Source organism: Paenibacillus sp. NEAU-GSW1 (assembly GCF_009737085.1).
Classification (GTDB): Bacteria; Bacillota; Bacilli; order Paenibacillales; family Paenibacillaceae; genus Pristimantibacillus.
Genome location: NZ_WOVL01000001.1, coordinates 57,672 through 173,014, shown reverse-complemented (window position 1 = coordinate 173,014; position 115,343 = coordinate 57,672). Strand labels below are relative to the sequence as shown.

103 protein-coding genes (2 of these 103 cut by a window edge) are annotated in these 115,343 nt (G+C 51.4%); 30 read left to right on the top strand and 73 right to left on the bottom strand.

Annotated features, from left to right (window positions below):
• Positions 1-1,821, bottom strand: partial view of a DNA polymerase III subunit alpha gene (locus GOM71_RS00750; RefSeq protein WP_156277377.1) — the start only. The gene continues 1,851 nt to the left of window position 1, outside the view; only the first 1,821 of its 3,672 coding nucleotides appear in the window; the start codon lies at positions 1,819-1,821; its stop codon lies off the left edge, out of view.
• A gap of 125 nt (positions 1,822-1,946) precedes the next feature.
• Between GOM71_RS00750 and GOM71_RS00745 the strand changes: the two genes are divergently transcribed.
• The 3 genes from GOM71_RS00745 (at position 1,947) to GOM71_RS00735 (ending at position 3,211) form a co-directional block, all read left to right on the top strand.
• Positions 1,947-2,273, top strand: coding sequence for a YtrH family sporulation protein (locus GOM71_RS00745; RefSeq protein WP_156277375.1), 327 nt, complete (start codon positions 1,947-1,949; stop codon positions 2,271-2,273).
• Between the two features lie 3 nt (positions 2,274-2,276).
• Positions 2,277-2,789, top strand: coding sequence for a sporulation membrane protein YtrI (locus GOM71_RS00740; protein WP_156277373.1), 513 nt, complete (start codon positions 2,277-2,279; stop codon positions 2,787-2,789).
• A 125-nt stretch (positions 2,790-2,914) separates the two neighbouring features.
• Positions 2,915-3,211 carry a YtpI family protein gene (locus GOM71_RS00735; protein WP_156277371.1) on the top strand — a complete coding sequence of 99 codons (297 nt, stop codon included), beginning with the start codon at positions 2,915-2,917 and terminating at the stop codon, positions 3,209-3,211.
• Positions 3,212-3,292: 81 nt separating this feature from the next.
• Here GOM71_RS00735 and GOM71_RS00730 read toward each other — a convergent pair whose 3' ends face one another.
• Together GOM71_RS00730 and GOM71_RS00725 are read right to left on the bottom strand one after the other, a co-directional pair.
• Positions 3,293-4,636, bottom strand: a complete 1,344-nt coding sequence (locus GOM71_RS00730; protein ID WP_156277369.1) for a DRTGG domain-containing protein — start codon at positions 4,634-4,636, stop codon at positions 3,293-3,295.
• Between the two features lie 25 nt (positions 4,637-4,661).
• Entirely contained in the window at positions 4,662-5,144 is a 483-nt protein-coding gene (locus tag GOM71_RS00725) for a hypothetical protein (RefSeq protein WP_156277360.1), read from the bottom strand.
• Positions 5,145-5,327: 183 nt separating this feature from the next.
• On the opposite strand from GOM71_RS00725, the gene GOM71_RS00720 reads away from it, so the two are divergent.
• Positions 5,328-5,672, top strand: a complete 345-nt coding sequence (locus GOM71_RS00720; RefSeq protein ID WP_156277358.1) for a helix-turn-helix domain-containing protein — start codon at positions 5,328-5,330, stop codon at positions 5,670-5,672.
• A 65-nt stretch (positions 5,673-5,737) separates the two neighbouring features.
• On the opposite strand, the gene GOM71_RS00715 is transcribed toward GOM71_RS00720, so the two are convergent.
• Entirely contained in the window at positions 5,738-5,980 is a 243-nt protein-coding gene (locus GOM71_RS00715) for a hypothetical protein (protein WP_253944614.1), read from the bottom strand.
• A 302-nt stretch (positions 5,981-6,282) separates the two neighbouring features.
• Positions 6,283-6,459, bottom strand: coding sequence for a YjfB family protein (locus tag GOM71_RS24185; RefSeq protein ID WP_367649407.1), 177 nt, complete (start codon positions 6,457-6,459; stop codon positions 6,283-6,285).
• Between the two features lie 311 nt (positions 6,460-6,770).
• Here GOM71_RS24185 and GOM71_RS00705 point away from each other — a divergent pair, with 311 nt between their 5' ends.
• Genes GOM71_RS00705 through GOM71_RS00680 form a run of 6 tightly spaced genes read left to right on the top strand, consistent with a single transcriptional unit; the run spans position 6,771 to position 13,578 of the window.
• Positions 6,771-8,135 carry a YheC/YheD family endospore coat-associated protein gene (locus GOM71_RS00705; protein WP_156277352.1) on the top strand — a complete coding sequence of 455 codons (1,365 nt, stop codon included), beginning with the start codon at positions 6,771-6,773 and terminating at the stop codon, positions 8,133-8,135.
• Between the two features lie 11 nt (positions 8,136-8,146).
• Entirely contained in the window at positions 8,147-9,376 is a 1,230-nt protein-coding gene (locus GOM71_RS00700; RefSeq protein WP_156277350.1) for a YheC/YheD family endospore coat-associated protein, read from the top strand.
• Positions 9,373-10,749, top strand: a complete 1,377-nt coding sequence (locus GOM71_RS00695; RefSeq protein ID WP_156277348.1) for a YheC/YheD family endospore coat-associated protein — start codon at positions 9,373-9,375, stop codon at positions 10,747-10,749. Before GOM71_RS00700 ends, GOM71_RS00695 begins: the two co-directional genes overlap by 4 nt.
• Complete coding sequence (locus GOM71_RS00690; RefSeq protein ID WP_253944613.1) at positions 10,749-11,891, top strand: YheC/YheD family endospore coat-associated protein; 1,143 nt, start codon at positions 10,749-10,751, stop codon at positions 11,889-11,891. The genes GOM71_RS00695 and GOM71_RS00690 overlap by 1 nt, the downstream gene beginning before the upstream one ends.
• Positions 11,892-11,936: 45 nt before the next feature.
• Positions 11,937-12,437 carry a GNAT family N-acetyltransferase gene (locus GOM71_RS00685; RefSeq protein WP_156277346.1) on the top strand — a complete coding sequence of 167 codons (501 nt, stop codon included), beginning with the start codon at positions 11,937-11,939 and terminating at the stop codon, positions 12,435-12,437.
• Positions 12,394-13,578, top strand: coding sequence for a YheC/YheD family endospore coat-associated protein (locus GOM71_RS00680; protein WP_156277344.1), 1,185 nt, complete (start codon positions 12,394-12,396; stop codon positions 13,576-13,578). Before GOM71_RS00685 ends, GOM71_RS00680 begins: the two co-directional genes overlap by 44 nt.
• A 91-nt stretch (positions 13,579-13,669) precedes the next feature.
• Here the strand turns inward: GOM71_RS00680 and GOM71_RS00675 are convergent, their stop codons facing one another.
• From GOM71_RS00675 to moaA, 6 genes are all read right to left on the bottom strand, one after another.
• The gene (locus GOM71_RS00675) at positions 13,670-14,338 is read right to left on the bottom strand and encodes an HAD family hydrolase (protein WP_156277554.1); all 669 of its coding nucleotides are present in this window, start codon (positions 14,336-14,338) and stop codon (positions 13,670-13,672) included.
• A 29-nt stretch (positions 14,339-14,367) separates the two neighbouring features.
• Positions 14,368-15,399: a sporulation integral membrane protein YtvI gene (ytvI, locus tag GOM71_RS00670; RefSeq protein ID WP_156277342.1), complete on the bottom strand. Its 1,032-nt coding sequence runs from the start codon at positions 15,397-15,399 to the stop codon at positions 14,368-14,370.
• Positions 15,400-15,497: 98 nt separating this feature from the next.
• The gene (gene yfkAB, locus GOM71_RS00665; protein WP_156277340.1) at positions 15,498-16,634 is read right to left on the bottom strand and encodes a radical SAM/CxCxxxxC motif protein YfkAB; all 1,137 of its coding nucleotides are present in this window, start codon (positions 16,632-16,634) and stop codon (positions 15,498-15,500) included.
• A 129-nt stretch (positions 16,635-16,763) separates the two neighbouring features.
• Positions 16,764-17,882, bottom strand: a complete 1,119-nt coding sequence (locus GOM71_RS00660; RefSeq protein ID WP_156277338.1) for an HD-GYP domain-containing protein — start codon at positions 17,880-17,882, stop codon at positions 16,764-16,766.
• A gap of 105 nt (positions 17,883-17,987) precedes the next feature.
• Positions 17,988-19,418, bottom strand: coding sequence for a bifunctional metallophosphatase/5'-nucleotidase (locus GOM71_RS00655; protein WP_156277336.1), 1,431 nt, complete (start codon positions 19,416-19,418; stop codon positions 17,988-17,990).
• Positions 19,419-19,425: 7 nt separating this feature from the next.
• A complete protein-coding gene (gene moaA, locus GOM71_RS00650) occupies positions 19,426-20,427 on the bottom strand; it encodes a GTP 3',8-cyclase MoaA (RefSeq protein ID WP_156277334.1) in 1,002 nt (333 codons plus the stop codon).
• Positions 20,428-20,560: 133 nt separating this feature from the next.
• Here moaA and GOM71_RS00645 point away from each other — a divergent pair, with 133 nt between their 5' ends.
• On the top strand, positions 20,561-21,295 hold the full coding sequence (locus GOM71_RS00645; RefSeq protein ID WP_156277332.1) for a molybdenum cofactor biosynthesis protein: 735 nt from the start codon (positions 20,561-20,563) through the stop codon (positions 21,293-21,295).
• Positions 21,296-21,453: 158 nt separating this feature from the next.
• Positions 21,454-22,512: an HD-GYP domain-containing protein gene (locus GOM71_RS00640; protein ID WP_156277330.1), complete on the top strand. Its 1,059-nt coding sequence runs from the start codon at positions 21,454-21,456 to the stop codon at positions 22,510-22,512.
• Positions 22,513-22,525: 13 nt separating this feature from the next.
• On the opposite strand, the gene GOM71_RS24030 is transcribed toward GOM71_RS00640, so the two are convergent.
• The 8 genes from GOM71_RS24030 to GOM71_RS00610 form a co-directional block, all read right to left on the bottom strand.
• Complete coding sequence (locus tag GOM71_RS24030) at positions 22,526-22,705, bottom strand: hypothetical protein (RefSeq protein WP_216651684.1); 180 nt, start codon at positions 22,703-22,705, stop codon at positions 22,526-22,528.
• Positions 22,706-23,224: 519 nt separating this feature from the next.
• A complete protein-coding gene (locus GOM71_RS23660; protein ID WP_173275021.1) occupies positions 23,225-23,377 on the bottom strand; it encodes a hypothetical protein in 153 nt (50 codons plus the stop codon).
• 222 nt (positions 23,378-23,599) lie between these two features.
• Entirely contained in the window at positions 23,600-24,997 is a 1,398-nt protein-coding gene (sufB, locus tag GOM71_RS00635; RefSeq protein WP_156277328.1) for a Fe-S cluster assembly protein SufB, read from the bottom strand.
• A 39-nt stretch (positions 24,998-25,036) separates the two neighbouring features.
• Positions 25,037-25,459 (bottom strand): Fe-S cluster assembly sulfur transfer protein SufU, encoded by a 423-nt coding sequence (gene sufU / locus GOM71_RS00630; RefSeq protein ID WP_156277326.1) that lies wholly within the window; start codon positions 25,457-25,459, stop codon positions 25,037-25,039.
• Positions 25,446-26,672: a cysteine desulfurase gene (locus tag GOM71_RS00625; RefSeq protein ID WP_156277324.1), complete on the bottom strand. Its 1,227-nt coding sequence runs from the start codon at positions 26,670-26,672 to the stop codon at positions 25,446-25,448. The genes sufU and GOM71_RS00625 overlap by 14 nt, the downstream gene beginning before the upstream one ends.
• Positions 26,669-27,976, bottom strand: coding sequence for a Fe-S cluster assembly protein SufD (gene sufD, locus GOM71_RS00620; protein ID WP_156277322.1), 1,308 nt, complete (start codon positions 27,974-27,976; stop codon positions 26,669-26,671). Before sufD ends, GOM71_RS00625 begins: the two co-directional genes overlap by 4 nt.
• A gap of 21 nt (positions 27,977-27,997) precedes the next feature.
• A complete protein-coding gene (sufC, locus tag GOM71_RS00615; RefSeq protein ID WP_156277320.1) occupies positions 27,998-28,777 on the bottom strand; it encodes a Fe-S cluster assembly ATPase SufC in 780 nt (259 codons plus the stop codon).
• Between the two features lie 281 nt (positions 28,778-29,058).
• A complete protein-coding gene (locus GOM71_RS00610) occupies positions 29,059-29,658 on the bottom strand; it encodes a DUF1802 family protein (protein WP_156277318.1) in 600 nt (199 codons plus the stop codon).
• Between the two features lie 144 nt (positions 29,659-29,802).
• On the opposite strand from GOM71_RS00610, the gene mtnK reads away from it, so the two are divergent.
• Positions 29,803-31,017: an S-methyl-5-thioribose kinase gene (gene mtnK, locus GOM71_RS00605; RefSeq protein ID WP_156277316.1), complete on the top strand. Its 1,215-nt coding sequence runs from the start codon at positions 29,803-29,805 to the stop codon at positions 31,015-31,017.
• A 55-nt stretch (positions 31,018-31,072) separates the two neighbouring features.
• Positions 31,073-32,128, top strand: a complete 1,056-nt coding sequence (gene mtnA / locus GOM71_RS00600; RefSeq protein ID WP_156277314.1) for an S-methyl-5-thioribose-1-phosphate isomerase — start codon at positions 31,073-31,075, stop codon at positions 32,126-32,128.
• 75 nt (positions 32,129-32,203) lie between these two features.
• Here the strand turns inward: mtnA and GOM71_RS00595 are convergent, their stop codons facing one another.
• Positions 32,204-32,509: a YunC family protein gene (locus GOM71_RS00595; RefSeq protein WP_156277312.1), complete on the bottom strand. Its 306-nt coding sequence runs from the start codon at positions 32,507-32,509 to the stop codon at positions 32,204-32,206.
• A 254-nt stretch (positions 32,510-32,763) separates the two neighbouring features.
• On the opposite strand from GOM71_RS00595, the gene GOM71_RS00590 reads away from it, so the two are divergent.
• Positions 32,764-33,237, top strand: a complete 474-nt coding sequence (locus GOM71_RS00590; RefSeq protein WP_156277310.1) for a hypothetical protein — start codon at positions 32,764-32,766, stop codon at positions 33,235-33,237.
• A 96-nt stretch (positions 33,238-33,333) separates the two neighbouring features.
• On the opposite strand, the gene GOM71_RS00585 is transcribed toward GOM71_RS00590, so the two are convergent.
• Positions 33,334-35,241, bottom strand: a complete 1,908-nt coding sequence (locus GOM71_RS00585; protein ID WP_367649406.1) for a putative bifunctional diguanylate cyclase/phosphodiesterase — start codon at positions 35,239-35,241, stop codon at positions 33,334-33,336.
• Between the two features lie 137 nt (positions 35,242-35,378).
• The gene (locus GOM71_RS00580) at positions 35,379-35,759 is read right to left on the bottom strand and encodes a DUF423 domain-containing protein (protein ID WP_156277308.1); all 381 of its coding nucleotides are present in this window, start codon (positions 35,757-35,759) and stop codon (positions 35,379-35,381) included.
• Positions 35,760-35,864: 105 nt separating this feature from the next.
• Here GOM71_RS00580 and GOM71_RS00575 point away from each other — a divergent pair, with 105 nt between their 5' ends.
• Positions 35,865-36,386 (top strand): hypothetical protein, encoded by a 522-nt coding sequence (locus GOM71_RS00575; protein WP_156277306.1) that lies wholly within the window; start codon positions 35,865-35,867, stop codon positions 36,384-36,386.
• A 128-nt stretch (positions 36,387-36,514) separates the two neighbouring features.
• On the opposite strand, the gene GOM71_RS00570 is transcribed toward GOM71_RS00575, so the two are convergent.
• Together GOM71_RS00570 and GOM71_RS00565 are read right to left on the bottom strand one after the other, a co-directional pair.
• On the bottom strand, positions 36,515-39,607 hold the full coding sequence (locus GOM71_RS00570) for an SbcC/MukB-like Walker B domain-containing protein (RefSeq protein ID WP_156277302.1): 3,093 nt from the start codon (positions 39,605-39,607) through the stop codon (positions 36,515-36,517).
• A complete protein-coding gene (locus GOM71_RS00565) occupies positions 39,604-40,779 on the bottom strand; it encodes an exonuclease SbcCD subunit D (RefSeq protein WP_156277300.1) in 1,176 nt (391 codons plus the stop codon). The genes GOM71_RS00570 and GOM71_RS00565 overlap by 4 nt, the downstream gene beginning before the upstream one ends.
• Positions 40,780-40,957: 178 nt before the next feature.
• Between GOM71_RS00565 and GOM71_RS00560 the strand changes: the two genes are divergently transcribed.
• The 3 genes from GOM71_RS00560 to GOM71_RS00550 all read left to right on the top strand — a co-directional run bounded on the left by GOM71_RS00560 (position 40,958) and on the right by GOM71_RS00550 (position 43,845).
• Complete coding sequence (locus GOM71_RS00560) at positions 40,958-42,214, top strand: MFS transporter (RefSeq protein ID WP_253944612.1); 1,257 nt, start codon at positions 40,958-40,960, stop codon at positions 42,212-42,214.
• A 142-nt stretch (positions 42,215-42,356) separates the two neighbouring features.
• Entirely contained in the window at positions 42,357-43,004 is a 648-nt protein-coding gene (locus tag GOM71_RS00555; RefSeq protein WP_173275019.1) for an RNA polymerase sigma factor, read from the top strand.
• Positions 42,955-43,845 carry a hypothetical protein gene (locus GOM71_RS00550; protein WP_156277294.1) on the top strand — a complete coding sequence of 297 codons (891 nt, stop codon included), beginning with the start codon at positions 42,955-42,957 and terminating at the stop codon, positions 43,843-43,845. The genes GOM71_RS00555 and GOM71_RS00550 overlap by 50 nt, the downstream gene beginning before the upstream one ends.
• Positions 43,846-44,236: 391 nt before the next feature.
• Here the strand turns inward: GOM71_RS00550 and ald are convergent, their stop codons facing one another.
• Both ald and GOM71_RS00540 read right to left on the bottom strand, forming a co-directional pair.
• Positions 44,237-45,361: an alanine dehydrogenase gene (gene ald, locus GOM71_RS00545; protein ID WP_156277292.1), complete on the bottom strand. Its 1,125-nt coding sequence runs from the start codon at positions 45,359-45,361 to the stop codon at positions 44,237-44,239.
• A 98-nt stretch (positions 45,362-45,459) separates the two neighbouring features.
• Positions 45,460-46,932: a CoA-acylating methylmalonate-semialdehyde dehydrogenase gene (locus GOM71_RS00540; protein ID WP_156277290.1), complete on the bottom strand. Its 1,473-nt coding sequence runs from the start codon at positions 46,930-46,932 to the stop codon at positions 45,460-45,462.
• Positions 46,933-47,052: 120 nt separating this feature from the next.
• On the opposite strand from GOM71_RS00540, the gene GOM71_RS00535 reads away from it, so the two are divergent.
• The gene (locus tag GOM71_RS00535) at positions 47,053-48,681 is read left to right on the top strand and encodes a PucR family transcriptional regulator (protein ID WP_156277549.1); all 1,629 of its coding nucleotides are present in this window, start codon (positions 47,053-47,055) and stop codon (positions 48,679-48,681) included.
• Here the strand turns inward: GOM71_RS00535 and GOM71_RS00530 are convergent.
• The 11 genes from GOM71_RS00530 to GOM71_RS00480 form a co-directional block, all read right to left on the bottom strand.
• The gene (locus GOM71_RS00530) at positions 48,650-48,892 is read right to left on the bottom strand and encodes a hypothetical protein (protein WP_156277286.1); all 243 of its coding nucleotides are present in this window, start codon (positions 48,890-48,892) and stop codon (positions 48,650-48,652) included. The two genes, GOM71_RS00535 and GOM71_RS00530, sit on opposite strands and share 32 nt — an antisense overlap.
• Positions 48,893-48,905: 13 nt before the next feature.
• The gene (gene hydA / locus GOM71_RS00525; protein ID WP_156277284.1) at positions 48,906-50,336 is read right to left on the bottom strand and encodes a dihydropyrimidinase; all 1,431 of its coding nucleotides are present in this window, start codon (positions 50,334-50,336) and stop codon (positions 48,906-48,908) included.
• Position 50,337: 1 nt separating this feature from the next.
• Positions 50,338-51,645 carry an NAD-dependent dihydropyrimidine dehydrogenase subunit PreA gene (gene preA / locus GOM71_RS00520; RefSeq protein WP_156277282.1) on the bottom strand — a complete coding sequence of 436 codons (1,308 nt, stop codon included), beginning with the start codon at positions 51,643-51,645 and terminating at the stop codon, positions 50,338-50,340.
• 263 nt (positions 51,646-51,908) lie between these two features.
• A complete protein-coding gene (locus GOM71_RS00515; protein WP_156277280.1) occupies positions 51,909-53,270 on the bottom strand; it encodes an NAD(P)-dependent oxidoreductase in 1,362 nt (453 codons plus the stop codon).
• 11 nt (positions 53,271-53,281) lie between these two features.
• Positions 53,282-54,163 (bottom strand): nitrilase-related carbon-nitrogen hydrolase, encoded by an 882-nt coding sequence (locus GOM71_RS00510; RefSeq protein ID WP_156277278.1) that lies wholly within the window; start codon positions 54,161-54,163, stop codon positions 53,282-53,284.
• Entirely contained in the window at positions 54,164-55,459 is a 1,296-nt protein-coding gene (locus tag GOM71_RS00505) for a M20 family metallo-hydrolase (RefSeq protein ID WP_156277276.1), read from the bottom strand. It abuts the gene before it with no gap.
• Positions 55,437-56,843, bottom strand: coding sequence for an aminotransferase (locus GOM71_RS00500; RefSeq protein ID WP_156277274.1), 1,407 nt, complete (start codon positions 56,841-56,843; stop codon positions 55,437-55,439). Before GOM71_RS00500 ends, GOM71_RS00505 begins: the two co-directional genes overlap by 23 nt.
• Positions 56,844-56,907: 64 nt before the next feature.
• The gene (locus GOM71_RS00495) at positions 56,908-57,999 is read right to left on the bottom strand and encodes an ABC transporter substrate-binding protein (RefSeq protein ID WP_156277547.1); all 1,092 of its coding nucleotides are present in this window, start codon (positions 57,997-57,999) and stop codon (positions 56,908-56,910) included.
• A 218-nt stretch (positions 58,000-58,217) separates the two neighbouring features.
• The gene (locus GOM71_RS00490) at positions 58,218-59,123 is read right to left on the bottom strand and encodes an ABC transporter permease (protein ID WP_253944611.1); all 906 of its coding nucleotides are present in this window, start codon (positions 59,121-59,123) and stop codon (positions 58,218-58,220) included.
• Positions 59,120-59,941, bottom strand: coding sequence for an ABC transporter permease (locus tag GOM71_RS00485; protein ID WP_367649405.1), 822 nt, complete (start codon positions 59,939-59,941; stop codon positions 59,120-59,122). Before GOM71_RS00485 ends, GOM71_RS00490 begins: the two co-directional genes overlap by 4 nt.
• Positions 59,922-60,734, bottom strand: a complete 813-nt coding sequence (locus GOM71_RS00480) for an ABC transporter ATP-binding protein (RefSeq protein ID WP_173275016.1) — start codon at positions 60,732-60,734, stop codon at positions 59,922-59,924. The genes GOM71_RS00485 and GOM71_RS00480 overlap by 20 nt, the downstream gene beginning before the upstream one ends.
• A 459-nt stretch (positions 60,735-61,193) precedes the next feature.
• Here GOM71_RS00480 and GOM71_RS00475 point away from each other — a divergent pair, with 459 nt between their 5' ends.
• Together GOM71_RS00475 and yhbH are read left to right on the top strand one after the other, a co-directional pair.
• Positions 61,194-62,120, top strand: a complete 927-nt coding sequence (locus GOM71_RS00475) for a hypothetical protein (RefSeq protein WP_156277272.1) — start codon at positions 61,194-61,196, stop codon at positions 62,118-62,120.
• A gap of 297 nt (positions 62,121-62,417) precedes the next feature.
• Complete coding sequence (gene yhbH / locus GOM71_RS00470) at positions 62,418-63,581, top strand: sporulation protein YhbH (protein ID WP_156277270.1); 1,164 nt, start codon at positions 62,418-62,420, stop codon at positions 63,579-63,581.
• Between the two features lie 69 nt (positions 63,582-63,650).
• Here the strand turns inward: yhbH and cntE are convergent, their stop codons facing one another.
• The 8 genes from cntE to GOM71_RS00430 all read right to left on the bottom strand — a co-directional run bounded on the left by cntE (position 63,651) and on the right by GOM71_RS00430 (position 72,154).
• Positions 63,651-64,865: a staphylopine family metallophore export MFS transporter CntE gene (gene cntE, locus GOM71_RS00465; protein ID WP_367649404.1), complete on the bottom strand. Its 1,215-nt coding sequence runs from the start codon at positions 64,863-64,865 to the stop codon at positions 63,651-63,653.
• Between the two features lie 46 nt (positions 64,866-64,911).
• Entirely contained in the window at positions 64,912-65,649 is a 738-nt protein-coding gene (locus GOM71_RS00460) for an ABC transporter ATP-binding protein (protein WP_156277268.1), read from the bottom strand.
• On the bottom strand, positions 65,636-66,457 hold the full coding sequence (gene cntD, locus GOM71_RS00455; protein ID WP_156277535.1) for a staphylopine uptake ABC transporter ATP-binding protein CntD: 822 nt from the start codon (positions 66,455-66,457) through the stop codon (positions 65,636-65,638). The genes GOM71_RS00460 and cntD overlap by 14 nt, the downstream gene beginning before the upstream one ends.
• A 5-nt stretch (positions 66,458-66,462) precedes the next feature.
• Positions 66,463-67,356, bottom strand: a complete 894-nt coding sequence (gene cntC, locus GOM71_RS00450) for a staphylopine uptake ABC transporter permease subunit CntC (RefSeq protein ID WP_156277264.1) — start codon at positions 67,354-67,356, stop codon at positions 66,463-66,465.
• Complete coding sequence (gene opp1B, locus GOM71_RS00445; RefSeq protein WP_156277262.1) at positions 67,357-68,289, bottom strand: nickel/cobalt ABC transporter permease; 933 nt, start codon at positions 68,287-68,289, stop codon at positions 67,357-67,359.
• Positions 68,290-68,334: 45 nt separating this feature from the next.
• Positions 68,335-69,942, bottom strand: a complete 1,608-nt coding sequence (cntA, locus tag GOM71_RS00440; protein WP_156277260.1) for a staphylopine-dependent metal ABC transporter substrate-binding lipoprotein — start codon at positions 69,940-69,942, stop codon at positions 68,335-68,337.
• Positions 69,943-70,470: 528 nt separating this feature from the next.
• Positions 70,471-71,367 carry a sugar phosphate isomerase/epimerase family protein gene (locus GOM71_RS00435; RefSeq protein ID WP_253944622.1) on the bottom strand — a complete coding sequence of 299 codons (897 nt, stop codon included), beginning with the start codon at positions 71,365-71,367 and terminating at the stop codon, positions 70,471-70,473.
• Positions 71,345-72,154, bottom strand: a complete 810-nt coding sequence (locus GOM71_RS00430) for a phytanoyl-CoA dioxygenase family protein (RefSeq protein WP_156277258.1) — start codon at positions 72,152-72,154, stop codon at positions 71,345-71,347. Before GOM71_RS00430 ends, GOM71_RS00435 begins: the two co-directional genes overlap by 23 nt.
• 181 nt (positions 72,155-72,335) lie before the next feature.
• On the opposite strand from GOM71_RS00430, the gene GOM71_RS00425 reads away from it, so the two are divergent.
• The 4 genes from GOM71_RS00425 (at position 72,336) to GOM71_RS00410 (ending at position 76,103) form a co-directional block, all read left to right on the top strand.
• Positions 72,336-73,115, top strand: a complete 780-nt coding sequence (locus GOM71_RS00425) for a helix-turn-helix domain-containing protein (RefSeq protein WP_156277256.1) — start codon at positions 72,336-72,338, stop codon at positions 73,113-73,115.
• A 168-nt stretch (positions 73,116-73,283) separates the two neighbouring features.
• Positions 73,284-74,639 (top strand): dipeptidase, encoded by a 1,356-nt coding sequence (locus tag GOM71_RS00420; RefSeq protein ID WP_156277254.1) that lies wholly within the window; start codon positions 73,284-73,286, stop codon positions 74,637-74,639.
• Between the two features lie 11 nt (positions 74,640-74,650).
• A complete protein-coding gene (gene glsA, locus GOM71_RS00415; RefSeq protein ID WP_156277252.1) occupies positions 74,651-75,598 on the top strand; it encodes a glutaminase A in 948 nt (315 codons plus the stop codon).
• An 85-nt stretch (positions 75,599-75,683) separates the two neighbouring features.
• On the top strand, positions 75,684-76,103 hold the full coding sequence (locus GOM71_RS00410; protein ID WP_253944609.1) for a DUF4190 domain-containing protein: 420 nt from the start codon (positions 75,684-75,686) through the stop codon (positions 76,101-76,103).
• Between the two features lie 74 nt (positions 76,104-76,177).
• Here the strand turns inward: GOM71_RS00410 and GOM71_RS00405 are convergent, their stop codons facing one another.
• Both GOM71_RS00405 and GOM71_RS00400 read right to left on the bottom strand, forming a co-directional pair.
• Complete coding sequence (locus GOM71_RS00405; protein ID WP_156277249.1) at positions 76,178-76,864, bottom strand: HNH endonuclease; 687 nt, start codon at positions 76,862-76,864, stop codon at positions 76,178-76,180.
• A gap of 86 nt (positions 76,865-76,950) precedes the next feature.
• Positions 76,951-77,907 carry a 3'-5' exoribonuclease YhaM family protein gene (locus tag GOM71_RS00400; RefSeq protein WP_156277247.1) on the bottom strand — a complete coding sequence of 319 codons (957 nt, stop codon included), beginning with the start codon at positions 77,905-77,907 and terminating at the stop codon, positions 76,951-76,953.
• A 286-nt stretch (positions 77,908-78,193) separates the two neighbouring features.
• On the opposite strand from GOM71_RS00400, the gene GOM71_RS00395 reads away from it, so the two are divergent.
• Together GOM71_RS00395 and odhB are read left to right on the top strand one after the other, a co-directional pair.
• The gene (locus GOM71_RS00395) at positions 78,194-81,073 is read left to right on the top strand and encodes a 2-oxoglutarate dehydrogenase E1 component (RefSeq protein ID WP_156277245.1); all 2,880 of its coding nucleotides are present in this window, start codon (positions 78,194-78,196) and stop codon (positions 81,071-81,073) included.
• A 5-nt stretch (positions 81,074-81,078) separates the two neighbouring features.
• A complete protein-coding gene (odhB, locus tag GOM71_RS00390) occupies positions 81,079-82,302 on the top strand; it encodes a 2-oxoglutarate dehydrogenase complex dihydrolipoyllysine-residue succinyltransferase (RefSeq protein WP_156277243.1) in 1,224 nt (407 codons plus the stop codon).
• A 68-nt stretch (positions 82,303-82,370) separates the two neighbouring features.
• Here odhB and GOM71_RS00385 read toward each other — a convergent pair whose 3' ends face one another.
• The 13 genes from GOM71_RS00385 to GOM71_RS00325 form a co-directional block, all read right to left on the bottom strand.
• Positions 82,371-83,276 (bottom strand): ArsR/SmtB family transcription factor, encoded by a 906-nt coding sequence (locus GOM71_RS00385; protein WP_156277241.1) that lies wholly within the window; start codon positions 83,274-83,276, stop codon positions 82,371-82,373.
• A gap of 152 nt (positions 83,277-83,428) precedes the next feature.
• Entirely contained in the window at positions 83,429-84,937 is a 1,509-nt protein-coding gene (gene arfA / locus GOM71_RS00380) for an arabinosylfuranosidase ArfA (RefSeq protein WP_156277239.1), read from the bottom strand.
• A gap of 543 nt (positions 84,938-85,480) precedes the next feature.
• Positions 85,481-86,932, bottom strand: coding sequence for a SpoVR family protein (locus GOM71_RS00375; RefSeq protein WP_156277237.1), 1,452 nt, complete (start codon positions 86,930-86,932; stop codon positions 85,481-85,483).
• Positions 86,933-87,087: 155 nt separating this feature from the next.
• Positions 87,088-87,372, bottom strand: a complete 285-nt coding sequence (locus tag GOM71_RS00370; RefSeq protein WP_156277235.1) for a GGDEF domain-containing protein — start codon at positions 87,370-87,372, stop codon at positions 87,088-87,090.
• Positions 87,369-87,677 carry a GGDEF domain-containing protein gene (locus GOM71_RS00365; RefSeq protein ID WP_216651683.1) on the bottom strand — a complete coding sequence of 103 codons (309 nt, stop codon included), beginning with the start codon at positions 87,675-87,677 and terminating at the stop codon, positions 87,369-87,371. The genes GOM71_RS00370 and GOM71_RS00365 overlap by 4 nt, the downstream gene beginning before the upstream one ends.
• Positions 87,678-87,756: 79 nt before the next feature.
• Positions 87,757-88,914, bottom strand: a complete 1,158-nt coding sequence (locus GOM71_RS00360; RefSeq protein WP_156277227.1) for a Ger(x)C family spore germination protein — start codon at positions 88,912-88,914, stop codon at positions 87,757-87,759.
• Entirely contained in the window at positions 88,911-90,434 is a 1,524-nt protein-coding gene (locus GOM71_RS00355; RefSeq protein WP_156277225.1) for a spore germination protein, read from the bottom strand. The genes GOM71_RS00360 and GOM71_RS00355 overlap by 4 nt, the downstream gene beginning before the upstream one ends.
• Positions 90,431-91,525, bottom strand: coding sequence for an endospore germination permease (locus GOM71_RS00350; protein ID WP_156277223.1), 1,095 nt, complete (start codon positions 91,523-91,525; stop codon positions 90,431-90,433). The genes GOM71_RS00355 and GOM71_RS00350 overlap by 4 nt, the downstream gene beginning before the upstream one ends.
• A 162-nt stretch (positions 91,526-91,687) precedes the next feature.
• Positions 91,688-92,575, bottom strand: coding sequence for a transglutaminase family protein (locus GOM71_RS00345; protein WP_156277221.1), 888 nt, complete (start codon positions 92,573-92,575; stop codon positions 91,688-91,690).
• Positions 92,572-93,570 carry an alpha-E domain-containing protein gene (locus tag GOM71_RS00340; RefSeq protein ID WP_156277219.1) on the bottom strand — a complete coding sequence of 333 codons (999 nt, stop codon included), beginning with the start codon at positions 93,568-93,570 and terminating at the stop codon, positions 92,572-92,574. The genes GOM71_RS00345 and GOM71_RS00340 overlap by 4 nt, the downstream gene beginning before the upstream one ends.
• A 55-nt stretch (positions 93,571-93,625) precedes the next feature.
• Positions 93,626-95,083, bottom strand: a complete 1,458-nt coding sequence (locus GOM71_RS00335) for a circularly permuted type 2 ATP-grasp protein (protein ID WP_156277217.1) — start codon at positions 95,081-95,083, stop codon at positions 93,626-93,628.
• A gap of 240 nt (positions 95,084-95,323) precedes the next feature.
• The gene (locus GOM71_RS00330) at positions 95,324-96,325 is read right to left on the bottom strand and encodes a globin-coupled sensor protein (protein ID WP_156277215.1); all 1,002 of its coding nucleotides are present in this window, start codon (positions 96,323-96,325) and stop codon (positions 95,324-95,326) included.
• A 134-nt stretch (positions 96,326-96,459) separates the two neighbouring features.
• Positions 96,460-98,355 carry a PrkA family serine protein kinase gene (locus GOM71_RS00325; protein WP_156277213.1) on the bottom strand — a complete coding sequence of 632 codons (1,896 nt, stop codon included), beginning with the start codon at positions 98,353-98,355 and terminating at the stop codon, positions 96,460-96,462.
• Positions 98,356-98,543: 188 nt separating this feature from the next.
• Between GOM71_RS00325 and GOM71_RS00320 the strand changes: the two genes are divergently transcribed.
• The gene (locus tag GOM71_RS00320) at positions 98,544-99,287 is read left to right on the top strand and encodes a DUF2161 domain-containing phosphodiesterase (RefSeq protein WP_367649403.1); all 744 of its coding nucleotides are present in this window, start codon (positions 98,544-98,546) and stop codon (positions 99,285-99,287) included.
• Between the two features lie 303 nt (positions 99,288-99,590).
• On the opposite strand, the gene GOM71_RS00315 is transcribed toward GOM71_RS00320, so the two are convergent.
• The 3 genes from GOM71_RS00315 to trmL form a co-directional block, all read right to left on the bottom strand.
• Positions 99,591-100,787 (bottom strand): aminotransferase-like domain-containing protein, encoded by a 1,197-nt coding sequence (locus GOM71_RS00315; RefSeq protein ID WP_156277209.1) that lies wholly within the window; start codon positions 100,785-100,787, stop codon positions 99,591-99,593.
• A gap of 434 nt (positions 100,788-101,221) precedes the next feature.
• Positions 101,222-101,470 (bottom strand): AbrB/MazE/SpoVT family DNA-binding domain-containing protein, encoded by a 249-nt coding sequence (locus GOM71_RS00310; RefSeq protein WP_156277207.1) that lies wholly within the window; start codon positions 101,468-101,470, stop codon positions 101,222-101,224.
• Positions 101,471-101,588: 118 nt separating this feature from the next.
• Positions 101,589-102,053, bottom strand: coding sequence for a tRNA (uridine(34)/cytosine(34)/5-carboxymethylaminomethyluridine(34)-2'-O)-methyltransferase TrmL (gene trmL, locus GOM71_RS00305; protein WP_156277205.1), 465 nt, complete (start codon positions 102,051-102,053; stop codon positions 101,589-101,591).
• A gap of 155 nt (positions 102,054-102,208) precedes the next feature.
• On the opposite strand from trmL, the gene GOM71_RS00300 reads away from it, so the two are divergent.
• Positions 102,209-102,925, top strand: a complete 717-nt coding sequence (locus tag GOM71_RS00300) for a response regulator transcription factor (RefSeq protein WP_156277202.1) — start codon at positions 102,209-102,211, stop codon at positions 102,923-102,925.
• A 291-nt stretch (positions 102,926-103,216) separates the two neighbouring features.
• Here GOM71_RS00300 and serC read toward each other — a convergent pair whose 3' ends face one another.
• The 10 genes from serC to GOM71_RS00250 form a co-directional block, all read right to left on the bottom strand.
• Positions 103,217-104,305, bottom strand: coding sequence for a 3-phosphoserine/phosphohydroxythreonine transaminase (gene serC, locus GOM71_RS00295; RefSeq protein WP_156277201.1), 1,089 nt, complete (start codon positions 104,303-104,305; stop codon positions 103,217-103,219).
• A gap of 197 nt (positions 104,306-104,502) precedes the next feature.
• Positions 104,503-105,927, bottom strand: coding sequence for a type I glutamate--ammonia ligase (gene glnA / locus GOM71_RS00290; protein ID WP_156277199.1), 1,425 nt, complete (start codon positions 105,925-105,927; stop codon positions 104,503-104,505).
• A gap of 253 nt (positions 105,928-106,180) precedes the next feature.
• Positions 106,181-107,242, bottom strand: a complete 1,062-nt coding sequence (aroF, locus tag GOM71_RS00285) for a 3-deoxy-7-phosphoheptulonate synthase (protein WP_156277197.1) — start codon at positions 107,240-107,242, stop codon at positions 106,181-106,183.
• Between the two features lie 1,441 nt (positions 107,243-108,683).
• Entirely contained in the window at positions 108,684-109,637 is a 954-nt protein-coding gene (locus GOM71_RS00280) for a 4-hydroxy-3-methylbut-2-enyl diphosphate reductase (protein ID WP_156277195.1), read from the bottom strand.
• A 34-nt stretch (positions 109,638-109,671) separates the two neighbouring features.
• Positions 109,672-111,180, bottom strand: a complete 1,509-nt coding sequence (locus GOM71_RS00275) for a sensor histidine kinase (protein WP_367649402.1) — start codon at positions 111,178-111,180, stop codon at positions 109,672-109,674.
• Between the two features lie 5 nt (positions 111,181-111,185).
• Entirely contained in the window at positions 111,186-111,875 is a 690-nt protein-coding gene (locus GOM71_RS00270; protein ID WP_156277193.1) for a response regulator transcription factor, read from the bottom strand.
• A 94-nt stretch (positions 111,876-111,969) separates the two neighbouring features.
• Positions 111,970-113,640, bottom strand: a complete 1,671-nt coding sequence (locus tag GOM71_RS00265) for a S1C family serine protease (RefSeq protein ID WP_156277191.1) — start codon at positions 113,638-113,640, stop codon at positions 111,970-111,972.
• A 249-nt stretch (positions 113,641-113,889) separates the two neighbouring features.
• Positions 113,890-114,300 (bottom strand): YugN family protein, encoded by a 411-nt coding sequence (locus GOM71_RS00260; RefSeq protein WP_156277189.1) that lies wholly within the window; start codon positions 114,298-114,300, stop codon positions 113,890-113,892.
• Between the two features lie 117 nt (positions 114,301-114,417).
• The gene (locus GOM71_RS00255; RefSeq protein WP_156277187.1) at positions 114,418-115,086 is read right to left on the bottom strand and encodes a response regulator; all 669 of its coding nucleotides are present in this window, start codon (positions 115,084-115,086) and stop codon (positions 114,418-114,420) included.
• Positions 115,087-115,102: 16 nt separating this feature from the next.
• Positions 115,103-115,343, bottom strand: the 3' portion of a protein-coding gene (locus GOM71_RS00250) for a sensor histidine kinase (protein ID WP_156277185.1). The gene runs 770 nt beyond the window's last position; only the last 241 of its 1,011 coding nucleotides appear in the window; the start codon falls outside the window, past its right edge — the gene reads right to left on this strand; its stop codon occupies positions 115,103-115,105.

Below are 115,343 nucleotides of genomic sequence, written 5' to 3'. Positions count from 1 at the left end.
CATTTCATACGTTAACCGATCATTATCGGAAATCGTCCGAAAATCGATATGGACTCCGTACTGCTGCTTCACCCAGCCAAGCGTCCGCTCCAAAATCGAGAGCGTGCGCAGCCCGAGAAAATCCATTTTGAGAAGGCCGATCGCCTCCAAATGCTCCATCGAATATTGCGTCAGCACGGACCGCTCGCCGCCCGATTGCAGCGGAACGTAGTCGGTTAACGGCCCTCCGGAAATAATGACGCCGGCCGCGTGCGTCGACGCATGGCGCGGCATCCCTTCCACCTTAAGCGCCATCTTCAGCAGCGCATCGGTTTTGGGCTGGCGCTCGCATGCTTCACGCAGAGCTTCGCTTTGCCGCAGCGCCTCCTCGAGCGTAATGCCGAGCTGATTCGGAATGAGCTTGGCTGCCCGATCCACCTCGGCGAACGGCACGTTCATCGCCCGTCCGACGTCGCGCACAGCGGCCTTTGCCGCCATTGTGCCGAACGTAATAATTTGCGCGACATGGTCTTCGCCGTATTTCTCCGCCACGTACGCAATGACTTCATCACGGCGCTCGTCGTTAAAGTCGATATCAATATCCGGCATCGTTATCCGTTCGGGATTAAGAAAGCGCTCAAAGAGCAGCTTGTATTTCAACGGATCGACATCCGTTATGCGCAGCGTATACGCCACGAGGCTGCCGGCCGACGAACCCCGTCCGGGACCTGTGCGGATGCCCTGTTCATGCGCGAATCGGATGAAATCCCAAACGATAAGAAAATAATCGCTAAAGCCCATATTCTCGATAACCGACAGCTCATAAGCAAGCCGCTCCTCTGCGAGTCGCCGGAAATCCGTTCCGTCCGACCACTGCTCCAGCAACGAGTACCGGGAGACAAGCCCTTCACGGCAGAGCTGCGCCAGGTAGTCCGCCGAGGACAGCCGCTCAGGAACCGGATGAAAAGCCGGCAGCGCAGCCCGTCCGAACGTCAGCTCGAAGCTGATTTTGTCCGCGATTTCAGCCGTATGGGCAATCGCCTCCGGCACATGACGGAACAACCGCTCCATCTCCTCGCCGCTTTTCATATACAGCTGATCGGTGTTCATCCGCATGCGGTCGGGGTCATCAACCGACTTGCCCGTTCCGATGCAAAGGAGCACATCCTGCACTTCAGCATCCTCGGGAGCCAGATAATGCACATCGTTAGTGGCGGCCAGCTTAATGCCGGTCTCTGCCGCCAATGCAATCATTGAAACGGCGACCTTTTTCTGCTCCAGCATTCCGTGATCCTGCAGCTCCAAATAAAAATCGTCGCCAAAAACAGCTTTATAACGCAATGCAGCGGCACGCGCTTCCTCACTCCGGTCATGGAGCAAATGCTGAGATATTTCGCCGTGCAGGCAAGAACTAAGACAGATAAGCCCTTCCGCATGAGCCGCAAGCGACTCCATGTCAATGCGAGGCTTGTAATGAAAGCCTTCCAAATGCGCAATCGAACTGAGCTTCATCAAGTTGCGATAGCCCGTCTCGTTCTTCGCTAGCAAAATTAAATGGTAGATCGGATTTTCCTTGCGGGTACCTTTCTCGAACCTGGAGCCCGCTGTGTAATACATTTCGCAGCCGATGATCGGCTTAATGCCCTGCTGAGCACACGCCCGATAAAAGGGAATCGCGCCATACATGACGCCGTGATCGGTCAACGCAAGCGCCTTCATCCCAAGACTCGCCGCTCTGGCCGCCAAATCGCGGATACGGGCGGCTCCGTCGAGCAGGCTGTATTCGCTATGGACGTGCAAATGCACGAATGATGACTGTTCACTGCTATCGATGCCGTTCATCCCGAATTCTTCCTCTCCGCTTCAGCTTTTCTCTGTTTCTATTTTATCATAATCGCCGCATACCCGCCCATAGAATGGTAGTAGACAGGCTCCATCCAGCAAATTGTTAAAGGCAGGTGCAGTTCTTGAACTATTTTCTAGCAAAAGCAGGGCTCGATTTCTTTATCGCATTCGGCGTTGTCCTGGGCGGCTCGATGCTAGCCGGCATCGGCTCGATCTTTTTGCTTATGCCCCCGGCAACGATGATGGTCAGTACGGCCGCCAACTTAAAAATATGGGCGATAGTAGCAGCTGTCGGAGGCTCGATTGATCCGATGAGAGTCATCGAAAGCAACCTTTCGTCCGGCCATTTATCGCCGGCCGCTCTGCAGATCGGCTATATCGCAGCCGCATTTCTTGGCGCGCACATGGGCACCGAGCTCGTAAAGCTCGTATGCAAAGGAGCGGCATAGCCTATGCGCGTGCCGCAATTCGATAAATATGTTCGGGCAATGCAGAGCCTCGGCGTTTTATTAGTCGGCATGGTCGTCGGCGCTGCAGTATACCACTCGCTTTTCCAGGCGCAGTTCGAGTCGCTTGTCAGCCTAAAAAAGGATTTGGAGGTCAGGTTGGTTCAATACGAAAACGATATCCAAAGCTTAAAAGAGCTCAACAACCAGCATACCGTCATCAAAAGCGTTGTTCTCCGAATTGAAGCGGAAGCCGGAGAAAAAGAAAAGCCCGTTCTCGATAAAGTGACCGAGAAGGAGCTTTTGCTGCGGATCAAAAAGGATTTGTCCGTCTATATTGGCAAGAGCATTTACGAAATCGACACAGACGCCCAATTCGCCCGCAAGCTGCTTAGTCAAAAAATATACTCTGACGTTCTGGAGAAAAGCTATACCGTCGATATCAATACGATGCTCGTCGTTGATAATGTGCTCACCGTATGGGTCAAGGTTCGAGCTTACGAGCGCCCGCCTTCCTGACCGGCTCTGTTATTTCCGAATTACCGCCGAACATGCTACAATAGCTGCAGTGATGTTTAGATTCTACAAAAAAGTGACTTTGAGCAGATCTCAAAGATTCTAATGTCAAGAGGTGTTCTTCCTTAATGGACTCGCTATTGCAATTCGTGTTTGCGCCGGGCATCATCATTACGCTGGCGCTGACTGTTCTGTTCAGCTTTAAATCCCGCCGTTCTGCCAATACGCGCGTACGCGGCTTGAACGCATCGCGAATGAATATGTGCATGGGTCTCATGCTAGTCTTCATCGCCGGCGTCCAGCTGTTTCTCTCAAACGAGTCGACAGCCCGCATCGTGATTGGCTCTTTGTTTCTCGTAATCGGCTTATTTAATTTATTTGCCGGTCTGCGCAACCACAGCATCTATCGGACGATGCAACAATAAATGAGCAAACAGGGGCATCTCCCCCGCGTCATTGCCTGACGCAAGCGGGATGCCCCTGTTGTATCATCATTCACATTCACCTTAATAGGAATCGATCATTTGCGCGGTCATCATCGCTTTAGCCGCCAAGCCGTTCGAATCGAGCACTTCGATTTCAAGCTTTGTCGACTTCCGGCTCATTTCCATCGCTCGCGGCACAATCGTAATTTCGCCGTCGATTTGCACCGGACGGACGAAATAAGCGGTCATTACGTCGATTAGATAGTCGCGCTTGCCCGTATCGCGAATCATCCGCCGGCCTGCTTGCGACATCAAGGTGACAAGAACTCCCTCGGATACCATACCGAGCGGACCTGACATTTGCGGCGTCATGACGCCGCGGTATCGCGGAAACCCTTCCGCATCATCCTCTGCAATGAAGCCCGTCCACATCAAATCTTCAAACGTCTCGCCCGACTCCGGCTGTTTGCCGGCGAACCGCATCGCATCAAGCACTTCTCGGCGCGTAATTACGCCGAGCAGCTTGCGATGGCGGTCAACGATCGGCAATAGATCGATGCCCTCCGCCGCCATCGTATGCGCCGCAGACGTTACCGTTATATTCGGCGCGGCCGTTATCGGATGCCGGGACATCAGCTTGTCAACCGTGTACGAATCCGGCGATCCGTACGCATCCTTCGCCGTCATCATGCCAATTACGCGGCCGCGGTCATCGACAACCGGAAAGCGCGAATACCCGGTTTCTTTCACAAGCCGCTGGAAATCATCCATCGTATTTTCCGCCCGCATAACGTCCGCAGGCTTGCTGAACGTCATCAAATCCTCGATCAGCATAATTTTCCGTTTAATTAATCGGTCATACATCGCACGGTTGATCATCGAAGCAACGGTAAACGTGTCGTGACGAGACGAAATGATCGGCAGCGCCTTCTCGTCGGCCAGCGCTCTTACCTCGTCGCTCGGTTCAAAGCCGCCGGTAATCAGAACGCCAGCGCCTTGCTCAAGAGCGCGGCGATGCGCGTTGGATCGGTTGCCGACAATCAGCAGGCTCCCTTCATCGATATAACGCAGCATCGCATCGAGCTCCATCGCGCCGATCACAAATTTATGCAGCGTCTTATCAAGTCCCCCCGCTCCTCCGAACAGCCGGCCCTCGACGATGTCGGCTACCTCTCCGAATGTAAGCTGGTCAAGCGCTTCCCTGCGCTTCCGGTCGATCCGTACGGTGCCGATCCGCTCCTTCGTGCTGACAAGCCCGGAATTTTCCGCTTCTTTAATCGCCTTATAAGCAGTCCCTTCGCTTACGCCCAGCTCTTTGGCAATTGCCCGCACGGAAATACGGGTGCCGATTTTCAATTCCTGTATATGATGCAAAATTTGCTCACGCTTTGTCCCTGTATCTGCGCCGGAACCAGTTGATTCCAAGATCCGTCCCTCCTCTGGAGTGGCATTATCCCATTACATTATACCAGTCCACTTGAGCGCGGGCGACCTTTAACTTCGCATCTACCAATTGCCCGTCAGCTCCGGCCAATTTATATTTCTCGAACAGCGGCTGCAGCCGATGAATGCTTATCGCTTCATTCGCCCCTTCAATGATGAACATTTTCCAATCGTATAATATAGGAACCGGATAGTTAAGCTGGTAGATAATCGCTTGATCGATAACGATTCGCTGCGGCGGGATTTCATCATACTTACTTGAAAACAGAAAAGAAACCTTCTCGCTAAAGGGTCTGGAAATGACGTCGGACTCCAAGCTGATATTGTATTCGACAATTTGCTGATGCGGATCGACCCTGCAGCAGAAACGACCTAGAGCATGTGCCGTTCTTTCCGTTTTATGTAGAACTCGATATGTAAATTGAACGCTGAAAGGCACATGCTGATAATAAGTTTGCACTTTCCGAAAAAACTCAAACTCATCTACCATGACAAAAATCCCCTTGTAAAAAGTTCCTATTAAGGAAATGATGATATTAGAATGAACCTTTTTACACAATTATAATAAAAAGCATATAATTTGGTCAATGACTATAGTAACTATTTTTATTATACTCTTTAGAACGTTGTTGCTTCGGCATTTTACGACTATCTTAATGCTGAGGTGACGACATTGAGCAAATTCGCTCATTACATCGGAGAAAACATTCGCAATCTACGCAAGGAAAGAGGGCTCAGTCAAGAGCAGCTCGCCCTCCGCGCCGAAATAAACGCCTCTTACATGGGCCAAGTGGAGCGCGGCGAGAAAAGTCCGACAATCGATGTGCTTGGAAAAATCGCCGGCGCTCTCCATTGCTCGCTGGAGCAAATCGTTGGCAGCGCCCCTTCGAAAGGGTCCGAAATCGACAGCAGCTATGCCGACAAAATCGCTCATCAAATGAGCGCCCTCTCCGTCAAAGAACAGGAAGCTGTTTACAAGTTTGTTAAACAACTGATTCAATTTAAGGAATTGGACTAAAAAATAAAGCGGGACTGATAAGCAAGTTCGCATCTTGCTCCTCAGTCCCGCTTTATTTTATTTTGCTATCCTCTGGCCCGGCTTCGCGAGCTGCCGGAAACGCTCTTCTCCAGCCTGCGCTCCCACATCCGCTTTTTCTGGCGGCGAATCCGTTCAATCTCCTTGCGCTTCTCTTCGCTCATAAGCAGCAGCGCGTTGAAATGTGCGGCGATGACGACCAGCGCAAATACCGTCCATACAAGCCCAAAGACGTTCGCAACGTTCCAAGGACCGCCTAACTCCAGCTTTGGCACCGCATAAACCAGCATCGCTATTGCCCCTATTAAATACAATACGTGTCGGCCTCTACCCTTCATACGTAAAGCTCACTCCCCTAACCTATCGGCTTGATTTCCATTGTATGCGTACTTGTCCGCTTTACAATATATGAAATCAGGAAGCTGGATTATGACCGTTATTCGAAAGCGAATCACTCCACTGCGCAGGCTGAATGTTCCTGCGATCGCCATTGCTCCCGGACTCCATGAACGAATCAGCTAAAGCAGGAGTCCGAGAGTAAAAGCGAACGCTACCGCTTCTCCGGAATTAGAAGGGACTGCGCCCAAAACAATTACGCTCTAATATCTAGACTTCGGCCCAAATTCGGGTCCAGGCTCGTCTCCATCATTTTTACGACGTTTTGCCCTTGCTGCTCAGCCTGGTTGTTAGCCATGTCGAGTATTTTTATGCTGACGGCCTGAGATAATGCGGATTGATTCAACGAAACAGACAAAGCTGCGATATCCACAGTCACACCCCCTTTAGCCCATTTATCGGCAAATTGGACGGCCTTCGTTAGTCCGGAACGGCTTGTTCGATCCGTTACACTTGCGCTCCGCGAGCCCAAATCCGCGCAGTTGCCGCGCAGACAAGCATCGCATTTATCCCCGCCAAATATAATACATGACGGCTTATGATAGGCGAGGGTTGGCGACTATTTTTTTCCAATTGTTGGCCAATCACCAAGGGATAGATGTCCTCATATGATGAAGTAATTCGTGTAAAACACCTAGTAGCCCAGCTCTCCGTCATTCCTCCCTGCTCGGAAGGAGATTTACAATGCTCAAATCGAAAGTTGCCGTCCAGGTGATCAGCTCCGGCATGATTCCGGAAGATACGCTAATGCTGGGCGAAGGCTGGCTTAAACAATGGAAAATACCGGAAGGTCAGCCGGTCGTGCTCAAAATGGGATCTTTCCGGCAGCATGTTAAAGTCATTTCGGTCGCTAAATATGACGGCATGCGCATCAGTCAAAGCTTGGCAAAAAAAATGGGTATTCTTGCGAATACTCCGCTGCGATTGCAATACAAAGCCGGATCATCCACCCTTACGCTTGGCCCGTTGATCGGCGTCCTCGTCAGCAGAGATTATCCAGCCGCGCCCGACAAGCCGTTCGGATCGATTACGATGTTTTGCCGGGAGCTCGTTGACGGCTGCGCTAACCAAGGCGGCTTAGTATATTTCTTCACGCCGAACCATATCGGCATGCAATCCGATTCTGTTGAAGGCTGGGTTTATGCCGACGGCTGGCGGAAGATCGCTATGCCTGCACCCGACGTCGTCAACAACCGGCTCACATCCCGAAAGCTTGAGAACAAGCCGAACGTGCAGCAGTTTCTGAAAGAAATTAAACAAAAATACGGAACCTCCGTATTCAACGAAAAATTTCTCGACAAGACGGAAGTGTTCGACGCGTTGAAAAAGGACTCTTCGCTAAGCCGCTATTTGCCGGAATCACACCTGCTGCGCAACTATACGACATTAAAAGCGATGTCCGCCCGATATGAAAATGTGTTTCTTAAGCCGGTTCGCGGCAGCCTCGGCAAAGGCATCATTCGCGTCTCGCGCAGCGAAAGCGGCGCGTACCAAGCCATGTTCACCACTGCCAACGGTTCCCGCAAACAGCAGTTTCCCAGTTTACTAAAGCTGTATGCGACTATATCGACGAAAATGAAGTCGGTTCGCTATCAAATTCAGCAAGGACTGCAGCTGATTGAAATCCAGAAGCGTCCGGTAGACTTTCGAGCGCTCGTACAGAAAAACGGCTCCGGCAAATGGTCGATTACTTCCATTGTCGCCCGGACTGCCGGCAGCCAGCATTTTGTTTCCAACCTGGCAAGAGGCGGAACGTTAAGCAAAGTTGGCGAAGCGGTTTCGAAATCGAATATGTCTTCCGGCAGAGGGGATGCCTCCAGCCGTTTGCAGCAGGCTGCGCTGTCGATCGCCAAAGGCGTCGAGACGCATATCCCGGCGCATTTCGGCGAGCTCGGCATCGATTTGGCGCTCGATTCCGGCGGTCGCGTCTGGCTGCTCGAGGTGAATTCCAAACCGTCCAAAAATGACAACACGCCGCTGACCGACAATAAAATTCGCCCATCAGTCCGTATGGTCATTCAATATTCCCGATATTTATCGGGCTTTTAGCGGAGGCGCCTATGATTGCTCTTATCCAGCTTGCCATTTTCGTTGCTTCGATCAAGGCCGCGCGGTCTGCCGAGGATTGTTCCGGGAGCGAAATGGCGCCCGCCATGCCCGAACGCCGATTCTATGAGCTTCTAAGCGAAGCAGCGGCCAGAATGCAAATCGATTTATTCGTGTTTTCACCGGCTGAATTCGATCACCGCACCGCTCAATTGAACGGCTATCGCTTCCGCAGCGGGAAGTGGGCGCTAGAACCATGCGCGCTGCCGGACATCGTCTACGACAGAAGCTTCTGCAGGAGCAATGAAGAGCAAGCCGACTGCCGGGCATCGCTCGCCGCCCTTCGGCGATTGAAGCCGTATCTCTCGTTAAACGGCAGCCTGCCTTCCAAATGGATCGTCTACAATACGCTGCTTGACGACAGCATTATCGCTCCGGCACTGCCGCCGACCCGGCTTATCGAGCGCCCCGACGAGCTGATGCCCATGCTAAAAGCGGCAAGCAGCGCCGGTCTATTTCTGAAACCATCCGCAGGCATGCAAGGCAAAGGGGTTATCCATGTCCGCCGCAATCCGTTAGCCGATCAATGGCTCGTCACTGGCCGAACCGGCAGCAACCGGCGCTTTGAGCATCAATTCGATTCGCATGAACGATTGGAAAGATGGACGGCGAAGGCTGTAGGCGGAGCTGCCTACTTGAGCCAGCCTTGCCTTTCTCTTCGGAGCCGCTGCGGAAGCCCTTTCGATGTGCGCGTTCTTCTGCAAAAGAACGAGCATGGCCGATGGACGGTAAGCGGAGCTGCGGCACGAGTCGGGGAGCCCGGTTCGCTTACCTCCAACCTGCACGGCGGGGGGAAACCGGCAAACGCCGCCTCCTATTTAGCCAATGAGTTTGGCCGGCGGCAAGCCGAACGGCTGCTGTCCCGGATGGAACAGCTCTCTCTTTATGCCGCGCCTAAGCTGGAAGAACGATTCGGAAGGCTTGCCGAGCTCGGCTTCGATTACGGCATCGAGCCTGACGGACGGCTTTGGCTGCTTGAGGTGAACTCCAGACCCGGGAGATCCGCCTTCCGGCAAATCGGCGATCGGCAAGCCGAGCGGCACTCGATTGAACAACCGCTGCGGTACGCGCGATTGCTTTCCAAGCGAATGCGCCCTCTTATCATCACGAATCCGCAAGCGAGCCGTTCCTATGATTCACACAGAAGGTTTCGGACTGACTACGTTCAGGAGGTTCATCCATGAGTTCGACAACTTGCAACGTGCATTTCTCCCAACAAAGCGATAAAGTGATCTATTTATCCAATACGCTTCTGAAAGAGCTAAAGCTGTCCGGCAAAAAAACGGTGAGTCTTAAGCTTGGCAAAGAAGTGATTACAGCCGCAATCAAACCGGTTAAACGGCAAGGCAACCATATCTATTTGTCAGCGGGCGTTCGCCAATCGATCCGCGTTCCGAAAGCCGGCCACATTCATGTTCTGGCTTCAGGCAACAATGAGGTTCAGATCGGCCCTCTTGTCGGCATTTTAAGCGATAACGGCACCCCCTCTTCCGACAGTATGCCGTTCGGCAACCGTACCGGTTTTATTAAGCAGGTCATCCGCTCCGGCGACCGCAACAGCTACTTGTTCGGCTTTACGCCCCATGACATCAACTGGCAGCAGGAGACGGTGAACGGCTATTTTCTCAACTCGCAGGGCGGCTGGTTCCGCAAAACCGTTCCGCTTCCAGATGTTGTCTATAACCGGCTGCCTAGCCGCAAAGCGGAAACATCAGCCTTGATCAGCTCCCTCCGGGAGCGATTCGTACGCCGTAAAATTCCGTTTTTCAATTGGAGCTTCTTCAACAAATCCGACGTCTACAAACTGCTCGACAACGACCCCGAGGCGCTGCATCACTTGCCGGAATCCGTCGTCAATCCTTCCTCTGAAAAAATAAAAACGATGCTGGAGAAGCATCATTTTCTCTATTTCAAACCGACGGCGGGAAGTCTCGGCATCGGCATTTACCGCTTGACCTATCATCCGAAGCGCGGCTATTTTGCAAGGTATCGGAAAGGCGACCGCAACGTGCTGCTGCGATTTTCCAATTTCAACAGTCTGGTGAGAATGCTGCAAGGCCGTCACGGCAGCTCGCTGAACGGTTACATTGTTCAGCAAGGCATTCGTCTGATCGAAATTGACGGATGTCCGCTCGACTTCCGGTTCCACATGCACAAAAACGGCAAGAACGAATGGATTCCGGCAGGAATCGGCGCCAAAAAAGCAGGACGCGGCAGCGTTACGACCCACGTTAAAAACGGCGGTTCCCTAATGACGCCGGAGCAGGCGCTGAACCGGACTTTCGGGGATAAAGCGGGCGAGGTGCTCGAGAAAGCAAAAGCGGCTTCCATCAAGCTGTCTGAAGCGATTGAACGCAATTATCCGCATCGTCTGGGCGAGCTTGGACTCGATATCGGCATCGACAAAGACGGTGAAGTTTGGATGTTCGAAGCAAACGCCAAGCCTGGACGCTCGATCTTCAAGCACCCTTCCCTTCGCTCCGAGGGGCGCGCTTCCGTCGACTATATCATTGAACATTGCCTGTACCTCAGCAAATTCCAGGGGGGGGACAGCTAATGGAAAGCATGACACCGGAGCTTGGAACAATTGCAGAAATTCGCGCTGGAAGGCCTGTTATCGCCATACTGACAGTCGACGACGATTTGCAATTGTTCAGGGGGAACCGAAGCAACTTCACCGATCTCATTCGGATTGGACAGCAGCTTGGTCATATCGTCTACGTGCTAACCGTAAAAAACTTGTATTTAAGCCACTCCAGCTTAAAAGGCTACGTCTATGACAGAGCGAATGACGTTTGGCAGCAGCGGCTAATGCCATTTCCCGACATCATTTACAACCGCATTCCGCTGCGCGAGGATGAGATTCAAAGAACGGTGCGAAACAAAATCGCTTCCTGTATCAGAAATCCGCGTGTCAAACTGTTCAATCCGTTCTTCTTCAACAAATGGGATCTGTTCGAATGGCTGCGTCAATCCAAAACGACTCGGCCATTCATTCCGACAACGCGAAAGCTTGTATCGGCAAGCGGGCTCGGCAGAATGCTGCAAAAGCATCCTTATCTTTACCTGAAGCCGGAGAGCGGCAAAGCCGGCAAAGGCATTATGACCATCAAGCTGCAGCCGGAAAAGCAACTCCCCTATTTGTTAAAAATACAGGATGACAAAAAAAGCTCCACTTACAATTGCGCATCGCTCGCAAAGCTTTGGTCACGCGTTCAAAAGCAGTGCGGCGATGAGCCCTATATTGCGCAGCAGGGCATACAACTCGCTTCCTACAACGACCGCAGATTCGATCTCCGCGCCCTCGTGCAAAAAAACGAACGGGGCAAATGGGATATTACCGGTATCGGAGCCCGATTGGCGGGCTCCTCCAGCATTACGACGCATGTGCCTCGCGGCGGAATGATAGAAGATCCCGAGAAGCTGCTCGCAAGTTCTTTTAACGCAGAGCAAGCGCGTAAAATATTAATTAAAGCGCGCCAAACATCGTTATTGATCGCCAGGCAGGTCGAACGCGGCTCCGGACAGCTGCTCGGAGAGATGTCGATGGATCTCGGCGTTGACGACTCGGGGAACATCTGGTTTTTCGAAGCCAATTCAAAGCCGATGAAATTCGATGAGCCTCATATCCGGCAAAAATCGCTGGAGCGCATTTTCCAATACAGCGCTTATTTAACCAAGCTCAAATATCAAGGGTAGCATCGCCGTCACGTTCAAGCGGCGGCAAAGAGAGGAGCACGGGCAATGGAACTGCAGCTGCTTACCCCCGAACTGTGGTTGAAAGAAAGAAAAAGACTGCTGGGATTTGCCGTCCGATTCGGGGAGAAGCGGCTGACGGTTGCAGCCGTTCACGCGCTAAGGCTGCTGGAGCCGTCGCTGCTTGCTGAAATGAACGAGGCGGGCGCTCCGGAAGCCGTCATTGCAGTCGCAAAGCTAAACGGCAGAATAGCCGGCATCGGCTTTGCCTCCGGGGGCGGAGAGCGAGGCAGCTTTTTTGTCGTACATCCCGATGCGCGCCGCTTGGGAATCGGCTCCGCCTTGGTCCGCGCAATGATCGATAAGCTCAGCAGCTTTACTTGCAATGTCGCGATTGACAACGTAGCCAGCATGAGACTGTGCTTTCAGCTAGGCCTGACCGCTGTGTCATTGCATACGGGTCCGACCGGCAAGCCAACGCTCCGTTTTGAAAGGAGAATCAACGATGACGCAGCCAGTACTCGGAATATTGACGCTTTATCTAAATGAAAACGGATTGCTCGAGGAGCGCGACATATACCAGAAGATGACCGTCGCCGGGCGTAAGCTCGGACTCGACGTCATCGTTTTTACGCCTAAGGATGTCAACTATCAATTGAACCGGATTCATGCGCAGGTCTATCATCCCGACGAGCGAAAGTGGACGCGTAAATGGACCTCGTTCCCTTCGCTAATTTTTGACCGCTGCCGCATACAACGGACGTACCGGTTCGAGCAGCTGAGACAGTTCCGCAATAAATACGGACATCTCAACTTTCTCAACCGCCCTCTTCGCAATAAATGGACGATTCATCGCATTCTGTCCAAGGATGCGAGATTTAGAAGCTACTTGCCTGCCTGCCGCATGGTCGATGGGCTTCAGGACGTATCCGACATGCTGCGCAAATATCCCCTCCTCTATTTGAAGCCGATTAACGGAACCGGGGGACGCGGCATTTTGCGCATTGAACGTAAAAAGAGCGGTTATTTGCTCATTCAGGGGAGAGCCCAGGACCGCCATATCATTAGTCCGAGACGCCTCTCTTCCTCTGAGTTGAACAGCTATTTGGCGGCTTGGGATTTAAAAAGTCATCGTTATTTGGTTCAGCAAGGGCTGCAGCTAAAGCTGCCGAACGGCAGAGTTCACGACTACCGCATGCTCGTGCAGAAAAACGGAGAAGGGTTATGGCAGGTAACCGGCTGCGCCGGACGGGTCGGCGCAGCCGGAAGCGTCACCTCCAACCTGCACGGCGGAGGGCATGCGATATCGATGAAGACATTGCTGAAGCAATGGCTCGGCAGCGAGGAGCGTGCAGCCGAGGTGACTGCGGAAGCAGAGCAGTTCGGCGTTGGCGTCGCTCAATATTTGGAAGTATGCTACGGCAGGCTCTGCGAGCTGGCGCTGGATCTGGCGATCGACCAGAAAGGGCATATATGGATGCTTGAGGTCAATCCTAAGCCTGCGCGGGAAGTGTTCGTGCAAGCTGGCGAAAAAGAAATTTACCGCACTGCGATAATTCGCCCGCTGGAATATGCCCTTTGGCTGCATAAGCAAAAGAAAAAACGAAAGCGTTCGAATGCAGCCGGAACCGCGGCTGCGGGCGGCGCTGGCGTGGTTCCGGCTGAACCGTCAAGCCTTCTGCAGCAATAGCCTTTGATAGAGCAAAAGGGATGTCCCGCGGTCATCGTCGATGACGTGCGAGACATCCCTTTGTCGTTATGCAGCCTTCACTTTTCTCCCTTTACTCTTTCACAAGCTCCAGCAGTTCAGGCATAGACGATATAAGCGCATCGCTTCCGTCCAGCTCCGCATCGCGGCCGTAGCCGGCATACGCGCAGCCTACGACGAGAAGTCCGTTGCGTTTGCCCGCTTCTACGTCGGAAGAACGGTCGCCGACCATCCAAGCCTTCTCGATGCCATGATCCTGAAGCAGACGAGCGACAAGATCAACCTTGCTTAACGTTTGGTATTCGCCGGCGCTGTACAAGCCGTCAAACAGCTCGGCTATGCCGCGATGCTTGGCAACTTCCTTTACGTAGCACTCGAGTCCGTTGCTCGCCACGAACAGCTTGATGCCTTGCGCCTTCAAGGCGGACAGCGTCTCAGCCGTTCCGGGATACAGACTCCCCTTGCCCGCCTCCAAATCCTCCACCTCATATTGCAGAAAGAGGTCATCGGCGCGCCTGCGCGCTGCCTCGGAGCTCTCAGGCATAATCTTGCGCCAAATATCGTCCAGCAGCATGCCGAGGCAAGCTAATATCTGTTCGATCGGCGGCGTCTCTTGCACATAAAGCCCTTCCTCGCGCAACGTATCGAACAATCGCGCATGTACCGAGCGAAGCAACGTTTCGGTCTCGAACAACGTGCCGTCCATATCAAAAATTACCGCTTCCGGTTTGTCGAATTTCATTGCTGTCAATGTATATACGCCCCTTACAATTAAAGCTTAATATTGATTTTGAATAGGCCGGCTTTTCGGGCAGCCATATAAATAATGATGACAAGCGGACCAAGGAATACGCCGATAACGCCTACGAGCTTAAAGCCGACGTAAAGGCTGATAAGCGCGGCCAAGGATCCGATGCCGACGGAATCGCCCAATATTTTCGGCTCGACGATGCGGCGGAACACGGTAATGAACAGAAACAAAATAAACAAGCCGATGCCCGTATACAAATCGCCGGTTACGGCAAGGTATGCGCCCCAAGGGACGAGCACCGAGCCTGTGCCGAGAATCGGCATGATGTCGACGATAACAATAAGCAGCGCAATAGCGAGCGGGTACTTCACATCAAGAATGAGCAAACCGACGATGGAGATGGCATAGGTCATCGCGCTTAAAATAATTTGCGAGCGCAGAAAACCGAAAATCGATTTTTTCAAATTGACCAGCACTTCGTTCACTTGCGGCCTCGACTTCTCCTCGAACAGCGAAAGCACGGAAGCTTTCATCGTATTGAGGCTGTAACCAAACATATAGACCGCCACCAAAAAAACGATAAAGAAAATGAACATGCCGGGAATGCCCGAAGCGAACGAGATAACTGCGCTTGACAATGATTTGACCATGCTTGTCAGCGTATTGCCGAGACCTGTCAGCCAATTTTCCACTTGCGCAACCGCATCCGGCGACAAATGCTCGTAAAGCGTTTTAGTTTCATCCATCAATTGGGTAACATATGTATTGGCGTCGCTGACGTAACCGGGAACCCGCTGCGCAAACGCAAGCAGTTCGGTTACGATCTTTACGCCAAGCAGCGCCATGAGACCTAAAAGGATAACGGTAAACAGCGTGCTTGATATCGTCGAGGCAATAAGTCTGTTCATGCGAAATTTGCCTACGAACAACTGCGTCAGCGGTTCTATAAAAATAGCGACGACCAGCGCAAGCAAGAACGGCGCTCCAACCGTAAACAGCAAGTAGAGCAACAATAAGCCCACTGCCAGCAGGAGCAATGTTTTAACGGACAAGCGATCCCCTCCTTGACATAAATGACATCAGGATCTATTACTACCATACTCTCAAAATTCCCATCCGATTCCGGCGATTTCACAGAACAGCTGAACGGTTACAAAATCGCGCGACGTTGAAGGAAATCAACATCGCCGTAATACATATCTTTGACGAGCAAGTTCGGGCCGCAGCAGGAGGCTGCCGGACAATAGCAGTTGACGCTTCGGGCCAAAGAATGGCCAAGCCAGCGATCGAATACATCGTCGAGCTTCTCCGATTCAATATTGCCGAAGGACGGCACATCGGAGAAGTCGGTTACGAACACTTCGCCTGTAAACAGATTAACGTTCAACCGATTGCGTCCGTCGGGATCGTTGCGCACCGTTACGTTTGGCTCCTGCTGGAGGCGCGTCAGCAGCGCGCGTTCCTCAGCGTCGTCGCTGCAATGATAGAACGGCAACGTGCCAAACAGCATCCAAACCGAGCGATCGCGGGATTCCAGCAGCTTCTCGATGGCGCGGCGCATTTGCAGGCGATCAATCGCCGGCAAATCTTTCGCGAAGGAGCTTGGATACATCGGATGCACTTCATGGCGCTGGCAGCCCATCTCCACGATCAGGCGATGGATCTCATCAATCTTTTCATGCGTTCGGTAATTGATCATCGATTCAGCCGATACGAGCACGCCGGCGTCGCTTAAGCGGCGGGCATTGTCAATCATCCTGTCGTAAAGCTTAACGGCCGCATCGCGTGAAACGGAATGTCCTGCTTTGGCAAAGCCGATCGCGTGGAAATCGTCCGCCGTCGTGTAATTGAATGAAATATGCATGACATCCAAGTACGGAGCAAGCTGCTCGTAGCGGCTGTAGGGAAGCGTAACATTGGAATTAATCTGCGAGCGGATTCCTCTGCTTCTTGCGTACTGCAGCAACGGAACCATATACTCCTTTACCGTACGGTCGGAGAAGCTTGGTTCGCCGCCCGTAATGCTGATCGTTTCTAAATGTTCAACCTCGTCAAGCCGGCGGAGCATCAGCTCAAGCGGCAGCTTAGCCGGCTCCGCCATTACGAGCGTGTCGCCAACAGCGCAATGCTCGCATCGCATATTGCACAGATTCGACACGGTCATTTCTACGCTTGTCAACTTGTGTCTGCCGAACTTCTGGACCGACCGGACCGGGTCCCACGGATCATTTGCCGGAGACAAGGCGGCAAGCGCTTCTTTTCTATGTTGCAAATCAATCGTATTCATTGTATCAGCACCTGACTTTCTTGATTATATCCATTGTAATGTCCACGCCCAAATGACGCAAATAAGAATATTCCAGGCAAAAGGCGCAAAAAAAAGAAGCCTGCTAACTGCTCGGCTTCTTGTTTCTCGCTATATTCCCGATGCAAGCTGAACCTCGCCGCCGTCGCCGTCCACTCCAACAATCATTGTCGACAGTTGTTTGGACAGATCGACTTCATAGGGAACGGCCAGCTCTTCGCCTGCTTCGTTATACAATATACGAACAACCGGACGATGCGGATAAGAGATGTTATAGTCGACAACGACTCCAACCTCTCTTGTATGTAAACGAACGGTAATTCCGATTGGGTAAATCGCCACCTTGTCGCGAAACAGCTGTACCATATGCTGTTCATACAGCGTGCCTGTGCCTGCGTACAACAGCTCGATGGCTTGATGAGGGAGCATAGGCGAACGGTATACGCGATTCGTTGTCATCGCGTCATAGGAATCGACGAGACCGATCCATTTGGCGTAATCATGAATCTCATTGCCCTTGATGCCGCGCGGATAACCGCTTCCGTCAAGCCGCTCATGGTGCTGAAAAGCGCAATGCGCCACTTGAAGCGGCAAATTCGGCTCATCCTTCAGCAGCTCATAGCCGATTCTGGCATGGCTCTTCATCATCACGAACTCTTCCGCAGTAAGCCGGTCCGGCTTCTTCAACACATCCATTGATATTTGCGTCTTTCCGATATCGTGAAGCAGCGCTCCCATCCCCAGCACGACGAGCTCATCCCGCGAATAGCCGTAGGCGGTGCCAAGCAGCGTCGTATAGACGCAAACATTCAGCGAGTGCTGAAACAAATAGTCATCGACAATCCCCATATTCATCAGCATAATCATAGCGTCCCGATGGCTGGACAAATCGTCGATAATCATATTCATCATATTTCGAAACGGTTGTGCGATATATGGATAAGTGACCCCTTTTTTACGTTTCGGACGATCCATCATATGGCGGAAATTCGTCTTAATTTCTTTAAGGGCGATTCGCATCGTATCATCACTAATAATTTCAGGCGTGACAATATCATCCGTCCGCGGATCGACAATAAACACATAGTAAATGCCGCATTGCTCCAGACGGGTTATTAACCTGCTTGTTAATTCAACATTTTCCCCCAAGAGGACAAGACCTTCGCCGGAGAAAATCTTTTTGGCCAGCTTCATTCCTGGTCGGCATTGCGCTAAAGGTACCAAACGCATTTTCTCGATCCTTCCCTAACGTGGATATTTATACTATACATCGGAAAAAGCGGGTCGTAAATTAACTTTAAGGTAAATTAGCGTATATCGCAACCATTTTCTTCTTTAATTCGACATAATTCTCCAACGTTTGTTGTTGCATTCTTTTACCGCTGACTCGTTCGTCAGCTCGGCCGCGATGACATCGCGAATGAATTCCGGCAAGTAATAGGATATTTCACGTCCTTGTCCAAGCGTTAAATAGCCGATATGAAATGTAAACATATCAATGCAGCCAACGATATAATCCCGCTCGTCTGCGAGCGGCTCGGCACCGACAAGAACGGTTGTCAGCCTCTCCATCGGCAATCGCCTTGGATCATATTCGACCGTCATGCCGTCGACGGCAAGCGTCCCTAGCACTTCTCCGCGAAAGCCGTAGCCTTTAATCGGCTTCTCGATAAATTCAGGGAGCAGCGCCTCCTCGAGCGCTGTTCGAATCTCCTTGCCGGTGAGCGTCATCCGGCAAGGATTGATCGGCGACGGACAGAGGGCGTGAAGCTCTCCCTCTGTCACGTCGCCCGCGGCCAAGCCGCCGAGCAGCTGCCCCGTATTGACGATGCCGATTTCGGCATCGGCATGGCGGCGCAGGCCGGCGGCCAGCAAGTTGCCGAGCGGCGATTCCCGCTCGGCGAAGGCGGGCAGCGGCGTCTCGAGCCGGGCGATGACCCGGCTCAGGCGGCGCTGGCCCGCCTCGCGGAAGCCGCCGATGATAGCGGCGGCTTCGCGTTGCTCCGCGTATGCGGCCGTAGGCACGCATGACGCGCGGAACATTGGGCGCTTCGAGTCCGGCTGCAGCCCGACCTCAACGCGCCCGATATACTCGCCGAATTTACCGGCAGCGCAAATTGTCGTTGTGCCGATGACGATCGGCTCCTCAAGCAAATGATGCGTATGCCCGCCCATAATAAGATCGACGCCTTCAATCTCTTCGGCTATCTGCTTGTCGAACGCCAGACCTAAATGCGACATTACCGCTATAACGTCAACCTTGCCGCGCAATTGTCTTACTTGTTCTTGAACAGCTTGCAGCGGATCGGTTAAATCCCAGCCCAGCAGCGAATAAAAGTCGGTAAATCTCGCCGTTACTGCGATTAATCCGATCGAAATCCCATTTTTCTCTATGATCGCATATGGCTTTACCCATTCCGGAAGCTTGCCTGTATGGGTTAAAGGCATATTCGCGCCGAGCACTTCGAATTTCGCCTCGACATATGCCTCTTCCAATTCATCGCGCGAATAAGTAAGCCCTTCATTGTTGCCAAGCGCAATCGCCTCGTAGCCTGCGGCGTTTAACAGCGCAACGTTTACTTTGCCGTCGCTGCCCTCCGTTTCCAGCCTGATCCGATCCATATGATCGCCAATATCGATAACGAGAACGCGATCCGTTCCGTATTTGGCGCGTTCGATATCGATATACGTGGCTATTTTCGCGGCATTTTCCAAACGGCTATGAATATCGTTGCTATGAAGGATCACGATTTGTTGTCCGTCCATGCCCCGCTTACCCTCCAATTTGCGACATTCTCCGATCGGTTGGCATGTGCGATTGCGCTTCATTTGCCAGCTTCTCGGCCATTTCATGATTTTCCGGCTTCACGTCCATTGCCCGGTACAGCAGCTGCTCCATCGCAGATCGGTTGCCGAGCGCATCCTTTACATTCAATTCATCCACCCAATACAAGCATGGCTTGATCGATCCGTCAGCAGTCAAGCGCAGCCTGTTGCAGCTTTTGCAAAAATGATCGCTGATCGGATGAATAAGGCCGAAAGAGCCGACTCCGCCTTCCATTTCCCAATCGTCCGAGGGACCGTTCCCTTGAACATTCGTGCGGCGCGAGATGCGATAGCCTTCCGCTTCAGCCACCTCTAGCACGCGGGACAACGGCAAATAATGAGACCGCCAATTGTCGTCGGCATGACCAATCGGCATATATTCGATAAAACGAACATGCATCTGATGCTCGTAAGCCAGCTTTAAAAATTGTGCGATTTCATCCTCATTAATGCCTTTCAGCAATACGCAGTTCAGTTTGATTGGACCAAGCCCTGCAGCCGCAGCCGCCTCAATCCCTTCCATTACCTTCTTCAGCTCGCCTCTGCGGGCGATAAATCGGAATCTCGCCGGGTCAAGCGTATCCAAGCTTATATTAACGCGGTTCAAGCCGGCTGCTTTAAGCGCCGCAGCCTGTTTGCCAAGCAGAATGCCGTTTGTCGTCAGCGCAATATCTTTAATGCCGGGTATTGCAGACAGTCTGCGAATGAGCCCGTCCAGACCCGGGCGAACGAGCGGTTCCCCGCCGGTAATGCGCAGTTTCGTTACCCCTAACGACGCAGCGGTCTCCACCACTTCCACAATATCATCATAGCTTAGCAATTGCTCTGAAGGAGCGAATTCCATTCCTTCCTCCGGCATGCAATAAAGGCACCGCAAATTGCATCTATCCGTTACAGAAATTCGCAAATAATCATGAATGCGTCCAAATCGGTCCATTAATTGTAACATGCCGTCCACTCCTTACTTCAGGAATTTGAGCTCCGCTCAAATTCACACCTCTTCTGTCTTTAGCATAACATTTTTCAGCCTATTATGATATGCTTATAACCATACTATCCTATTGCTTGTGAGGTTAATTAACATGGAATTCAACTGGACAATCCAATTATTTGCAGGACTTCCGGAACGTTTCGGGGCCAGCCGGATCAGCTTCGCTGCCGAAGAACAACAAATGACTGCCGCACAGCTCAAGCAGCTGCTTGCCGATCAATATAAAGAGCATGCCGATTTGCTTCTCATTTCATTTGTCGCATGCAATCAAACCTATGCTTCTGACGATTCGATTGTTCGAGCATCAGACGAGCTTGCCCTTCTTCCGCCAGTATCGGGAGGCGAGCCTGCTGACAGCGAGCCGAATCGCAGCAGTAATCCTTATGTTATTACGGATCAAGCCATCGACAGCAATGAAGTGCTTGCCAAAGTCATTACAGCCGATCACGGCGCCGCCCTTGCCTTTGTCGGCACGACAAGAGAATGGACGCATGGCAAACGCACAGTAAGACTCGAGTACGAGGCTTATGAGCCAATGGCTGTAAAAATGATGGCGAGCATCGGGGAAGAGCTGGCTGAGCGCTGGCCGGGCACGTTATGCGCGATTACGCATCGCATAGGCGCCGTGGGCATTGCCGAGACCAGCGTCGTCATTGCCGTTTCATCGCCGCATCGCGAAAGCTGCTACGAAGCAAGCCGCTATGCTATCGAACGATTAAAACAAATCGTCCCGATCTGGAAAAAAGAAATATGGGAAGACGGCTCGGAATGGAAGGGACATCAGCTAGGTCCTTGGAAGCCGAACACTCCTTTAGAAGGATTTTAATTGGAGTATTTTAATAAAATGACACCGTTCGACAAACTTCATTTATTCCCGTCGAAAATAGTAGTAATAAAGTCATTATTTTACCTCTCACTTATTGCCAATCCTATCATTCGTTGCTACTATAAGAGATGAATAATTACTCAAATTGGGGTGCAGTGATGAGGGTTCATGTTACAGATTTACTAGAAGGCGACCTTTTAATTAAAGATACCTTCAATTCTTACGGGCTGCATGTGCTTTCCAAAGGAACCGTTCTGCATAATCCAGATATTTCCAAATTACTTCAGCATCACATTGATTATGTTGATGTGCAAGAACGCCACACAGAGCCATTCCCAGATCGCTCGCTGGAATCAATCGTCAGCCCGAAATGGCTTCCTTCGGTCCAGCCTGACTACAAGAATGCTGTGAAGGGCTTCCAAGATTTATTCCGCAAAGCTACAAATGAAGGCGTTATCAATGACGAAGAAGTCCAGAATGCTTTCCTGCCTTTAATTAAAAATTTCCAATTGGAGCGCGACGTCGTCTCGATGCTTTTGCTCCTAAATACAACGGACGACTATACTTATCAACACTCCGTACAAGTAGGCATGTTGTCTTATTACCTTGCAACATGGCTCGATTATACCAATGAAGAATCACTTCAAATCGGCAAAGCAGGGTTTCTGCACGATATTGGCAAAAGCCGCATATCGGATACGATTTTGAACAAGCCGGCGAAGCTGACGACAGAAGAATTTGATGAAGTTAAAAAGCATGCCCAGTACGGGCATGAGATAATTGAACAATCTTTTTCCGACGAGCCCTACTTGGCGGTAAGTGCGCTGCAGCATCACGAGCGCAACGACGGCAGCGGTTATCCGTACGGTCTCACTGGAGACAGCATTCATCCGGTTTCAAAAATTATTGCGGTCGTCGACATTTACAGCGCCATGATTTCCGAGCGCGTCTACCGGAAGAAACGGGATTTGCTGTTCGTGCTGAAAGAGCTGTTCAAGTTGAGCTTCTCCGAGCTGGACGCACATACGACACATACATTTATCAAGCATATGATTCCTAATTTCATCGGCAAAAAAGCACTGTTGGAATCTGGAGAAACGGGTGTCATTATTATGACTCATCCTACCGAATTTTTCCGCCCGCTCATTCAAATCGGCGACAGGTTCATTGACATGACGATTGAGCGCGATTACGAGATTAAAGAAGTATTGATTTAATATCAACATTAATTTACTCAGGCAGATTTATAAGCGGTGTATTCCACTTATAAATCTGCCTTATTCTTGTCTTTTCGTCTTCTTGTCTTTTCGTCTTTTTGTCTTTTTGTCTTTTTGTCATTTCGTCTTTTCGTCTTTTCGTCCTTTCGTCATTTCGTATTTTCGTCATTTCGTCTTTTCCTCTTTTCGTCATTTCGTCCTTTCGTCATTTCGCTAATTGCTCAAAACCTATATGTTCCGCGACATTAACGAAGCACTTTCGCTAATTTACGAAGCTATTTTCGCTAATCGAGCCTATTTCCAACCGCATGTACCCCCGAACGAGGCAAAATTCGCTATTCGAGAACGAGCCTTCGCTATTAGCGAATCCAGCTTCACTCTAGCCTTATCTGAGCAATTTCCTGCTGCCATTAACGAAGTTTATTTCGCTAATCAGCGAACCTGCTTCGTTAATCCGAATACACTGTCGGCATTTGCGCGCTATGTAGTCGCATTTAAACGATTGTATTTGTACACTCGCAATTTGAATGCACGGCGCGACTGCCAACTAAATTTAATACTCCTTACGGCCATTAGCGAAGCCGGTTCGCTTTATAGCGAAGCTATTTTCGCTAATCGAGCCTATTTTCAACCGGATTGAAGCCCCAACGAAGTAAAGTTCGCTATTCGAGAACGAGCCTTCGCTATTAGCGAATCCAGCTTCGCACTAGCCTTATCTGAGCAATTTCCTGCTGGCATTAACGAAGTATGTTTCGCTAATCAGCGAACCTGCTTCGTTAATCCAACCATCCGTTAAACCATCTAGCCAACCAATCAACCATCCGTCAAACCATCTAGCCAACCAAACATCCATCCATTCACCCACACGCACTCTATCTCCGGCTAAATTGCAATGTACTTCAATGACTATTACTCAATATCCATCCTATTCTGCATTATCCGCGGCTACGTGCAGGTTCGAGTTATTGGGGCTACAGCCGTCACCACGTCAAATATTCATACAGCCAGCAAGCAACCATATATCATGCCGAGTAATCAGTCAAATAAAAAAAGAGCCGCTTTTCAGCAGCTCTTTTTACTTATTCGTTTAACCGATCGAGCCTTCCATCTCAAACTTGATGAGACGGTTCATCTCTACGGCGTATTCCATCGGAAGTTCTTTCGTGAATGGCTCGATGAAGCCCATTACGATCATTTGCGTCGCTTCCGCTTCGCTAAGGCCGCGGCTCATCAGGTAGAACAGCTGATCCTCGGACACTTTCGATACGGTTGCTTCGTGCTCAAGCGTAATGTCGTCGTTCATGATCTCGTTGTACGGGATCGTATCGGACGTCGATTGGTTATCGAGAATGAGCGTATCACATTTGATGTTCGACTTCGAACCGGCGGAGTTGCGTCCGAACGATGCAAGACCGCGGTACGTTACTTTGCCGCCATGCTTACTGATCGATTTCGATACGATTGTGGAAGTCGTGTCAGGCGCCAGGTGGAGCATTTTCGCTCCTGCGTCCTGATGCTGGCCTTTGCCCGCAACAGCAATGGACAATACCATGCCTTTTGCGCCGCGGCCTTTCAGAACGACTGCCGGGTATTTCATCGTCAGTTTGGAACCGATGTTGCCGTCAACCCATTCCATCGTCGCGTTCTCTTCTGCAACCGCGCGTTTTGTAACGAGGTTGTAGATGTTTGGCGCCCAGTTTTGGATTGTCGTATAACGGCAGCGAGCGTTTTTCTTAACGAGAATTTCAACGACCGCGCTATGCAGCGAGTTCGTGCTGTATACAGGAGCAGTACAGCCTTCTACGTAATGTACGAAGCTGTCCTCGTCAGCAATGATGAGCGTACGCTCGAACTGGCCCATGTTCTCGGAGTTGATGCGGAAGTACGCTTGCAGCGGAATTTCGCATTTTACGCCTTTTGGAACATAAATAAAGCTGCCGCCCGACCATACCGCACTGTTCAAAGCCGCGAATTTATTGTCGGTACGCGGAATGATCGTGCTGAAATATTCTTTAACGAGTTCCGGATGCTCGCGAAGAGCGGTATCCATATCGGTAAAAATAACGCCCTGCTTCTCCAGATCCTCTTGCATGCTGTGGTAAACGACCTCGGACTCGTATTGAGCCGATACGCCGGCAAGGAACTTTTGCTCCGCTTCCGGAATGCCCAGCTTGTCAAACGTTTCTTTAATTTCTTGCGGTACTTCTTCCCATGTTTTGCCTTGCTTCTCGGAAGGCTTTACATAGTATTGGATATCGTTGAAATCAAGCTCATCCAGGTCGCCGCCCCATTTAGGCATCGGCATTTTGTTGAATTGCTCGAGCGATTTCAGACGGAATTCGAGCATCCATTGCGGCTCGCCTTTCATCTCTGAAATCGTACGCACAACTTCTTCGGTCAATCCTTTACCGGATTGGAATACTGCTTTATGCTCGTCGCGGAAACCGTACTTATACTCTTCCATTTCAGGCATTTGTTTAGCCATTGCATTCACTCCCCTTTTCTTAATCAGAACCGTTTCATTCTATTGCTGCTGCTCGATTCCTTTGCGCAAAGCGTTCCAAGCCAGCGTCGCGCATTTGATTCTCGCAGGAAATTTATTGACTCCCGACAATGCCTCGATATCTTCGTTCTCCTCGAATTCGACGGGCTCGCCTTTCATCAGCCCCGAGAATCGTTCGGCAAGGCTGATAGCTTCCTCGAACGATCTGCCTTTTACAGCTTCCGTCATCATCGAAGCGGAGCTAAGGCTGATGGAGCAGCCTTCTCCGCTAAATCTGGCATCGACAACTTTTCCCTCTTCCACTTGCAGCTGAAGCGAGATCCGGTCGCCGCACGTCGGATTGTTTAAATTGATCGTTACGGCTTCGGCATCAAGCGTCCCGCGGTTTCGTGGATTTTTGTAATGGTCCATGATCACTCTGCGGTATAGATCATCCAATTGCATAGCCGAAGTACTCCTTTGTTTTGAGAAGGCCGGCCGCCAAGCGGTCGATTTCCTCCTCCGTATTGTATAAATAAAAGCTTGCTCTAGCCGTAGCCGAAACATTCAGCCAGCGCATCAGCGGCTGGCAGCAATGATGGCCGGCGCGAATGGCGATGCCTTCGGCGTCGAGCACGGTCGACACGTCATGCGGATGAATGTCGTCCAGATTGAACGTAATAAGGCCGACGCGATTCGCTTTCGGACCATAAATGGCCACGCCGTCAATCGAAGACAATTTGTCATAAGCATATGCAGCTAGCTGCTTCTCATGCTTGTCGATCTCATCCATTCCGATTTGCTCAAGAAAATCGATCGCTGCCGCGAGTCCAACTGCGCCCGCAATAATTGGCGTGCCGCCCTCAAAACGGTAAGGCACGTCTTTCCATGTCGACTCGTATAAGTCGACCGTATCAATCATTTCGCCGCCGAATTCGATCGGCTCCATGTTGTTAAGCAGCGATTTCTTGCCGTACAAGGCGCCAATCCCGGTAGGACCGCACATCTTGTGCCCCGATAGCGCGTAAAAATCGCAATCGATGTCTTGTACGTCAACCTTTTTATGCGGTGTGCTTTGCGCTCCGTCAACGACCATAACAGCGCCATTGCGATGAGCAATTGCCGTAATTTCCTTGATCGGATTAACGACGCCAAGCACATTGGATACGTAAGTTACAGCAACGACTTTCGTGTTTGGCGTAATCGTCGCTTCTACATCCTCCAACGAAATCGTTCCGTTCGGCTGCAGAGGAATATATTTAAGCGCAGCGCCAGTCGCTTTGGCAGCCTGCTGCCAAGGAATCAAATTTGCATGATGCTCCATTGGCGTGATGACGATTTCGTCGCCTTCCTTGCAGACTGTGCGGGCATAACTGGAAGCAACCAGGTTCAGCGCAGTCGTCGTGCCGCGCGTGAAGATGATTTCCTCCGGCGCTGCCGCATTCAAAAACTTCGCTACCTTTTCCCGTGCGCCTTCATAGGCGTCCGTCGCCCGTGAACCGAGCGTATGAACGCCGCGATGCACGTTCGAATGATTCAGCTCATAATAACGACTAACCGCATCAATGACGGAACGCGGCTTCTGAGAAGACGCCGCGCTGTCCAGATAAACGAGCGGATGCCCGTTTATCTCCTGATGCAGTATCGGGAAATGCTCCCGTACCGCCTCTATATTCATCCTTCCAGCTTCCTTTCGAGCAAACGCTGAAGCTGCTCGCGTACCGAGTCAATCGGAATTTCCGATACGACAGGCGCCAAAAATCCGTAAATGATCAATCGTTCAGCGTCTTGCTTGCTAATGCCGCGCGACATCAAGTAATAAACCTGTTCTGCGTTTACTTGGCCAACGCTCGCTGCGTGACCCGCTTTAACGTCGTCCTCGTCGATCAGAAGAATCGGATTGGCGTCGCCGCGCGCTTTCGGGCTAAGCATAAGCACTTTCTCCGTTTGCACGCCGTTTGCTTTCGTAGCGCCCTTCTCGATTTTCGTGATGCCGTTGATGATCGCCGTAGCGTTGTCTTTCATCACTGCGCGAGTAACCATGTTGCTCTCCGAGCTGCGTCCGAAGTGAACGGCTTGCGTCGTCAAGCTCATTTTTTGCTCGTTTTGTCCGATGCTGATTACTTTCGCATCCGAGTTCGAGCCGTTGCCTTTCAGCTGGGAAGTCGTATCCGACAGCGTTGCGCCGTCGTTCAGATCGCCGATTACCCATTCCATATTGCCGTCGTTCTCGATCACGGCACGGCGGAGCGAAAGATCTACCCCGTTCTCGCCCAAGCTGTGAATCGAGCCGAAGCGTACATGCGCGCCCGCTTTTACGAACACTTCTACGATCGAGTGGTGAACGAAAGGCTCGGAAGCCGTTCCTTGTTCAGTTACCACATAATCAACATAAGTTACTTTACTGTTCGTGTCCGCTACGATTACAATGTGCGGAGCGAATGCAGCTTCCGATTTGTTGTTGAACAAAATCGCTTGAAGCGGCAATTCAACCTCAACGTCGCGCGGCACGTATACGAATACGCCGCCGTTCCAAAGCGCTGCGTGAAGCGCAGTCAGCTTGTTGTCGCCTTTGTCGATCGCTTTGAACAAATATTGCTGCACGAGTTCGCCATGCTCTTTGCATGCTGTCTCCAGATCGGTGAAAATAACGCCTTTTGCCGACAGCTCGGCCGACAGCTGTTTCCAAGCAGTGCTGGAATTTTGCTGTACAATCAGGCTTTCAGCGCCTTCTGCCGCAAGCTCCGTTACGAAAGCAGGTAGCTCGCTGAGCGATGCTGCTGGTTGTGCTTGTTCATATTGTCCGACAGCCGTCAAATTCCAACGGTCGATGCGGATTTTTTCCGGCTTTGGCCATTCCAGCGTTCCGGCAAGCTCTGCAGCTTCGCCGCGCAGGTCCACGAGCCATTGCGGTTCGCCTTTGCTGCGAGCCAACGCTTCTGCGGATTGACGGTCAGTCGGAGTCGATAATTGTGTACTCATCCGTTATGCCTCCTTCTCCGCTTAGGCCTGGCCAATCGTTTCGTCTACGATGCCCAGTTCTTCTTTAACCCAGTCGTAACCTTCGTTTTCCAAACGCTCTGCAAGCTCAGGACCGCCCGATTTCACGATACGGCCTTGCATCATAACGTGTACGAAGTCAGGTGTAATATAGTTCAGCAAGCGCTGGTAATGAGTGATGATCAGGAATCCGCGATCTTCCGAACGCATTGCGTTAACGCCGTTCGAAACGATTTTGAGAGCGTCGATGTCCAGACCGGAGTCAATCTCGTCGAGTACGACGATTTTCGGATCCAGCATCGTCATTTGCAAAATTTCATTCCGTTTTTTCTCGCCGCCCGAGAAGCCTTCGTTCAGGTAACGATGAGCGAATTCTGGGTTCATCTCCAAATCTTTCATTTTGCCTTCCATTTGGCGGATGAATTTGATCAGGGAGATTTCGTTGCCTTCTTCGCGGCGAGCGTTAATTGCGCTGCGCAGGAAGTCGGAGTTTGTAACGCCTGGAATTTCGCTTGGATATTGCATAGCCAGGAACAGGCCTGCGCGAGCGCGCTCGTCAACGCCCATTTCGAGCAAGTCTTCGCCGTTCAATTCAGCAGTGCCTTCCGTTACTTCATATTTCGGATGACCCATCAGCGCGGATGCAAGCGTACTTTTACCCGTACCGTTTGGACCCATAATCGCGTGGATCTCTCCGCCTTTAATTTCAAGGTTGATTCCTTTTAAAATTTCTTTTCCTTCGATCTCGGCCTTCAGGCCGTCGATGACAAATTTTGTTGCCATAATATGCTTATCCCTCCATGGTTGGTATAGTCGGCTCGTGCCACTCTATATATCAACAACGGTCTTATAAATTCGCTTATATTTCCCTCGCTGAACGATTGCTGATGCCGCCAATGAGCAGCCTTAGCCGTTTTCGCTTGGTCACTAAAACTAGCGATAAAACTGTCGAAGCATTGTAGAGTGATTCTCATTGATTCTCAATAATTATTTTATTATAAGTTTTGTTATAAAGCAATGCGAGATGCCTTTCGGGTTAAAAAATATGTCTCCCTCTTGTCGAATTAGCCTAAAATTGTCTTTTTTATCCTCTCGATTTGCTCTTGCAATTCACTCTCCGGAATAACTTGCTTCATCTCGGGAAGCGGAACCTGGGCACTATGTAATTGCGTAAACCCTTCTTCCAGTTGCACCCAAGATTTGCATCCGGTATAAGCCGGCATCATCGGCAATTCGATCGCCTCTTCAAGCTCATAAACGCGAAGCAGCAGCAGATGCAGCGGCTTGGTCCGCTTCCACTTCAAACGCTCTTCAGCGAAGTTGTCTGTCCAAATATGAAAATCGAGCAGCTTGTTCAGCGTTTCCTGGTCGGTAATCTCTATATCCTCTACCGCTTCCGCGTACGCTTCGATCCGCATCGTGTCCGGATGCTCCGACAATTGCGCCAGCGTCGACTGAATATGTCCTTGATGCTGCTCTTTCAGCAAATGCTCCTTTTGATGCTCATATGCCGGCATCAGATAAAACCCCGGACTTACCAGCTGAAAATCCCGCGTTTCCTCCACGATGCCGCCCTTGCGCATGACAAGAATCAGCTTGCCTTGCTGAAGCGCCTTGACTGTTACGGCCCATTCTTTTAAAGCAATCGGATAAGTTGCAGCCATTTCAATCCCCCCCAATCCAAACTTGTCCTTTACGGTAATCCATTATATCATTTGTAGGTATTCCAAGGCGAAAAATAATCGGGTATACTAAGCGGAGTAGAATACTTGGCATTACGACCTAAATATATTTGGAGGTGGACAACCATGTCTGCTTATCATCCTTTAACCGAGCAAGAAGCGATTGAAATTGCCCGTTCCGTCGAAGGCATATTTCCAGCGGGCGCGCAATTGAAATCCCGTGAAATCGGCGACGGCAATCTTAACCTTGTCTTTCATATTACAGATGCCGACAGCGGCAAAAGCTTAATTCTGAAACAAGCGCTGCCTTACGCCAAAGTCGTAGGCGAATCCTGGCCGCTCTCGCTCGACCGCGCGCGGATTGAAAGCGAAGCGTTAATTCTTCAGAACAAGCTCGCGCCTGGACTGGCGCCTGTTGTTTATCGTTATGACGCTGATCTGGCGCTTACGATTATGGAAGATTTAAGCGATCATATTATTATGCGCCAAGGATTGATCAACGGCGTGCGCTATCCGAAATTTGCAGAGGACATCTCGACGTTTATTGCGCGCACCCTGTTCTTCACATCCGATCTGGGCTTGAATCAGCAGGATAAAAAATTGCGCGTGAAAGAGTTCATTAATCCGGATTTGTGCAAAATAACGGAAGACCTTATATTCGACGACCCTTACACGGTATCGAACAACAACAATTATGAGCCGGCTATTGAGGACGCGGCGGCGGCATTGCGCGAAGATCAGGCGCTTCATTTGGAAGTCGCGCTGCTGCGCGAGAAGTTTCTGACTGGCGCGCAAGCGCTGCTGCACGGCGACCTTCATACGGGCAGCGTGTTCGTTAAGGCGGACTCGACCAAAGTCATCGACCCCGAATTCGCATACTATGGTCCGATCGGCTTCGATATTGGCGCGGTTATTGCCAACCTGCTGCTCAACTATGCGGGGCAAGGCCACTGGATCTCCGACAAAACGGAGCTTCAAAGCTACCGTACTTATTTGATCGATTCGGTCCGCGACATTTGGACCAAATTCGAAGCCAAATTCCGTACGCTTTGGAACGAACACGGCGTTGACCGTATCGCCAATTCGACGGCCGGTTATCAAGATTTGTACATGAACCGCCTGCTTCAAGACACAATCGGCTTTGCCGGCACCAAGATCGTACGCCGCATTGTCGGTCTCGCGCATGTCGCTGATATCGACCGTATTCCGGACGATACGGCTCGCGAACGCGCACAGCGGCTTGCGCTGGAAATCGGCACTTCACTTATTAAATCGAATCGCCAAGCGACTTCGATCGAACAGGCCATTGATATCGTCATTTCAGCAACAGCGAAGCACTAACAAATGAGGCATGAAATAAATGCCGCTATGGTTACGATAGAAAGGAATTTGCATAATGACAACTAGCTATGCAGGGCTGCAATCGGTCATCTGGGCCGGCGACAAGCTTGATTTGCTGGACCAACGGCTGCTCCCCGAAGAAATCGTATATTTACCGCTGACTACCTCAGAGGATGTGTGGGAAGCGATTCGCCATTTGAAGGTGCGCGGAGCTCCGGCTATCGGCATATCCGCTGCTTACGGCGTTGTGCTTGGCAGCCGCGCCGAGGAAACGATCGAGGGCTGGATTGAACAAGTTCGCAAACAAGCCGAATATTTGGCGACGTCCCGCCCGACCGCCGTCAATCTGTTCTGGGCGCTGGACCGGATGAAAGCTCGCGCTGCTGCGCTGGCGGAAAGCGGCCTTTCGGTTGAAGCCGCTAAGCAAGCGCTGCTTGACGAAGCGATCGCGATCCAAAGCGAGGACGAGGAAACAAACCGTCTTATCGGCGAACATGCGCTGTCGCTCTTTGAAGAAAATATGGGCGTTCTTACGCATTGCAATGCAGGCGGATTGGCAACGGCCAAATACGGTACTGCGCTCGCGCCATTCTACTTAGCACAGGAGCAGGGAATTACGCTGCGCGTATTCGCGGACGAAACTCGTCCGGTGCTGCAGGGCGCCAGGCTGACCGCTTTCGAGCTTCAGCAGGCTGGCGTTGACGTAACGCTAATTTGCGATAACATGGCCGGCATGGTTATGAGCAAAGGCTGGGTGGATGCGGTTATCGTCGGCACAGACCGCGTTGCCGCAAACGGCGACGTTGCCAACAAAATCGGCACGTACAGCGTTGCCGTATTGGCCAAAGCTCACGGCATTCCGTTCTATGTCGCTTGCCCGATGTCTACAATTGATCTTCTAACGCCGACTGGCGCTGAAATTCCGATTGAAGAACGCAACGCCGAAGAAATAACGGAAGGCTTTGGCAAGCGTACTGCGCCGCAAGGCATTAAAGTGTTTAATCCGGCGTTCGACGTAACGCCAAACGATCTTGTTACTGCGATCATTACGGAGAAAGGGATTATTAAAGCCCCTTACGACGTGAACCTCAAAAAACTGTTCGAGCAATAATGCCCGAACGCAAAAAGAGCCTGCCGGCATCCCAATAGGCAGGCTCTTTTTTCTCTATTCGCCATGCGCTTTGATTCAGGACATCAGCAAAAGCGCATCCGATCCTTTCATACCGGCAACAATTCCCATAGCCTCGGCATTAGTCGTTACGGACTCAAGAGGCGCCGCAAGAAGCTCTTCCAGCGTCTTTACGCCAACCGCCCTGCCTGCAATGATGCCCCGGTCTTTCAACCGATCGTTTAGAAGCCCCACATCAAGGGCGCCGCACATAATGTAACCGGTATCCGTCGAGATAGACAAAAGCGTCGTTTTCGGAAGCTTTACTTCCACCCCGATTGCCGTCGCCCCGTTATCGAGCGTAATCGGAACCATTCTCATCATCGTAGTTCCACCCCCTTTGGCCAGCTTCCGTGCTTCATTTCAAATGCACGATCATTATATGCAGGGGATGAGCGCCAGGGTTCGACATTTACCTAATATTTTATGATTATAAAGACTCAAAAAATGAATGGCTTGCGAATAATATAGTTGGTTAGGCTGGACAGATTTTACTAAATTATTGTTAATTTTGTTCTATATGATTTTGTCCAAAAATGTTATATTAATATTATCATTCCATCTAGTCCGGAGGAACTATGAATCCCACTAAATCCGCTTCATCTAAATCTTATCTGTTCCAAGTGGAAATGCTAGTTGAAGGAACTGACAACGGGGACGCTCTTGAGCAAATTGTGCATGCGCTTAATCAATTAAACCTAGCCGACTATCGTATTCTAAGCGGCATACAGTTAGGCAGCATTATCGATCAACGCAAGCTGGAGGCCGACAGTCATACGGCAATCCCTGTACATACGAAGCAAGAAACGGCAAAACCGGTACAAAAAGCTGCGCAGCAGCAAACGGAGAACGGATTCGAATCCATTCGCATCTATATGAAGAGCAATAAGCTTATTCGATTGATTGTCAACAAAGGGTTTGGCGTCAAGCTGAGCATACCTTGCAGAATTATTAACTTCGATGAGGATACGAATGTCGTTACCGTCTATCATGTCGACGAGAAGCAAGTATATACGTTTCGCCTCAACGAGATTGAAGATTTTCAAGAATAGCTGGCTGGCACGTCGGCAACTATCGTTATTGCCAAAAATCCCCGTCTGCGGCTGAATGATCGAATCAGCTCGCAGACGGGGATTTTCATGCCCTTATTATTGGATATAAGCTAAACCCAGCATTTCTTCAATGCTTTCGCTAGGAACGGGAGGACTCCAGAAATAGCCCTGCATCTCATCGCAATTATGCTTCCGTAAAAATTCCATTTGCGCTTCGTTCTCCACGCCCTCCGCAATAACCTGAATATTCAAATTATGCGCCATCGCTATGATTGCGGCAACAATTTCGGCATCGCTAGGGTCCTGCTGGATATCTCTTACGAACGAACGGTCGATTTTTAGCCGGTCGATCGGGAAGTTCTTCAAATAATGAAATGAACTGTAGCCGGTTCCGAAATCATCCACGCTAATGCCTACGCCCATATCTGTCAATTCGATTAAGCATCGCGATACATGCGCCACGTCCATCGTCATCGACTCGGTAATTTCCAAATCCAAAAACTGCGGATCCAGCCCCGTTTTCTCTAAGACGGCGGCAACCTTGCTTGCTAAATCATGCTGAACAAATTGGCGTATCGACAAGTTGACCGATACCGGCATCGGCGGCAAGCCTGCGTCCTGCCAAGCCTTGCTTTGACGGCATGCTTCCTCAAGCACCCAGTCGCCGATTTGTACGATCATCCCGCTTTCCTCAGCAAGCGGAATGAAATCGCCAGGCGGTATCATGCCTCTCACGGGATGCTTCCAGCGCACAAGCGCCTCCACGCCAACCATTGCCCCAGAGATAATATCATATTGAGGCTGGTAATGAAGCACAAACTCCTGGCGTTGAATCGCGCGGTACATTTCGTGCTGCAGCGTCAGCCGCTCAAGCGAGGAGTTGCTCCAGCTTTCCGAATAAAGCATGCAATCGTTCTTGCCGCTTTCCTTCACTTTCACAAGTGCGATATCGGCCTTCTTCAGCAGCGTATAGCCGTCATCTTCCGCAATTTTGCTCGTAATGACTCCTATGCTGCCGGTAATATGCAACGGGAATCCTTTCAGCTCGAACGGTTCTTCGATCGAACATAACACGCCTTTGCTCAGCTCAATCAGATGAGCTTCCGATTTCACATTCGTGAATAGCAGCGCGAATTCGTCGCCTTCCATTCTTGCAGCAATTCCTAGATCAGCAATAACTCTCGTCAACCGCTCCGCGACTTGCATTAGGAGCATATCGCCGAATTCGCGCCCAAAGGACGCATTAACCAGCTTGAATCGGTCGAGATCCAAATAGCAAAGTCCGATGAGCCTGCCTTCTGCTTGCGCTTCGCTCAAGCTCTCGCTTAGTTTAATATGAAACAGCGTCCGGTTTGGCAGTCCGGTCATATCGTCATAATACGCCATGTATCGAATACGCTCTACGTTGCGCTTACGATCGCTTAAATCATGGCTGACCACAATCGTACCGATTGCTTCATTGCCTTTCATCATCGGAGAGCAGACAATTTGCAGCTCAAGCGGAAAGCCTGAACGATGCGTGATGTTCAGGTTCGTCTGTCTTGATTCGCCTTTAAGCGCTTGTTCAAGCATTTCGTTCAGCAGCTGCCGGCTGCCCGGTTCGACAAGCGGCGCAAGCGAATTGCCCAGCAGCTCGTTGCGATGGTAGCCTAACGTGCGGCTGGAGGCTTCATTCATTTCGATTATTACGCCATCGCGATTGAGCACGGCCAGCGGCACGGCTTCCGATCGAAGCAGCGTCTCGACAATCGGCGTATGGTAGTTATGAAAGCTGGTAGGTTGTCCTCGACGAATGTAAAGATAGGCAGTGACTGCAAAAATCAAAACACCTATTGTACATGATACCCATTGCAGCGTGCGATTGGATACCATAGTAAATGAAAGTATAATGACGATCGCGGAAACGATCAGAAACAATAAACCGACCTTCCAAGGTTCATTAAGCGGCTGCGCAACAGCATGCCGGACCGGTTTTACAGACAAGTCATCCATTCGTTTAGCCACGCACCAACTTCCTTTCCTCTGCTCAGGTCAAGTATGTTAGTAACAGTATAAACGAAATATCCGATTCGGTATAGAAATATTTACTAATGGAACACAAGGAATTTGTAAGATTGTATCGAACCGTGTCGGATTTAAGGTTAATTTTTCCTAAAACGGAGTGCTGAAACGACAATAAATGCCCAACCTGCCAAAAATGCAACGCCGCCAATTGGTGTGATCGCGCCTAGTACTGATACATCGCTCAAAGCGAGCGCATACAAGCTTCCGCTGAAAATAACGACGCCGGCGATCAGCAAATTAGCTCCCGTTCTTAGCGCTTTACTTGCGCCAATGCGGTCAGCAAGCAGCGCGACGAGCATCAGGCCAAGCGAATGATACATTTGATAACGAACGCCGGTCTCGAAAATTTCCAGCAATCGTTCTGTAAGCACTTCTTTCAATCCGTGTGCGCCAAACGCGCCTAGCGCTACTGCGAGCGCGGCGCCGACAGCGCCTATTGCAAAATATTTTCTCGTCATATGATGTTCAACCTTTCGAAATTTGTGTATAATCTATCATGTTTATGGAACTTTCTACAGCAGATGTCATTATTTTTCCATTTAAAACTAAAGGGGAGATTGATTTTGGAAGAAAACCGCAACGATAATAACGGGCTGGACGCAACAGCCGGATCGAATGACGGCCGCAGCGAGCAACCTTCATTTTACCGTCCGGATGACAATCCTTATGCCTCTCAGCCGGCATTCGGCAGCGAGCCTCCAGTTGCCGAAGGAAAATTAAAGCATTCCGGTCTCGGCATCGCTTCCTTCGTTTTGGCTATTATTTCAATATTGCTAGGCGTTCTGGGCATAATCCTTTCTGTCGTATTTGTGGCTCAATTGGCGGGAGATCCCACTTCTTTTTTAAGTGAAACGGAAAGCGGCTCCATTCCTGAAGGCGCAGGCTCCATCCTGGCTGCCGTAGTACTCATGTTTCTCGGTGTCGGCATTTCGTTTGTCGGCTTGATTCTTGGCATCGTAGGCGTGTTTGCCAAAAACCGCCGCAAGCTGTTCGCCATCATCGGCCTCGTATTCAACGGCGTAATTATACTGGGCATGCTGCTTATGATCGTCATCAGCCTTGCTTCCAGGGCAGCTGGTATTTAATTTTACAAAATTTCGAAAGAAAATTACAACAGATGACGCCGCGTCGTCCATAAGGCATGACAGCAATTCATGCAAAAGCTGCCCGCAAGTCGCATTTCGATGACGGCTTGCGGGCAGCTTTTTACTTTTTATTTGACGACGATCGCCGTGCGGCTGTAGCCTTCTTTCGTCTTATGCACCTCAAGTGCGGCTGGAAAAGCCTGCTTCAGCTCCTGCACATGGGAGATGACGCCGATCATGCGGCCGGCGCGCTGCAAATCGACCAGCGCTTCGATCGCTTTGCCCAGCGACTCCTCATCCAGCGAGCCAAACCCTTCGTCAATGAACATCATCTCAATCGAAATTCCGCCTTGATGAGCTTGAATGACATCGGTCATGCCAAGCGCGAGGCATAGAGAAGCGTTAAACTTCTCGCCGCCGGACATCGTCTTCACATCCCGATTCTGTCCAGTGTAGGAATCATATATATCTAATCCGAGCCCGCTTTGCTTGCCGCGCGTCTCGAGCCGGTCGCTGCGCTGCAGCATAAATTGGCCTCCGGACAAATGACGAAGCCGTTCGTTGGCAGCGTGCAAAATCTGTTCCAGAAATTCGATCAGAATGTACCGCTCGAACGATATTTTCATCGCATTGTCGCCCTTCAGCATTTGATACACGTCGAGCACCTGCTCGAGCTCGGACTCCAGCTGCTTTGCTTTCTCATTCGCGCTGTCCAGCGACTTTCTCAGCCGTTCCGTCTCTTCAACAAAGCGCGCTGCTGTCTGCAGCGCGGCAGCGGCCGCTTCCAGATCGCGCTTGAAGCGAGCCGTCTCGGCTTGAAGCGCTTCAATGTCAGCCGCTTTCTGGCCGGCAAGAGCCTGTTCAAGCTCGGCTATGCGACGATCTGCCGCAAGCAGCGAGGCTTTGTAGCTCTCGATCCGCAATTTAAGCTCTGCTCTCGCTTCTTCCTGCAGCAAGGCTGTCCTGAACGGCTCAACGCCGTCGAACTCGGCCTTGGCAAGCTCATCCGCGAAACGCGATGCCGACTCTTCGGCATTCCGTATCGCATCTGTTAGCTGGCGTTCCAGCTGCTCGGCATGCGCAGCCTCCTCGGCAGCCTTGGTCCGGGCTTGCTGAAGGCGCTCCTGCGCTTCTTTCCACGCCGCTGCTAACGTATCCGACAGCTGCTGCTGTTCCTTCAGCCGCCGCTCGAGCAGTTCAGGAGAACGAAGCTGCTCCGGTATGCGCACATGCTCAGACTCCAGCTGCGATTGCTTGGAGGCGCGCTCTACGGCAAGCTGCTGGTGATCGGCCTGCTGCTTGTCCTTCGCCTTCTGCATCTGCTCCAGCTGCTCATCGAGCTGTTCGCTCTTTTGCTTGATTTCCTTCGCCTGCTCGCTTAGCTTCTCCAGCCGTTCGTTCTCGTCTTTGAGCTCGCGCCAGCGGCTGCGCAAATCCGCTTGCCTTTCGCTAAGCGCACCCGCAGAAGCGCCAAGCTCAGCCAGCTCCGCAATAGCGCTGTCCCAGCCGGCGCGAGCGGAGGCGCTTTGCAGCCTCGCTTCATTTAACTCGCGCTCCAGATAGCTCAGCTGATCCTTCGTCTGCTTCAGCTGCTCCCGCGAAGGCAGCGCATCGGCCGATTCTGCTTTGTCCGGATGCTCGGCGCTGCCGCAAACCGGACAAGGCTTACCGTCGAGAAGATGGGCGGCGAGCAGGCTCGCCTGCCCCTCGATCCAACTTTTCTCCAGCCGCTCATGCTCCTCGCGGACAGCCGTCAGCGCCGTCGTCCGTTCCTTCTCCAGCTCGGCAAATTGACCAAGCTCCTTCTCCAGAACGATCAGCTTCGATACCTGTTTGCCCTGCTGTTCGACGTTTCGCAGCTGCTCCTTTACGTCCGCTGCCGCAGCAGTCTCGCTTTCGATCGATTTGAGCTGAGCCGCTGCGGCAGCTTTTAATTCCTTCGCCGCGGCAATTTGCTTCTCCGCCTGTTCGAGCTTCGCCGCTCCGCTCTTCTCATCAGCAGCCAGCCGCTCGTACGCCTGCCGGAGCGCGGCAAGCTGCTGAACCGCCGGCGCAAGCTCCGCCAGCCGGTGCAGCTCCAGCGCCGCCGCCTCGCGCTCGGCTCCGCGCTGCTCCTCGCGGCGATGCCGCTCCTCCGCTGCCGCAGCTTCCCGCGCGGCGGCTTCCGCGCTGGCGAGCCGCGCATCGCGTTGCTGCCGCTTCGCCGCGGCGTCCCGCTCGGCGCGCTCGGCCTGCTCCGCGTACGGCGCCAGCTGCGCCGCGCGCTCCGCAAGCGCCAGCCGCCGCTCGCGCGTCTCATGCTCGCCTCGGCCGCGCTCCAGCTCCTCGCGCTGCGCCCGCTCCCGCGCCAGCTCCGCAAAGCGCGCGTTCAGCGCTAGCGCATCCTGCAGCTGCGCTTCCTGCGCCTCAAGCGCCGCTTGCAGCGCGGCTTTCGCCGCTTCGCCGTCCCGCGCCGTCTCGCGGTAAAACGCCTGCTCTTGCGCCAGCGCTTCGGACAGCTGCGCGCCGCTGAAGCTCGGCTGCGCGAGCGTAACTGCTAGCGCGCTTTCCTCGCGGATCGGCAGTGATTCCGCCGCCTGCTTCATATACAGCTCGGCGCGCAGCCTCGCTTCCCGCAGCGCCTCGCCAAGCTCGCGATTGCGCTGCTGAAAACGGGCCTCCAGCCGCTCATAAAGCTCCGTCCGAAAAATGCGGCGCAAAATTTCTTCCTTATTATCCGTATCCGAAGTGAGCAGCTTGCGAAATTCGCCTTGCGGCAGCATAACGATCTGGTTGAATTGCTCCTTCGTCAAGCCGATAATCGATTCGACCTTCGCGTTAACGTCTCCGACCGTAAAACGGTCGACAGCCGGCGTATCCGCGCCGTCCGTCGTCTCATAAAGCTCCGCTTTGCCGCCCGTCTCGCTCTTGTTATTGCCTTTGCGATGCGGCAATTGCCGGAATATGCGGAAGCTCCGTCGTCCGACGGCAAATTCGAATTCGACCGCCGTATGCGTATCGTCATCGGCAAAATGGCTGCGCAGCATGCGCGGCTCCGAACGGTCCTCTCCGCTTGCCGCGCCGTACAGCGCAAAACAGATCGCATCGAATATCGACGTTTTGCCCGCTCCCGTGCTGCCGGAAATTACGAACAGCCGATGATTTTCCAGCTGCGCAAAATCAACCGTCTCCGAATCGCGATACGGGCCGAACGCGGTCATGGTCAGTTTTAGCGGTCTCATACGGCGTCACCCTCCTCGCGCAGCAGCTGTCCGAACGTCTCGGCAAACAGCTTCGTCTTTTCCTCCGACAACGGCACGCCCTTTACTTCCGCATAGAAAGAAGCAAACAAAGCGACCGGATCGGCTTCCCGCCTCTTTGCCGCCAGCGTCTGCTCCCCGCCGTCCGCCTCTTCTCCTCCCGTTAGCGTACGGGTAATTCGCCGTTCCACATGTAGCGCATTCGGGTAAACCGCGCGAACTTTCTCCATCGGGAACAGCACCGGATTGTCGTTCAGCAGCGTGACGAAAACATAATCCTCGTTAACCGGATGCGTTTCGATTTCCTCCATCGTGCCGCTTACCCGGCGCATATCGCGGCGCGGCTTCAGCTCTCTTTTCGCAATCGATTGAACGCCTTCCGCGCCCAGCTCGACGACAAAAAAGCCTTTATTGTGATTTTCTTCCGAAATCGAATATTTCAATGGCGAGCCTGCATAACGGATGTTCTCCTGCTGCACGTAATGCGCCTGATGCAAATGGCCGAGCGCCGTATAATGAAACGGCGAAAAATAATCGGCCCGCACATGCTCGGCGCCGCCGATCGAGAGCGGACGCTCCGATTCGCTTGTGTTCGGCTCCGCAGCGCCTCCAGGCGTAACAAAGGCATGGCCGATCAGCACATGGCGCGCAGCCGAATCCATCTTTTCGCGTATTCGCGCTGTCACTTCCCGCATCGCATCGTCATGCGTTCGAATCGCTTCATCTCCGTATACATGGCGAACCTGCGCAGGATCCGCATACGGAACGAGATGAAAATGCACCTCGCCAAAGCTGTCCCGCAGCACAACCGGCTTCAGGTCCTGCTTTAATCGTCCGGCAATATGTAAGCCTCTGCTTTTCATCATTGCTGTGCCGAAATCGATCCGATCCGGACTGTCGTGATTGCCTGAAATCGCAAGCACCGGCGTGTCCAGTTCGATCACTATTTTGTTTAACAGCTCATCGAGCAGCTCCACCGCTTCCGTCGGCGGCACCGCACGATCGTACAAATCGCCGGCGATAATGACCGCATCCGGCTTTTCCTCGGCAACTGCTGCCGTAAATTGCTCCAGCGCATAGCGCTGGTCTTCCGTCATATATACACCCTGCACCAGCTTGCCTAAATGCCAGTCCGCAGTATGAAAAATTTTCATCCCAATCATCCTTCCGCAAAGCATTGCACAAACAGCCAATAATCACTAACTATTCGCTTTGCGGACGCTCATCTCCTTCCTGTAATTTCTTCCCCTTCACCCAATGGTTGCTTATTGACCCAAAGCACGATACAGTTAAACCCATATGTGCATTTTTTACCGCGTGGAGGATACAATCTTGCCGAACTCAATCCCAAACAGTAACGCAAACGAACGCAATAAAAGCAAGCTGCTCAACAATTACTCTTTGCTGCTTGCCGTCGTCTTCGGTGGCTTTCTTATTTTCGGATTTTCGGAAAATATTAAAGGGCCGGCCATCCCGCGCATTCAGTCCGACCTCTCGCTTGACGAGTTTCAGATTGGCTTGCTGCTTGCGCTTAATTCGCTCGGCTATTTGCTAGCCTGCAGCTTTACGGGAGCGCTGTCCAGAAAGATCGGCATTAAGCTGACGACGATGCTCTCATTCGGTTCCATGGCGCTGTCAGGCGTATTTATCTATTTCGCCTCGACCTATGCGACGTTTGCCTTGTCCTACTTTTTTCTGTATATCGGAAACGGGCTGCTCGAAATCGCGCTTGCGATATTGGCTGCGCGCATTTTCACCCGAAATACCGGGATGATGATGAATCTGGCGCATTTTTTCTATGGGCTCAGCTCCATGATCGCGCCGTTGCTGGCAGCCTCTCTAATGGGCGTCCCTCTGTTCGGTTCCGAGCTAGGCTGGCGCGGCATGTACGCGCTAATGCTGGCGCTCTCGCTGCTGCCAATGATTCCATCCGTCGTTTCCCGCGTGCCGGGAGACGATATGAAAGAAGAAGTCCGCCTGCCGATGAAATCGTTTCTGCGAGATCGAACCGCTTGGCTCATCGTCGGCGTCCTGTCTCTTGGCGTCACATCTGAGCTCGCCGTCGGCGGCTGGCTCGTCAACTATTTAGAAAAAGTTTACGATTGGAGCGGCGATGCCTCGGCAGCGATGCTTTCCGCCTTCTTCCTTTGCTTTATGCTGGCGCGTTTGCTGCTCGGACCGTTGACCGATAAGTTTGGCTATACGCTTTCCATTATTGTTTTGTCCGCCTTTTCCGGCATCTGCGCATTTGCGGCGATTGCGGCCGGCGAGCCTGGCGCCGTTTTGTTCGCCGTTGCGGGAATCGGGATCGCCCCGATCTATCCGACCGTCATGGCGCTGCTCGCCAAGCGGTATCCGAACGGCACAGAGACAGCGATTACGTTCACGGTCACGCTAATGGGCATCGCCGGCGTCATTGGCAACTTTCTTATCGGCGCGATTACCGATCTGTTCAAAGGAATGTCCGATGGCAGCATCATCATCGGACTGCAGGCCGGGTACAGCTTCATTGCCGCCTGCGCGATTCTCTGCTCGCTCATTGCGATCGTATTATATCGGCATTTGAAGCGGCGCGGCGAGCTTTTATAAGGAATGCAACAAGATCAACAGAGCTATCGGGATGTGTTATCCCGGCAAGCTCTGTTTTTTTTGAATGTTTTTGTGCGGGCGATGTCACAAACCGCTTTTCCAATGGTTATATAAGCAGTTTCCAAGAGAGGAGGAAGACGCGATGGCCATAATCGACGACGATGGTGATGTGGATGTAGGGATGGATATAGAAGAAACGATCCGTGTAGTCAAAGCCGGAAATAAAGAGGCGTATGCGAAAGTCGTTCGAAGGTTACAGCAGCCGCTGTACGTCTATTGCTGCCATTTGCTCATGCAGCGCGAAGAAGCGGAAGATGCGGTTCAGGAAGTATTTATTAAGGCGTTCGAGAAGCTCGAACGGTATACGTACGACAAATCGTTCTCGGCATGGCTGTATCGGATCGCTTATTGCCACTGCATGAATCTGTTGAACAAACGCAGACGGGCACAGATGATCCAGCTTATTTTGCGGCAAAACAATGCGGCAGTTCAGACAGCGGGCGGGATCGACGACGGCTTTTTAAGCATCGAACGGGATGAGCAGCGCAGCGAGTACGAACAGGCGCTGCGGCGGCTGTCGGCGGACGATCGCTCACTTCTTGTTTTGCGCTTTGTCCAGGAGAAGTCGTATGAGGACATTAGCGTCATTTTATCGCACAATCCGGCTGCGCTTCGCAAAAAGGTGGAACGAGTCAAATCAAAACTAAAAAAAATATGGCTGGAGATGGAGGCGGAAAGAAATGGATTTGAACACCAACCCGCGCTTGGCCGCACATTTGTCAAACGATAGCTTGCCTGCAATTGATGTAACCGACAAGGTGATGGAGGCGATACGCGTACCGCGCAAAAAGAAGCCGGTTCGCAAAACAATGCTCGCTGCCGGTATCGCGGCGGCAATATTAGTAGTGTCCGGCTTCGGGTATGCCGCCTCGTGGCAGCTGCATAAGGCCGATGGCACAGTGAGTCTCGAGTATCGCAACCCTACGGAAGAAGACGGTCCATGGTCGAATCATACGGCAGAAGAAATGGAGGCTATGAAACAAAAACTCCAGCCTGGAGAAGCAGGTTTATTCTATGATAAAAGCGAGGTGAATCCATTCGCGCTGGAGAACCCAATCATCTACACCGATTTAAAAGAGATGGACAGCCAATGGACTTCGCCGATTGCGGTTCCTGAGACAATTGCAAACGACGTATTCCGGTTCAAACAGGGTAACTATATTCACGAAATGGAGATGCCGAATACGGCCGACGAGCCGCGGCTGCGCGAAGAAGCCGCGGCAGCAGCAGACGGCATCGCCTTTACGCTCATTAAAACCTACGATATCATGGGCGCGCATAAGGAGTACACTTCCTCTAACGGCGGTCAGCTTGGCGTGTTCATCTCGCCAGGCAAAGGCTGGGGCACGATTATCACTGAATTGAAAGAACGCGACATGATCAAAACGAAAGTGAACGGACGCGAAGCTTTCGCCATAGTGAATAAGGCTAGCGGCGATCGGGAGGTCGTGTGGATGGACGAGCGCGACGGCGTTCCTGTCTACTGCAAAGTAAGCTCTACGACGCCGGAACTCGTCAGCCAAGAGCAGCTTATTGCGATTGCAGGCGATCTCGCTACTCCTGCTTCCTAGAATTCGATTTCGTGGCCGCTCTATCGCCTTTACGTGCAGAATAACGGAACTTTCTTCCGTTATTCTTGCTATTTAAGCGGCGCGGCGCGAAATAGCGGAAGTTTCTTCCGCTATTTTCGTGGACCGGCGCTTCACTCGTCTGTCACATCGCATTCGAATAAACACCCAACCGTCTTCACCCTTGTTTACTTCTATGATAAGACAATCACAGGGTCTTATCACTCCCGCACACACATCCATTCGCAAGAATAAGACCCTCGCGGGGTCTTATTCCAGCACGCACGCAGCCGCTAACTCTTACTTTCCCTGTTTACTCTATGATAAGACCCTCACAGGGTCTTATTACATAAACGTACAGACATGTACACTTTCAATTTTACATATCTATCGTCTACCCGACGAAGCCAAGGCACTCTTCTACGGAGCGGTACTCCAGCCCGTGGGCGGCAGCGACGGCTTCATGTGTTACGTTGCCGCCGAGTGCGTTAACGCCTTTCCGCAGCGGGCCGCTCCCCGCCAAGGCAGCGGTTACGCCTCTGCCCGCTAATGCAGCGGCGTACGGCAGCGTTGCGTTCGTGAGCGCCGCCGTCGATGTGCGCGGCACCGCGCCAGGCATGTTCGCGACGGCGTAATGAAGCACGCCGTGTTTCACAAACACCGGCTCTTCATGCGTCGTGATCCGGTCTATCGTCTCTACGATGCCGCCTTGGTCGATCGCCACATCGATAATGACCGAGCCTGACGCCATCGCGGCAACCATTTCTTCCGTTACCAGCTTAGGCGCTTTTGCTCCGGGAATAAGCACCGCGCCGATGACCAGATCCGATTGCGACACCGCTTCGGCAATTTGACGGGATGTCGAAGCGAGCGTCTGCAAACCTCTGCCGAACCGCTCTTCGAGCGATCGCAGCCGAAGCATATCATTATCGATGATCGTCACCTCCGCCCCCAAACCGAGGGCAATTTGCGCCGCACCGCTTCCGACGACGCCGCCTCCAATAATAGTAACTTTGCCCTTCTGCACGCCTGGGACTCCGCCGAGGAGCAATCCGCGGCCGCCGTTTGATTTCTCCAAAAATTGCGCGCCTAGCTGTGCCGACATTCTCCCCGCAATATCGCTCATCGGCGTCAGCAGCGGAAGCTGTCCGTTTGGCAGCTGCACCGTCTCATAACCGATAGCCGTCGCCCCGCTTCGCACGAGCGCACCTGTCAAAGCAGGCTCCGCAGCCAGATGCAAGTAGGTGAACAACGTCAGCGACTCGCGGAAATACCGATACTCTGCTGCAACCGGCTCCTTCACCTTCATCACAAGCGGCATCGACCAAGCGTCTCCCGCAGAAGCCACGACGTCTGCCCCTGCTTCGCGATACTCCTCATCAGTAAAGCCCGAGCCGGCTCCAGCTTCCGTCTCAATCGCCACCCGATGACCAAGGCGAATGAGCTCATAAGCGCCGGACGGGGTCAATGCAACCCGATTTTCGCTATTTTTAATTTCCCTCGGTACGCCGATCCACATCCGCTCACTCCCCTTCAACGATATGCACTTCCTATCGAATGTCCGTCAAATTTGCCTCTCAAGCCCGCTCCCGCAGGTAAACACTCCCGCATAGCAGCCTAGTAATACCTTGACGTGATCATCTTTTTCTTCGTATAAAACTCCACGCCGTCCCGTCCATTCGCATGCAGGTCGCCATAGAAGGAATCCTTCCAGCCCGAAAATGGGAAAAATGCCATCGGAGCCGGAACGCCGACATTAACGCCCAGCATGCCTGCCTCGACTTCCTCCCGAAAATGCCTTACAGCCTTGGCATTGTTCGTGTAGATGACCGACGAGTTGCCGAATCGCGAGCTGTTCACAATGGCAATCGCCTCATCCAAATCAGCCGCCCGGAACACCGACAGCACCGGACCGAAAATTTCCTCCTGCGCAATCGTCATGTTCGGCTTTACTTCATCAAAAAGCGTCGCTCCGACAAAATAGCCCGGCGCCGTCCGGCAAGCCGCCGTCCGGCCATCCAACAGCAGCTTTGCGCCCTCGGCAACGCCCTGCTCGATGTAGCCTTCTATACGCTGCCGGTGTCCCTCGCGGATTACAGCGGTCAGCGTCGTATCCGCGTCCATGCCGTCGCCGGCAACCATCGTCTCCGCGGCCTGCTGCAATAACGGCAGCACCGCGCTTCCTTCGCCGACGACAACGACCGCAGAGCAGGCCATACACCGTTCACCCGCGCTGCCGAATGCGGAGCCGATAATGTTGTCCGCCGTTTTGGCAAGGTCGGCATCGGGCATAACGATATGATAGTTTTTGGCTCCGGCGAGCGCTTGCACTCTTTTGCCATAGGAGGCCGAACGTTCGTAAACGTATTTCGCCGCAGGCTGCGAGCCAACGAATGAAACCGCCTTAACGCCGGCATGAGCGGTCAAGCCGTTAACGACCGCTTCGCTGCCATGCACGACGTTCAATACCCCGTCAGGCAAGCCTGCCTGCTGGAAAAGCTCCGCCAGCCGGCTCGCCGTTAGCGGCGTTCGCTCGGAAGGCTTCAGCACGAACGTATTGCCGCAGGCGATAGCGAGGGGAAACATCCAGCACGGCACCATCATCGGAAAGTTGAACGGCGTAATGCCGCAAACGACGCCAATCGGCGTGCGAAACATTTCCGAATCAAGGTCGGTTGCAATGTTCGCAAGCGTTGCGCCCATCATATGCGACGGAGCTCCTGCAGCGAATTCGACGCATTCAATGCCGCGCAGCACTTCGCCTTTCGCTTCTTTGATGCTTTTACCATTTTCCAGCGTAATCAAGGCGGCAAGCTCCTCTTCATGCTCCTGCAGCAGCTGCCAGTATCGAAACAGCACTCTCGCCCGCTTCGGCACCGGCGTTCGGCTCCAGACCGCGTAAGCTGCCTTTGCCGCTGCGACTGCCGCATCCACATCTGCCTGCCCGGACAATGTCAATTCAGCAATCGCTTGCCCCGTTGCCGGATTGTACACTTTGTCCAGCTGCTCTCCGTTAGACGGCACCCATTGCCCGCCGATCAAGTTCAAAACTTGCCTCGTATCTCTTAAAGATTCTGCATTTATGCTCATGTCCGCTCAGCTCCGATCATACTATTTTCATTAGACATCTTGTATAATAGATTCCAACTAATCGATTATTCTGCCATCTCTCCCACTTTCAAAAAGGCGGTGAACACGATCGTACAAACAATGCTGCAATTAACTGTGCGCGACATTTTACAACGCCCTTTGTTTTTAAAAGCCGAAGCGATCGCGAGCGAAGAAGCGCTAAGCCGCACGGTCCGATGGGCACATATAATGGAAGTCACGCAAGTCGGCCATTTGCTCAGCGGCAACGAGCTCATCCTGACGACCGGCATCGGATGGCATGACGATGAAGAGCTGAGCCTCGCTTTTTTACGGCAATTAATCGACTCCGGCGCATCCGGCCTTTGCATCGAGCTCGGACTCTACACAAGCAAGCCCTCTGAACGTATGATCGAGCTGGCAAAGCAAGAGCATTTTCCGATTCTCCTCTTTCATGAGCAAGTCCGCTATATCGACATCACGCAAGATTTGCACGCCCATTTCATCAATCAGCATCATCGCATGGTATCCGAGCTTGAAGCTTTGTCCAAACAGCTCAATCAGCTGCTTTTATCCGGAAAAGGAATTCAGCCGCTGCTCAAGATTCTCCATCAGACGACTGGAGCGCAGGTCGCTTTTTTCCCGCTTCATGCGGAGGCGCAATTTATACCGGCGATGACGAAAACGAAAGCCGATCAATTTTACGAGCGCTGGATCTATGGCGAAATGTTCGCCGCACCTTCGCAAAAGCGCAAGCTGGCGCATCGCCCGATTCTCGCCCTCGACCATCTGTTTGCCGATTTGCTCATTCAGTCGAAAACCGAGTTGACCGAATATCAAATTCTCGTGCTTGACCGCTGCGCGACCGCTGTCGCGCAAGAAATGATGCGTACCATTTATATAGAGGAAAAACGCCGCTACCAGGACGATTTATGGCTGTCCGACTGGCTTGCCGGCAAACATTCGACGGCGCAAATTAGTGAATACATACGCGGCATCAAGCCGTCCGCTAAGCTTGGCGGCGTTGCGGTATGCTTATTTCAGCTGGAAGCAACGCTGACGGAACGGAAAGATTTCGAGTCGCTGCTCATTCAGCGCAACATGGTTGCTCGGGCTATTTTTGAAGGGGAAGGCTTTTATTTGTTTCCCGCCTTGCTGCACGGGCATATCGCATTTATATTGCTGGATCAGCAGAACGGCTTGAAGTGGAAGGAGAGGCTGCATCTGGCAATCGAGCGTCTGTTCCGCACCGAGCAGCAGCAGGAGCCTGCGCTTTTCTCCGGATTATGGGGCGTCGGAAAAGCGATGTCCCTGCCGGATCAAGCGGCGGAGAGCTACGATACCGCAAAGGAAACGATCGCGATTCAACTGGATGCCGGGCCGCTCCGCTCTCCTTTTTTCGACGAACTGCATACGTACAAAATTATTTCATCCCTCAAAAAGAGCGGTATGCTGATGCCTTTAATTCATGAATACATCGAGCCGCTCGCTGCTTATGACAGGGAAAAGAACGGACAGCTGCTGCTGACGTTAAAAGTGTTTTTATCACGTTCCGGCTCCAAGCAAGAGACGGCGCGAGATCTTTTTATCGCCCGGCAGACGCTGTACCATCGCCTGGACAAAATTAGCGCGATGCTTGGCAACGATTATATGTCCCCCGACAAACGGCTGGCGATCGAGCTCGCCATTAGCGCTTACGAATATACGCGAGGAGCCATCCCTAATTTGCCGCAGACGCGGACGCAGAGCTAGAACCCGAGGTCAACTGCCTCAGCAGCAAATTAACGACATGCTTGCGAGTGTCGGCGGAGAGCAGCAGCAGCGTGGCCGTCTCTCCGCCCGGATGCTCCAGCCGAACAATCGTACCGCTTAAATTTTCCGAAATCGCGGCGATCAGAAAATGTCTGTCGATATAGGCGTCAAGCCGATTTTTCTCCTCCACATACTCTTGATAAGCTGACATTGTACCACCCTCCCTACAGCTGGACTGCTTCTTTGCCGCTAGGCGAAGCGGAGTCCGGTTTCGTATACGGCTCGCGCTTAATAAACCGTCCCGCTCCCGCGCTGCCGACGAACGCTTTATCACGGATAACAAATTCGCCGCGCGAAAGCACGCTGACCGGTACGCCGGTTATTTTGAGCCCTTCAAAAGCGCTGTAATCGACGTTCATATGATGGGTCGCCTCCGAAATCGTCCGCTCGGCGGCCGGATCGAACAAAACGATATCCGCGTCGCTGCCGACGGCGATCGTTCCTTTCCGCGGAAAAAGTCCGAACAGCTTGGCATTTCGAGTCGACACGATGTCAACGAACTGATTGAGCGTAATCCGTCCTTTGGCTGCCCCTTCGGAAAAGAGAATCGAGAAACGGTCCTCGATCGTTGGACCGCCATTCGGTATTTTGCTGAAATCGCCGAGGCCAAGCTCTTTCTGCCCCGCATAGTTAAAGGAGCATTGATCCGAGCCGATCGTCTGCAGCTGCCCTGTCCGAAGCGCGTTCCACAATACCGATTGATGGCTTTCTTCTCGCAGCGGCGGCGACCAGACGTATTTTGCGCCTTCAAAACCGGGTAGCCCCAAGTAGGACTGGTCGAGCATTAAATATTGCGGACAAGTTTCTCCCCATACATCAAAGCCTTGCTCTCTCGCTTCGGCGATCGCTTTCACGGCCTCCGCACAGGTGACATGAACGACGTAAAGCCTAGCTCCCGTCAACCCGGCAAGCTTAGCCGCTCTCCCTGTCGCTTCGCCCTCGAGTGCGGATGGACGGGTCAGCGCATGGTAAATCGGTTCCGTATGCCCTTCGGCGAGCGCTTTCGCGACGAGGAAGTCGATGACGTCGCCGTTCTCGGCATGCACCATGACCATGGCGCCAAGCTCCTTGGCGGTAAGCATGGTCCGATAAAGCGTGCCGTCATCGGCTTGAAAAACATTTTTGTACGCCATGAACACTTTAAACGACGTAATGCCTTCTTCGGCTACAATTTGCGGCAGCTCCGCCAGCACCTCATCGTTGATCTCGCCGATCATCAGATGAAAGCTGTAATCGATCGCCGCTTTATCCGCCGACTTTGCATGCCATTTTTGAAGCGAATTGGCAAGCGGCTTTCCTTTATCCGTCAGGCAAAAATCGATGATCGTCGTCGTTCCGCCAAAAGCTGCGGCAATGGTTCCCGTCTCGAAATCGTCCGCCGTCACCGTGCCGCCGAACGGCATATCGAGATGGGTGTGCGGATCGATGCCGCCGGGAAAAACGTAAAGCCCGGAAGCGTCGATCGTCTCGGCCTCTGGCGCCTCAAGCCCGATGCCGATCGCTTTAATTGTCTCTCCTTCAATAAGAACGTCTGCGGTATACGTGTCCGAGGCGGTTACAACCGTCCCGTTTTTGATCAGCTTCACATTTGCCATTCTATACCGCCTCTCTCTCGCTCGTTTTCGAGTCGCCCTCATCTTTGCTATTCAATTTCGCAATCGCCTGCTGGCGTTCGTTCCAAGACATGGCCGGAACGGAAGACGGAACTTCAACCATCGAGATCGCATCTTCAACCGGACATACGATGGAGCAAAGGTTGCAGCCGACGCAATCTTCTTCCCGCACCTTCAAATAAGCGCGGCCGTTCTCGTCGTTTAGCCGCTCGATACATTGATGGGACGTATCCTCGCAGGCGATGTGGCATTTATTGCAGACAATGCAATTGTCTTCGTTAATGCGAGCGACGACTTGATAGTTCAAATCGAGATCGCCCCAGTCGGAATAGCGGGATACCGATTTGCCGATCAGCTCCGTAACCGACGACAAGCCTTTTTCGTCCAAATAGTTGTTCAACCCGTCGATCATATCCTCAACGATGCTAAAGCCGTGATGCATCGCGGCGGTGCATATTTGAACGCCTGTTGCGCCCATGAGCATAAACTCGACTGCATCCCGCCAATTGGATATGCCGCCGATGCCGGAAATCGGGATGTTCACTTGCGGATTACGCGCACACTCTGCAACCATGTTCAGCGCGATCGGCTTCACTGCAGGACCGCAATAGCCGCCATGGGCGCCTTTGCCTCCGACATGCGGAATCGTGTTCCACGTATCGATATCGACGCCTGCCAGCGAGTTGATCGTATTGATGAGTGAAATAGCGTCGGCGCCGCCTCTTACAGCGGCCTTTGCTGTCGCCGTAATATCGGTAATGTTAGGCGTCAGCTTGACGATGACCGGCGTCTGCGCCGCTTCCTTCGCCCACATCGTTTGCGCCTCGACGAGATCCGGCTGCTGGCCGGAAGCTGCGCCCATCCCCCGCTCGGCCATGCCATGCGGACAGCCGAAATTTAGCTCAAGGCCGTCAACGCCGACCGCCTCTACCTTTTTGACGATCTCATGCCACTTCTCCCGCTTGGGCTCCACCATGAGTGAAACGACAACGGCGTGGTTCGGGAACCGTTTTTTCGTCTCGTATATTTCCTTCAGGTTAACCTCCAGCGGACGATCGGTAATGAGCTCGATGTTGTTGAAGCCCGCAACCCGCTGTCCATTAAAATGAACGGCGGCGAATCGCGATGATGTATTGATGATCGGATCGCCAAGCGTCTTCCATACCGCCCCGCCCCATCCGGCTTCAAAAGCGCGCTGCACCTGATAACCGGTATTGGTCGGAGGCGCAGATGCGAGCCAGAACGGATTCGGGGATTTAATGCCAGCCAAATCGATACGCAAATCTGCCATTTTGGTCAACTCCTTACATCAGAATCTTTGAACGTGACACACAACGATCGCGCCGATCGGAAACCTGCGAATGTGCATCTTTTTGTTCCGTTAAATGACTGGTTTGTGTGAATTCCTGCAAAAGTACAGGTATTTCTATCGTTTTGACCTAAGCTACCCTATTCTGCGGTAGATTCCTGTACATTTGCAGTTTTCTCTTGCCGGCTAATGCTTTTGAGTAGAAAACCTGCACTATTGCAGTTTTCTGCCCCCAGCAGCAAGAATTAAGCCGATTCCTCCTGAATCCTCTCTGCAAATTTCTTGTAAACCGCATACGCCGCTTTTTTGCCTTGCTGGGCGGCGGATACGACCATCGCTTCGCCCTGGCCTTCCCCAAAAATAACGTCGCCAGCAGCGAAAATTTGCGGATCGGACGTTTGGCAGGTGAGCGCATCTACCGTTACGATGCCGCGCTTATGCGCGATGCCGAGCTGTTCGATAAGCGAAAAATGGCGCGTCTGGCCGATTGCGAGGATAACGACATCGACGTCGAGCTTGAAGTTCGAGCCGGGAATGGCGACCGGCTTCGCTCTGCCGCCTTCCGTTTCCTCCAGCTCCATCGCAATACATTCCAGCGCCGTCACATGGCCGGCGGCGTCTCCTGTAATGTTGACCGGAGCGGTCAGCCACTGAAACTCAACGCCGTCTTTTTTGGCGAAATCGTATTCGAACGCATAAGCGGTCATTTCCGCCGCTGTCCGCCGATACACGATTTTAACGTTGGCTGCGCCTAACCGAACGGAGCAGGTCGCCGCATCGATTGCGGTGTTGCCCGCTCCTATAACGGCAACGCGCTTGCCCGCAATGTCGGTGCGGACTGCCGTTTTCGTCGACTCGACAAATTCGATCGCATCAAGAACGCCGTCCAGCGACTCGCCTTCGATACCAAGCGACGGCACCTTCGACATGCCAATCGCCAGCACAATCGCATCGTATCCGGCACGCAGGTCTTCAATGCTGATATCAACTCCGACTCTTGTATTCGTCCGAATCTCGACGCCAAGCTGACGAACCTGCTCAACCTCCCACAGCGAAATCGGCTGCGGCAAGCGGAACGATACGATTCCGTACGTATCAAGCCCGCCTGCTTGCTCCTTCGCCTCGAACACGGTAACGGCGAAACCGAAACGGGCCAGCTCGCGGGCAGCGGATAAGCCGGCAGGCCCGCCGCCGATAACCGCAACGCTTTTCCCGTTCGAAGAACCCGCTTTGAACAAAACTTGCTCGTTTCGAATCGCCCAGTCGGTAGCGTAACGCTGCAAATCGCCGATCATGATCGGCTTCGAGGAATGATTCAGTACGCACGCTCCCTCGCACAGCTCCTCGGTCGGACATACGCGCGAGCAGGTCGCGCCGACCGGATTGGCGTCCATAATGGCTCTAGCCGAACCCAGCATATTGCCGGATGCGATCTTTTTAATAAAGGATGGAATGTTGATGCCTGTCGGGCACGCTTTTATGCAAGGAGCGTCGTAGCAATAAAGGCAGCGATTCGATTCCTCTACCGCTTCCTTCGGCCTCATGCCTGCCTTCACCTCGGCAAAATTTCGCCGGATCGATTCCGCGGATATAAACGTCGTCCCCATACTCTGTCACCTCACAAGCTCACGATTTTGTCGTACGTTTCCGGCCTGCGGTCGCGGTAAAACTGCCACACATCGCGCACCTCGCGGATTAGTTCTTTATCCATGACGCCGATGACGATCTCGTCCTTGTCTCTGCTGCCAATCGCCACAATCGAGCCTCGAGGATCGACGAGGTAGGACTGCCCGTAAAACTCGCCCATATTCCATGGCGCCTCGAAGCCGACGCGATTGATTGCGGCGACATAATAACCGTTCGCTACCGCATGAGCCGGCTGCTCCAGCTTCCACAAATATTCCGAAGTGCCGGCAACCGTAGCCGATGGATTAAAAACAATCTCCGCTCCGTTCAAGCCCAGCGCCCTTGCCCCTTCCGGAAAATGCCGGTCGTAGCAAATATAGACGCCGACCTTGGCGAAGGCGGTGTCAAAGACGGGATAGCCTAGATTGCCCGGTTTAAAATAGTACTTCTCCCAAAAGCCGCAACCGCCGCCTCCCGCCGCCACATGTGGAATATGATGCTTGCGGTATTTGCCGAGGTATGCGCCGTCAGCGTCGATAACCGCAGCGGTATTATAGTAAGTAGCGATGCCTTCCCGCTCGTAAATCGGCAGGATGATTACTACGCCAAGCTCTTTGGCCAGCTCTTGAAACAGCATTGTCGTCGGCCCGTTCGGAATCTCTTCCGCTGCGGCATACCATTTGGTCGTCTGCTCCGCGCAAAAGTACGGCCCGTAAAAAATTTCCTGCAGCGAAATGATTTGCGCGCCTTTTGCCGCCGCTTCGCGAATCATCCCGATATGCTTCTCGATCGCCGCCGCTTTATGCGCCTCAACCGGCTCGTCGCCCAGCAGCGCGTTCGACGCTTGGATCAATCCGATCGTTACCTTGCTCATCTACGTTTCACTCCCGTTTGTCGCAATCCGGACAACCGTCCGGTACAGCAGCTCCGCGCCAAGCGCAATATCTTCAGGCGCAGCGTATTCCTTCGGATTATGGCTGATGCCCTGCTCGCAGCGGACAAAAATCATGCCGTAATCGCACACGTAGGACATCGTCAGCGAATCGTGAAAAGGACCGCTCATCAGCTCCGGCGGCGCGAGACCGATCGACTCGGCTTCCTCCCGCATCGCCGCCTTCAGCCAATCCGCGCAATACCTTGGATCGCTCCGCGTATCCTCCCGAATCGAAAACGTTAGCCCATGGTCCCTGCATGTTTGCGCAATGATCGCCCGAAGCTCCGTTTCCAGCCTGTCTCTCCGTGCCAGATCAATATCGCGAAAGTCCACGGTAAAGCTCACTTTCTCCGGTATAATGTTGCGCGAGTCGGGAAAAACGGAGACGGAGCCGACCGTTCCGACCGTCGGAGCTCCCGGCTCCCGTCGCGCCAGCTCGTCAAGCGCAACAATTATTTTCGCGCATCCTGCCATCGCATCTCTGCGCATCGGCATCGGCACCGAACCGGCATGACCGGCAAAGCCGTCCAATTCTACCGTCCACCACACAGGGCCGGAAATACCGCTCACAATTCCGATCGGTTCGTTCATCGCCTCCAGCACCGGCCCCTGCTCGATATGAAGCTCAAGAAACGCCGCAATTCGACCGGGCTGGAAGCTGTACTTTTCAAATTCAGCAGGGTTGCAGCCAAAGGTGAGCAACGCTTCCCTCCTGCTGATCCCGTTTTTGTCGGTTCTCTCCAATTCCCCTTCTTCCAGCTTGCCGGTCATCCCTCGTACGCCGAACAGCCCCTTGTTAAAGCGGCAGCCCTCCTCGTCGCAAAAGGCGACCACTTCCACATTCATCTCCGGCTTCACGCCCCGCTCGCCCATCGTCTGCACCGCTTCAATCGCGCCAAGCACGCCGATCACGCCGTCAAAGCGGCCTCCGTACGGTTGGGAATCGATATGCGAGCCAAGCATGAGCACCGGTGCGGCCGAGTTGCTGCCCTCGTACACACCGATCAAGTTGCCGAACGGATCAATGCGCGCAGTCATGCCCGCTTCTTCCATCCAGCTCTTCACAAGCTCTACGCCTTCCCGATCTTCCGGCGATAAGGCGAGTCGGCGGACACCGGTATCGCCAAGCTTGCCGATTCGGGCAAGCTCCATAATGCGCCGATGAAGCCTATCCTCATCAATGGCATGCGTTATTTGCAAGCTTTCTTCCCGATCATTGGCCCGAAGCGGCTTCATGCGTCATTCCTCCCTCTGCATCACTGCCCGGCTGGAATACGGCAAACAACGTATCGGCAATAAACGCGACATCCTCATCCGTTGAAGAGAGCGGCGGGCTTAGCGTCAAAATGTTCATAAAACCGGGAACCGTATCGCCGTTTTTGCCAATAAGCAGCGACTTTGCCTTGCAGCCCGCAATAATTCCCGCAACATAAGCGGCTCCGGCAGGCGTCCTCGACTCCTGATCCTCAACAAGCTCGATGCCGATCGCTGAACCGAAGGCGCGAATGTCGCCGACGTTCGGATGATTCAGCAGCGGCTGCAGCCGTGATACAAGCTCTTTGCCGATCATTTCAGATCTTGCGACGAGCCCTTCCTGCTCAATAATTTCGAGATTTTTGAGCGCAACTGCGCATGATACCGGATTGCCGCCAAACGTATTGACGTGGCGGAAGTGGCTGTCCGGTCCCGCTTCTTTAAAGCTTGCATACAGCTGCGCTGACACCGCTGTTGCCGAAAGCGGTGAATACGCGCTGGTCAACCCTTTTGCCATCGAGACAATATCCGGCTTCACGCCAAAGTTGTGGTGCCCGAACTTCCGCCCGGATCGGCCAAAGCCGCAGATGACTTCGTCTACAATAAGCAGCACGTCATGCTTGTCGCATATTTCTCGGAGCTTCGGCAAATAGCCGTCCGGCGGGACGATCATCCCGCCGCCCGTAATGGCAGGCTCAACGATAATGCCGGCTACCGAATCCGGGCCTTCCCATATGATCGCGTCCTCATATGCCAGCGCGCATTGCAGATTGCAATTGTCGCCTGTCTTGCCGAAAGGACAGCGATAACAATATGGAGGCGGAACATGGGAGAAGCCTACTCCAAGCGGCTCGTATTTCAGCTTGCGCTGCGCCTGCCCCGTCGCGCCCAGCGCGCCCATCGAGTTGCCGTGATAGGCGCGGTGGCGCGAAATAAATTTATGTTTGGCCGATTTGCCGCGCTGATGGAAGTATTGGCGGGCGATTTTGAAAGCGACCTCGTTCGCGTCGGAGCCGGAGTTGGAGAAAAAGATCCGATATTCGCCCTCCAGCCAGTCATTCAGCTTCGCTGCGAGCTCTATGGCCGGCACATGCGATTGAATGAGCGACGCGTAAGCGAGCTTTTTCATCTGCGCAGCAGCCGCTTCGGCGATTTCCTCCCGCCCGTGTCCGACGTTTACGCACCATAGCCCGGACATCGCATCCAAATAACGGTTGCCGTCCATATCGGTAATCCAGCTGCCCTCGCCTGTTGTCACAACCATCGGATTGTCGTTATGGGGTGAAATATGATGCCATAAAAAGCTGCGATCCTTCTCCAGCAGCGCTTCTTTTTCCGCTTCGTCCATCGCCTCGAACACGCCCATCAGCCTCGCCATCCTTCCCGCGTAACCTGCCGGTTTCTTAAGAACCTCGGTACTTTTCGTTGCATTAAGGCTTCGCCGCATCTTCCAGAATCGTCTTGTCGATCGCAGCAGCCAGATCCGGCGCTTTCTTAATGAGCTCATATTTCAAAGATATGTCGACTGTCCGCTGTACAGCATCGTCTACAAAAGAGCCCACTTGCGCATCGGTAAACCCTTCCGGTTTGACCAGCTTCGCCATTTCCATCAGCATCGTCGTTTGATGCTCCTTCGTCGTGCTGCCTTCCGTTACGGCCTGCATGACGATATCGACCGCTTCCGGCTGATTGGCGATGGCGTAATTCCAGCCCTTCATCGTTGCCCGAATCGCTTTGACGGCGATATCGCGGTTGTTTTTCAGCCAGTCTTCTTTGACGACAAGCGTATCTTCTAACATACCTACGCCCGCATCTTCAAAGTCATACACATATAAATCTTGTTCTTTTACACCGCTTTCAAGGACAACATGGTATTCGTTGTAGATCGTCGAGATCGCAACGTCCAATTGTTTGTTGAAAAACTGATCCATCGTAAAGCCTTGCTTCACGAGCTCGACGTCTTTTTTCGGATCGAGGCCGTTCTTCTCCATAAATGCGAGCACTTGGAATTGCTGGCTGCCGGTCCACATGCCGACCTTTTTCCCTTTCATTTTCGCCGGCTCGTCGATGCCCGAAGCTTTATCAGCTACAAAACGATAGGAGCTCTTTTGCAGCACTTGCGCTACCGATACGAGCGGAAGGCCATTGTCGCGGTTAACGAGAAGGCTGTCAAAGCTCGTAACGCCGATATCGGCCGCGCCGTTCACGACTTGCTGCTCGATGACGACGTCCGGTCCGCCTGGTATAATCTCAACGTCCAATCCTTCCGCCTCGTAAAATCCTTTTGCCTTGGCGACGAAAATGCCGGCGAACTGCGCTTGCGGCACCCATTTCAGCTGGATTTTCACTTTGGTCAGCGGCGCCTGAGTCGGTGTTTCTTCTTTAGGCGTCGATTCCGCCGCGCCTGCCGGCTCCTCTGTCGTGTTCGCCGGCGCATTGTTTCCTCCGCCGCATGCGGCGAGCAGCAGCATGAATGCTGCCATAAGCATTGCTAAACTCATCAGTCGGTTTCTCTTTTTCATCAAGACCAGTCCTCTCCTTGGTCCGGAGTTCAGGTCGCAACTGCAAGAAAGGTTGGACTTCCGATCGCTGTTGTTTTCGGATTTTTTTGATTTCACTTGGTCATGGATAAAATCCGAAAACAAAGGCGAACGCTATCGCTTCTCCAGCTCAACCTTTCTTTCCGTCGCTCCATCTCCGTTTTTTTGTAAAAAATATATGGGGTTATACCTTGATGCTGTTATTTGCGCTGGGCGATATGCCATGGGATGGCGAGGCGCTCCGCCAGCTGCACGAGATAATAGAGTACGATGCCGAGCACGGCGGCGATGGTGATGCAGGACCAGGCTAGCGGCATGTTGCCGAGCTTGATTTGATCGGAAAGCAGAAAGCCGAGACCTCTGGATGAGATAAAAAACTCGCCGACAATGGAGCCGATGATGCTCGTCGCCATGTTGATTTTTAACGCGGTAAACATATACGGAAGGCCGTTGTGCAAACGAAGTTTGATGAATGTGGTGTAACGGCTTGCCGCATAGGAGGTCATAAGCTCAACATACATCGGCTCGATCGAACGCAGCCCTTTGTAAGCGCCGACCGCCATGGTCGCCATAGTCATAACGGAGACGATGGCGATTTTCGATGCCGATCCATCGCCGAACCAGTTGTTCATGACGGGAGCAAGGGCGACGATTGGAATGGCGTTGAGCGCAGCGGTCATCGCGATGCCGCCTTTGCCGATCTTCGGTGCGAATGATGCGATTGCCGCTAAGATGAAACCGAGAAACGAGCCGATGAAGCAGCCCGCTACAATCTCAAAGCCGGTATAGAGCGAGTAGCTCCAAAGCAGGTCGGCATTATCTCTTAGTGAAGCCGCGATTGCGGATGGAAGCGGAAGCTGGTACGGCGCAAGCTTGAACAGCTTGTGAAACAGCTCTGTCTGCCATGCCGCTACGAATAGAAGTCCGAATAGGAGCGGCAGCAGCCATGTCCGGCTCCTATTGTGCGAACGAGAACGTTTCGCGCGTCTGGCTTTGGGATGAGGGGCAGGTTGTACAATCGTTTCTGCCATGGCCGGATTGTTGTCCGTTGCTCCCGCCGATGCTGGTTCCGCTGCAGCAGCCAGACCGGCAGCTACTTCTTTCATCGCTCATCCCCCCCTTGCCCTCGCGAACGAAATTCCGGCTGCCATGGGGTGATAAGCCTCTCCGCCAAGCTAATGGCTCCAAACAGCAGAAGGCCAATGACAACGCTTATGAGAACCGTTGCCCAGAACATATAAACTTGGGCATTGCCGTAATAAAGCGAACTGACCATCAGTACGCCTATGCCGTCGGGCGCGCCCATCAGCTCCACAATAATGGAAGCTGTTATCGCGATTGGCGCCGACAGCTTTAGTCCGGCGAACAAGCCCGGAAGCGACGCCTTGAGCTTAAGCTTGGTATACGTCTTCCATACGGACGCTGCATAGGAGCGCATCAGTTCTTCCTGCTCCGGCTTGATGCTTTGCAAGCCGCGAAGCGTGTGCAGCGTGACCGGGAAAAAAGTGACGTAGCCGGACATTAGAACGCGAGACAATGCAGGGTCATGAATAATTCCGTAAATGATCGGGGCAAGCCCGATAATCGGCACCATTTGCGAGGCGATCATATAAGGCGACAGCGTATGCTCGACTGTTCTCGATAAACTCATCACAATGGCGAGCAAGTAGCCGACTGCCGATCCGATGGCAAACCCGGTTATCGAATTGCCGAACGTAACAGCGCCTTGTTCGGTCAAAGTCGGCAGATGATTGACTGCGGCTTGTAAAACAAGATGCAAGTAAGGCAGTTTGGAGGCGGGGGCGATGACGTTCAGCACATCGGCGATGAACCAGGCCGCAATTTCCCAGGCAAGCAAAATGCCGATTGCCCAAAGCGCGACAATGCCGCTCTGCTCCCATCGCCTAAACGATTTGCTCGTCACGCGAATCACTCTCCTCGTTGAAGCAATTCCGAACTAATGCGGTCATTTCGTGGAATTTTTCCGATTTGCGAATTTGCGCCGGATTTCCCTCCTCCCGTTCGACCTGAATAATCGAATGGACGCGCCCGGGATGCGCCGACAACACGATAATCCGATCAGATAGAAACACCGCCTCCGGAATGCTGTGCGTCACAAATACGATCGTTTTGTTCGTCTGCCGCTTTATTTCCAGCAAATCAAGCTGCAGCTTTTCCTTCGTAAATTCATCCAGCGCGGAGAACGGTTCATCCATCAGCAGCAAGGGAGGATCGAGTGAAAGCGCGCGTGCGATGGCGACTCGCTGCTGCATCCCTCCGCTTAACTGCCATGGATAGTGGTCCTTGAATTTGGAAAGACCGACTAGCTCAAGCAATTGATTGGATATAGCAGAATATTCTGACTTTTTAACGCCCATAATTTCCATTGGCAGTTCAATGTTGTCTTTCACCGTACGCCATTCGAACAGCGTAGCGCTTTGAAAGACGATACCGAACTTTCGTTTCAGTCTTGCCTCGCGGGGATGCTGATCGCCAATCGCGATATACCCCGTGGAAGGCTGGAGCAGGTCGGCCATGAGGCGCAGCAGCGTCGATTTGCCGCAGCCGGAAGGGCCCAGCAACGATACGAATTCGTTGCTGTACACTTCAAAGCTTACATTTTCCAGCGCCGTCACCTGACGCTCCCCGCTCCCAAAATGCATCGATACTTGGTCCACGACAATTTCCGCCTGTTGATTCGTCTTCGGAGTGCTCATCCTATCCCCTCCTTACATCAGGACTTTGAACGGAGTTCAAAGTCACACCTTGCATCATTAGTACTTTGAACACGGTCAAAGTCGCACCTTTATGTTCAATCAACGACATCTTTGTGTAATATTATATAACATGTATTTTCATAGTCATTAGACATAGTGTTTGATAAATAAAAGAATCGACTAGACAAAATGTCCAGTCTCTTCTAAATGGCATCGTTATAGCACCACATCACCGATCTGAAACTTTATTCTCAGACGAATATACCTCTCAGAAAGGAATGAGAGAAACTGACTTAAAGGACATGCAGACATTGTTACGGCGACCATTACACGAAGAAAGATGCCACACCGTTTAGGGTCATTCATGACTTTAGTCCTTTTTGTCAATAAAAAATTGCAGGAAAATAAGTTATTTTGTAGAATAAAATAATAATATATACCTATAACAAGGAGAGTGTCATGTTGTTTTTATTATTTTTTCTACTATCTGCATGTTGTTTCATCGCTTTTATTTTAGGCCTTATTAAACCTAGTATTGTTATCAAATGGGGGAAAAATAGAACTCGTGGTAAAGTTTCTCTTTACTACGGACTTGGGATGATTATCTCATTTATAATTTTTGTGGCAGTATTACCACCTGTAGAGACAGATAACATATCCGCATCCTCTGCTATTAATAAAGAAGAAGCAAAAAAATCAGACAATACTGTAAAAGCGAACAATACTGACAAGCAAGATGAAGAGAAGGCTGCAGCGGAAGCAAAGAAAAAAGCAGAGAAAGAAGAAAAAGCTAGAGCCGTGAAAGAAGAAAAAGCGAAAAAAGAGGCTGAAAAGAAAGCTGCTGAAGAAGCTAAGGCTAAGGCCGAAGCTGAAAAGAAAGCGAAAAAAGAGGCCGAAGAGAAAGCCGAAGCGATACGTAAAGCCAACAGCAAAAAAGCTAGTCTAATACGGGAAATTTCACAAGGAATTACAGGTGAGCTTATTGGTAACGAAGCATATGACTTCATTGTTGATAATCCTTCCCTTTTCCCTGCAGCAACTGATAAGGATATTGAATCGGCTATGTCTAAAGTTGATTCTTCTATAACTACGAGACATCTATTTAAAAACATTACACCCTACTATACAAAAATGGTTCAGTTTACTGGCACTGTGATAAGTATAGAAGAGTCCGTTTATGATGAACAACCGTATACATATATCCACATATTCACTGACGATATGGACTCGATAACTGCTATCTATATGGGAACTACTGGCGATCTGCTGGATGATGATGTCGCGACCATTACCGGAATTCCAACTATAACGTACTCTTTTGAAAATGTAAGCGGCGGAAGTACAAATGCCATCCTTCTATCAGCTGCTTATGTAGAAAAACTTTAGTAAGCTTTCATTTAATATTTGAAGCCCAGGACATAAAACAAAGGCCTCAGTAAGCCAGATGGAATCTCACAATCCAAATTAATCAAAAGCTGCCGGATCGATCATCCCGCAGCTTTTTTTAACCCCTTTTTCCCCGTTGCAGTCATACCACATATTCATCGTAATGTTGCAGCTGCCGTATCCATTCTATGACCATCCGGCAAGATTGCTAGAATCGGGCAACTTTTGCTTCACATATCCGGGGAGGACGTGAATACATTAAATAATAACCAACATCGCGCAAGGAGGTGCTCCGAAATGGGTTCAGCAGATAATCGGTTGTTTGTAGTTTCGCAAGAGGACTGGTCGCTGCATCGCAAAGGGTATCAAGACCAGGCTAGGCACCAGCAAAAGGTTAGGGAGGCCATCAAGCAAAATTTGCCTGATCTCGTATCCGAGGAAAGCATCGTTATGTCCGACGGCAAGCAGGTTATAAAAGTGCCGATTCGGAGCCTCGATGAATTCCGCTTCGTATACAACTACAATAAAAATAAACATGTGGGCCAAGGCAACGGCGACAGCCAGGTTGGCGATGTGCTAGGCGTCGATCCGCAAGCGGCCAAAGGCCCGGGTAAAGGTGAAGGAGCCGGCGATCAGCCCGGCGAGGATGTGATCGAAGCGGAAATCAGCTTGGCAGAGCTGGAATCGATGCTTTTCGAGGAGCTGGAGCTTCCGTTTTTACGGCAAAAGGATAAAGATCAGCTGGAGACGACAGAAATCCGGTTCAATGACATCCGCAAAAAAGGCATCATGTCCAACATCGACAAGAAGCGTACGATCATGGAAAATTTGCGGCGCAATGCCACGTCCGGACAGCCGGGCATTCACGGCATCTCTCCTGACGATCTTCGCTACAAAACGTGGGAAGAAATTGTCCGCCCACAATCGAACGCCGTTATTCTTGCGATGATGGATACTTCGGGTTCTATGGGCTCCTTCGAGAAATATGTAGCCCGCTCCTTCTTCTTCTGGATGACCCGCTTCCTGCGGCATCAATACGAGAAGGTAGAAATCGTCTTTATCGCGCACCATACGGAAGCGAAGGAAGTGACGGAGGAGGAATTTTTCACCCGCGGCGAAAGCGGCGGCACGATCTGCTCCTCAGCTTATATCAAAGCGCTTGAAATTATCGACAGCCGCTTCTCGCCGAGCGCGTATAACATTTATCCGTTCCATTTCTCCGACGGCGACAATCTGACGAGCGACAACGAACGATGCGTCAAGCTGATCGGCGAGCTGCTCAAACGCTCCAACCTGTTCGGCTACGGCGAGGTCAATCAATACAATCGCTCCAGTACGCTCATGTCGGCCTACAAGCATATCAACATGCAGCACTTTATGTATTACGTCATTCGCGAGAAGGGCGAAGTGTATAACGCGCTGAAATCGTTCTTCCGCAAGCGGGAGGGCATCCTCGGCTAAAACGAATACACCTTCACAGGCCTTCTGCATCGTTGATGCGAAGGTTGCCTTTGAAGGTGTTTTTTTATATTAACCGTCCGCCCCTGCGCTCTTCTGTACCCGCAAACGCTCCCGGACAGAGACCGCCGCTGCGGCCGCGCCAAGCATGGCGCAAAACAAATACATGAAGGAGTAAGAGGTTACATCGGCAACCGGCCCCATTATAATGCCGCCCAACGAAATCCCGAGATCAGCCGCTGCGATAAACAGTCCGATCGACACATTGCGTTCCTCTATGGACAGTACAAAGCTCAAATAGGTTGTAAGCGCCGGATAGAGCAAGGCTTGAGCTATACCCATCAATAATGCGCCGAGGTAGAACAAGGTCGAGCCAGCGCTAGAAGCTAAACTTACGGCTAATGAGCCTAGTGAGAGGAGCAGCATCACACCGCCTGCAAAAGCCGGTCGCCACTTGCCGTCCGATGGAATCCGCGATCGCAGAAAAAACCGCGAGGCCACGACAACGGCCGCTTGAATCATAAGATATAAAGCCGCGCTGCCCCCTTTGATCTGCGGCGCGTATAACGGCACAAATGCGGTTACCGCTCCAAAAACCACCGAAGCGCTCAAGATGAGCAAACTGCACCGGAGCAAATGCTTGTTTTGTGCAATCCGGCCAACAGCCCGCCACATTGCCGCCCCCGAATTCCGCCGTTCGCTTCCTTCCGCTGTATTCGCAGCCTGCTCCTGCCCGATACGAACCGTAAAGCCCGCAGCACCGGTCAAAACCGCGATGGCAATCATCGATACGGCGAACGCGTTTGTCTCTCCCGACTGCCACTGCCACATGCCGATCGCAGCCAATGGTCCGAATATGCCCGGCAAATAGGAGCACAACGAATACATGGAAATGCCCTGTGAGCGTTCTTTTTCAGGAAGCGCGTCAATAATGCCGAGCTGCAGCGCCATGGAGAAAAAAGCGGTACATATCCCTTGCAGCACGCGAGCCAGGAGATACCATTCAAGTGCGGAAAAGGCATAAAGCACAAGCGCAAGCGCGTTGACTGCCAGCAGCAAGCGCAATACCCGAACCGGCCCGTAACGCTGAATCAAGCTCCCGGCCCACGGACGGAAGAGCATCGTCGTCAGCATATAGACGCCCATAATGACGCCGATCATCGTGCCCGATGCTCCAAGCGCCTCCCCCTTCAACGGAATGACGACGTTTAGAATGGAATTCGCGCTGAAATAAAACAGCGTAAGCACATACAGCCGCACGAACGGCCATGATAAAGCACCCTTCACCGCGGATCTCCCTTCTTTCTTCCTGCGGGAAACTCTCTTGCTTTCGTTACGAGATTACTTTCCGCATCAATTCTCTTGCATACGGAGACCGGACATGCTTCAGCTCGGCTGTTTCGCACAGCTCTGCCATTTCGCCGTTTCGGATAATCAAGATCCGATCGCATAAATAAACAGCCGCTTGGATATCGTGGGTAATAAAGATATAGCCCATGTCATAATCCGCTTTCAAACGTTTCAGCATGGCTAGCACTTGCATTTGAACCGAACCGTCGAGCGAGCTAACGGCTTCATCGAATAAGATGCATTGCGGCTCTGAGCATACCGCGCGCGCGATGCAAACCCGCTGAGCCTCGCCTCCCGAAAGCTCGTGCGGATATTTTGCAAGATAGGACTCGTTCAGGCCGACCTGCCTTAACAGCCTGCCGATGTCGAATGATTCGCCTGCTTTCCCCGTATGCTTCAGCGGCTCCAGTATCGCTTTGCGAACGGTATAATACGGATTGATCGATGAGGTATAATCCTGAAAAACGGCGCTGATGGCTCCTCTTCGCGCAACCCGATTCGCGACGGGTATTCCATCGAATGCAATCTTGCCGCTATCCGGTTTTTCCATTCCGAGCAATAGTCTGCCAAGGGTTGATTTCCCGCTTCCGCTTTCTCCAATAATGCCGAGGCACTCGCCGCGATTCCACTCGAAGCTGATCTCGTGGAGCACTCGATGCTTCTGCTTACGAAACATGCCGTCATGCGGGTATGATTTACTCACGTCTTTAACCGTCAGCAAAGTCCGCGCCTCCCATCAATTGTTTGTAATGGCGGCTAAGCGCCTCCTTGGCAGAAACCAGATTTCGGGTATACGGATGGCGAGCCCCGGTGAAAATAGCCCCGGTCTTTCCGCGTTCAACCAGTTCCCCTTCCTTTATAACCGCGACCTTGTCCGCGATGCGTCTAACGACGCCCATATCGTGGGACACTATAATCATTGCGCTTCCCAATCGCTCGCGAAGCTTGACGAATTGCTCTACAACCTCATAGGCCGTTATCGTGTCCAGCGCCGTCGTCGGCTCGTCAGCGATTATGACGTCGGGCTCCAAGACAATCGCAAGCGCAATCATGACCCGCTGCAGCATGCCGCCCGACAGCTGATGGGGATATCGGCGCATCACCTCGGGCGGATTGTTCAGCCCGACGCTTAACATCGCGGAAGACAGCCGAAATGTCATTTCGCTTCGGCTCCAATCAAAATGTGCGGCAAGCGCCTCCAAGAGAAATACGCCAAGCCTGCGTGACGGATCGAACGCACGCATGCCATTTTGCATGATCATGCATAGCCCTCTCCCTCGATATTTACGCATTTCCTTATCGGATAGCTGTGCAAGATCAATGCCTTTCAGCGCAATGCGGCCGGATTGGAGAACGCCGGAATGCTTCAGCCGCATGAGCGCTTTACAGGTCAGCGACTTGCCGCTTCCGCTCTCCCCGACGATAGCAAGACACTCTCCTTGCGCAAGGCTGAAGGCGATGTTATGCACCAACAGGGTGCCTGTTCGTTCCTCCCAAATGTTCAACCGTTCGACTTCAAGCACATTCATTCCGCTCAAACCGCCTCCTTCCCGCGCAAGCCCCGTTCAATTCCGCCTGTATTGGAAACAGCGCGTTTTCCGGTGGGCATCAGCTTAGGATCCATCGCCTTTTGCAGCGCATCCGACAGAAAGTTTACCGCCGATACGACCGTAATAATGGCCAAACCGGGAGCAAGCATCAGCTCCGGCCGGGTGAACATGACCGCTCTCGCTTCGTTCATCATCATTCCCCACTCTGCGTGCGGAGCTTGAATGCCGAGACCGAGAAAGGACAATCCGGATATTTGCAAAATCATCGATCCGAAAGCCCCGCTGGCAATTACCGCCATCTCCGGCAGCACGACCGGTGTGATGTGCCGGGCCATAATGCTTAAATGGCCGATACCTAAAACCTTAGCAAATTTTACGTAGTCAGCATCGGCGTACTGCATGACCGCAGTTCGGATAACCCGAGCAAACCAGGCCCATTTCATCATAACGAAGGCGAATAAAATATTGGCAAGCCCCGCCCCCATCATGCCGACAATGGCCAGCGTCATCACATAACCGGGGAACGAAAGCATCATATCGCAAATCCGCATCAATACGGCATCTGTTTTTCCTCGGAAATAGCCTGCGGCAAAGCCTAGCAAAGAGCCGACGAATGCGGTGCCGACGAGGGCGGCAAACACCCCTATTACGCTGGGACGTATGCCGTAGATGAGCCGCGACAGAATACACCGGCCCAGATGATCGTTGCCTAGCCAATAGTCCCATGAAGCTCCTGCAAACCGCAGCTCCATATTCGCTTCGTTTGGAGGGTGGGGGGCTAGGAGCGGTGCGCAAAGCCCGATCAACAGCGTCGCCGCGACAACAACGAGAGATGCCGCAGTAAGCCTATCCTGCAGCAGTCGTTTTAAGAGCTTCATTTAAAACTCCTTCCTCAGCTTCGGACTTACTGCCGCATTCAATAGATCTGACACCGTGTTAAACAGCACAAACGCTGCGGACAGCACAAGAACATAGGCTTGAATAATAGGAAAATCACGGCCAAGTATCGAATTGACGGTAAGCGTCCCGAGACCCGGCCACGCAAAAATATTTTCCACCACAACCGTGCTTCCGAGAATGACCGGAACGGCAAGGCCGAACACCGATACGGCGATCTGCAAGGAATTGCGAAGCACCATGATCGTCAAGCTTCGTTCGGACAATCCGCACGCTCTGCCGTAAACGACATAATCGTCGTTCAGATTGCTGATCATGGAGCTGCGAATGATACGGAAGTAAATACCGGCGTATCCAATCACAATTACGGCGACCGGCAGAACATAGCTGCTGAACGACGCCATACCGCTTGTCGGCAGCAGGTCAAGCTTAACTGAAAAGTACCAAACCATAAGCGCCGCCAGCCAGTAAGAAGGCATAGATGTAAGCAGGAATGCGATGCCCCTTACCGAAAGATCGAGTCCTTTTCCCTGCCTCATCGCGCAAACAATGCCCAGCCCGATCGACAAAACGATAATGAACAACGACGATACTAAAGTCAGCTTCAATGTATTCAGCAAGGCAGGACCAAGCAGCGACCATACCGGCTTGCCTGTAATGTAAGAAGTCCCAAAATCAAGCTGAAAGCAAGCGATCAGCCAATCCCAATACCGAATCAGCAGCGGGCGGTCTATGCCGAGCGCAGTTCTTGTGTCCGCAATCAGTTCATCCGTTATGGCCGGCACCCCTTGCGCGTGCAGAACGACTTCTGCAGGGTCCATGGGCGATAGGCCGTTTAATATAAAAGTCAAAAACGAAATGACAACAAGCAGCGGCGCAACTATACATAACCGTTTAATAACGAAACCGGCCATATTGTTTCCTTCACACCTCGCTTATCCGAGAATCGCGGCTGCCTATTATTTGAAGCTCATCCGCTCGAACGGCAGCTCGAATTGCGTCTGTTTGAACGATATGCCTTGCAATTCTTTAGGAGCCACAACGGTCACGCTTCCGTTCGTAAGCGGAATAAATACGGCCTCGTTATGCACAATCGTCAAAATATCCTTATAAAGCGCTTTTCGCTGCTCTTCATTGGCAGATACCAGAACTTCGTCGATTTTACGGTACAGTTCCTCCGCCTGCGGAATTCCGCTTGTTGTGAAGCCATAGGCCGATTCAGCGGCAAACGCCGAAATCGTGCTTTGCGGATCGTACGCCAAGCCCCACGTTTGATTGAACAGCAGTTCATAATCTCCCGTCGATCGCCGATTCGCGATAGCGGGCGACTCCTCTCCCACAAGCTCAAGCTTCATGCCGATTTTTTGCACCTCGCTTTGAAGCAGTTCCGCCTGCGTCTTCTGTGACGATGAGTTGACGTCATAGTAAAGCTTGATGGCCAGCGGCTTACCGTCCTTCGTTCGGATCCCGGCACCGTCGCCGCTTAGCCATCCAGCTTCCTCCAGCAGCTTGGCGGCCGCTTCGGGATCGTAGTTCCGCTTCTGCAGCCCGACATCCGCATAGTTGACATTGGAGGAGAACAGCGTTTCCGCCGGCGATTCCGTTCCGCTGAAGATTGATCGGCTGATCGTCTCGCGGTCGATGGAATGCCATATCGCCTCGCGAACCGCTTTCTCGCTGACGGGGCTTGCCGTATTACTGCTGTTCGCGACAATCATTTTCGTGTTCATCGGCTCGCTTCGAACAATCTGGTAATCCCCGGAATCCGCGAGCCGCTGCATCGCATCCACATCTATGCTGTCGGCGCCGCGATCGTCCGTAAACACGAAGTTGACCTCGCCTTTTTGCAACGCAAGCAAAGTGGTCTCTCCGGCAGGCAGCACTTTCGCAGTAATCGTTTTTATTTGGGGAGAGCCGCCCCAATACTGTTCGTTCGCTTCGAATCGGGCGAATTGCTCGGTCACATGTTCGCTGAGTTTATAAGGGCCTGTGCCGTGATAGCCTGCCACGCCATCCTTGGTCTCACCGTTCACAAAATCCTTAGGCGAGAGGAAAACATACGGCCTTGTCATCGACAATTCAAGCAGCGCCGGGTAGTAGGGCCCTTTCAGCGACAGTTGCACTGTGTACTCGTCGATCGCTTTGACGTTATCCAACATGGAGGACAGCTTAATCCAGGCATGTTTAGCCGCATTTCGCTGTACGGCTTCGATATTCAGCTTGACGGCTTCGGCATTAAACGGTTCACCGTCATGGAACTTCACATTTTCCCGCAGATGGAACGTATAAATTGTCCCGTCCTTCGAAATATCCCACGATTCAGCCAGCAGAGGCTTAATGCCTTCCGGCGTGTTCTCTACAAGCGATTCGTACACGATACCTTGCGCCGCCATCGATCCTGGATATAGATGCGGATTCATATCATTGATGTCTTTCGCAGCGGCAAATATCAGCTCCCGCGTCTGCTCCTTCTCCGCGCTCGTTTGGCTGCCGGCTCCGCTGCAGCCGGCCAAGCAAACGACAAGCGTCATGAAAGCAAGCAGAACAACCGTCTGTTTTCTCTTCATCGTTTCGACTCTCCTCTTATACGTAATAATTACGAATAGTAACGGGTTAATTGTAATTATTACTATTAATACTGTCAATATTTTTCTATATTGCCAATACGATATCTTAAACGTACACAAAACACCTTCAATGGCTTGCTGCATCGTGCTGATGCGAAGGCCGCAACCGATTCGACTTCGTCCGCAGCAGCATTCCGCCCATGTAAGGCCGTTCTCGGCCTTATCCCCCTGCTTGCACCACCAAGAATGAAAGCTAAAGCCATTATCAGCCTTAGCTACTGCTCTCAACTTCGTCTGCGGCTGCGTTTCGCCTGTGTAAGGCCGTTCTCGGCCTTACATCCTCGCTCCCGACACAAAAAAAGAACTTTAAGGCCATTTTCAGCCTTAAAGTTCCCAATCCCTTCCATGCAGCAATGCTCTGGCGGCTAGCCTTTTAATCAGACCGACAGCTTGCCGTACATTAGAGACACAAACCCTCCGCATTTATAGCGGGAAGGCTGTTTTTGAAATTGTGTTCCGCCCTGTACTTTAATGAATCTCCGCCCACAGCTCGCGTGCCAGCTTCTGCAAAACTAGCGATTGCGTCCAGCGATCGCTCATCTCCGTCTTTCTTCCGCCTGCTTCATCGCTAGTGATCGCATAAGGGGCCGGACCGAGCTCGCACACGAACGGCAGCTTCTGACCGAGTGCGGCTCCGATCAGCCAATGGCGCATGCCGTCCTTCCACCAGCGCTTGTAATGGACGAGCATCGGATGCTCCCCCTGCTCGCTGCCGACATCAACTTGAATCTGCTCGCCGTTCGATACTCGGGCATGGATACATCCGGTTCTCTTTAAAAGCTGTTGAAACAGCGCTTCCGCGTCTTCCGAAATTTGCAGCATTTCACCCGCCAGCACATAATGCGAGAAGTCGATTGTCAGTTTAGCGGGCTCCAGCGCTCGGACCATCTCGGCCGTGCGGATCAAGTCCTGCGTAATCGTTCCGCGATGCGTTTCAATAAAGACAGGAATACCCGCTTCCGCTGACAATCCGCTTATGTCGCGAAGCAGCTGCTCGGCACGCTCGCCGACAAGAAACGGCGCTAGCACCTGTGCATTCACATAATGAAGCCGATCGGCGCCGAACGCTTTCGCATCCGCAAGAAACTGCTGCATGTCCTCCGCGGTTCGCGGATACGCATTCACGCTAAAGCTAAGATTATATTGCGCTAGCAGACGATCCCACTCCTCCGCTTCTTCCGGCCCGGGCAAAAAGCCGTTAATGCCGTCATAGCCGGCTTCCGCAATCCGTTCAAACCGTTCCTCCATGCTCCATGGCCGTCCTGCCGTGCCTAGTCCGGTCATCGTCCACCATGACATTTCAACGCTTAGCTTCGAATTGGCTTCATTCGATTGCTTCCTATCAATGCGGGTAGCTGATTTCATGTTCAATGCCGCAAGGCCCTCCGTCCATATTCATTTCCAGATCGACAGGAGAGCCGTCGGCGCGGTACAGAGGCCGGTAGTAATGGCTGATTTTCGTCGCCGATTCGTTCGCATAATGGCAAATAAACGCTCTGCGGAACCGGTCCTTCGACTTGTTGCGGTAGGAGCCATGAATCAAATTGCCGTTGAAAAACAGCACGTCGCCTTTGTCCATAATGGCCGGTATCGCCTTTTCTTCCTTCGGCGGCTTGACGTAATGCGTCGTGAACGATTCTTTCGAATCGGCGAGATCCGGGCAGACGATTTCATAATCATTCGTCTTCGGCACGAGCAGCATGCCGCCATTCTCCATATCGGCAGCGTCGATTGCGGTCCAGGCGGCGATACAGTTGCCCGGCTCTACTTTTAAATAGAAGTTATCCTGATGCAGCGCTTGGCCGCGCGAGCCCGGCGGTTTAAAGTAGAACATGCTTTGAGCGGCCAATGCAGGCTCGCCGTACAAATCCTCGAGCACCGCAAGCACCGGCGCGTGCAGCATGTACTTTTTCGCCGTTCCATTGTAACGATGCGGATGCATCACTCTCGGGTAGCGTTTAAGCGGATCCTCCGATTCTCCGTTTAATACCGGTTCGAAATGACCCGGAATGACCATATGGCTTATTTGTTCAAATGTATCCTCGATTTTCGCTACGTCTTCCGGACTGAACAATCCTTTTACAAGGATATACCCATCCGTTTGAAAAGCTTGCATCTGCTCTTCCGTTAGCACTTTTAAATTTTGCGCCATATCCCTAACCTCCAATGATGTTTCGTTGCGTTCTATGCTTCTCAGTATAGTCGCCGCACCGTCCCAACTGAATATACAAAGATGCTATTTTATCACACAATCCTGCTATACAGTTGAAGCATTCGAGAGTCATCGGCTATGCTGGAAACAGAGAGCTTCATAAGGAAGGTTGGGTTGCACCATGCACGGAATCATCATTGCGGGACATTATGATAAGGGCGCCGACTACATGTCCAAGCGTCCGAACGGCATGAGTGATTGGCTTATTGCGTACACGCTGGACGGAGAGGGCTATTTCCGTACGCCAGCAGGAGAAAAAAGGTGCGGAGCAGGCGATATTGTATTGTTAAGATCCGGCGTACCGCATCAGTACGGTACGGTGGAGGGCACGCGCTGGCATTTCGTATGGAGCCACTTCGCCCAGGCGACGGCGGAAATCAGCATGCTTCCGGAAGAAGAAGTATGCGTGCGGCATATCGACGACAGCCCGACGCAGCGCCGAGTGTACCGCGCCTTCAAGCGGATTCTGATGGATTCACGGGAACGCCATGCATATTGGCAAGAGCTGTGCACGTTTGCGTTGAGAGAGATATTTACCATCATGCTGCAAAAATCATCGGAAAGCAGCGTCGATCCTCGTGTAGAGGAAACGCTCCATCACATCTCTCAGCAATTGAGCGAGCCGTTCACTGTTGAGCAATTGGCTCGAACGGTTGGCGTATCTCCCTCTCGCTTGTCGCATTTGTTCAAGCAGCAGACCGGCCGCTCCATTATTGATACAGTCAACCGGATGCGGATCGAACAGGCCGCGCTCATGCTTGAGCATACAAACCGTACCGCTTACGAAGTGTGCGGAGATGTCGGCTTTCACAATTACAACCATTTTATTAATCAATTCCGCAAGCATTATTCGACCTCGCCGTCGGCCTATCGGAAGCTCAAGTCGCAGCGCCTGTTATAGATATTCGGCTAAAAGTAGTACAATAGAGGAAACGCACACACTTGCGAAGCAAGTTTTGCTTCGCAAAACTAAGCGTATGCTTTCGAAGCAAGTTTTGCTTCGCAAAACTAAGCGTACGCTTTCGAAGCAAGTTTTGCTTCGCAAAACTTTTAGGAGGGATACATACCAATGAGCTACGAATCTTATTTTGAACAAAAACGGGAACAGCATTTGGATGAATTGAAGCAGTTTTTGACCATTCCGAGCATCTCGGCGCTTTCTGCGCATAAGCAAGACATGGTCCAAGCTGCCGAATGGGTGGCAGACAAACTTCGGAAAGCCGGCCTCCAAACCGTTGAGATTCATGCAACGGACGGCCATCCCATCGTCTACGCCGAGCATCTGCAAGCGCCAGGCAAGCCGACGGTGCTCATTTACGGACATTATGACGTCCAGCCGGTCGATCCGCTCCATCTGTGGCAGACTCCTCCCTTCGAACCGGCGATAAGAGACGGCAAGCTATACGCCCGCGGGGCAACTGACGACAAGGGCCAGTTGTTTCTTCATATAAAAGCAGTTGAAGCGTTGATGAGCCAAGAAGGCTCGCTTCCGGTCAATGTGAAGTTTTGCATCGAAGGCGAGGAGGAAATTTCGAGCCCCAGCCTGCCTGGCTTCATGAAAGCGAATGATCGCAAGCTGGCGACCGACGTCGTCGTCATTTCGGATACTTCCTTGCTTGAGAAGGGCAAACCGGCTATCTCTACCGGGCTCCGGGGACTGTGCTCGCTCGAGGTTGCCATTCATACGGCCAATACCGATTTGCATTCCGGCACTTATGGCGGCGGCGTTCCAAATGCGCTGCATGCACTGGTCGAATTGCTCGCAACGCTGCATGACAGCAATGGCCGTATTGCGGTAGAAGGGTTCTACGAAGGCGTGCCGGAGTTGTCAGAAGCAATGCGCGAGGAATTCGCCAAGCAGCAGTTTGATGAGGAGAAGCTGCGCAATTCGCTCGGACTTGATTCGCTATACGGTGAAGAAGGCTACTCTTTCGTTGAACGAATCGGGGCGCGGCCGACGCTGGAGCTGAACGGCGTATATGGCGGCTTCCAAGGCGAAGGCACAAAAACGGTCATTCCGAAGGAAGCGCATGCGAAAATCACATGCCGGCTCGTCGGCAATCAAGATCCGGTCCTTATGCTCGAACGAATTGCCGCACATCTTAAGGCCCATGTGCCGGCCGGCGCCAAGCTGACTGTAACTCCAGGCGAGAAGGCGCGCGCGTTCAACATGGATCCTGGCCATCCGATGCTGCAAACGGCGGCAGACGCTTACGAGCGCGTATACGGAACGCGCGCGCTGTTCACAAAAGACGGCGGCTCGATTCCGATTGTCGAGACGTTCTCCCGTGTGCTGTCCGCCCCCGTTGTCATGATGGGCTTCGGATTGCCGGATGAAAATCTGCATGCGCCAAACGAGCATTTTAACCTTGAAAATTTCGATAAAGGGCTGCTTACGATTGTCGAGTTTCTGAAACGTTTATAAGGAGGGTCGGGATGTCAGACATCGATAAAGATTTCACAATTGTGCAAGAGCGGCTGGAAGACTGGGTGAAAACCAGCCTGCCCTGCTCAGCGAACGGCCGCGTTGCGGCCTATATTCCCGAGCTTTCCAAAGCGCCAAGCGATGCGCTTGGCATTTACATATTGGACAAGCAAGGACAAGCGCTATCCGCAGGCGACTGCGGGCTTCAATTTACGATGCAGAGCATTTCGAAGGTGTTTACGCTCATTTTGGCATTGATGGATAAGGGCGAGAAAGCGGTCTTCAGCAAAGTCGGGATGGAGCCGACCGGCGATAACTTCAACTCCATGCTGAAGCTGGAGCTTGTGCGCCCCGGCATTCCGTTCAATCCGTTGATCAACGCCGGAGCGATTGCGATTTCATCGCTTATTGACGGCGTCAGCCCAGCTGAGAAATCTGCACGGGTGCTAAGCTTTTTCCGCTCTCTTGCGAGCAACGATTCGCTGGATTACGACGAAGACGTCTACCGCTCGGAATCCGAGACGGCGAACTTAAACCGTTCGATGGGTTATTTGCTGAAAGACAACGGCGTTCTGGAGGGTGATGTCGACGAAGTTCTCGATGTCTATTTCCGGCATTGCTCGATCAACGTCAATTGCGCGGATCTGTCAAGAATGGCGCTCGTGCTTGCGTTCGACGGCGCAGATCCGATTACAGGCGAAAGACTCATTCCGCGCCGTTACGTGCAAATCGCCAAAACGTTTATGACCACCTGCGGCATGTACAACGCCTCGGGCGAATTTGCGATTCAAGTCGGCCTTCCTGCGAAAAGCGGCGTGTCCGGCGGTATTCTGACAATGGTTCCAGGCCGCTACGGCATCGGAGTCGTTGGTCCGGCGTTGAACGCGAAGGGCAACAGCATCGCAGGCGTTCAATTGCTGGAAACGATAGCTCAGGAGCTTGATTGGAGTTTATTTTAGGAGAAAAGTTGCATTTTTAAATAGTATATTTTCGACGACGCAGTTATAATGTGGCTATAACTGTCTAATTGGGAGGAACATTGAATTGACTGACTTTAATAACGGCTCCGGACCGAGCAATCAGCCGCATTATTCGCCTCCGCCCCCTCCGGGCTATCAACCGCAATGGACACCGATGCCGCAGCCCCCAAAGAAAACGAACGGGAAATCGATTGCCGGACTTGTGCTCGGCATTTGTGCGATCATCGTTCCTTATGCTGGATTCATCATCGGCATAATCGGCATTTTCTTGTCCTCGATCGCGTTGAAGGAAATTAAGAAAAGCGACGAACAAGGCAAAGGAATGGCAGTTGCCGGACTTGTATGCAGCATCGTCGGCACGGTATTCTATGGCGTTCTTATCGCTGCCCTGATTATTCTCTTCTTTATTGGGATTAATGTCGGCAGCGAGTATAACGAATATAACAGCAATTATAATTTCGGAATTGCGAACGACTTTGAATAAGCGGCAAATCAACAAAACGGGCAGCCCCGCAAGGTCCAATGGAACCTTGCAGGGCTGCCCGTTTATTATTATCATTACGTTTCCCGCATAAATTGTTCAAGATCCTTGTCGGCCTTGGATTGATTGCAGGCATTGCAAGCGCAGACGCAATTGTCCGGCGTCGTATGTCCGCCTTTGGCGCGAGGCAGCATATGGTCGATCGTATCGCCGTATTCCCCGCAGAAATAGCAAGTGTATTGATCTCTCGTCAATATATATTTGCGGAAGTCCTTGTTGCTGAACAGTCTGCGAATTGTATGACGGTTGACGACGACCGCCGCTCGTTCTTTAACGAGAATGACAGCCAGCTCCAAATCGATCTCTTGATACCAGCGCCGCCCTTTATCGGTTTTGCCCCGCATCCAAATCTTCCCTTGTCGAGTAGGGCGCAAGCAGGACGGGTCGGTCGGCGAATGATTAGCCGGCTTTGGCTGCCGCTGTTGCCTGATCTGCGGCCGCAACGGTTGCCGGCTCCTCGCCGGTTTGGCGCAAGTGACGGCTCCTGCCGATTGCGCACCGCCGCCAGCTGTTGCAGCGACAGGCGCCGCAATAGGCGCCTCTGACGCCGCTACCGGCGACACTTGACGAAGCTTCCGGCAATTGCGGCAAGCTCCGCGCCGCGATTGCTGCCCGGAGCGTCGCCCCGTGCGGCGCAAAAATTCGCCAAGCGGCTTGGATTCATGACAGTGTACGCAAGTTTTCATTGTCGATTGTTCAGTCATTTATTGCTCCGGGCTGTCCATCGCATTTGCCCGCTCCTCATTATCTATATAGTGTATTTTCTGCCTGATTGAAAATGCAGCTGCCGTTACAGCTTCATCCGATAAATCGGCTTATTTTCCAATCCCCGAATGAACGGCGTCCACGGTTCCGTCTCCGGCGTCGCTTCAAGCGCGTCCTCTACCATTTGCAGCTTCGCATCCATGGCGTCAATATGATGGAGCGCCACGGCCTCCGCCGTTTGCGGCTGCACCGGACTCCCCCACTCTCCCAGATTATGATGCGAGAGCACCAAATGCTGCAAGCCAAGCACCTTTTCCGAGTCCAAATCGATGCCGCAGCGAATCGCCGCTTCCGTAATCCAATTCGAAGCAAGCGATATATGTCCGATCAGCTTGCCTTGGAGACTGTAATCTGTCACGATGCCCAACTGTGCGATCATTTCCTCAGGCTTGGCAATATCGTGTAAAATAATGCCTGCTTTAATGAGATCGGCATTCAGAAACGGCCGCTGGCCGCAAATAAATTCGCCGATTTCCAGCATGCGGACGATATGATAGGCGAGCCCGGCGAAATAGGCATGATGATGCATTTTGGCAGCCGGATAGTGATCAAGCTTGTCTTCTACCTTGGACACGCAGTAAGAAACGATTGTGCGGATGTCTTCATCAACGATGCTGTTCATCGTCTGCTGAATCGTATGAATAAGATCGACCGGGGCGATTGGAGCCGAACGGATGAAGTCGGTCATTTTCACGCCGTCCTCCGCAGTCGCAAGCCTCATGCGGATAATTTTAATTTGCAGCTTTTCGCGATAGGTCTGTACTACACCTTGAACCTTAACAAGCCCCATCGGAAAAAAAGTTTCCTTATCGGTCGCCGATACATCCCATAGCTTGGCTGCCATTTGCCCGCTTCCGTCGCACAGCACAATATCGAAATAGTCCTTTGGCGCGCCGCCGTTCGTCAGCTTCACTTCTAGCTCCTTCAATAAATAAAAGCCGGTAAAATCGTCACCGCTTATCAATTGTTTTATTTGCGTCATGTTCGTTCCTCTCTTCTCCCGTAAAGCCGTATAAATCCATTATACAACGGAATCGCCAATCGTGACGCAAGCAATACGGGTTGAAATTGAGCCGTTATGGACATAATGAATAGGCAAAACATCGCGCAATTGTCGAATGATAGCGCAATCAATCTATTTTCAAGATAATATTGATACATAATCGTTATTTAAGTTGGATGGCATGTTTATAATATAATGATTTTATATGTAAGTTCCATTTCTGTCCCTTGAACTTCAAAATCCGTAAAGTCGGAGGTATCTGACGATGTCAGCTGGCAATGAACACAAGCAAGATCCATGGGCATCTTATTACGGGCCCAACCTTGGCTACGTGCAAGAGCAATATGAATTGTATAAGCAAAATCCTGAATCGGTTGTAGCGGAATACCGCGAGCTGTTTGCGCGCTGGGGCGAGCCGCCTCAATACGCAGGACAAGTGAGCGCTCCTATTGTATCTTCGTCCGCTAACAACGCCCAAATTAATCCTAAAGTATTGCAAAATTTAGTAGCTGCAGGCAAATTCGTATGGAATATTCGCGCTTTCGGCCATCTCGCCGCGGACATCGATCCGCTCGACATCGGCCCGAAATCAAACACGAATATGCTCGATGCGGCAACTTACGGCTTAACGCCTGCCGACTTGGCGGAACTTCCTGCCGAGCTCGTATGGACGAAAGCCCCTTCCGACGTGACGAACGGTCTGGAAGCGATAGAGAAGCTTCGCAAAGCCTATACAGGCACAATCGCTTACGAATTCAGCCATGTGCATGAAGAAACGGAACGCTTGTGGCTGAAACAAAAAGCAGAGAAAGAAATTCCGCATGCGGCGCTTACGGTTGAAGAATCGAAAAAGCTGCTGAAAAGACTTTTCGAAGCTGAGCAGTTTGAAGATTTCCTGCAACGTACGTTCGTCGGCGCGAAACGGTTCTCCGTTGAAGGCAACGACGTTCTCGTCGCGCTTGTTGACGAAATGGTTCACGAGCTTTCCAACGACGGCGTCAAGCACATCTTGATGGGCATGGCGCATCGCGGCCGCTTGAACATTTTGGCTCACGTGCTGGGCAAGCCGTACAGCAAAATTTTCTCCGAGTTCCACCATTCGCCGAACAAGAAGCTTGTTCCGGGCGAAGGCTCGATCGGCATCAGCTACGGCTGGACCGGCGACGTGAAATACCATTTGGGCGCTAACCGCTCGATCAAAACCGGCGAAACGGTTGAAACTCGCATTACGCTTGCCAACAACCCGAGCCACTTGGAATATGTCAATCCAGTCGTTGAAGGCTTTACGCGCGCGGCACAGGATGACCGCACCAAGCCGGGCTACCCCGAGCAAAACATCGATTCGGCAGCTACGATCGTTATTCACGGCGACGCTGCATTCCCGGGCGAAGGCATCGTAGCGGAAACGCTCAACCTCGCTCAGTTGACAGGCTACAAGCATGGCGGCACTTTGCACGTCATCGCAAACAATAAGATCGGCTTTACGACGGAAAGCCATGACTCCCGTTCGACGCATTATGCGAGTGACGTTGCGAAGGGCTATGAAATTCCGATCGTTCACGTTAACGCAGACGATCCGGAAGCGGTAATCGCCGCTGCGCGGATGGCAAGCGAATATCGCACAACGTTTAAGAAAGACTTCCTGATCGACTTGATCGGCTACCGTAAATACGGTCATAACGAAACGGACGATCCGGAAACAACACAACCGCTCATTTACAAAAAGGTAAAAGCTCATCCGACGGTTAGCCGTATTTACATCGACAAGCTCATTGCTGCCGGTAAAATTACGGAAGCGGAAGCCGAAGCGATCAAACAGGAAGTTGTCGAAACGCTGAAAAACGCCTATGAAGAAATGAAGGCGAACAGCGGCAAAGAGCCTGTTCATCAAACGCAATTGCCTTCCATCGATTCGGAAAAAGGCATCGCAATTACTCCGGTATCTGTCGATCAGCTGCGCGAAATTAACGATGAACTGCTCCGCTGGCCGGACAATTTCTCGATCTATCCGAAGCTGAAGCGCATTTTGGAACGCCGCGCGACTTCACTTGATCAAGGCGAGAAAATCGACTGGGCACATGCCGAGACGCTGGCGTTCGCAACGATTCTTGCTGACGGCAAGCCGATCCGTATCAGCGGTCAAGATGCTGAACGCGCAACGTTCGCGCATCGGAATCTTGTCCTGCATGACCCGGAAACAGGCGCGACGTTCTGCCCGCTTCATCAATTGCCGCAAGCGAAGGCTTCGTTTGCGATTCATAACAGCCCGCTGTCCGAAGCAGCCGTAATGGGCTTCGAATACGGCTACAACGTATTTTCGCCGGAAACGCTCGTCATTTGGGAAGCTCAATTCGGCGACTTCGTCAACGTTGCTCAAGTTCTGATCGACCAGTTCATCGCAGCCGGCCGTTCGAAATGGCAGCAAAAATCGAGTCTCGTCATGCTCCTCCCTCACGGCTATGAAGGCCAAGGACCAGAGCACTCCAGCGCTCGTCTGGAACGCTTCCTGCAGCTTTCCGGCGAAGAGAACTGGACCGTGGCGAACTTGTCCAGCGCAGCGCAGTATTACCATCTGTTGCGCCGCCAAGCATCCATTACGGAAACGGAAGACGCTCGTCCGCTCGTCGTTATGGCGCCGAAAAGCCTTATCCGCAATCCGCGCGTCGCTTCGACGGCGGCTGAGCTCAGCGAAGGCTCCTTCCAGCTTGTTCTGGAACAGCCGGGCCTCGGTTCGCGTCCCGACCGCGTAGAACGTCTCGTTCTGGCGACTGGCAAAGTAGCCATCGATCTCGAGGAAGCCATCGAGAAAGATGCCGGCGAAGATAAAGACTGGATTCACGTTGTACGCGTCGAACAGCTTTATCCGTTCCCGGATAAAGAAATTGCAGCCATTATCGCTCGTTTCCCTAATTTGAAGGAAATCGTCTGGCTGCAAGAAGAGCCGCAAAACATGGGGTCCTGGAGCTACATGGAACCGCGCATTCGCAAAGTTGCGCCGGCAGGCGTATCTGTTAACTATATTGGACGCCCTGAACGTTCGAGTACGGCAAGCGGCTTCCAGCAAGTTCACACATTTGAACAGCAGCACATTCTATTGCAAACATTGAAACATAATCCGTCACTAACACTTAACTCGGGGAGGTAGTCGCATTGCAACAAATTATAGTTCCGGCTATGGGCGAATCAATTACGGAAGGTACGATTTCCAAGTGGGTCGTTAAAGTAGGAGACGCTGTCAAACAAGGCGACGTGCTTCTTGAGCTTGAAACAGACAAAGTCAACATTGAAATTAGCGCTGAGCAAGACGGCGTGCTGCAAGAAATTACCCGCAATGAAGGCGACACCGTTCAAATCGGCGAAGTCATCGGCAGCATCGGAGCGGGCAGCGGCGCTGCTCCTGCTCCTGCAGCGGCACCGGCTCCAGCACCTGCAGCAGAAGCTCCAAAAGCAGCCGCACCAGCGGCTGCTCCTGCTCCGGCAGAAGCGCCGGCGGCCAGCAATGGCGGCCAACTGAACGCTTCTCCTGCAGCTAGAAAGCTTGCAAGAGAAAAAGGCATCGACCTTGCGCAAGCGCAATCGTCGCTTAGCCGCGTAAGCTCGGATGACGTTCGCTCGTTCGGCTCGCAGCCTGCCGCATCCGCTCCTGCTGCGCCAGCAGCTCCGGCAAAAGCAGCTCAGCCGACTTTCACTTCGAACAAGCCTTATGAGCGCAAAAAAATGTCTCGCCGCCGCGCTACGATCGCTAACCGCCTCGTAGAAGCGCAACGCACAGCTGCTATGCTGACGACATTTAACGAAGTCGATATGTCCGCGATCATGGACCTGCGCAAACGCCGCAAGCAATCGTTCTTCGACAAGCATGATGTGAACCTCGGCTTTATGTCCTTCTTCACAAAAGCTGTCGTTGGCGCATTGAAAGAGTTCCCGCTTCTGAATGCGGAAATCGAAGGCGACGACATTATTGCTAAACAATTCTACGATATCGGCATCGCCGTTTCGGCGAAAGAAGGTTTGGTTGTTCCAGTCGTTCGCGACGCGGATCGCCTAAGCTTCGCTGAAATCGAGAAACAAATCGTTGATCTTGCCGGCAAAGCGCGCAACAACTCGCTCGGTCTTGCTGAACTGCAAGGCGGCACATTCGGTTCGCTGCTTTCCACCCCAATTCTGAATGCACCGCAAGTTGGTATTCTGGGTATGCACAAAATCCAGCTCCGCCCGGTTGCGATCGATGCTGAGCGTTCGGAAAACCGTCCAATGATGTACATCGCGCTTACTTACGACCATCGTATCGTTGACGGTTCGGAAGCTGTTCGCTTCCTCGTTAAAGTAAAAGAAATGCTCGAAGATCCAGAAACGCTGCTGCTTGAAGGCTAATCTGGCTGATATATGAAGAGAGGAGGCTTGACCGCTGCGGCGGTACGAGCCTCCTCTTTCTTTTGCTGCTATTCGTAGTAAACGCGGAAAATCATGTCTTGATTGTAGTTGCCAAAGCCTTTTCCATATAACGTAAGGCCGCCGACATGTTCAGCATCTTCATTGACTGCTAAGCGGAACGTCCAATGATTGCGGTCCAGCTCGATATCGTCTATTGATACATCGGAAACCTTCTGTCCATCGATAAAGGTTCCGTCCTCTTGCACGCGAATGACCTTGAGCAGACCGTATTGGTTAACGTCCAGCCGCCACCACGCCGGCGAAAATTTGCCGCGCTCATCTCCGTAGTCGCCAGGGCTTGTCCATATGCCGATACTAACGCCATTCAACGAAAATTCAATATCCGAAGGCCAATTCTCGTTAACTCCCGGCGCTTCGGAGCCGATTTCCATCACAAGCTCAAGTGCGCTTGGACGTTGACCAGGCAGCAAGTAATTCGGTATTTTGTATTCGACATACCCTTTCCCGAACCAAAGAATGCCTGCGTTCATCCGTTCCGGCTCAAGGAAGAAGCGCGGATCGTCAAATTGGCCGATCATTTTCTCACGGGAAGCAATGCCGCAGGTCGGATAGACCTCATATTCCGTATAGTGGCCGACTGGAATGCTCGTTTCGTGCATTTTGACGGCGCCTTGTGCAGGATGCGGAATGTCGATCTGGATTTCGTGTTCGGATAACGTGCAAATTTTATGCGTACCGCCCTGCTTCCGCACCATCTTGGTTTGGATAATTCCCGCCTTCTCCAGCTTGCGGATATGCATCGTTACAATCGCGCTGCTCAAGCCTAGCGCCTCTGCAAGCTCTTTTACATTCATCGGATTGACCGCAAGCAAATCGATGATGGAAAGCCTTACTGAGCTGGCCAGCGCCTCATACAGCGGCAGCCATGCTATGTCCGTATTTGCCTTTATCATATCGGCTTTTCCAAACCTCCTTAAAGTTTAACGATTTGCAAATCAAAGCCGCTTATTACGTTTCTAATTTCTTATATCATAGTACAAAATGGAGTGTCCCGACAGTCAAAAATAATTTGATCTGCAGAACACTCCATCTTTATATAAAATGCTTACAGTTTAATGCGAATGACGTTCCAGGACGCTTTAGCCAGCGACGATACGATTTTACCGTTCTCAATTACTGCATTGCCGTTCGTATGCGGCTTCACGCGATCCATCGCATCAATTGTATTTCTCGCCTTCACATCGTTTGATTCCAGCACAATATGCTCGATGATGCTGAAATCGCCAAAGCTGCGAAGGTCGATTTCGAACGGAACCGCTTCTCCAAGATGACGGTTAACCGCAAAAATCGTAACTTCTTCTTTCTCTTCGTTGTGAACAGCGACCGATTCGATATACGGCACGTCCGTAAATTCTTTCGTGTCGTATTTGTCCGATTTTAAAAGCGGTACGAGCACGTTGCCGCGGCCGAACAGGCTCGCATGCATGTAAGGGAAGTATATCGTTTGCTTCCATGCAGCGCCGCCGTTTGCTGTCATGATCGGAGCAATAACGTTAACGAGCTGGGCGATGCAAGCCATTTTAACCCGGTCTGCGCGTTTCAGCAAGCTAATGAGCATACAGCCGACGACAAGCGCATCCTCATGCGTATAAATGTCTTCCAGCTGCGGCGGAGCGATTTGCCAAGGATCCAGCTTTTTATCGGACTCATGGGAATGGAACCATACGTTCCACTCGTCGAAGCTAAGGTTAATGTTTTTCTTGCTCCGTTTTCTCGCTTTAACGTAATCGGCAGTCGAAATAACGGTATTAATGAACGAGTCCATTGCAAGCGAGCGCGCAAGGAACGTTTCCGTATCTTGTTCTGCATTGCCATAATATTGATGGAGCGAAAGGTAGTCTACATTGTCATACGTAAGATCCAGAACGGTCGATTCCCACTCTCCGAATGTCGGCATGCCGATATGCGAGCTGCCGCATGCAACGAGTTCGATTGTCGGGTCAACCCATTTCATTACTTTAGCTGTCTCGTTCGCGATCCGTCCGTATTCGTACGCCGTTTTCGCGCCGATTTGCCATGGGCCGTCCATTTCATTGCCCAGGCACCATGTTTTGATATTGTGCGGATCCTTGTAGCCGTGCTTGATGCGCAGATCGCTCCAATACGAGCCCGACGGATGGTTCGAGTACTCGATCAGATTGCGCGCTTCGTCTGGCCCGCGAGTGCCAAGGTTAACGGCCATCATCGCTTCCGTGTTCGCTTTTTTACACCAGTCCATAAACTCATTGAAGCCGATCCAGTTCGGTTCGATCGTTCTCCAAGCCAGTTCAAGACGTCTTGGGCGCTCAGCTACCGGACCTACGCCGTCCTCCCAATTGTAACCGGATACAAAGTTGCCGCCCGGATAGCGTACAATCGGAACGTCCAATCCTTTTACAAGCTCTATTACGTCTGGGCGGAACCCTTGCTCATCCGCATCAGGATGATCCGGTTCATAAATGCCGCCATATACAGCGCGTCCCAAATGCTCGATAAAAGATCCGTAAACGCGTTTGTCTACTTCGCCGATAATGAAGTCTTTGTCCACGATCATCGTCGCCTTATTTGTTGCCATTGTCGTCATGCCTCCAATTTGAATTAACAATACAGTAAATTAGTAAACAAATTTATATTTCTTTTTTTAATTAAACAACATATTCGATCGTAATGCAATAGCTAATTCATCAATTTTAGAATTAATAAAATAACTAATTCATTTCGTTAGAATCAAGGATGGGACCGTTCTCAACTTTCTCTGTTTATGCGTTGTGCGAGCGCTCTCCAGTACATTCGGGTAGGTAGCGAAACTGGTTCGTATTACTGCGAAGCCAAGTTCCCTATTATAGTTAGTTTGACGCTAACGGCTGCGAACAACGAACCGTTTTACGCTATTCGTGATTGTGAGTTCGCAAATAGCGCAGTTCAGTTCGTTATTTACTCGAACAGCAGCGGAAATTCGCCTTTGCAGCGAATTTCTCTTCGCTATTTTGCGAATCTGCTTCGCTCAGGCCTTACAGCCGCCCCGCCCTTGCGCTCATAAAAAGGACTCTAAAGCCGATTCCGGCCTTAGAGTCCCCATTCCCAAAGCTGCGACTGACTGTACAGCCGCTATTCCTGTCTAAACAAACTTCCGGCTCGTCTTTTTCCCGTCGCAGCTGAAGACGATTTTTTTGTCCTCCACAACCGTCTCCAGATGAACCGACTTGCCCCATAGTTGGACGACGTACGGAAGCGTGCGCTCCACATATTTCAAATCCAGCTCGGTCCCCTCGTAGTTATGCTTTAAGTACATCTCGCCCACCCTGTTAAAGTCGCCGTCGACGACGACAATGCTCGGGAAGCCCCCATTCACTTTGGAATAAACGAGCTGCTCGCGAATGTTCTCCCACGACTTGTCAGTAATTTTCCACTCCGGCCCCTTCTTCTCGAAAATATAGAGATCGAGATCGTCGACAAGCTCTTTCGTCAAATAGTTGCGCAGAAACGAGATGTCGGAATCGAACTCGCGCACCTCGAAAATTTTGTTCCGGCCTTGGCCCGGAACGCGTCCGAAGCGCTCCCGCTCCTCTTTCGTCGGATTGTCCCAGCGGCGCTCGATATCCTCGAAAATTTTCAGCCCGAGGTAATAAGGATTCAAGCTATGGCGCGAAGGCACGACAACCGAGGAATTCAGCTTGGCGAATTCGATCGTTTCGTCGCTCGTAAGCGACAACTCGCGAATGATCCTTTGATGCCAATAGGAGGCCCATCCTTCGTTCATAATTTTGGTCTCGATTTGCGGCCAGAAGTAGAGCATTTCATCCCGCAGCATCGACATAATGTCACGCTGCCAATCCTCGAGCTGCGGCGAATATTCCTCGATGAACCAGACCAAATCTTTTTCCGGCTCCGGCGGAAAACGTTTGGCAGCGGCGGCAGCGGCAGCGGCCGCTTTTGCCGCTTCTTCGACCTCTTCGGTATCCAGCGACCACAGATCATCGTAATCGGAGCTGCTTTGCCCCTTCGACGAACGATTTTTTTCCTGCGTCAAAAGCTCGATATACCGTGTCTTATCCAATTGGTAGGGCTTAATAATGGTAGGATCAACATGCTCCTGTATGGCAAGCACAGCGTCAATAAATTTCTCGACCGCCTCCGCGCCATGGTCCATTTCATATTGATGAATGCGATCAGCCGTCGCCGACATGCTTTCGACCATATTACGGTTCGTTGCCCCGAAACGAGCGTTATTCTTGAAGAAATCGCAGTGAGCCAATACATGCGCGACAATGAGCTTATTCTGGATAAGCGAGTTGCCTTCCAGCAGAAAGGCATAGCACGGATTCGAGTTGATGACGAGCTCATAAATTTTGCTTAAGCCAAAATCGTATTGCATCTTCATTTTGTTAAACGTTTTACCGAAGCTCCAGTGACTAAACCGCGTCGGCATTCCGTAAGCGCCGAACGTATAAATAATGTCCGCCGGACAAATCTCATAACGCATCGGAAAAAAATCGAGCCCAAACCCTTGCGCTATTTCCGTAATCTCATCAATAGACCGCTCCAACGCGCGGATATCGTCCTGGTTCATCCGCCATCCCCCTGTACATGATAATACCGTTCATACCATATGTATGCTTGGCTGAGCCTGCATATGACGCGGGCGACGACTGCGACGGCAGAGAACGGCTTCTCCTTCAGCATAAAAAAACTTTGAGTCACCTTCCATCTATATGGCGGCCGGCCTCAAAGGTTTCTTTTATATTTCTGCTTTGCCGCATACATTGCTTGATCGGCATCGTTGATCAGCTGCTTCAACTCGACATATAAGCCATGATTGGCGCTAACCCCTATGCTCGCCGAAAGCGAGATCGACATGCCTTCTACAATAAAAGGCTCGTCAAACGAACGCTCGATTTTATCTCTGACGGCTCGAATTCCTACATCTTCCGTAAGCTGAGGGAAACAGATCAGAAACTCGTCGCCGCCATAGCGGACGACTTTGTCTCTCTTGCGTAAATGATGTTTCAACCGATTAGCGCCTGAATAAGAAGCCTGTCCCCGATTTCGTGGCCAAACCGATCATTGATCACTTTGAAATCATTCAAATCGATGAACATGACGCCAAACGTCGTATCGTCACCCTCAAGCAGCTTTCTTAAATATCTGCGATTGTACAGCCCCGTCAAACTGTCGGTAACGCTCGTGTTCTCCAGCTCAATCCCATAACCGATCAATGCTGCCATCGACTCAATCAGCATTCGCCCTTCGGGTGAATGCTTTAAGCCTTCCGCCATCGCAACATGAATATAACCGCAGCATTGGCGGTCCGACAAAAATATTGGCACAGCATATTGCGGCTTGCTGCCCAGCGCCGCTTTCCAATCGGCTCAGTAAGAAAACGGTTGCCTATTTTTAAGTCCGCCGTTTATATTTTCCATTGTATGCGACCCTCAATTTTACGCTTACGCTTTCCAACGAGTCTTCGGTCAGAAACATAACCGTTCCGTTATTGCTCGCTTTTTTCCAAGCTGCGGAATTCGATCGGTACAATTTCTCCTGCAGGCCGTACACATCCACGCCTTGCTGAATCCCCGCTTGATAAGTATCAAAAATTTGCTTTTTCAATTTCTTCTCAATCAAATCAACCATCTTCTCGTATGATATCGGCTCGATATACTCATACAACGCTGCCATATATTTTGCCTTGATCCGAAACCGGACTTCATCGCCTTCGACAATCGGAATCACTTTGATTTTGGGCAACCCAACGCTAAGGGAACCATAAATCGTTCCGTCCTCTTCAATTTCCGCAGGCGACTTCCTCATTTGCGGCTGCATCCACGAAAATCCGGCCAACCGTTTGTGAGGCAAATAGGCAAAGGTTCCATGATGTTCGAAAAAAGCGCCATCGATTTTAAAAAGCGGCCTTTCTCTTTTATTCACCGACCAGTCCTGTTTATTCAGCGTCAAGTTTGGCAAATACGCCTCGGCTTCCGGCCCGTTCAGCTTTGTAATAAACTGAAATCCGAGCACAGGCGGATAGAGCGAGTCATCTTTATAGGATGGCAACGGGTTGTGCAAAATTGAAGTAAGCGGCGATTCGTTGAAAATCGAATTGGTGCTGAGCAAATCCTTAATCGGCTCTTTGGTTCCGTATACCCAAGTCGTATAACGCGATTCAGGAAACCGGTTTATCATATCGATGACGCCTTTCAGCTTGTCGCTCTCCAGCAGCCGCTCCGAGAGGATGACCGCCGTAACATGCCCCCAGGTCATATGCATTTGCGCCGTGCGAAATAGCTCGTTGATCGCAATGTCCAGCGTTTTGCCTTTACCTACCCCTACCCATAAATTCGGCTCTTTTCCAGACCCTCCGGAATCCGCTCTTGCAAGCGTTACGAATTCCAGAAGCTGGACATACACCGTAAAAATGCCGTCGTTATAATCGAGACCTAACGCCTTCGCATAACCGTTGCTTTGAATTTCGGTCGCGCTCCAGCAACCGGTCGATGTCATGCAAAGCGCGGCAAGGACGAATACAGTCGCCAGTTTTCTCACAACAACGCTCATTTCCCTGCATCCTTTCGCGGCTCCTGCGTCTCCAAGTAGACTGGACGCCTCTTATTCCACGAGCGCGGAAGCTTAAAAAGAGCGGCCAGCGCTTGCTTAAGGTCGAGAGGACTAATCGGCGTCAAATACGGAACCCCGAACGATTCCAGCCCTGTGAGATAGATAAGGAACAAAATGACCGACAGTATAAACCCGTATATGCCAAGAGTCGCCCCAAGAAAAAAACTAACGAAACGGATCATAATGATGGAGCTGGACATCACCTGATTGACGATTGTCGCTCCCGCTACGATTGTAATCGCAATAACAACGATCATAAGCGGCGATACAATCCCCGCCCGAATTGCAGATTCTCCAATGATGAGGCCGCCGACGACTGTTAGCGTTTGACCGATCGCCATCGGCAGCCGAACGCCCGCTTCGCGAAAAAGCTCCATAAGCACCATAATTAGAAACATTTCCAAACTCGTCTCCATTGGCAATCCCATACGTCCGGTGGAGATCGTCGTAATAAGCGAGAAAGGAATCTGATCGGTATGGAATGTCGTCAGCGCGATATAAAAACCCGGCAAAAATAACGTGACAGCCAAACCAAGAAACCGCAGCATTCTGCCTATATTGACAGAAAAGAAAGGGAAGTTGGCGTCCTCCGGCGATTTCAGCAGCAGGAACAAATTAACGGGACCAATAATCGCGCTCGGATTGCCGTCTACAATGATGACGAATCGGCCGTTCACCAAACATTCTGCTGCAAAATCCGGACGTCCCGTATAGTGCGTAACCGGAAAAAGCGTAAATTGCAACGGCGACAGCATTTCCTCCAATTGATTGGAGGTTAGCAGCCGCTCTACTTTAATCGATTGCAGCTTCTCGTGAATATGCTTGATCATTTCCTCATTTGCAATATTGCGCATGTACATAAGGGCGACTTTATTCGCGGAGAGAGTTCCGATCACCTCGAATTTACATGCAAGCTCCGAGGTGCGAAGTCTCGTTCGGATCAAAGCTACATTAACAGCGAGCGGCTCAATAAAGCCGTCGCCTGAGCCGCGAATCGTTACCTCAGTCTTGGACTGCTCAGGCGCGCGCGTCGGTATATTGGAAATATCGATGCTCCACATCGTCTTGAGCGACGGCAGGCAGAACAGCATATGACCTTCAAATACGCGCACAGCCATCGCTTCCGCACCGAACTGGCCCGATTCCAAGTCCATCTGAACCCAGACCAGCGTCGTTTCGTTATCCACATCTTCCTTGCGCAAAAACTTTGTTTTCTCATAAACCCGAGCTAATTCCGGAAGAATGACTTCGTTGATCATCCTCGTCTCCGCCATCCCGCAATTGTAGGCGATCACAACCGAGATCGGAGGGCTGCCAAGCTGATGTCCGTCCACAATGACATCGTCGCAATATGAAAAAAACTGCTCGATCGACCGTTGCGTCATTCGAAACGGCTTTTGATCCGCGCTCTCCTTCGCATCGCCATTATTGACTCTTGGATTTCCGCTCGATTTGATCATTTCGCCACCTCTTTATCTTCTTTTCGCCACCAGCTTAGCAGCGCGAGAACGGCCACTAAGGCGCTGGCATATATAAGCACAGCCGGAAACTGAATACGATTGACATATAAATAAACGAGCTCTACCCGCCAAAAGTACATCGATACGCTGCCCATCACTAGCGTAATCACAGCAATCGCGACCAACCGTTTGCGCGGACGGCGAATATTGAGCAGATCGACGATTAAATAGATCGAGATTGCGATACGGGCAAATGAGCCGCTTAACCATTGATAAATCGATAAAAAATCGACGTGTTGAAGCAGCTTTCCGACATTTACCAGCTTCCACTGGTCATACGGGGTCACGCGCTGCTTTGCCGCTTCCACAGGACCGAACTCCGTAATGCCGCCAATGGTCGGCCCAAGCGTAATGCCAACCATAAATACACCCAGCAGCAGCAGATGCCACAGTTTTATCTTTGATTTCAGCTCATGCTGGTACAGAACCAAAATCCACACCTCAACCATACCGGCCAAAGCATAAACCAGCCCCCGCCATACCGGGTCCATTCCATGCTCCAGTATCGGCAGCAATTGATTGTAGTTTTTATATTTTGTGTTGGCTCCCATAACAAAATAGCCAAGTACGAGCACTAGAGGCAGCAACACCGCCGAGGTCATCGCAATCGTGGGCAGTCCTCGCAGCGCGGCAAGCGCCGATACAAGCGCGCCGGCAAACACGATAATCGGAAACGGAGTAAACTGCAAGTAGGTAGAGACAGTCCAGTTGGACGTCTCGAACAGCGTGTGCGTTCCGAGCACGAGCAGCAGAAACGACGCCGACAGCCGCAATATCCATGCAGGCACAACGCCAAATTGCCTTTCGATCCAATCGGTCAGCCGCTGTCCGTGAATTCGGCGGATGACAACGTACATAAGGTACATAAACAGCAGGAAGAACGGCATAGCCGCAATTATAGCAATCCATGAGTCTCTTCCCGCAGCATCTAAAATGGCAGGAATAGCGAGAACATGACAGATCAGCCCTGCGGAAAGCATTAGAATAGAAAATGAGAGCCAGATCGAGATCTGCTTGTCGCCATAGTTCATTAGCGGCCTCCTTGCCGTTTCTTGCCGGATTAAAGGCTCGATGCTGCCCTTACGCAAGCCTCTATAGGATGCCAAATTTTACTTTTCTTATTCCACAACATTCCACAACAAATAAGCTGCGCCGACTCTCCCGCAGGATGAATCGGCGCAGCTTATTTTCGATTAGTCTTCCATTTTCCGCACATCGACGGTCACCTTCAACGTCTGATCGCCGTTTCCACGATACACGCCCTTAACCGGAACAATATCTTTATAGTCGCGTCCGTGTCCCAGCTTCACATAACGCTCGCCGACCGGAGCTTCATTCGTCGGATCGAAGCTGCACCAGCCGAGCGTCGGCACATACGCCTCTACCCAAGCGTGCGAGGCTTGCTCGAAATCGGCGCTGCCGCCCTGCAAATCGCCTACAAAGTGATAGCCGCTTACGTAGCGTGCAGGAATGCTGTGCGCTCGGCAGCACGTAATCATCAAATGAGCGAAATCTTGGCATACGCCCCGCTTCCGTTCGATCATATCGCTTGCTTTCGTCTCCACCGTCGTTGCCTCCGGATCATAGACGAAGGATTGGCGAATGTCGCCGGATAAGGCTATCAGCCAGCCGAGTACGCTCATATCAGCGCCTTCTTTATCGCAAATGCTGCTCGCATATGCCTCTACCTCGGGAGTGACTCCTGTATATTCGGTAGGGATTAGAAACTCGGCAAATCGGTTGGCCGCCTCTTCCGTTTCAAGCCAAGCCCACGCCTCCCGGGCCGGCTGTCCGTTAAGCAGCGCAGCCTGCTCCTCGGGACTCGGCGCATTTTTCGTGACGACCGTCATTTGCGTTCGAATCGTCAGCCGCTGATGGAGCGAATTAACCGAGAACGAATGCACTCGATTGCCGAAATAATCTTCATAGCTGAAGAGCGACGCATTCGGTTCGATCCAGATCGCTTGCTGGTAACAAGATTGGCGATCGTTCGTGCTTGGCGTCAACCGAATTTCATTGACACTGTCCGTAACCGCCCCGCCGTATTCGTATTGCGTCATATGGGAAATATTCAGCTTCATGCGGTTGCCTCCCCCATGCGAAAAAAGGTTTTGGCAAACGCGAGCCCCAGCGTCTCGCAAGATTCCAGCAAATGGCCAACGATGGAGCCGTTGCGGTCGACGATCATATCGTCGTGCTCCAGGCATGCGAGATCCGCTTTTACTTTTCCGACTTGGCGTATCACTTTCTCATGGGCGGCCCGCAGCTGCTTATCCTGCAGCTCAATCTGCCGCATATGCTCGTCAAGCGCATGGAAGGCGAAATGGACCGATCGCGGGAAAGCCGAATTTAAAATGACGTACTCAACGATCGCCTCCACCGCCATGCCGTCGGCATAGGCCCGCCGGAATGATTGATAGCCGCTCACCGATCGCAGCACTGCCTGCAAGTAAGGGTAAGCTCCGGCATTGTTCCAGCCGTCGCCGCTTGCGGCGTTGCCTACCGCTTTTATAATGCGCAGCGTATTTTCCGCTCTTTCCAAATACCTTCCGCATTCGATAAAATGCCATTCATTCTCGCGCGGCATGACGGATTGGCAGAACCCTTGAAACAGCGCCGTCCATTCCTTGATCCGGCCATAGAATAAATGCGGAGAATCTTTCAATAAGTCATCGGGCTGTTTCTCGCGCAGCCATAAGTAGAAGGCGTTGATCGTATCCCACAGCTCGCTCGGCACCTTTTCCCGAATGGTGCGCAGGTTGCCCCTCGCATGACTTACACAGCAGACGAGCGAATTGGGATTGTCGCGGTCAAGCGTCACATAATGAAGAATATCTTGCTCGTTATAGGCGCCATACTGCTGCTCATAGGAATCGCGGCTGCCAAGCGCATCGACGATTCGCGTCCATTTGCAAGGAACATCCGCCTCCGCGCCAGGAGCCAAGGCGGCCGCATCTCCTCCCCGCTCATCCTCTGCCTGGAGATGGTAATGAACATCAATCAAACGAGCATGATTTTCCGCGCGCTCCATATAGCGCCCAATCCAAAATAATGCTTCAGCATTGCGGTTTAGCATAGCGACCCCTCCGTTTCATCAAACCTTGAATTCTCCAAGGTTTACATTAAGCGCACTAACGGCTCAGTACCCAGGTATCCTTCACGCCTCCGCCTTGCGAGGAATTTACGACGAGCGAACCTTCCTTCATCGCAACCCTCGTAAGGCCGCCCGGTATTACATGCGTCTCTTCCCCCATGAGCGCAAAAGCACGCAAATCGATATGACGCGGCGACATGCTGCCGTCAATCATGACTGGCGCTCGAGACAGCTTCATCGTCGTCTGCGCAATGTATCGGTCCGGGTCGCGTTTGATCGCTTCCGCGAACTCTTTAATTTCTTTAGCCGATGCCGCAGGGCCGATTAACATGCCGTAGCCTCCGGACAGCGATGTCTCTTTAACGACAAGCTGCTCCAGATGCTCAAGCACATAATCCCGTTCCGCTTTGCGGGACAAAATGTACGTCGGCACATTGTGCAAAATCGGCTCTTCGCCAAGATAGTAGCGAATCATGTCCGGAACGTACGCATATACCGCTTTATCGTCGGCAACCCCAGTACCCGGCGCATTCGCAATCGCTACATTGCCTGCCCGGTAAGCGTTCATCAGCCCCGGAACGCCAAGCAGCGAATCCGGATGGAACGAGAGCGGATCAAGAAAATCATCATCGATACGGCGGTAGATCACATCCACCTGGCGCAATCCGCGCAAATCGCGCAAATAAATTTTATGATCCTTGTAAACCAAATCTCTGCCTTCTACAAGATGGATGCCCATTTGCTGCGCAAGGAAGGTATGTTCATAATAGGCGGAGTTATAGGCGCCAGGGGTCAGCAGCACGATAAGCGGATCGCGCTTTCCGTTTGGCGCAAGCGCGCGAAGCGAACTGAGGAAATAGTTTAAGCTGCGATCAATGCTTTGCACCGATGACGACAAGTAAAGATCGTGGAACAGCTCGCTCATGAGCGTGCGCCCTTTGAACAAATACGAGAAGCCCGACGGCGAGCGGAGGTTATCCTCAAGCACGAAGTACCGGCCTTTCTCGTCTCTTATTAAGTCTATGCCGGAAGCTGTAATATAAACGCCTCCCGGAACGTCCAATCCGCACATTTCCGGACGGAAATACGTATTGGAAACAATCATCCGTCTAGGAATGATGCCGTCGGCGACGATGCGCTGTTCGTGATAGATATCACGGACAAACATATTCAGCGCTTTGGTCCGTTGCCGTACGCCGCGGTCGACTGCCTCCCATTCATGTTTCGGAATGACTCGCGGAATATAATCGAACGGAATGGTCCGCTCAAGCGGTTCGCTTTGGTTCGGGCTGTAGAGGGTGAACGTAATTCCTTCCTCCAGCATCCTTTGGTTGAGGGCGTTCTGTCGCATCGATAACTCGGAATGCTTCATCCGTCCGAACAAGCGATGCACGCTTTCGTAATGGGGACGAACGGACAAATCCTTTTCATACATTTCGTCGTAAAATGATTGCGCATCGTAATAGTGCGACTGCGACTGTTTGGCCGTCGACATGCCAACCGCCTCCTCCATGATGGCGCAGCATCTCCAGATGCCCGCGTCAATGACAACCCTAACATTGTCATATATATGTTAGCTAATGTAAGTGAATTCCGTTTAAATCCACCTCAATCGGTAACAATATGTTAGATTTATCATACTAAATCCGAATTTTAATGTCAACTTACATAACATTAAAGCAGGGTTTCTGCGCTGGCGAGAAACCCTGCTTTATATCATATGCCTATTCTTCTTTTATGTATTCAATTGACGCAAATCTTTCGCAACTTGCTCCACCATTTGCACGAACACGGCAAGCTCCTGCGAACGCGCCGCCTGGTTGCGAGCTTCGTCGGACGTTTGCTCCGACTCTTTCTGAACCGCAGTGACCTTCTTCTCGATCTCTTGCATATTCCGCCCAATCGTCTCCATCGCTGAACGCGACGACCCGGCCAGCTTTCGAACCTCGTTGGCTACAACTTCAAATCCTCGTCCATGCTCGCCCGCCCGAGCCGCTTCGATTGCCGCATTTAAGCCAAGCAGATGCGTCTGGTCGGAAATGCCGCGAATAAGCGTCCCCATCTCCGTAATGCCATCGAGCTCAACTCGCAGTTCGCCAAGCAATTCATGCGCCTTGTCCTGCGATTGCGAGGTTGACACCGCCGTCGCTGCGATCGATTGCGCGCCTTCCTCCAACTCAACCATGAGACCGGCCAGCTTCTCAACCGCTTCCGTTATCGTCGTCAGCATGACGGCTCTCTCGTCGGCAAGTGTTTGAATTTGAATCTGCTCCGCTTGATTATAAGCTTCAAGAACGAGCTGCGAATCCAGATTGAACATTTTGCTGAGCGAGTGCACCACGCTTGTCCAGCGATCCGGCATCACCCTCTGCATCACCGTAGCCGAAATATCCAAATAGGTCATATAAGTGCCTAAATACCAATCCGTCGTCAACCCGATCCGCGAATGGACGAGCCCGATTTTAATCCGATTATCTATATAAGCCTCGTCAATAACCCCGCCGGTAAGCGAGAGCCAATAGACGCGCTGCGTCTCTTTAAGCCGTTCAATATTGCTCACCCGCCCGATCAAATCCATCAATTCCGGATAATGTTCTATGTTGGCATAGAACCGATCCACCACTTCATTGACCACCTGTTCAAAAATAGGGCGACATTCCGCAAGCTTCTTCAAATCTTCCGCCGTAATTTTAGTAAACTCCAATTGACGCTGGCGTTCGGCCGATAGTTGGCTCATGTTCCGCTTCCTCCTAAGATGAATGTCTTTCTCTCACTTCTACTATTATATCTGTAAACTTACATATTTGGTAAGCTTTCTTTTTGATCAAATAAAGCCGGCGGCGCTTTCGCATTCCGCCGGCTTACTATTTATTATCGATTTAACAAGCTTCCGACATAGCGAAGAAGCTCGTTAGCGCATACCGGGCAATAGCCGTGCTCGTCAATCAAACGTTTCGTTACTTCGTTGATTCGCTTCAGCTGGCTTTCATCCGGCGTTTTCGTCGATGTCGTTATTTTAACGATATCTTTGAGGTCGGCGAACAGCTTTTTCTCCACCGCTTCGCGCAACCGTTCATGGCTTGTAAAATCAAACTTTTTCCCTTTGCGCGAGTAAGAGGAAATGCGAATCAGTATTTCTTCGCGGAACGCTTTCTTTGCGTTCTCCGATACGCCGATCTGCTCCTCAATCGAACGCATAAGCCTCTCGTCCGGGTCCATCTCCTCGCCGGTCAACGGATCTTTAATTTTCGTCCAGTTGCAGTACGATTCGATATTGTCGAGATAGTTCTCGAATAAAGTGCGGGCGGACTCTTCGAAGGAATAGACGAAAGCTTTCTGAATTTCTTTTTTGGCAAGGCTGTCGTATTCCTTGCGGGCAACGGAAATAAAGTTCAAATATCTCTCCCGCTCTTCCTTCGTTATCGACGGATGCTGGTCGAGTCCGTCCTTCAGCGCCCGCAGCACATCAAGCGCATTGATGCACTCTGTATCCTGCTTGATCAATGCGCTCGAAATCCGGTTAATAACGTAACGCGGATCGACCCCCGACATGCCTTCTTCAATATATTCGTTCTGCATTTCTTTCAAATCGGTTTCCTTGAAGCCCTCGATTTCTTCGCCGTCGTACATCCGCATTTTTTTCACAAGATCCATGCCTTGCTTTTTCGTTTCCTTCAAGCGGGTAAGTATGCTGAATATAGCAGCCGAACGCAGCGCATGCGGCGAAATATGAATATGCTTCATATCGCTCTGGCCGATCAGCTTCGTATAAATTTTTTCTTCCTCCGATACCTTTAAGTTGTACGGTATCGGCATGACGATCATCCGCGATTGCAGCGCCTCGTTTTTCTTATTGCTTATGAACGACTTGTATTCGGATTCGTTCGTATGGGCGATAATGAGCTCATCTGCGGAAATGAGCGCAAACCGGCCGGCTTTGAAATTGCCCTCCTGCGTTAGAGAAAGCAAGTTCCACAAAAACTTCTCGTCGCATTTTAGCATTTCTTGAAACTCCATCAAGCCGCGGTTTGCCTTATTCAGCTCGCCGTCAAAACGGTATGCGCGGGGGTCCGACTCGGAACCGAATTCTGTAATCGTCGAGAAGTCGATGCTGCCGGTCAAGTCGGCAATATCTTGCGACTTCGGATCCGACGGGCTGAACGTCCCGATACCAATCCGATTTTCCTCCGATATGAGCACACGCTCTACGAGCACATTTTCAATATCGTTGTCATATTCGGTACGAAGACGCATTTGGCACGACGGGCACAAATTGCCTTCAATGCGCACGCCAAGCTCTTTCTCAATTTCCGGCCTCAAGTCATGCGGTATTAAATGAAGCGGTTCTTCATGCATCGGGCAGCCTTTAATAGCGTACACTGCACCGCGCTCCGTTCTTGAAAAACGCTCCAATCCTTTTTTCAGCATCGTAACGATGGTCGATTTGCCTCCGCTAACCGGTCCCATCAGCAACAGAATCCGTTTACGGACATCCAGCCTTCTTGCCGACGAATGGAAATATTCCTCTACAAGCTTCTCGACAGCGCGGTCCAGCCCGAAAATTTCCTGTTCAAAAAACTTATACCGCTTATTCCCGTTACTGTCCTCAACACCAAACGATTCAATCATTTCATAGACACGCGCGTGCGCTGTCATGGCTGGTGTCGGATCCTGCCTCAACAGATTAATGTATTCCTTGAAAGTTCCTGTCCAAGCCAGCTTTTCACTCTCTGTCCGGTATTCCGATATTCGCTTGAAAATGTCCATGCCATGCCTCCTCCCATCGCTTCCGCAATCCGCATTTTTCACTCCGCTCGGGATTTTCTCTATCCAAACAGTCGAGGGATTTACTTGAGTATTACATTCCTATGCTTAGTCCTGCGGGAAATTGACCACTATTTTAGTCGGCAATCCAGCAAAAAGCGACAAGTACGAACAATCCTTTGTTATAATAAGTGGAAGAAAGCGAGGGATTCGCGTTGGCCGTCAATAAAGAAGAAGAGCTATACAAACCTATAAAAGCGTACTATGAGCAGCGCGGCTACACCGTCAAAAGCGAGGTGCTCCATTGCGATCTCGTCGCGATGCTGCCGGACGGTTCCGACGCGGTTATTGTCGAAATGAAAAAAACGTTCAATCTTGCCCTGCTGCTGCAAGGGATCGAACGTTTGCGAATAAATGATAACGTTGTGCTCGCCGTGGAACGCAACCGAAAAAAGAGCGGCGCGCACAATCAGCGCTTTAGCGATATTACCGAACTGTGCCGAATGCTCGGCATCGGCTTCATGACTGTCACATTCTTCAAAACGAAAGCTCCGGTCATCGAAATGCTGTGCGAACCCGGCGAAATGCCGCAGCGCGGTATCCGGCGCAAAAAGCAGGCACGGCTGCTCCAAGAGTTCCGTGAGCGCAGCGGCGACTACAATGTCGGAGGCAGCACGGGCCGCAAGCTCGTCACCGCTTACCGCGAGAAGGCGCTTCGCATCGCCTATGCGCTGCAGCGTAACGGCATGCTGTCTCCGAGCAAAATAACGGCAATAACCGGCTCCGCCAAGACGGGCGATATGCTGCGGAGCAATTATTACGGCTGGTTCGAGCGCGTCGAACGGGGCAAGTACCGGCTTCTTCCTAGCGGCAGCGCCGCCTTGGAGGAATACGCCGAAGTAATCGCCGAATGGGTCGCTGCTTTGCCCGAATAGAAGATTAACAGTAGACGCGTTGTTGCTTGAGCGCTTGCTCCTTTGCAATAGCGATCCTGACTCGCTATTTTACGAATCTATTTTCGCTGCTATCCTACATATTTGAGCTACCGACACGAACAACGAATCGAAATACGCTATTCAAGAATTTTCGTTCTCGAATAGCGTATTTCGGTTCGTTGTTCTATATTCCACATGTTTACTGCCATCAAATAACGAACTTACATTCGCTAATGAACGAAGCTGGTTCGTTATATTGAAGAAACAAAATTTTACCTGAGAAGAAAGCAAGCTAGCGCGCACCTAGCTGCGTGCCGTAAATTCACGAATCGCTTCCGCAAGCCGCTCAACGCCTTGCACCGTTCTAATTCCTTTATTATGCGTAAAGTTAAGCCGCATCGTATTTCGCTGCGGATCTTTGCCATAGAACGAGCTGCCCGGCACGAAGGCAACGCCTTTCGTAACCGCTGCTTTCAGCAGCGCTTCAGCATCCAAGCCTTCCGGAAGCTCCGCCCATAAAAACATGCCGCCCTTAGGCTCGATCCAGCTCAAGCCTTCAATAGCCTGCTCACGAAGCAGCTTTTGCATTTCATGCATCCGTTCGCCGTACGAGCTCGAAATGACTTTAATATGCTCATCTAACGGAAAATGCTTCAGCAGCTGGCTTAAAATTTGCTGATCCATCGAACTCGAATGAATATCAGCCGCTTGCTTTGCTTTCGCCATCATTTGAATGACGCGCTTGTCGCCGATCGCCCAGCCCGTGCGAAGCGCAGGAGCAACCGTTTTCGAGAATGTGCTCGTGTAGATGACCGCTCCGCTTTTGTTCTTCTCATCAAGCGCAAACATCGAAGGGTAAACCGCATTCTCATCATATTTGATATCGCCGTACGGATCGTCTTCAAGAATCGGCACGCCGTTTTGCACGCAAAGGTTCAAAATTTTAGTTCTCCGCTCCATGCTCCAAACATAGCCCGTCGGATTTCCGAACGTCGGCACCGCATACAGCAGCTTAGGCTTATGTTCCCGAATGAGACGCTCCGCATCCTCCGGGATCATGCCGTTCTCGTCGCTCTCCACCGCTACGATATTCAAGCCATACAGATCAAACACCTGAAGGCAAGCCAAATAGGTCGGCCGTTCAACCAGAACGGTATCGCCCGGTTCCGTCAGTACTTGCACAAGCAAGCTGATTGCCTGCTGCGATCCTGTCGTCAAAATCATTTCATCCGGCTGAACATGCATCCCTTTTTGCGCCATTCTTGCGCATAACTGCTCGCGGAGCGGCAAATAGCCTTCTGTCAATCCGTATTGCAAAGCGCCGGTTCCTTGCGAGAATAGCCTTTCCGCCGCTTCCTTTACCGCTTGAACCGGGAATAATTCCTCTGCCGGCAGTCCGCCTGCGAACGAAATCATATCCTTCCCTTGCGTCAGCTTCAAAATATCGCGAACTGCCGATGATTTGACGTCGGCAACGCGCGATGCAAAACGAAATTCCATAGCGCTGCTCCCCCTCATTTATAAATAGTACTCATTCTATTTATTTTAACAATGTGTTCACAACTTTTAAAGTTTTCTTTTTACGGTTCGTTGGGTATAATAAAAAGGATGAATGAGGAATTAATCGGAGGTGTCTGTGCAATGTCCATCACGACAATTACCGTTTTGACGGTGTTTGCTTTGTTCATTACCGCGATGTTAACAGCTTCTTATAACGACGACAAAACTAAAGGCCTCTAATTTTCATCGCCATTTGTCATTGTACAGCTCCAAGCATTTTTAACGGAGCAAGCGAATAACAAAAAGCTTCCCGCTCGAGAGCAGGAAGCTTTTTGTTTTATCATCACGCTATGAAAAAACTTCTACCCCAGGAGCCTCAAAGATGAGCGACCTCATTCAGCAGAAGTTTTTATCGCCAATCGAAAGGGTAAAAATTAACGGCGAAGCTGATTCATTTCGCCAATACATTGCCCGCACAAATAACGTTCTTTAAACTCGCGCACTTCATCCATTGATCCGCAAAATACGCATCTTGGACGGTAACGTTCCAAAATAATATGATCGCCTTGAACTAAAATCTCAACGGGATCTCCTTCATTCATCTGGTACCTTTTGCGAAGCGATTTAGGTAGAACTATACGGCCTAACTGGTCCACCTTCCGCACTACACCTGCTGGTTTCATCGTTTTCACCTCTTCTGTGTCTAGATTTGCAAGCTTACATTGAAACCTTTGCAATATAGCTTTCGATGGACTTTCAACAATTCCTCCCGTATCCATGCATAATCTTAATATCCTGCAATTATCGAAGCGAAGGGAACATATTTTGTCTTAACGCCTCATAAAGGACAATTGCCGCCGAATTCGATAAATTAAGCGAACGAACATCGCCTGTAATCGGAATCCGAATGCAATTTTCCAAATTCGCATCAATCAGTTCCTGAGGAAGTCCTTTCGTCTCTTTGCCAAATACGAAAAAATCGCCATCTTTATATTCGAAATCCGAATATGCTTTGGTCGCTCTCGTGCTTGCGTAAAAAAAACGTCCCGCAGGATTTAAATCTAGCACCTCTTGAAAAGAATCGTGATATTCGATATGAACCGCGTGCCAGTAGTCCAGCCCAGCCCGTTTTAACGTTTTGTCGTCTGTCTGAAAACCAAGCGGCCTTACAAGATGCAAATGCGCGCCCGTCGCTGCGCATGTTCTTGAAATATTGCCCGTGTTCGCTGGAATTTCCGGTTCTACAAGTACGATATGAAATGCCATTGTATTCCCACCTCTCATCTAGCCTATTATACATGAAAACAAATATTAACGCATGGAGACACAATTTTTACACATCGTTAACTTCATGTTAATACCAGCTTGAATGTCGCGCTGCATAATTAGAGCATCACTAGGATTTAAAGGAGAATTGCGCGATGAAGAAAAAAATATTAGTCGTCGATGACGAGCCCTCCATCTCCATGCTCATCGAATTCAACTTGAAGCTAGCCGGCTATGAAGTTCGTTGCGTAGGAGACGGCGAAGCGGTGTTTGATATGCTCAAGCCTTTTCGTCCTGATTTGATTGTCCTTGATCTGATGCTTCCGAAGATGGACGGTCTGCAAGTATGCCGCGAGCTTCGCAAATTGAACAATGCCGTTCCAATTGTCATGTTGACCGCACTTCAGGACGTAACCGATAAAATAGCCGGACTCGACAACGGCGCTGACGACTATATGACGAAACCATTTAGCCCGCAGGAACTTATCTCGCGCATCCAAGCGATCTTCCGCCGCCTACAGTCGCTTCCTGGTCAAACCGAAACGACCGGGTTCGACATCGGACGTCTGACCGTCCGCCCTGAGCAGCGTGAAGTGATGGTGGACGGCAAGGACATTGAGTTGACGCCAAAAGAATTCGAGCTGCTTGTATTCCTCTGCAAGCACAAAGGGAAAGTACTCAGCCGGCAGCAGCTGCTTCACGGCGTTTGGGATTATCATTTTCTTGGCGATACTCGCATCGTTGATGTTCACATTAGCCATCTGCGCGATAAAATCGAGAAGAACGCCCGTATGCCCGAGTATATTATGACCGTCCGCAATGTTGGGTATAAGCTGCTCGGACCGAGCGTTGATGCTTCGTCGTATGCGTAGATCAGGCATATACATGTCGCTTTTCCGACACTACAAGAAAGGTTGGACTTCCAGCCGCTGTTGTTTTCGGATTTCTTGATTTACTATTATCGCAGTTGAAATCCGAAAACAAAGGCCGGACGCTACCGCTCATCCAGCTCAACCATTCCCTCCGTGTCTTGTCGACATAATTAGCTCTGAATTCGAAACGCTCCGCTCACCCTCGCATACCTGCCCTGCCACCAGCAAAAAACAACATCAAAAACCGCTCGGTCCTCATTGGACCGAGCGGTTTTTGGTAAGAACAATAGATTAGCCGTTCCGTTTTTGGAAGTCAGCCATAAATTCAGCGAGAGCTTTACAGCTTTCAAGAGGAACTGCGTTGTAAGTCGATGCGCGAAGGCCGCCTACGTCACGATGTCCTTTCAAGCCGACAAAGCCTTGCTGCTCCGACTCTTTAATGAATTGCTTTTCCAGCTCTTCACTGTGAATGCGGAACGTAATGTTCATTGTCGAACGGCTTCCAGGCTGTGCGCAGCCGATATAGAAGCCGCCGCTTTGATCGATTTGATCATAGATCAGCTTCGTTTTGTCACGGTTGAATTGCTCCATATGAGCAACCCCGCCTTTAGCTTGGATCCATTTCAGCACAAGGTTAACCATGTAAACCGAGAAGGATGGCGGCGTATTGTAAAGCGAACTGTTTTTCGCATGTGTATCATAACGGAAAATAGCAGGAATCGATTTCGGGCTTTCAGCCACCAGATCGTCACGAATAATGACGACAGTAACACCGGATGGTCCAAGATTTTTTTGTGCGCCGGCATAAATCATGCCGAATTGGCTAACATCAACTGGTCGGGCCAAAATGTCGCTCGACATATCGGCAATGACCGGCACGCTGCCGCCAATTGTCGGATACTCGGCAAATTGCGTTCCGCCGATCGTTTCGTTCGAAGTCAGGTGAAGATAAGCAGCGTTGTCCGGCACAACGATTTCATTTTGGCTCGGCATGCGCATAAAATTATCATTTTCTGTCGAAGCTGCAACTACAGTTTCACCGATAAGTTTCGCTTCTTTGATCGCTTTGTCAGCCCAGTTGCCTGTCATGACATAAGCGCCAGGACGACCTTCGCGGAGGAAGTTCATCGGGATCATTGCAAATTGTTGACTAGCTCCGCCTTGCAGGAAAAGAACTTTATAATTGTCGGGAATTCCGAACAATTCACGCATCAGCGCCTGCGTCTCATTATTAACGTTCTCATAAAGGGCGCTACGGTGCGACATTTCCATAATGGACATGCCCGCGCCACCATACTCAACAAACTGCTCTTGCGCTTGCTGCAGTACTTCGAGCGGCAAAGCGGCCGGTCCTGCATTGAAGTTAAATGCTCGTTTCATCTCCGTTACCCACCTTTTTTCATTTTGCTTAACATGATATCGCTAATGATATCAATTTTACGCGTAACCATCAAGTCCATTTACACTTTTTTATCAACAAAAAGTCGAACACTTTATATTAAATCGCACTGGAATATTCGGATTCTCTAATAGGAAGCACAAAAAAAGAGCCCCCAAAGGGGCTCTCTTTAAAGCGATTAGCAGCCGAAGTACAGGCTGTACTCGTGTGGATGAATGCGGATCGAAACTGCTTTAGCTTCGCTGCGTTTGAATGCAACGTAGTTTTCGATGAATTCTTTCGTGAAGACGCCGCCTTCAGTCAAGAACTCGTAGTCAGCTTCCAGAGCGTCAAGCGCTTCGTCCAGTGTACCTGGAACGCTGCGGATTTCTTTCTTCTCTTCTTCTGGCAGTTCGTAAATGTTTTTGTCGAATGGACCGTAGCCAAGAGCAACTGGATCCAGTTTGCGTTTAACGCCGTCCAGACCAGCAAGCAGCATAGCTGCGAATGCCAAGTAAGGGTTAGCAGTGGAGTCCGGAGTACGGAACTCGATACGGCAGCCTTTAGGTGTTACCGAAGCGATTGGAATACGAACTGCTGCGGAACGGTTGCCTTTCGAGAATACCAGGTTAACCGGCGCTTCGTAACCAGGCACAAGACGTTTGAACGAGTTCGTGCTTGGGTTAGTCAAAGCGATCAACGCTGGAGCATGGTGCAAGATACCGCCGATGTAGTGCATAGCGAGCGGGCTCAGGTTGCCGTAAGCGCCTTTTTCATAGAACAAAGGAGTGTCGCCGTTGAAGATGGAGGAGTGAACGTGCATACCGGAACCATTGTCACCGAACAGCGGTTTAGGCATGAATGTTGCAACTTTTCCGTATTGGCGAGCTGTGTTGTGAACAATATATTTGTAGAGCATCAGGTTGTCAGCCGTTTTAGTCAGCGTGCTGAAACGGAAGTTGATTTCCGCTTGACCTGCAGTTGCTACTTCATGGTGATGACGTTCAACGCGAAGGCCAACTTCTTGCATCAGACGAACCATTTCGGAACGGATGTCTTGTTGTTGATCAACTGGAGCTACTGGAACGTAGCCGCCTTTTACAGGTACTTTAAAGCCCAGGTTGCCGCCTTCTTCTTTGCGGTTCGTGTTCCAGCCTGCTTCTTCGGAGTCTACGAAGAAAGAAGAGGAGTTCATTGTGCTTTCGTAGCGAACTTCGTCGAAAATGAAGAATTCGGATTCAGGCGCGAAGTATGCGTCTGTACCAATACCTGTTGTTTGCAAATATTCTTCGGCTTTTTGAGCGATGCTGCGCGGGTCGCGCTCATAGCGTTGGCCGTCTGGTGTATGAATGTTACACATAATGTTCAGCGTAGGATGATCAGTAAAAGGATCGATGAATACGGATTCCGTATCAGGCATCATCACCATGTCGGACTCTTCGATACCGCGGAAACCAGGGATCGACGAACCGTCGAATGCTACACCGTTAACGAAAGTGTCGCTGTCGACTTCTGTCGAAGGAAGAGTGATGTGGTGCGCGTGGCCGGAAAGGCTCACGAAACGGAAATCTACGAACTGAATGTTGTTTTCTTTGATTTGGTCCAAAACTTTTTGAACTGACATCTTAAAATTTCCTCCATTTCCGAACATTTGCTTAGTGTTGAACAATAATTGTTCAATTTTCGTTCCAAACTATGAGGTAATTATAAAACTCCGTATTAATAGCGTCAATAGCTATGTCAGGTATTTTTTATTCAGATGTAAGCTATACTTACAGGTTTAAACATTTGTTCACAATTGCACCTTTTTAAGTTCAAAAAAGCCTCAGATCCCTTGACATTCAAGGAACTGAGGCTCTATTAGATCATTTGATCGACTATACTTTCCACTCCAGAAAAGCATCCGCCGGCGCTTTCGGCGTATCAAATTGCTTGCCTACGAGCGGAGCCAACTTCTCTAAATCTTTTAACAAATTGGCGAATTGGTCCGGGAACAGCGATTGTACGCCATCTCCGGTCATCGAATTGTCCGGATCGGTATGCATTTCAACGATAAGTCCGTTTGCGCCTGCGGCAACGGAAGCTTTCGACATCGGCTCGACAAGCTCGCGGCGTCCGGTTCCATGGCTCGGATCCGAGATAACCGGCAGGTGGCTCAAGCTCTGAAGAACAGGAATAGCTGACAAGTCCAGCGTGTTGCGCGTATAAGTTTCGAATGTTCGGATTCCCCGCTCGCAGAGCATAACGTTCGGGTTACCGCCGGCAAGAATATATTCGGCTGCGTTTAGGAATTCGTCGTAAGTTGAGCTAAAGCCGCGTTTGAGCAATACCGGCGTTTGGATCGTGCCAAGCTTGCGAAGCAAGTCGAAATTTTGCATATTGCGCGTGCCTACCTGAAGGATATCGGCGTACTCGGCGCACACATCGACATATTCCGGCGTCATTACTTCTGTAATCGTCAGCAGCCCGTGTTTCTTGCCCGCTTCCGCCATCATGACCAAACCTTCTACACCGACGCCTTGGAAGCTGTATGGCCCGGTGCGCGGCTTAAAAGCGCCGCCGCGAAGCACTTGGCCGCCGGCCGCTTTAACCAGGCGGGCAATCTCGTCGATCTGCTCAGGCGTTTCAACGGCGCATGGTCCGCCCATAATGACTAGGTTGCTGCCGCCGATTTTAACGCCTTTAATATCGATAACCGTGTCGTCCGGATGGAAATCGCGACTCGCCAGCTTGTAGGACTTCGAAATTTTAATAACATTCTCTACGCCTTTCATCTGGCGAAGATGCTCTGCTAACGTCGGCTCGGCTTTGCCGATAATGCCGATGACTGTGCGGTCCGTTCCTCTGGACACATGCGGCTGTACGCCGGATTTCTCGATATAGTTAACAATTTCCTGAATGCGCTCTTCAGTAATGCTTGGATTAGTAATTACGATCATATCGAATCTCTCCTTTTCCACTTCAACGCTTATACGCTTTTAAGCTTTTATGCTTTGTGGCTTTTATGCTTTTACTCGCTAAAGTTACTATACATGATGGGCAGGCAAATCGTCAAGCATCTTTTTGCGATAAGTTGTTGCGATGCCCAGTTGGGGAAAGCCAGTTTCGTGCTTACAACTGCTCCTTTCGAGCAATTAGTCGCGACTCGCATTCTGTAAGGACAGATATGGCCTTACGCTTACGATCCAACGTTACTTTTGCGACTGTAAAGCCAGTTTCGTGCTTACAACTGCTGCTTTCGAGCAATTAGTCGCGACTCGCATTCTGTAAGGACAGATATGGCCTTACACTTACGATCCAACGTTACTTTTGCGACTGTAAAGCCAGTTTCGCGCTTACAACTGCTCCTTTCGAGCAATTAGTCGCGACTCGCATTCTGTAAGGCCAGATATGGCCTTACGCTTACGATCCAACGTTACTTTAACGACTGTAAAGCCAGTTTCGTGCTTACAACTGCTCCTTTCGAGCAACTAGTCGCGACTCGCATTCTGTAAGGCCAGATATGGCCTTACGCTTACAAACCAACATTACTTTAGCGACTGTAAAGCCAGTTTCGCGCTTACAACTGCTCCTTTCGAGCAACTAGTCGCGACTCGCATTCTGTAAGGCCAGATATGGCCTTACGCTTACGATCCAACGTTACTTTAGCGACTGTAAAGCCAGTTTCGTGCTTACAACTGCTCCTTTCGAGAAATTAGTCGCGACTCGCATTCTGTTAAGCCAGATATGGCCTTACGCTTACGATCCAACGTTACTTTAGCGACTGTAAAGCCAGTTTCGCGCTTACAACTGCTCCTTTCGAGCAACTAGTCGCGACTCGCATTCTGTAAGGCCAGATATGGCCTTACGCTTACGATCCAACATTACTTTAGCGACTGTAAAGCCAGTTTCGCGCTTACAACTGCTCCTTTCGAGCAACTAGTCGCGACTCGCATTCTGTAAGGACAAATATGGCCTTACACTTACAATCCAACATTACTTTAGCGACTGTAAAGCCAGTTTCGTGCTTACAACTGCTCCTTTCGAGCAATTAGTCGCGACTCGCATTCTGTTAAGCCAGATATGGCCTTACGCTTACGATCCAACGTTACTTTAGCGACTGTAAAGCCAGTTTCGTGCTTACAACTGCTCCTTTCGAGCAACTAGTCGCGACTCGCATTCTGTAAGGACAGATATGGCCTTACACTTACGATCCAACGTTACTTTAACGACTGTAAAGCCAGTTTCGTGCTTACAACTGCTCCTTTCGAGCAACTAGTCGCGACTGTAAGGTAAGTTATGAAGTCTATGGAATGCAGTATATGATAGAGGACGGCAGGGACGGACACAAAATAAAAGAGCAACAGGAATGCTGAACCAGCATCCTTGTTGCTCTACCCGTTACTTAGCCGCCGATTTTTCTTTAATGTTCGGCAACAGCTTAGCCATATTGACCGTACGCTTAATTTCCCACGTTGCCGGATCGGCGTGGTCATACTGCTCCAAATAAGCGACAACTTCCTTTGTGATCGGCGTTGGCGTCGAAGCCCCGGAGGTTACGGCTACGCGGTCAACGCCCGCAAGCCACTCCTGCTGGATCTCCGATACGTCCGATACGCGGTAAGCTTTAACGCCGGCAATCTCCTCCGACACTTGCGCCAGCCGGTTGGAGTTGTTGCTGCGCGGATCGCCGACAACGATGCAAAGCTGTGCTTGGCCCGCCTGCTCCGCCACCGCTTCCTGCCTTACTTGCGTTGCAAGGCAGATTTCATTATGAATTTCCGCTTTCGGGAACTTCTCCAGCAGCTTCGCCATAATGACGCGAATGTCCCATTGCGACATTGTCGTCTGATTCGTAATGATAATGCGGCCGTCCGGCACTTCCAACGCATCGATTTCTTCGGCGCGTTCAATAAGATGAACGCGGTCCGGCGCGACGCCGATAGCGCCCTCCGGCTCCGGATGCCCTTTTTTGCCGATATAGATAATGTGATAGTCTTCGGCTACTTTTTCTCGGATGAGATCATGCGTTTTCGTCACATCCGGGCAAGTCGCGTCAACGACAGTCAGACCTTTCTCGCGGGCGCGCTGCCGTACTTCAGGCGAAACGCCGTGAGCGGTAAATATAACTGTGCCCTTCTCGACCTGCTCCAATATTTCCAGGCGATTCTCGCCGTCCAGCGTAATGACGCCTTCCCGCTCGAACGCATCCGTGACATGCGAATTATGAACAATCATGCCCAAAATATAAATCGGCCGCGGCAAATCCAAGTTTTTAGCCGTCTGCAACGCGAGCACCATTGCATCTACAACGCCATAGCAATAGCCGCGCGGCGAAATTTTAACGATTTCCATTCGTTGCACCTGCTTTCTAGTGACCGTACTGCTGCTAATCTTCCGCTCGGTCCGTTACTTCCATTATAGTCGAACCGGCGGCTTCCGGAAAGTGCATAGGCAGCCACACGACAAAAACCGATCCTTCCCCTTCGCGTGTGGTCACTTCGATAGAACCGCGATGCTCATCAATGATCCATTTGGCGATTGAAAGGCCAAGCCCGGTTCCAAGCGTTTTTCCGCGAGATTCATCGGCCCGATAGAAGCGATCGAATATATGCGGCACTTCTTTCGGATTCATGCCGATCCCCGTATCTCGGATAACGACCCCAATTTGGTCTTCCGTCCGTTTTGCGCTCAGCTCGATATAGCCTTCCACCGTGTACTTGAACGCGTTCTCGATAAAAATAAACAGCAGCTGCTGCAAATAATCATGATTGCCGACGACATAAGCGCCTTCCAGCGCACTGAGATCGCCAACCCGCCATTCTCCCGCGCGCGGCAGAAGCTGCGCACGACGCGCCACTTCTTCCACCAGCGGCTGCACAGGCAGCGCGTCCTTCTCCATCGTATAGCCGGCATCCGCCCTCGCGAGCGACAGCAAGTCGTTAACGAGCGTCGACATGCGTCTCGCCTCGGCGGTAATGTCCTGCATCGCCTCATGCGATAGCTCCCAGCCTTGCGAATCAAGCGCCAGCACGATGCCGTCAGCCGCTTTCGGATCCAGCGATTTCGACCACATTTTCTCAAGCAGCTCCATGTTGCCGCGAATTGTCGTCAAAGGCGTGCGCAGCTCATGCGATGCGTCCGACACGAAGCGCCGTTGCGCCCGGTACGATTCATCCAAACTGTTATAAGCGGTCTCAAGCCTCGATAGCATAATATTAAGATTAAAGACGAGCCTGCCGATCTCATCCTTCGGCCCTTCCATCGGAATGCGCACGCTAAGATCGGAGCCGCTTTGAATTTTTTCCGTAGAGCGGATTACGCGTTCGATGGGAAGCAGCGCTTTCCGCGCAAGGAACAATCCAAAGGTAAAGGCAATTAATAATGCAGCCAAAGAGGAAAAGAACAAGATCGAGCGGAGACCGCCAAGAAACCGTTCCTCGCTGCCGACAAAAGCCCCGACCTGTGCAAGGCCAACCAACGAACCATCCGTATTCAAGTACAAAGGACGCTGGTAGATTAGAAACATATACTGATCGCCTTCTAAAGTGACTTTGACCTTTTTATAGCCATCTTTGAGATTGCTGGAAGCCTCCGGATAAGGAAATTTCAAACCGAACTGTTTCATGTTCCGATCCTGCACAATAACGCCTTCGCGGTAATTGATGATTTGCAAAAATAAATCCGGTTCATAAAATCCACCAACAGTGTTCAGATTAAACTCGTTGTACATATCCGAGCCATAAAATTTTAAGTTTTCCGCTTGTTTACGAAGCGCATTTTTAATATCGCCGTAAGTATTCATATTAACGAAAAAATAAATGGCGCAGCCAAACACGATCAACGTTGCAGCCAAAATGCCGGAATACCACATCGTCAGCCTAAGCCGAATCGTCACAACAATCAGCCCTCTCCGCGCAGCACATAGCCGGTGCCCCGCACCGTTTGGATGATTCGTTTCGTCCCGCCGTCCTCCAGCTTCTGGCGCAGCATCGCGATATAAACCTCGAGCACATTCGATTCTCCGCTGAAATCAAAGCCCCAAATTTTTTCCATAATGGAGTCTCGCGTCAATACGCGGCGCGGATTTTGCATAAACAGAAGCAGCAAATCGTATTCTTTAGCCGTCAGCTCAATTCTTCGTCCCGAGCGAATCGCCTCGCGAGAGTCTTGATCCAGAGCCAGATCCTCATACACAATTTTGCTGCCGGAATCTTCAATCTTGTCGGATTTGCGACGGAGCAGCGCGCGCACGCGCGCAAGCAGCTCTTCAAGCGCAAACGGCTTCACCAAATAATCATCCGCGCCGGCGTCCAGACCTTTCACCCGATCCGAAATATCGTCCTTAGCCGTCAGCATTAAGATCGGCACGGTGCTCCCGCCTTCGCGCACCCGCCTGCAAACTTCCCAGCCGTCCACATGCGGCATCATCACATCAAGAATAAGCAAATCCGGATCTGCCTTAAGCAACAGCTTAAGCCCTTCCGCGCCATTGTTCGCAGTCGTTACCTCGTATCCTTCAAAAGCCAAGCTTCTTCGCAAAAGCGATGTTATTTTGTCGTCATCATCTACAACGATAATTTGCGTCCTCATCCGACACCCCCGTCACTAGTCTATATCGGCATAAAACAAGCGCAGAGCCTGCAACACTCTGCGCTTGTTTGCACAACGCCGCTAATTCATTTCACTATTCCGCATTGAATTTGTTCTTGTCGCCGATTTCGACCGACAAATTGATCGACTCGCCGCGGCGAATAACGTTCAGTTCGATTTTATCGCCTACTTTTTTGCTTTGGATCGACTTGATCAAAGCTGCTGTTGATGCCGACTTTTTACCGTCAATGCCGACGATAACATCGTATTGCTTCAAATCGCCCAAGTAAGCCGGCGAGTTATAGTATACGTTTCTAACGATCGAGCCTTCTGCTTTTTCGATACCGAGCTGCGCAGCGATTTCACTCGTTACGTCACCCAGCTCAGCGCCGATAAACGGCAGCGGTTCTTTCGGCACTTCTTGATTGTTTTTCAACGTTTCGAGCACGTTGTTGATCGTGGTTGTCGGAATTGCAAAGCCGATGCCTTGCGCTTGCGAGCTGACAGCCGTGTTAATGCCGATCACTTCGCCTTTTACGTTAAGCAGCGGGCCGCCGGAATTGCCCGGGTTGATCGATGCGTCGGTTTGCAGCAAATGCTCGTAATTGCGCGTCCCTTCTTCGTCTTGAATATCAATCGGACGCTCTTTAGCGCTAAGCACGCCTACAGTTACCGTATGATCGAAACCGTACGGATTGCCGATCGCAACGACCCAATCGCCGATATTGATGTTCTCGGAGCTGCCGAGCGGAAGCGTAGGGAACGCTTTGTCGCCGGTTACTTTCAACACCGCAAGATCAAGCTGATAATCGGAACCAAGGAGCTCAGCTGTAAAAGGCTTGTCGTAGCCTTGCACCGTCACTTCAATTTTGTCGGAGCTGCCGACAACGTGCTGATTGGTCAAAATATAGCCGGTCGAGTCAAAGAAGAATCCAGTGCCGATTCCGCTTGCTTGCAAGTTGTCATCGCTGCCGTTATCCGGCTGCTGCTGAGTGCCCGGATAATCGTCGCCGAAAAATTGACGGAAGAACGGATCGTCCAGAATGCTGCCGCCATTGCTTCGCGTCGACGGCTTTACGAACGTTTCGATCTTTACAACCGCCGGGCTTGCTGTTTCGAACAGCTTAGCAATGTTATCCGGCCTTGCCGCCGCTGCCGCCGCAGTTGTTCCGCTGACGTTTGAATTTGATCCGGTTGAGGAATGGCTGTTCGACTGTCCCGAAGCAAGCGTTTCTTTCCCTTGCGAAAACCAATTCTGCGAGTCCGATGTATACATCAGACCGCCGACAACGAGCACCCCGGCAAGGAACGATAAGAACATTGCACGGAAAGATGTCCGGCGTTTCGGTTCGTTTACTTGCCAGCCGGCTCTCGCGGCTTGCTGATTCGGCTGGAAGGTGCGCAGCGCCGGAGGAGGCGTCGCTTCAACCTGGCCCGCTCCCGCTCCATCATTCGAATCTGTTACGCCGCTTGCCGAAGTGTAATCGGATGCCGCATCCGATGTGGACGATGCGTATGGCGAATAGCTTTCTTGCGGCTTTGCCGACTCGCTTGCAGAACGGTCGGCTGGCTGCGCTTGCGAGCTGTCATCCTGAGGGCGAAACGGGCCGTAGGAATAATAGTAGGAAGTTTTGCTTGAACCTTCAGCCGGCTCGGAAGAAGCGCTCACATCTTTAGACTTGTCCAAATTCTCGGCGCTGTCTTGCCCCTCCTCACGATTGCGGAAAAAATCATCGTATCCATTCTTTTTGTTCTGATCGTCCATAACCGCATTCTCCTCCTAAAAGTTGCGATGCAATCCCTGCTTCGCAAACCAATACTTATCATTGCGCTTCATAAAGCAATCGGCCTCATGCCGACCGCTGTGCATTTTGTTCGTATTCCTATCATGCACATTCTACCTTAAAACAAACTTAAAAGGAATTTAAACGAAAATAAAAAACACCGTCATTTGCCATATGAGTTGAACAAATCGCTTGTTCAGCTATATGGTTCTGACGATGTATTGGTAAAACTAATGGAGCAGCCGCTCCGTCTCGGCTACGATTTCTTTTGCCCGATGAACCCATTTCGACTCGATTTCGGCATCGGGGTCAATCGGCATTTGAAACTGATCGAACAGCGCTCCGGCAACATGGGCAACAGCAGCCGGATCATTGCCTTCATTGTAAAGATGCTTTAATACGTAAGGCTTGCCGATTCGGATAACTGCATCCGGATCGTCAGACGAATCGTCGATGCTGCCGGATATCACTTGGAAAGGCAGCCGCAGCCATACTTTGTTCTCATCATCGAGCGCCCGATCGAATGAACCGTTCGTATAGTCCCAGTTTCCGCCTAGGGAATAATGATGCTGCCCCAGCTTATTATTCAACGTTGTGAAGCGGTCTTGATAGCCTTCCAGCGAAGAAGACAATGGAATCATAAGCAAATATCTCTCCTTACATCAGGAATTTGAACGCTGTTCAAATTCACTCCTTTTTTCGGCGCAACGTCTTCATGCCCCGCAATTAAAGGTGAGTATGCCCCTTATGACAGCCGGCTATCCATTTTTCACCCAGCCTTTGCGATGGGCGAGCACCGCTAACTGGGTACGGTCCTCCAATTCGCATTTCATAAGCAAATTGCTTACATGCGTTTTGACCGTTTTGACGCTTATGTGCAGCTCTTCGCCAATTTCTTTATTGTTCTTGCCTTCCGCGATTAACAGAAGCACTTCCTTTTCCCGTTCGGTCATGCCTTCATCGCCCGTTTGCGCCGTCCGTTGCCGAAGTCCCCTCGTCAGCGCTTGCGATACGTCGGCAGTCATAACCGGCATGCCTCTGAGCGCGCCGTTCAATGCGTAAATCAACTCTTCTGAAGATACTGTTTTGAGCACGTAACTGACAGCGCCCGCTTCAATCGCCGCGTACACCTTGTCATCTTCAAGGAAACTTGTCAGCAAAATAATTTTCATATCCGGATAACGAGAAATAATCGCTTTAGTCGCTTCAATACCATCCATGCCAGGCATCATTAAATCCATCAAAATAAGCTCCGGCATGCCATCCAGATCACCGGCCGACTGCAGCCAATCAAGCGCGGCTTGTCCGCTTCCCGCCTCCGCCACGACTTCAAATTTAGGTTCAAGCATTAAATAGGTGCGCAATCCCGTTCTTACCATATCGTGATCGTCGACGATCATCAATTTTACACAATCATTCCCGCTCATTCCGCACGCTCCCCCGCTATATTTTCGGAATTGTAACTTTAATTCTCGTTCCGCTTCCCGGTTTGCTAATAATTTCCGTCGTTCCCCCAAGCTTTTGCGATCTTTCCTGCATCGTCGACAACCCGTACGAGCCGCGCTTCACTGTCTGAACGCGGAAGCCTGCTCCGTCATCCTGAAGGATTAGCACGGTTTGCCTCTCCGTCTCCGCAAGCGTCAACTCGCAGCTTTTCGCCCCGGCATGCTTGACAACGTTGGCC

What these genes read in the sequence shown, in the direction of transcription:
- GOM71_RS00740 (WP_156277373.1), top strand. Translation starts at nt 2,277, where the DNA reads ATGCGCGTGCCGCAATTCGATAAATATGTTCGGGCAATGCAGAGCCTC.
- GOM71_RS00735 (WP_156277371.1), top strand. Translation starts at nt 2,915, where the DNA reads ATGGACTCGCTATTGCAATTCGTGTTTGCGCCGGGCATCATCATTACG.
- GOM71_RS00725 (WP_156277360.1), bottom strand. Translation starts at nt 5,144, where the DNA reads ATGGTAGATGAGTTTGAGTTTTTTCGGAAAGTGCAAACTTATTATCAG.
- GOM71_RS00715 (WP_253944614.1), bottom strand. Translation starts at nt 5,980, where the DNA reads ATGCTGGTTTATGCGGTGCCAAAGCTGGAGTTAGGCGGTCCTTGGAAC.
- GOM71_RS00705 (WP_156277352.1), top strand. Translation starts at nt 6,771, where the DNA reads ATGCTCAAATCGAAAGTTGCCGTCCAGGTGATCAGCTCCGGCATGATT.
- GOM71_RS00700 (WP_156277350.1), top strand. Translation starts at nt 8,147, where the DNA reads ATGATTGCTCTTATCCAGCTTGCCATTTTCGTTGCTTCGATCAAGGCC.
- GOM71_RS00695 (WP_156277348.1), top strand. Translation starts at nt 9,373, where the DNA reads ATGAGTTCGACAACTTGCAACGTGCATTTCTCCCAACAAAGCGATAAA.
- GOM71_RS00690 (WP_253944613.1), top strand. Translation starts at nt 10,749, where the DNA reads ATGGAAAGCATGACACCGGAGCTTGGAACAATTGCAGAAATTCGCGCT.
- GOM71_RS00685 (WP_156277346.1), top strand. Translation starts at nt 11,937, where the DNA reads ATGGAACTGCAGCTGCTTACCCCCGAACTGTGGTTGAAAGAAAGAAAA.
- GOM71_RS00680 (WP_156277344.1), top strand. Translation starts at nt 12,394, where the DNA reads ATGACGCAGCCAGTACTCGGAATATTGACGCTTTATCTAAATGAAAAC.
- GOM71_RS00675 (WP_156277554.1), bottom strand. Translation starts at nt 14,338, where the DNA reads ATGAAATTCGACAAACCGGAAGCGGTAATTTTTGATATGGACGGCACG.
- yfkAB (WP_156277340.1), bottom strand. Translation starts at nt 16,634, where the DNA reads ATGAATACGATTGATTTGCAACATAGAAAAGAAGCGCTTGCCGCCTTG.
- GOM71_RS00660 (WP_156277338.1), bottom strand. Translation starts at nt 17,882, where the DNA reads ATGCGTTTGGTACCTTTAGCGCAATGCCGACCAGGAATGAAGCTGGCC.
- GOM71_RS00655 (WP_156277336.1), bottom strand. Translation starts at nt 19,418, where the DNA reads ATGGACGGACAACAAATCGTGATCCTTCATAGCAACGATATTCATAGC.
- moaA (WP_156277334.1), bottom strand. Translation starts at nt 20,427, where the DNA reads ATGTTACAATTAATGGACCGATTTGGACGCATTCATGATTATTTGCGA.
- GOM71_RS00645 (WP_156277332.1), top strand. Translation starts at nt 20,561, where the DNA reads ATGGAATTCAACTGGACAATCCAATTATTTGCAGGACTTCCGGAACGT.
- GOM71_RS00640 (WP_156277330.1), top strand. Translation starts at nt 21,454, where the DNA reads ATGAGGGTTCATGTTACAGATTTACTAGAAGGCGACCTTTTAATTAAA.
- GOM71_RS24030 (WP_216651684.1), bottom strand. Translation starts at nt 22,705, where the DNA reads ATGACGAAAAGAGGAAAAGACGAAATGACGAAAATACGAAATGACGAA.
- sufB (WP_156277328.1), bottom strand. Translation starts at nt 24,997, where the DNA reads ATGGCTAAACAAATGCCTGAAATGGAAGAGTATAAGTACGGTTTCCGC.
- sufU (WP_156277326.1), bottom strand. Translation starts at nt 25,459, where the DNA reads ATGCAATTGGATGATCTATACCGCAGAGTGATCATGGACCATTACAAA.
- GOM71_RS00625 (WP_156277324.1), bottom strand. Translation starts at nt 26,672, where the DNA reads ATGAATATAGAGGCGGTACGGGAGCATTTCCCGATACTGCATCAGGAG.
- sufD (WP_156277322.1), bottom strand. Translation starts at nt 27,976, where the DNA reads ATGAGTACACAATTATCGACTCCGACTGACCGTCAATCCGCAGAAGCG.
- sufC (WP_156277320.1), bottom strand. Translation starts at nt 28,777, where the DNA reads ATGGCAACAAAATTTGTCATCGACGGCCTGAAGGCCGAGATCGAAGGA.
- GOM71_RS00610 (WP_156277318.1), bottom strand. Translation starts at nt 29,658, where the DNA reads ATGGCTGCAACTTATCCGATTGCTTTAAAAGAATGGGCCGTAACAGTC.
- mtnK (WP_156277316.1), top strand. Translation starts at nt 29,803, where the DNA reads ATGTCTGCTTATCATCCTTTAACCGAGCAAGAAGCGATTGAAATTGCC.
- mtnA (WP_156277314.1), top strand. Translation starts at nt 31,073, where the DNA reads ATGACAACTAGCTATGCAGGGCTGCAATCGGTCATCTGGGCCGGCGAC.
- GOM71_RS00595 (WP_156277312.1), bottom strand. Translation starts at nt 32,509, where the DNA reads ATGATGAGAATGGTTCCGATTACGCTCGATAACGGGGCGACGGCAATC.
- GOM71_RS00590 (WP_156277310.1), top strand. Translation starts at nt 32,764, where the DNA reads ATGAATCCCACTAAATCCGCTTCATCTAAATCTTATCTGTTCCAAGTG.
- GOM71_RS00580 (WP_156277308.1), bottom strand. Translation starts at nt 35,759, where the DNA reads ATGACGAGAAAATATTTTGCAATAGGCGCTGTCGGCGCCGCGCTCGCA.
- GOM71_RS00570 (WP_156277302.1), bottom strand. Translation starts at nt 39,607, where the DNA reads ATGAGACCGCTAAAACTGACCATGACCGCGTTCGGCCCGTATCGCGAT.
- GOM71_RS00565 (WP_156277300.1), bottom strand. Translation starts at nt 40,779, where the DNA reads ATGAAAATTTTTCATACTGCGGACTGGCATTTAGGCAAGCTGGTGCAG.
- GOM71_RS00555 (WP_173275019.1), top strand. Translation starts at nt 42,357, where the DNA reads ATGGCCATAATCGACGACGATGGTGATGTGGATGTAGGGATGGATATA.
- GOM71_RS00550 (WP_156277294.1), top strand. Translation starts at nt 42,955, where the DNA reads ATGGATTTGAACACCAACCCGCGCTTGGCCGCACATTTGTCAAACGAT.
- ald (WP_156277292.1), bottom strand. Translation starts at nt 45,361, where the DNA reads ATGTGGATCGGCGTACCGAGGGAAATTAAAAATAGCGAAAATCGGGTT.
- GOM71_RS00540 (WP_156277290.1), bottom strand. Translation starts at nt 46,932, where the DNA reads ATGAGCATAAATGCAGAATCTTTAAGAGATACGAGGCAAGTTTTGAAC.
- GOM71_RS00535 (WP_156277549.1), top strand. Translation starts at nt 47,053, where the DNA reads ATGCTGCAATTAACTGTGCGCGACATTTTACAACGCCCTTTGTTTTTA.
- GOM71_RS00530 (WP_156277286.1), bottom strand. Translation starts at nt 48,892, where the DNA reads ATGTCAGCTTATCAAGAGTATGTGGAGGAGAAAAATCGGCTTGACGCC.
- hydA (WP_156277284.1), bottom strand. Translation starts at nt 50,336, where the DNA reads ATGGCAAATGTGAAGCTGATCAAAAACGGGACGGTTGTAACCGCCTCG.
- preA (WP_156277282.1), bottom strand. Translation starts at nt 51,645, where the DNA reads ATGGCAGATTTGCGTATCGATTTGGCTGGCATTAAATCCCCGAATCCG.
- GOM71_RS00515 (WP_156277280.1), bottom strand. Translation starts at nt 53,270, where the DNA reads ATGGGGACGACGTTTATATCCGCGGAATCGATCCGGCGAAATTTTGCC.
- GOM71_RS00510 (WP_156277278.1), bottom strand. Translation starts at nt 54,163, where the DNA reads ATGAGCAAGGTAACGATCGGATTGATCCAAGCGTCGAACGCGCTGCTG.
- GOM71_RS00505 (WP_156277276.1), bottom strand. Translation starts at nt 55,459, where the DNA reads ATGAAGCCGCTTCGGGCCAATGATCGGGAAGAAAGCTTGCAAATAACG.
- GOM71_RS00500 (WP_156277274.1), bottom strand. Translation starts at nt 56,843, where the DNA reads ATGGGCGTGTTCGAGGCGATGGACGAAGCGGAAAAAGAAGCGCTGCTG.
- GOM71_RS00495 (WP_156277547.1), bottom strand. Translation starts at nt 57,999, where the DNA reads ATGAAAAAGAGAAACCGACTGATGAGTTTAGCAATGCTTATGGCAGCA.
- GOM71_RS00490 (WP_253944611.1), bottom strand. Translation starts at nt 59,123, where the DNA reads ATGAAAGAAGTAGCTGCCGGTCTGGCTGCTGCAGCGGAACCAGCATCG.
- GOM71_RS00480 (WP_173275016.1), bottom strand. Translation starts at nt 60,734, where the DNA reads ATGAGCACTCCGAAGACGAATCAACAGGCGGAAATTGTCGTGGACCAA.
- GOM71_RS00475 (WP_156277272.1), top strand. Translation starts at nt 61,194, where the DNA reads ATGTTGTTTTTATTATTTTTTCTACTATCTGCATGTTGTTTCATCGCT.
- yhbH (WP_156277270.1), top strand. Translation starts at nt 62,418, where the DNA reads ATGGGTTCAGCAGATAATCGGTTGTTTGTAGTTTCGCAAGAGGACTGG.
- cntD (WP_156277535.1), bottom strand. Translation starts at nt 66,457, where the DNA reads ATGAATGTGCTTGAAGTCGAACGGTTGAACATTTGGGAGGAACGAACA.
- cntC (WP_156277264.1), bottom strand. Translation starts at nt 67,356, where the DNA reads ATGAAGCTCTTAAAACGACTGCTGCAGGATAGGCTTACTGCGGCATCT.
- opp1B (WP_156277262.1), bottom strand. Translation starts at nt 68,289, where the DNA reads ATGGCCGGTTTCGTTATTAAACGGTTATGTATAGTTGCGCCGCTGCTT.
- cntA (WP_156277260.1), bottom strand. Translation starts at nt 69,942, where the DNA reads ATGAAGAGAAAACAGACGGTTGTTCTGCTTGCTTTCATGACGCTTGTC.
- GOM71_RS00435 (WP_253944622.1), bottom strand. Translation starts at nt 71,367, where the DNA reads ATGAAATCAGCTACCCGCATTGATAGGAAGCAATCGAATGAAGCCAAT.
- GOM71_RS00430 (WP_156277258.1), bottom strand. Translation starts at nt 72,154, where the DNA reads ATGGCGCAAAATTTAAAAGTGCTAACGGAAGAGCAGATGCAAGCTTTT.
- GOM71_RS00425 (WP_156277256.1), top strand. Translation starts at nt 72,336, where the DNA reads ATGCACGGAATCATCATTGCGGGACATTATGATAAGGGCGCCGACTAC.
- GOM71_RS00420 (WP_156277254.1), top strand. Translation starts at nt 73,284, where the DNA reads ATGAGCTACGAATCTTATTTTGAACAAAAACGGGAACAGCATTTGGAT.
- glsA (WP_156277252.1), top strand. Translation starts at nt 74,651, where the DNA reads ATGTCAGACATCGATAAAGATTTCACAATTGTGCAAGAGCGGCTGGAA.
- GOM71_RS00405 (WP_156277249.1), bottom strand. Translation starts at nt 76,864, where the DNA reads ATGACTGAACAATCGACAATGAAAACTTGCGTACACTGTCATGAATCC.
- GOM71_RS00400 (WP_156277247.1), bottom strand. Translation starts at nt 77,907, where the DNA reads ATGACGCAAATAAAACAATTGATAAGCGGTGACGATTTTACCGGCTTT.
- GOM71_RS00395 (WP_156277245.1), top strand. Translation starts at nt 78,194, where the DNA reads ATGTCAGCTGGCAATGAACACAAGCAAGATCCATGGGCATCTTATTAC.
- GOM71_RS00385 (WP_156277241.1), bottom strand. Translation starts at nt 83,276, where the DNA reads ATGATAAAGGCAAATACGGACATAGCATGGCTGCCGCTGTATGAGGCG.
- arfA (WP_156277239.1), bottom strand. Translation starts at nt 84,937, where the DNA reads ATGGCAACAAATAAGGCGACGATGATCGTGGACAAAGACTTCATTATC.
- GOM71_RS00375 (WP_156277237.1), bottom strand. Translation starts at nt 86,932, where the DNA reads ATGAACCAGGACGATATCCGCGCGTTGGAGCGGTCTATTGATGAGATT.
- GOM71_RS00360 (WP_156277227.1), bottom strand. Translation starts at nt 88,914, where the DNA reads ATGAGCGTTGTTGTGAGAAAACTGGCGACTGTATTCGTCCTTGCCGCG.
- GOM71_RS00355 (WP_156277225.1), bottom strand. Translation starts at nt 90,434, where the DNA reads ATGATCAAATCGAGCGGAAATCCAAGAGTCAATAATGGCGATGCGAAG.
- GOM71_RS00350 (WP_156277223.1), bottom strand. Translation starts at nt 91,525, where the DNA reads ATGAACTATGGCGACAAGCAGATCTCGATCTGGCTCTCATTTTCTATT.
- GOM71_RS00345 (WP_156277221.1), bottom strand. Translation starts at nt 92,575, where the DNA reads ATGAAGCTGAATATTTCCCATATGACGCAATACGAATACGGCGGGGCG.
- GOM71_RS00340 (WP_156277219.1), bottom strand. Translation starts at nt 93,570, where the DNA reads ATGCTAAACCGCAATGCTGAAGCATTATTTTGGATTGGGCGCTATATG.
- GOM71_RS00335 (WP_156277217.1), bottom strand. Translation starts at nt 95,083, where the DNA reads ATGTCGACGGCCAAACAGTCGCAGTCGCACTATTACGATGCGCAATCA.
- GOM71_RS00330 (WP_156277215.1), bottom strand. Translation starts at nt 96,325, where the DNA reads ATGAGCCAACTATCGGCCGAACGCCAGCGTCAATTGGAGTTTACTAAA.
- GOM71_RS00325 (WP_156277213.1), bottom strand. Translation starts at nt 98,355, where the DNA reads ATGGACATTTTCAAGCGAATATCGGAATACCGGACAGAGAGTGAAAAG.
- GOM71_RS00315 (WP_156277209.1), bottom strand. Translation starts at nt 100,787, where the DNA reads ATGGAATTTCGTTTTGCATCGCGCGTTGCCGACGTCAAATCATCGGCA.
- GOM71_RS00310 (WP_156277207.1), bottom strand. Translation starts at nt 101,470, where the DNA reads ATGAAACCAGCAGGTGTAGTGCGGAAGGTGGACCAGTTAGGCCGTATA.
- trmL (WP_156277205.1), bottom strand. Translation starts at nt 102,053, where the DNA reads ATGGCATTTCATATCGTACTTGTAGAACCGGAAATTCCAGCGAACACG.
- GOM71_RS00300 (WP_156277202.1), top strand. Translation starts at nt 102,209, where the DNA reads ATGAAGAAAAAAATATTAGTCGTCGATGACGAGCCCTCCATCTCCATG.
- serC (WP_156277201.1), bottom strand. Translation starts at nt 104,305, where the DNA reads ATGAAACGAGCATTTAACTTCAATGCAGGACCGGCCGCTTTGCCGCTC.
- glnA (WP_156277199.1), bottom strand. Translation starts at nt 105,927, where the DNA reads ATGTCAGTTCAAAAAGTTTTGGACCAAATCAAAGAAAACAACATTCAG.
- aroF (WP_156277197.1), bottom strand. Translation starts at nt 107,242, where the DNA reads ATGATCGTAATTACTAATCCAAGCATTACTGAAGAGCGCATTCAGGAA.
- GOM71_RS00280 (WP_156277195.1), bottom strand. Translation starts at nt 109,637, where the DNA reads ATGGAAATCGTTAAAATTTCGCCGCGCGGCTATTGCTATGGCGTTGTA.
- GOM71_RS00270 (WP_156277193.1), bottom strand. Translation starts at nt 111,875, where the DNA reads ATGAGGACGCAAATTATCGTTGTAGATGATGACGACAAAATAACATCG.
- GOM71_RS00265 (WP_156277191.1), bottom strand. Translation starts at nt 113,640, where the DNA reads ATGGACGATCAGAACAAAAAGAATGGATACGATGATTTTTTCCGCAAT.
- GOM71_RS00260 (WP_156277189.1), bottom strand. Translation starts at nt 114,300, where the DNA reads ATGATTCCATTGTCTTCTTCGCTGGAAGGCTATCAAGACCGCTTCACA.
- GOM71_RS00255 (WP_156277187.1), bottom strand. Translation starts at nt 115,086, where the DNA reads ATGAGCGGGAATGATTGTGTAAAATTGATGATCGTCGACGATCACGAT.